105 protein-coding genes, 2 tRNA genes, 1 other RNA gene, 2 pseudogenes and 1 other annotated feature (1 of these 111 running past the window's edge) are annotated in these 115,343 nt (G+C 54.1%); of the genes and pseudogenes, 66 read left to right on the forward strand and 44 right to left on the reverse strand.

Annotation, left to right across the window (positions count from 1 at the left end):
• Positions 1-1,709: tail fiber/spike domain-containing protein (locus AAE045_RS04050; protein WP_455546590.1), on the forward strand; the 1,709-nt coding region annotated here is incomplete at its 5' end.
• Positions 1,710-1,815: 106 nt separating this feature from the next.
• Positions 1,816-2,901 carry an acyltransferase family protein gene (locus AAE045_RS04055; protein ID WP_455546591.1) on the forward strand — a complete coding sequence of 362 codons (1,086 nt, stop codon included), beginning with the start codon at positions 1,816-1,818 and terminating at the stop codon, positions 2,899-2,901.
• A 54-nt stretch (positions 2,902-2,955) separates the two neighbouring features.
• Here AAE045_RS04055 and AAE045_RS04060 read toward each other — a convergent pair whose 3' ends face one another.
• Complete coding sequence (locus AAE045_RS04060) at positions 2,956-3,411, reverse strand: Arc family DNA-binding protein (protein WP_455546592.1); 456 nt, start codon at positions 3,409-3,411, stop codon at positions 2,956-2,958.
• 125 nt (positions 3,412-3,536) lie between these two features.
• Between AAE045_RS04060 and AAE045_RS04065 the strand changes: the two genes are divergently transcribed.
• The 5 genes from AAE045_RS04065 to AAE045_RS04085 all read left to right on the forward strand — a co-directional run bounded on the left by AAE045_RS04065 (position 3,537) and on the right by AAE045_RS04085 (position 6,082).
• On the forward strand, positions 3,537-3,704 hold the full coding sequence (locus AAE045_RS04065; protein WP_455546593.1) for an Arc family DNA binding domain-containing protein: 168 nt from the start codon (positions 3,537-3,539) through the stop codon (positions 3,702-3,704).
• On the forward strand, positions 3,694-4,398 hold the full coding sequence (locus AAE045_RS04070; protein WP_455547156.1) for a P22AR C-terminal domain-containing protein: 705 nt from the start codon (positions 3,694-3,696) through the stop codon (positions 4,396-4,398). Before AAE045_RS04065 ends, AAE045_RS04070 begins: the two co-directional genes overlap by 11 nt.
• 64 nt (positions 4,399-4,462) lie before the next feature.
• Positions 4,463-5,209 (forward strand): hypothetical protein, encoded by a 747-nt coding sequence (locus AAE045_RS04075; RefSeq protein WP_455546594.1) that lies wholly within the window; start codon positions 4,463-4,465, stop codon positions 5,207-5,209.
• A 386-nt stretch (positions 5,210-5,595) separates the two neighbouring features.
• Positions 5,596-5,772 carry a cold shock small protein YmcF gene (gene ymcF / locus AAE045_RS04080; protein WP_455547157.1) on the forward strand — a complete coding sequence of 59 codons (177 nt, stop codon included), beginning with the start codon at positions 5,596-5,598 and terminating at the stop codon, positions 5,770-5,772.
• A gap of 73 nt (positions 5,773-5,845) precedes the next feature.
• Positions 5,846-6,082 carry a putative hemolysin gene (locus AAE045_RS04085; RefSeq protein WP_455546595.1) on the forward strand — a complete coding sequence of 79 codons (237 nt, stop codon included), beginning with the start codon at positions 5,846-5,848 and terminating at the stop codon, positions 6,080-6,082.
• A gap of 49 nt (positions 6,083-6,131) precedes the next feature.
• Here AAE045_RS04085 and dsbB read toward each other — a convergent pair whose 3' ends face one another.
• Positions 6,132-6,662 (reverse strand): disulfide bond formation protein DsbB, encoded by a 531-nt coding sequence (gene dsbB / locus AAE045_RS04090; RefSeq protein WP_455546596.1) that lies wholly within the window; start codon positions 6,660-6,662, stop codon positions 6,132-6,134.
• Positions 6,663-6,808: 146 nt separating this feature from the next.
• Positions 6,809-8,374: a Na(+)/H(+) antiporter NhaB gene (gene nhaB / locus AAE045_RS04095; protein WP_455546597.1), complete on the reverse strand. Its 1,566-nt coding sequence runs from the start codon at positions 8,372-8,374 to the stop codon at positions 6,809-6,811.
• 222 nt (positions 8,375-8,596) lie between these two features.
• On the opposite strand from nhaB, the gene fadR reads away from it, so the two are divergent.
• Positions 8,597-9,316, forward strand: a complete 720-nt coding sequence (fadR, locus tag AAE045_RS04100; RefSeq protein WP_455424708.1) for a fatty acid metabolism regulator — start codon at positions 8,597-8,599, stop codon at positions 9,314-9,316.
• A 124-nt stretch (positions 9,317-9,440) separates the two neighbouring features.
• Here fadR and AAE045_RS04105 read toward each other — a convergent pair whose 3' ends face one another.
• On the reverse strand, positions 9,441-10,976 hold the full coding sequence (locus AAE045_RS04105; protein ID WP_455546598.1) for a SpoVR family protein: 1,536 nt from the start codon (positions 10,974-10,976) through the stop codon (positions 9,441-9,443).
• 325 nt (positions 10,977-11,301) lie between these two features.
• Here AAE045_RS04105 and AAE045_RS04110 point away from each other — a divergent pair, with 325 nt between their 5' ends.
• Positions 11,302-12,600: a D-amino acid dehydrogenase gene (locus AAE045_RS04110; protein WP_455546599.1), complete on the forward strand. Its 1,299-nt coding sequence runs from the start codon at positions 11,302-11,304 to the stop codon at positions 12,598-12,600.
• A 29-nt stretch (positions 12,601-12,629) separates the two neighbouring features.
• On the forward strand, positions 12,630-13,700 hold the full coding sequence (dadX, locus tag AAE045_RS04115) for a catabolic alanine racemase DadX (protein WP_455546600.1): 1,071 nt from the start codon (positions 12,630-12,632) through the stop codon (positions 13,698-13,700).
• 78 nt (positions 13,701-13,778) lie between these two features.
• Here the strand turns inward: dadX and AAE045_RS04120 are convergent, their stop codons facing one another.
• Both AAE045_RS04120 and ldcA read right to left on the reverse strand, forming a co-directional pair.
• Positions 13,779-15,509: a potassium/proton antiporter gene (locus AAE045_RS04120; RefSeq protein WP_455428290.1), complete on the reverse strand. Its 1,731-nt coding sequence runs from the start codon at positions 15,507-15,509 to the stop codon at positions 13,779-13,781.
• A 91-nt stretch (positions 15,510-15,600) separates the two neighbouring features.
• Positions 15,601-16,512 carry a muramoyltetrapeptide carboxypeptidase gene (ldcA, locus tag AAE045_RS04125; protein WP_455546601.1) on the reverse strand — a complete coding sequence of 304 codons (912 nt, stop codon included), beginning with the start codon at positions 16,510-16,512 and terminating at the stop codon, positions 15,601-15,603.
• A gap of 117 nt (positions 16,513-16,629) precedes the next feature.
• Between ldcA and emtA the strand changes: the two genes are divergently transcribed.
• Complete coding sequence (gene emtA, locus AAE045_RS04130; RefSeq protein ID WP_455546602.1) at positions 16,630-17,238, forward strand: membrane-bound lytic murein transglycosylase EmtA; 609 nt, start codon at positions 16,630-16,632, stop codon at positions 17,236-17,238.
• On the opposite strand, the gene ycgR is transcribed toward emtA, so the two are convergent.
• On the reverse strand, positions 17,239-17,970 hold the full coding sequence (gene ycgR / locus AAE045_RS04135) for a flagellar brake protein YcgR (RefSeq protein WP_455546603.1): 732 nt from the start codon (positions 17,968-17,970) through the stop codon (positions 17,239-17,241).
• Positions 17,971-18,199: 229 nt separating this feature from the next.
• On the opposite strand from ycgR, the gene AAE045_RS04140 reads away from it, so the two are divergent.
• Entirely contained in the window at positions 18,200-18,451 is a 252-nt protein-coding gene (locus tag AAE045_RS04140; protein WP_455546604.1) for a GlsB/YeaQ/YmgE family stress response membrane protein, read from the forward strand.
• 112 nt (positions 18,452-18,563) lie between these two features.
• Here AAE045_RS04140 and ygjK read toward each other — a convergent pair whose 3' ends face one another.
• Positions 18,564-20,933, reverse strand: a complete 2,370-nt coding sequence (gene ygjK, locus AAE045_RS04145) for an alpha-glucosidase (RefSeq protein WP_455546605.1) — start codon at positions 20,931-20,933, stop codon at positions 18,564-18,566.
• Positions 20,934-20,942: 9 nt separating this feature from the next.
• The gene (gene ygjJ / locus AAE045_RS04150) at positions 20,943-21,983 is read right to left on the reverse strand and encodes a protein YgjJ (protein WP_455547158.1); all 1,041 of its coding nucleotides are present in this window, start codon (positions 21,981-21,983) and stop codon (positions 20,943-20,945) included.
• A 235-nt stretch (positions 21,984-22,218) separates the two neighbouring features.
• On the opposite strand from ygjJ, the gene ebgR reads away from it, so the two are divergent.
• From ebgR to AAE045_RS04170, 4 genes are all read left to right on the forward strand, one after another.
• The gene (gene ebgR, locus AAE045_RS04155; protein ID WP_455546606.1) at positions 22,219-23,193 is read left to right on the forward strand and encodes a transcriptional regulator EbgR; all 975 of its coding nucleotides are present in this window, start codon (positions 22,219-22,221) and stop codon (positions 23,191-23,193) included.
• A 174-nt stretch (positions 23,194-23,367) separates the two neighbouring features.
• Positions 23,368-26,418, forward strand: a complete 3,051-nt coding sequence (gene ebgA / locus AAE045_RS04160; RefSeq protein WP_455546607.1) for a beta-galactosidase subunit alpha — start codon at positions 23,368-23,370, stop codon at positions 26,416-26,418.
• Positions 26,415-26,867 (forward strand): beta-galactosidase subunit beta, encoded by a 453-nt coding sequence (locus tag AAE045_RS04165; RefSeq protein ID WP_455546608.1) that lies wholly within the window; start codon positions 26,415-26,417, stop codon positions 26,865-26,867. The genes ebgA and AAE045_RS04165 overlap by 4 nt, the downstream gene beginning before the upstream one ends.
• Before the next feature lie 71 nt (positions 26,868-26,938).
• Positions 26,939-28,438, forward strand: a complete 1,500-nt coding sequence (locus AAE045_RS04170; RefSeq protein ID WP_455546609.1) for an amino acid permease — start codon at positions 26,939-26,941, stop codon at positions 28,436-28,438.
• Between the two features lie 15 nt (positions 28,439-28,453).
• Here AAE045_RS04170 and AAE045_RS04175 read toward each other — a convergent pair whose 3' ends face one another.
• The 5 genes from AAE045_RS04175 to AAE045_RS04195 form a co-directional block, all read right to left on the reverse strand.
• Entirely contained in the window at positions 28,454-30,631 is a 2,178-nt protein-coding gene (locus AAE045_RS04175) for a TonB-dependent siderophore receptor (RefSeq protein WP_455546610.1), read from the reverse strand.
• 307 nt (positions 30,632-30,938) lie between these two features.
• Positions 30,939-31,023 (reverse strand) — tRNA-Tyr (locus tag AAE045_RS04180).
• 190 nt (positions 31,024-31,213) lie between these two features.
• Positions 31,214-31,298: transfer RNA gene (locus AAE045_RS04185), tRNA-Tyr, on the reverse strand.
• 155 nt (positions 31,299-31,453) lie between these two features.
• On the reverse strand, positions 31,454-32,296 hold the full coding sequence (gene purU, locus AAE045_RS04190) for a formyltetrahydrofolate deformylase (protein ID WP_455424696.1): 843 nt from the start codon (positions 32,294-32,296) through the stop codon (positions 31,454-31,456).
• A gap of 60 nt (positions 32,297-32,356) precedes the next feature.
• The gene (locus AAE045_RS04195) at positions 32,357-32,815 is read right to left on the reverse strand and encodes a YchJ family protein (protein WP_455546611.1); all 459 of its coding nucleotides are present in this window, start codon (positions 32,813-32,815) and stop codon (positions 32,357-32,359) included.
• A gap of 115 nt (positions 32,816-32,930) precedes the next feature.
• Here AAE045_RS04195 and rssA point away from each other — a divergent pair, with 115 nt between their 5' ends.
• The 5 genes from rssA (at position 32,931) to AAE045_RS04220 (ending at position 38,446) form a co-directional block, all read left to right on the forward strand.
• Positions 32,931-33,839, forward strand: coding sequence for a patatin-like phospholipase RssA (gene rssA, locus AAE045_RS04200; protein ID WP_455546612.1), 909 nt, complete (start codon positions 32,931-32,933; stop codon positions 33,837-33,839).
• Between the two features lie 93 nt (positions 33,840-33,932).
• Complete coding sequence (gene rssB, locus AAE045_RS04205) at positions 33,933-34,946, forward strand: two-component system response regulator RssB (protein ID WP_455424693.1); 1,014 nt, start codon at positions 33,933-33,935, stop codon at positions 34,944-34,946.
• Between the two features lie 201 nt (positions 34,947-35,147).
• The gene (gene galU / locus AAE045_RS04210; protein ID WP_455546613.1) at positions 35,148-36,056 is read left to right on the forward strand and encodes a UTP--glucose-1-phosphate uridylyltransferase GalU; all 909 of its coding nucleotides are present in this window, start codon (positions 35,148-35,150) and stop codon (positions 36,054-36,056) included.
• 24 nt (positions 36,057-36,080) lie between these two features.
• A complete protein-coding gene (locus AAE045_RS04215; protein WP_455546614.1) occupies positions 36,081-37,421 on the forward strand; it encodes a UDP-glucose dehydrogenase family protein in 1,341 nt (446 codons plus the stop codon).
• 14 nt (positions 37,422-37,435) lie between these two features.
• Positions 37,436-38,446 carry an NAD-dependent epimerase gene (locus AAE045_RS04220; protein WP_455546615.1) on the forward strand — a complete coding sequence of 337 codons (1,011 nt, stop codon included), beginning with the start codon at positions 37,436-37,438 and terminating at the stop codon, positions 38,444-38,446.
• A gap of 110 nt (positions 38,447-38,556) precedes the next feature.
• Here AAE045_RS04220 and hns read toward each other — a convergent pair whose 3' ends face one another.
• Positions 38,557-38,967: a histone-like nucleoid-structuring protein H-NS gene (hns, locus tag AAE045_RS04225; protein WP_455424689.1), complete on the reverse strand. Its 411-nt coding sequence runs from the start codon at positions 38,965-38,967 to the stop codon at positions 38,557-38,559.
• Positions 38,968-39,518: 551 nt separating this feature from the next.
• On the opposite strand from hns, the gene tdk reads away from it, so the two are divergent.
• Positions 39,519-40,124, forward strand: a complete 606-nt coding sequence (gene tdk / locus AAE045_RS04230) for a thymidine kinase (protein ID WP_455546616.1) — start codon at positions 39,519-39,521, stop codon at positions 40,122-40,124.
• A 121-nt stretch (positions 40,125-40,245) separates the two neighbouring features.
• Here the strand turns inward: tdk and adhE are convergent, their stop codons facing one another.
• Positions 40,246-42,918: a bifunctional acetaldehyde-CoA/alcohol dehydrogenase gene (gene adhE, locus AAE045_RS04235; protein ID WP_455546617.1), complete on the reverse strand. Its 2,673-nt coding sequence runs from the start codon at positions 42,916-42,918 to the stop codon at positions 40,246-40,248.
• 486 nt (positions 42,919-43,404) lie between these two features.
• On the opposite strand from adhE, the gene AAE045_RS04240 reads away from it, so the two are divergent.
• The 7 genes from AAE045_RS04240 (at position 43,405) to AAE045_RS04270 (ending at position 51,326) form a co-directional block, all read left to right on the forward strand.
• Positions 43,405-44,052 (forward strand): MarC family protein, encoded by a 648-nt coding sequence (locus tag AAE045_RS04240; RefSeq protein ID WP_455424686.1) that lies wholly within the window; start codon positions 43,405-43,407, stop codon positions 44,050-44,052.
• A 793-nt stretch (positions 44,053-44,845) separates the two neighbouring features.
• A complete protein-coding gene (gene oppA / locus AAE045_RS04245; RefSeq protein WP_455546618.1) occupies positions 44,846-46,480 on the forward strand; it encodes an oligopeptide ABC transporter substrate-binding protein OppA in 1,635 nt (544 codons plus the stop codon).
• Between the two features lie 88 nt (positions 46,481-46,568).
• The gene (gene oppB / locus AAE045_RS04250) at positions 46,569-47,489 is read left to right on the forward strand and encodes an oligopeptide ABC transporter permease OppB (RefSeq protein WP_455424684.1); all 921 of its coding nucleotides are present in this window, start codon (positions 46,569-46,571) and stop codon (positions 47,487-47,489) included.
• Between the two features lie 14 nt (positions 47,490-47,503).
• The gene (oppC, locus tag AAE045_RS04255; RefSeq protein WP_455424683.1) at positions 47,504-48,412 is read left to right on the forward strand and encodes an oligopeptide ABC transporter permease OppC; all 909 of its coding nucleotides are present in this window, start codon (positions 47,504-47,506) and stop codon (positions 48,410-48,412) included.
• Between the two features lie 11 nt (positions 48,413-48,423).
• Positions 48,424-49,437 (forward strand): oligopeptide ABC transporter ATP-binding protein OppD, encoded by a 1,014-nt coding sequence (gene oppD / locus AAE045_RS04260; protein WP_455546619.1) that lies wholly within the window; start codon positions 48,424-48,426, stop codon positions 49,435-49,437.
• The gene (gene oppF, locus AAE045_RS04265; RefSeq protein ID WP_455546620.1) at positions 49,434-50,438 is read left to right on the forward strand and encodes a murein tripeptide/oligopeptide ABC transporter ATP-binding protein OppF; all 1,005 of its coding nucleotides are present in this window, start codon (positions 49,434-49,436) and stop codon (positions 50,436-50,438) included. Before oppD ends, oppF begins: the two co-directional genes overlap by 4 nt.
• A 15-nt stretch (positions 50,439-50,453) precedes the next feature.
• A complete protein-coding gene (locus tag AAE045_RS04270; protein WP_455546621.1) occupies positions 50,454-51,326 on the forward strand; it encodes an ion transporter in 873 nt (290 codons plus the stop codon).
• 39 nt (positions 51,327-51,365) lie between these two features.
• Here the strand turns inward: AAE045_RS04270 and AAE045_RS04275 are convergent, their stop codons facing one another.
• On the reverse strand, positions 51,366-51,695 hold the full coding sequence (locus AAE045_RS04275) for an HI1450 family dsDNA-mimic protein (RefSeq protein ID WP_455546622.1): 330 nt from the start codon (positions 51,693-51,695) through the stop codon (positions 51,366-51,368).
• A gap of 37 nt (positions 51,696-51,732) precedes the next feature.
• Positions 51,733-53,193 (reverse strand): cardiolipin synthase, encoded by a 1,461-nt coding sequence (cls, locus tag AAE045_RS04280; protein ID WP_455546623.1) that lies wholly within the window; start codon positions 53,191-53,193, stop codon positions 51,733-51,735.
• A 144-nt stretch (positions 53,194-53,337) separates the two neighbouring features.
• On the opposite strand from cls, the gene AAE045_RS04285 reads away from it, so the two are divergent.
• On the forward strand, positions 53,338-53,517 hold the full coding sequence (locus tag AAE045_RS04285; RefSeq protein ID WP_455546624.1) for a YciY family protein: 180 nt from the start codon (positions 53,338-53,340) through the stop codon (positions 53,515-53,517).
• Positions 53,518-53,664: 147 nt separating this feature from the next.
• Positions 53,665-54,192, forward strand: a complete 528-nt coding sequence (locus tag AAE045_RS04290; protein ID WP_455547159.1) for a YagU family protein — start codon at positions 53,665-53,667, stop codon at positions 54,190-54,192.
• A gap of 88 nt (positions 54,193-54,280) precedes the next feature.
• Here the strand turns inward: AAE045_RS04290 and AAE045_RS04295 are convergent, their stop codons facing one another.
• A complete protein-coding gene (locus tag AAE045_RS04295) occupies positions 54,281-54,577 on the reverse strand; it encodes a YciI family protein (RefSeq protein WP_455546625.1) in 297 nt (98 codons plus the stop codon).
• 221 nt (positions 54,578-54,798) lie between these two features.
• On the opposite strand from AAE045_RS04295, the gene tonB reads away from it, so the two are divergent.
• Positions 54,799-55,521, forward strand: coding sequence for a TonB system transport protein TonB (tonB, locus tag AAE045_RS04300; RefSeq protein WP_455547160.1), 723 nt, complete (start codon positions 54,799-54,801; stop codon positions 55,519-55,521).
• 29 nt (positions 55,522-55,550) lie between these two features.
• Here tonB and yciA read toward each other — a convergent pair whose 3' ends face one another.
• Entirely contained in the window at positions 55,551-55,946 is a 396-nt protein-coding gene (gene yciA, locus AAE045_RS04305) for an acyl-CoA thioester hydrolase YciA (RefSeq protein WP_202308401.1), read from the reverse strand.
• A gap of 128 nt (positions 55,947-56,074) precedes the next feature.
• On the opposite strand from yciA, the pseudogene AAE045_RS04310 reads away from it, so the two are divergent.
• Positions 56,075-56,297: pseudogene (locus AAE045_RS04310) on the forward strand (Arm DNA-binding domain-containing protein); the annotation flags it as partial.
• A 236-nt stretch (positions 56,298-56,533) separates the two neighbouring features.
• Here AAE045_RS04310 and AAE045_RS04315 read toward each other — a convergent pair.
• On the reverse strand, positions 56,534-57,259 hold the full coding sequence (locus AAE045_RS04315; RefSeq protein WP_455546626.1) for an SDR family oxidoreductase: 726 nt from the start codon (positions 57,257-57,259) through the stop codon (positions 56,534-56,536).
• A 99-nt stretch (positions 57,260-57,358) separates the two neighbouring features.
• Here AAE045_RS04315 and AAE045_RS04320 point away from each other — a divergent pair, with 99 nt between their 5' ends.
• Positions 57,359-58,243 carry a LysR family transcriptional regulator gene (locus AAE045_RS04320; protein WP_455546627.1) on the forward strand — a complete coding sequence of 295 codons (885 nt, stop codon included), beginning with the start codon at positions 57,359-57,361 and terminating at the stop codon, positions 58,241-58,243.
• A gap of 117 nt (positions 58,244-58,360) precedes the next feature.
• Here the strand turns inward: AAE045_RS04320 and AAE045_RS04325 are convergent, their stop codons facing one another.
• The 3 genes from AAE045_RS04325 to AAE045_RS04335 form a co-directional block, all read right to left on the reverse strand.
• Positions 58,361-59,041: an SOS response-associated peptidase gene (locus tag AAE045_RS04325; protein ID WP_455546628.1), complete on the reverse strand. Its 681-nt coding sequence runs from the start codon at positions 59,039-59,041 to the stop codon at positions 58,361-58,363.
• Between the two features lie 164 nt (positions 59,042-59,205).
• Positions 59,206-59,742 (reverse strand): inner membrane-spanning protein YciB, encoded by a 537-nt coding sequence (locus tag AAE045_RS04330; protein ID WP_455424671.1) that lies wholly within the window; start codon positions 59,740-59,742, stop codon positions 59,206-59,208.
• A 60-nt stretch (positions 59,743-59,802) separates the two neighbouring features.
• On the reverse strand, positions 59,803-60,546 hold the full coding sequence (locus AAE045_RS04335) for a YciC family protein (RefSeq protein ID WP_455546629.1): 744 nt from the start codon (positions 60,544-60,546) through the stop codon (positions 59,803-59,805).
• A gap of 296 nt (positions 60,547-60,842) precedes the next feature.
• On the opposite strand from AAE045_RS04335, the gene ompW reads away from it, so the two are divergent.
• On the forward strand, positions 60,843-61,475 hold the full coding sequence (gene ompW, locus AAE045_RS04340) for an outer membrane protein OmpW (protein ID WP_455546630.1): 633 nt from the start codon (positions 60,843-60,845) through the stop codon (positions 61,473-61,475).
• Between the two features lie 49 nt (positions 61,476-61,524).
• On the opposite strand, the gene trpA is transcribed toward ompW, so the two are convergent.
• The 5 genes from trpA to AAE045_RS04365 are packed head-to-tail and all read right to left on the reverse strand — an operon-like array spanning position 61,525 to position 68,058.
• On the reverse strand, positions 61,525-62,334 hold the full coding sequence (trpA, locus tag AAE045_RS04345; protein ID WP_455546631.1) for a tryptophan synthase subunit alpha: 810 nt from the start codon (positions 62,332-62,334) through the stop codon (positions 61,525-61,527).
• The gene (trpB, locus tag AAE045_RS04350; protein WP_455547161.1) at positions 62,334-63,527 is read right to left on the reverse strand and encodes a tryptophan synthase subunit beta; all 1,194 of its coding nucleotides are present in this window, start codon (positions 63,525-63,527) and stop codon (positions 62,334-62,336) included. Before trpB ends, trpA begins: the two co-directional genes overlap by 1 nt.
• 8 nt (positions 63,528-63,535) lie before the next feature.
• Positions 63,536-64,897 carry a bifunctional indole-3-glycerol-phosphate synthase TrpC/phosphoribosylanthranilate isomerase TrpF gene (gene trpCF / locus AAE045_RS04355; protein WP_455546632.1) on the reverse strand — a complete coding sequence of 454 codons (1,362 nt, stop codon included), beginning with the start codon at positions 64,895-64,897 and terminating at the stop codon, positions 63,536-63,538.
• Between the two features lie 3 nt (positions 64,898-64,900).
• Positions 64,901-66,496, reverse strand: coding sequence for a bifunctional anthranilate synthase glutamate amidotransferase component TrpG/anthranilate phosphoribosyltransferase TrpD (gene trpD, locus AAE045_RS04360; protein WP_455546633.1), 1,596 nt, complete (start codon positions 66,494-66,496; stop codon positions 64,901-64,903).
• Entirely contained in the window at positions 66,496-68,058 is a 1,563-nt protein-coding gene (locus AAE045_RS04365) for an anthranilate synthase component 1 (protein WP_455546634.1), read from the reverse strand. Before AAE045_RS04365 ends, trpD begins: the two co-directional genes overlap by 1 nt.
• A 23-nt stretch (positions 68,059-68,081) precedes the next feature.
• Positions 68,082-68,179, reverse strand: a sequence feature (Trp leader region).
• A gap of 121 nt (positions 68,180-68,300) precedes the next feature.
• On the opposite strand from AAE045_RS04365, the gene rnm reads away from it, so the two are divergent.
• The 5 genes from rnm to AAE045_RS04390 all read left to right on the forward strand — a co-directional run bounded on the left by rnm (position 68,301) and on the right by AAE045_RS04390 (position 72,900).
• Complete coding sequence (gene rnm, locus AAE045_RS04370) at positions 68,301-69,224, forward strand: RNase RNM (protein ID WP_455546635.1); 924 nt, start codon at positions 68,301-68,303, stop codon at positions 69,222-69,224.
• Positions 69,221-69,841, forward strand: coding sequence for a Sua5/YciO/YrdC/YwlC family protein (locus tag AAE045_RS04375; RefSeq protein ID WP_455424663.1), 621 nt, complete (start codon positions 69,221-69,223; stop codon positions 69,839-69,841). Before rnm ends, AAE045_RS04375 begins: the two co-directional genes overlap by 4 nt.
• Before the next feature lie 93 nt (positions 69,842-69,934).
• Positions 69,935-70,816, forward strand: a complete 882-nt coding sequence (rluB, locus tag AAE045_RS04380) for a 23S rRNA pseudouridine(2605) synthase RluB (RefSeq protein WP_202308376.1) — start codon at positions 69,935-69,937, stop codon at positions 70,814-70,816.
• Positions 70,817-71,001: 185 nt separating this feature from the next.
• On the forward strand, positions 71,002-72,252 hold the full coding sequence (locus AAE045_RS04385; RefSeq protein WP_455546636.1) for a tyrosine-type recombinase/integrase: 1,251 nt from the start codon (positions 71,002-71,004) through the stop codon (positions 72,250-72,252).
• Positions 72,253-72,465: 213 nt separating this feature from the next.
• Positions 72,466-72,900: a hypothetical protein gene (locus AAE045_RS04390; RefSeq protein ID WP_455546637.1), complete on the forward strand. Its 435-nt coding sequence runs from the start codon at positions 72,466-72,468 to the stop codon at positions 72,898-72,900.
• Positions 72,901-73,233: 333 nt separating this feature from the next.
• On the opposite strand, the gene AAE045_RS04395 is transcribed toward AAE045_RS04390, so the two are convergent.
• Positions 73,234-73,620, reverse strand: a complete 387-nt coding sequence (locus tag AAE045_RS04395) for a hypothetical protein (protein WP_455546638.1) — start codon at positions 73,618-73,620, stop codon at positions 73,234-73,236.
• A 388-nt stretch (positions 73,621-74,008) separates the two neighbouring features.
• On the opposite strand from AAE045_RS04395, the gene AAE045_RS04400 reads away from it, so the two are divergent.
• The 3 genes from AAE045_RS04400 (at position 74,009) to AAE045_RS04410 (ending at position 76,821) form a co-directional block, all read left to right on the forward strand.
• Entirely contained in the window at positions 74,009-74,584 is a 576-nt protein-coding gene (locus AAE045_RS04400) for a recombinase family protein (protein WP_455547162.1), read from the forward strand.
• 204 nt (positions 74,585-74,788) lie between these two features.
• Positions 74,789-74,986 (forward strand): sigma factor-like helix-turn-helix DNA-binding protein, encoded by a 198-nt coding sequence (locus tag AAE045_RS04405; RefSeq protein WP_455546639.1) that lies wholly within the window; start codon positions 74,789-74,791, stop codon positions 74,984-74,986.
• Positions 74,986-76,821, forward strand: a complete 1,836-nt coding sequence (locus AAE045_RS04410; RefSeq protein ID WP_455546640.1) for a hypothetical protein — start codon at positions 74,986-74,988, stop codon at positions 76,819-76,821. The genes AAE045_RS04405 and AAE045_RS04410 overlap by 1 nt, the downstream gene beginning before the upstream one ends.
• 236 nt (positions 76,822-77,057) lie before the next feature.
• Here AAE045_RS04410 and rprA read toward each other — a convergent pair.
• Both rprA and ydiK read right to left on the reverse strand, forming a co-directional pair.
• Positions 77,058-77,165: antisense sRNA RprA (rprA, locus tag AAE045_RS04415), an RNA gene on the reverse strand.
• Positions 77,166-77,362: 197 nt separating this feature from the next.
• Positions 77,363-78,481, reverse strand: coding sequence for an AI-2E family transporter YdiK (ydiK, locus tag AAE045_RS04420; RefSeq protein WP_455546641.1), 1,119 nt, complete (start codon positions 78,479-78,481; stop codon positions 77,363-77,365).
• Positions 78,482-78,686: 205 nt separating this feature from the next.
• Here ydiK and ydiJ point away from each other — a divergent pair, with 205 nt between their 5' ends.
• On the forward strand, positions 78,687-81,743 hold the full coding sequence (ydiJ, locus tag AAE045_RS04425; RefSeq protein ID WP_455546642.1) for a D-2-hydroxyglutarate dehydrogenase YdiJ: 3,057 nt from the start codon (positions 78,687-78,689) through the stop codon (positions 81,741-81,743).
• Positions 81,740-82,150 carry a 1,4-dihydroxy-2-naphthoyl-CoA hydrolase gene (gene menI / locus AAE045_RS04430; RefSeq protein WP_455546643.1) on the forward strand — a complete coding sequence of 137 codons (411 nt, stop codon included), beginning with the start codon at positions 81,740-81,742 and terminating at the stop codon, positions 82,148-82,150. Before ydiJ ends, menI begins: the two co-directional genes overlap by 4 nt.
• A gap of 124 nt (positions 82,151-82,274) precedes the next feature.
• Here menI and AAE045_RS04435 read toward each other — a convergent pair whose 3' ends face one another.
• The 3 genes and pseudogenes from AAE045_RS04435 to AAE045_RS04445 form a co-directional block, all read right to left on the reverse strand.
• Positions 82,275-82,712 (reverse strand): hypothetical protein, encoded by a 438-nt coding sequence (locus AAE045_RS04435; RefSeq protein ID WP_455546644.1) that lies wholly within the window; start codon positions 82,710-82,712, stop codon positions 82,275-82,277.
• Positions 82,713-83,125: 413 nt separating this feature from the next.
• Entirely contained in the window at positions 83,126-83,416 is a 291-nt protein-coding gene (nadS, locus tag AAE045_RS04440) for a NadS family protein (RefSeq protein WP_455546645.1), read from the reverse strand.
• A 47-nt stretch (positions 83,417-83,463) separates the two neighbouring features.
• Positions 83,464-83,781, reverse strand: a pseudogene (locus tag AAE045_RS04445) (type II toxin-antitoxin system RelE/ParE family toxin); the annotation flags it as partial.
• A gap of 266 nt (positions 83,782-84,047) precedes the next feature.
• Here AAE045_RS04445 and nudI point away from each other — a divergent pair.
• The 4 genes from nudI to AAE045_RS04465 all read left to right on the forward strand — a co-directional run bounded on the left by nudI (position 84,048) and on the right by AAE045_RS04465 (position 87,020).
• Complete coding sequence (nudI, locus tag AAE045_RS04450) at positions 84,048-84,473, forward strand: nucleoside triphosphatase NudI (protein WP_455546646.1); 426 nt, start codon at positions 84,048-84,050, stop codon at positions 84,471-84,473.
• Between the two features lie 4 nt (positions 84,474-84,477).
• Positions 84,478-85,800 (forward strand): sensor histidine kinase, encoded by a 1,323-nt coding sequence (locus AAE045_RS04455; RefSeq protein WP_455546647.1) that lies wholly within the window; start codon positions 84,478-84,480, stop codon positions 85,798-85,800.
• Positions 85,797-86,420 (forward strand): response regulator transcription factor, encoded by a 624-nt coding sequence (locus AAE045_RS04460; RefSeq protein WP_455546648.1) that lies wholly within the window; start codon positions 85,797-85,799, stop codon positions 86,418-86,420. The genes AAE045_RS04455 and AAE045_RS04460 overlap by 4 nt, the downstream gene beginning before the upstream one ends.
• Positions 86,421-86,519: 99 nt before the next feature.
• Positions 86,520-87,020, forward strand: coding sequence for a GlcG/HbpS family heme-binding protein (locus AAE045_RS04465; protein WP_455546649.1), 501 nt, complete (start codon positions 86,520-86,522; stop codon positions 87,018-87,020).
• On the opposite strand, the gene AAE045_RS04470 is transcribed toward AAE045_RS04465, so the two are convergent.
• Positions 86,963-88,114, reverse strand: a complete 1,152-nt coding sequence (locus tag AAE045_RS04470; RefSeq protein ID WP_455546650.1) for a glycosyltransferase family 9 protein — start codon at positions 88,112-88,114, stop codon at positions 86,963-86,965. The genes AAE045_RS04465 and AAE045_RS04470 overlap by 58 nt on opposite strands.
• Before the next feature lie 134 nt (positions 88,115-88,248).
• Positions 88,249-88,746, reverse strand: a complete 498-nt coding sequence (locus AAE045_RS04475; protein ID WP_455546651.1) for a hypothetical protein — start codon at positions 88,744-88,746, stop codon at positions 88,249-88,251.
• 476 nt (positions 88,747-89,222) lie between these two features.
• Here AAE045_RS04475 and sufA point away from each other — a divergent pair, with 476 nt between their 5' ends.
• From sufA to ldtE, 7 genes are all read left to right on the forward strand, one after another.
• The gene (sufA, locus tag AAE045_RS04480) at positions 89,223-89,591 is read left to right on the forward strand and encodes a Fe-S cluster assembly scaffold SufA (protein WP_202304436.1); all 369 of its coding nucleotides are present in this window, start codon (positions 89,223-89,225) and stop codon (positions 89,589-89,591) included.
• An 8-nt stretch (positions 89,592-89,599) separates the two neighbouring features.
• The gene (gene sufB, locus AAE045_RS04485) at positions 89,600-91,084 is read left to right on the forward strand and encodes a Fe-S cluster assembly protein SufB (protein ID WP_202304424.1); all 1,485 of its coding nucleotides are present in this window, start codon (positions 89,600-89,602) and stop codon (positions 91,082-91,084) included.
• A 16-nt stretch (positions 91,085-91,100) separates the two neighbouring features.
• Complete coding sequence (sufC, locus tag AAE045_RS04490) at positions 91,101-91,847, forward strand: Fe-S cluster assembly ATPase SufC (RefSeq protein ID WP_455546652.1); 747 nt, start codon at positions 91,101-91,103, stop codon at positions 91,845-91,847.
• A complete protein-coding gene (gene sufD, locus AAE045_RS04495) occupies positions 91,822-93,102 on the forward strand; it encodes a Fe-S cluster assembly protein SufD (protein ID WP_455546653.1) in 1,281 nt (426 codons plus the stop codon). Before sufC ends, sufD begins: the two co-directional genes overlap by 26 nt.
• The gene (sufS, locus tag AAE045_RS04500; RefSeq protein WP_455546654.1) at positions 93,099-94,319 is read left to right on the forward strand and encodes a cysteine desulfurase SufS; all 1,221 of its coding nucleotides are present in this window, start codon (positions 93,099-93,101) and stop codon (positions 94,317-94,319) included. Before sufD ends, sufS begins: the two co-directional genes overlap by 4 nt.
• Before the next feature lie 13 nt (positions 94,320-94,332).
• Positions 94,333-94,749, forward strand: a complete 417-nt coding sequence (sufE, locus tag AAE045_RS04505; RefSeq protein ID WP_455546655.1) for a cysteine desulfuration protein SufE — start codon at positions 94,333-94,335, stop codon at positions 94,747-94,749.
• A gap of 97 nt (positions 94,750-94,846) precedes the next feature.
• Positions 94,847-95,896: a L,D-transpeptidase LdtE gene (ldtE, locus tag AAE045_RS04510; RefSeq protein WP_455546656.1), complete on the forward strand. Its 1,050-nt coding sequence runs from the start codon at positions 94,847-94,849 to the stop codon at positions 95,894-95,896.
• Positions 95,897-95,972: 76 nt separating this feature from the next.
• Here ldtE and AAE045_RS04515 read toward each other — a convergent pair whose 3' ends face one another.
• The 3 genes from AAE045_RS04515 to ynhH all read right to left on the reverse strand — a co-directional run bounded on the left by AAE045_RS04515 (position 95,973) and on the right by ynhH (position 98,152).
• Positions 95,973-96,209, reverse strand: a complete 237-nt coding sequence (locus AAE045_RS04515; protein ID WP_034455915.1) for a major outer membrane lipoprotein — start codon at positions 96,207-96,209, stop codon at positions 95,973-95,975.
• 309 nt (positions 96,210-96,518) lie between these two features.
• Positions 96,519-97,931, reverse strand: coding sequence for a pyruvate kinase PykF (pykF, locus tag AAE045_RS04520; protein ID WP_455546657.1), 1,413 nt, complete (start codon positions 97,929-97,931; stop codon positions 96,519-96,521).
• Positions 97,928-98,152 carry a protein YnhH gene (ynhH, locus tag AAE045_RS04525; RefSeq protein ID WP_455546658.1) on the reverse strand — a complete coding sequence of 75 codons (225 nt, stop codon included), beginning with the start codon at positions 98,150-98,152 and terminating at the stop codon, positions 97,928-97,930. Before ynhH ends, pykF begins: the two co-directional genes overlap by 4 nt.
• A gap of 564 nt (positions 98,153-98,716) precedes the next feature.
• Between ynhH and AAE045_RS04530 the strand changes: the two genes are divergently transcribed.
• Both AAE045_RS04530 and AAE045_RS04535 read left to right on the forward strand, forming a co-directional pair.
• A complete protein-coding gene (locus AAE045_RS04530; protein WP_455546659.1) occupies positions 98,717-99,193 on the forward strand; it encodes a YciE/YciF ferroxidase family protein in 477 nt (158 codons plus the stop codon).
• A gap of 102 nt (positions 99,194-99,295) precedes the next feature.
• Positions 99,296-100,213, forward strand: a complete 918-nt coding sequence (locus AAE045_RS04535; RefSeq protein WP_455546660.1) for a manganese catalase family protein — start codon at positions 99,296-99,298, stop codon at positions 100,211-100,213.
• Between the two features lie 26 nt (positions 100,214-100,239).
• Here the strand turns inward: AAE045_RS04535 and AAE045_RS04540 are convergent, their stop codons facing one another.
• A complete protein-coding gene (locus AAE045_RS04540; protein WP_455546661.1) occupies positions 100,240-101,739 on the reverse strand; it encodes an MFS transporter in 1,500 nt (499 codons plus the stop codon).
• A 227-nt stretch (positions 101,740-101,966) separates the two neighbouring features.
• Here AAE045_RS04540 and AAE045_RS04545 point away from each other — a divergent pair, with 227 nt between their 5' ends.
• Positions 101,967-102,950 carry a fatty acid desaturase gene (locus AAE045_RS04545; RefSeq protein ID WP_455546662.1) on the forward strand — a complete coding sequence of 328 codons (984 nt, stop codon included), beginning with the start codon at positions 101,967-101,969 and terminating at the stop codon, positions 102,948-102,950.
• The gene (locus AAE045_RS04550) at positions 102,943-103,719 is read left to right on the forward strand and encodes a phosphate/phosphite/phosphonate ABC transporter substrate-binding protein (RefSeq protein ID WP_455546663.1); all 777 of its coding nucleotides are present in this window, start codon (positions 102,943-102,945) and stop codon (positions 103,717-103,719) included. The genes AAE045_RS04545 and AAE045_RS04550 overlap by 8 nt, the downstream gene beginning before the upstream one ends.
• 17 nt (positions 103,720-103,736) lie before the next feature.
• On the opposite strand, the gene AAE045_RS04555 is transcribed toward AAE045_RS04550, so the two are convergent.
• A complete protein-coding gene (locus AAE045_RS04555; protein ID WP_455546664.1) occupies positions 103,737-104,618 on the reverse strand; it encodes a LysR family transcriptional regulator in 882 nt (293 codons plus the stop codon).
• A gap of 112 nt (positions 104,619-104,730) precedes the next feature.
• Between AAE045_RS04555 and AAE045_RS04560 the strand changes: the two genes are divergently transcribed.
• Entirely contained in the window at positions 104,731-105,972 is a 1,242-nt protein-coding gene (locus AAE045_RS04560) for an MFS transporter (RefSeq protein ID WP_455546665.1), read from the forward strand.
• A gap of 147 nt (positions 105,973-106,119) precedes the next feature.
• Here the strand turns inward: AAE045_RS04560 and melR are convergent, their stop codons facing one another.
• On the reverse strand, positions 106,120-107,049 hold the full coding sequence (gene melR / locus AAE045_RS04565; RefSeq protein ID WP_455546666.1) for a transcriptional regulator MelR: 930 nt from the start codon (positions 107,047-107,049) through the stop codon (positions 106,120-106,122).
• A gap of 271 nt (positions 107,050-107,320) precedes the next feature.
• Here melR and melA point away from each other — a divergent pair, with 271 nt between their 5' ends.
• Together melA and melB are read left to right on the forward strand one after the other, a co-directional pair.
• Positions 107,321-108,676: an alpha-galactosidase gene (melA, locus tag AAE045_RS04570; RefSeq protein ID WP_455546667.1), complete on the forward strand. Its 1,356-nt coding sequence runs from the start codon at positions 107,321-107,323 to the stop codon at positions 108,674-108,676.
• An 84-nt stretch (positions 108,677-108,760) separates the two neighbouring features.
• On the forward strand, positions 108,761-110,188 hold the full coding sequence (gene melB / locus AAE045_RS04575) for a melibiose:sodium transporter MelB (protein WP_202304386.1): 1,428 nt from the start codon (positions 108,761-108,763) through the stop codon (positions 110,186-110,188).
• Between the two features lie 38 nt (positions 110,189-110,226).
• On the opposite strand, the gene AAE045_RS04580 is transcribed toward melB, so the two are convergent.
• Complete coding sequence (locus AAE045_RS04580; RefSeq protein WP_455546668.1) at positions 110,227-111,222, reverse strand: LacI family DNA-binding transcriptional regulator; 996 nt, start codon at positions 111,220-111,222, stop codon at positions 110,227-110,229.
• A gap of 261 nt (positions 111,223-111,483) precedes the next feature.
• On the opposite strand from AAE045_RS04580, the gene AAE045_RS04585 reads away from it, so the two are divergent.
• The 3 genes from AAE045_RS04585 to AAE045_RS04595 all read left to right on the forward strand — a co-directional run.
• Positions 111,484-112,725, forward strand: coding sequence for an oligosaccharide MFS transporter (locus AAE045_RS04585; RefSeq protein WP_455546669.1), 1,242 nt, complete (start codon positions 111,484-111,486; stop codon positions 112,723-112,725).
• An 18-nt stretch (positions 112,726-112,743) separates the two neighbouring features.
• Positions 112,744-114,171 (forward strand): glycoside hydrolase family 32 protein, encoded by a 1,428-nt coding sequence (locus tag AAE045_RS04590; RefSeq protein ID WP_455546670.1) that lies wholly within the window; start codon positions 112,744-112,746, stop codon positions 114,169-114,171.
• A gap of 76 nt (positions 114,172-114,247) precedes the next feature.
• Positions 114,248-115,343 carry the 5' portion of a carbohydrate porin gene (locus tag AAE045_RS04595; RefSeq protein WP_455546671.1) on the forward strand. Its footprint extends 263 nt past the window's final position, so only the first 1,096 of its 1,359 coding nucleotides appear in the window; the start codon lies at positions 114,248-114,250; its stop codon lies off the right edge, out of view.

Consider the following 115,343-nt stretch of genomic DNA (forward strand, 5'->3'; position numbering starts at 1 on the left):
ATACAGACCGATTTGGGAATAAGCATTATACGATAGAAGGTATTAACTATCTTGCTCAGCAGGTAATGAACTCATTCAGTTATATCACTTTAAACGACGTTGACTTCGACACAGGAGCGACCATTTCCAAGCCAAATGAAGTGTTGTTTAACCCTGGTGATAACTCATATTACAAATGGACAGGATCATTTGCTGCCGGTCCAAAAGTTGTGCCTGCGAATTCTACGCCTGAAACAAGCGGGGGAGTTGGCCCTGGTAAGTGGCTTAATGTTGGGGATGCAGCACTTCGGAGCGACCTGGCCAATGGCGGTAAAGCTAGTCTCGTTGGGTATGAAGACGAAACGGTCGAGTCAGCACTGGATGATTTATATACCGGCAGAGATAAAGATGGCTTCAATAAAGTAGGTCGCTTCCTGAACCTGGCAGAGCTTCGAGCTTTCCCACCAAAAGCTATTGGTGATGTTGTTTATGCTGTGTCAGCTGCAAGTACCAGCTATTCAGACATTCACTATGGAGGAGGTAACTTTCAGGCTGTAGACAAAGGGGCTCTGGTTGATGATGGTGGGGTGACGATTGTCCCAACAACTGGGGCGCTGGCATGGAAGAGAATGTTTGATGGCATGGTTAGTGCACTTTACTTTGGATTAAAGCCAGATGGTATAAGTGATAACAACGAAGCACTAAACATCGCAGCTAATTATGGTAGGGATAAAAAATGTACTATTCAGTTGCCTCCTGGAAATATTTTGTCCGCAGGGGCATTGCCTGTTTACAAAGCTTCGGGTTTTATAGGCTCTGGTCGAAAGCAAACCGTTTTCATTAAAACTACTCACGATGGATTCCCTGTGGCTTCAGGGGTAAGCCCAGATGCTTTATGTGTTGTACTTGGAGATTCGTATGATCCAAACGATGATACTGGCGCTTCTGATTGCTCTTGGGCGAAATTACAAGGGCTTACATTAACTAAGTCCGGGGTCACAGCCAGGTCTGACTGCCCCATGTATGGCATTTGGGCACCAAGAGTAAATACATCTAGGTTTATCGATATATCTGTTGAATATGGATATTATGGTTATTGGAGCGTAAGCAGTTGGTCCAATACCTTTGAAAATATGCAAATACTTGGTATGTCTGAAATTCAGTTTGCCGGCTTCCATGTAAGTCGAGAGGCATCAGGGACGTTTATTTTATCAGGCACGAGCAATATCTTGAATAATGTTGGGATAGCAAACTATCAGATTGGTTTTAAGATTGACGCAATGCAATATACAACAATGAATAGCTGCTCAGCAGATAGTATAAAACCAATGATTGGGACAAGCGAGACAAACGCATCGGCTTATAGTTTTATAAATCCACATGGAATAACCATGAATAGTTGTGGGTCAGAAGACGTATCAGGTGAGCGGTTATCAATCGTTATGAAAAATATTGCCGCATTTGATGCAACTATGGTTGTTAATGCTTACCAAGGTCAAATCATACCAAGCAATCCAAAAGCATCTGGGACTCCAATATATAGAATCCAAAGTGAAAATACAGCAATGAATCTTTCAGTAAGTTTTCTAAATTGCAATCTTAAGAAAGATGTTTCATTGGCAAATCAGGTTGCAGGGTTTGTGTCGGGGGCTAATACTTACCTTTTCGATATAGGGTCGGTTATTGACGTGCCGACAACTGGTGGTGGGGCCAAATACACGAAAATGTAATCATGGTCGATCAAAGTCAATGTGTTGTCATTACATTGACTTTGATTATATATGAATTTATAATAAGGTTATTTTATAAATCAGAGTATTGAAAATGAAAAGGAAGTTGGCTTTAATAGACAGCCTGACATCACTTAGGTTTTTTGCAGCACTTGGCGTTTTTTTACACCATCTTGGAGTGTTGAATAATTCGAGCGTGCCAGTGGTAAAAACTCTTGGCGGATACTTTTTCAATGGATACACGGGTGTTACTTTTTTTTATATCCTCTCTGGGTTTATAATAAATTACAGTTTCTGCAAACATAAATTGTCAGGGAAGTTTGATTATAAAGACTTTCTTGCATTCAGGATATCCAGGCTTTTCCCTGTTCATGTTCTTTCGTTGGTTATTTTTATTTTTGCATTTACATCTACTAGTGATCTTGTCTGGGGAAAGATTCCAGCTTTAATCTCTAACGTTTTACTGATTCAGTCGTTCATTCCATTTCAAGATTACTATTTTGCATATAATCCAGTAAGTTGGAGCATATCGTGTGAGCTGTTTTTCTATTTTGCATTTTGTCTGCTGGTTAGACTGAGAACGTCAAAACTTTTAATTATTCTTTTGATGGCAATTGGTTTGAACTTTTACACGCTAGTTATTCCTCCAGCATCAATTTCATCACATTGGCTTTTTTATATAAATCCATTTTTCCGAGTATCTGACTTTATCATTGGGATTGTGTTTTGCAGGATGTATTTATCAACTGAATACACACCAGGCAAGAGGGCGTCCAGCATACTGGAAGTGATGGCGATAATGTCATTCTTTATCACTGCATTTGTTGCTACAAATTATATACAGAACATGAATTTAAAGTATGATATTGTATTTATACCTTGCATGTTGATGTTGGTAGTGGCTTTTTCATTTAATAATGGAATTGTATCAAAGTGGTTATCAAACAAATACTTAATACTATTAGGTGAATCGTCTTTTTCTTTTTACATGATTCATTTTATTATAGTGAATAAATTTTATGAAATCATGCTCCCTTCACCAAATGACTTTTCAGAACTAGCTTTATATATATCACTGGCTTTATTATGCTCTCTGGTATCATCTATTATAATATTTAAATATTTTGAATTGCCAGTCAATAAAATAATAAGGAATAAATGGGTGTCCATGAGATATAAGGTTAATAAATAAAACAAAGAAATCCTTTCCGGATGGGTTGCGTGCCTCCGCAGTTTATGAAGCCCACTAGGTGGGCTTTTTGTTGGCTGTCGGTTCGGGTATATCTACCAAAAATCCAGTATTATCCAAAGATTTTTCCGGGACCACATATCCAAGCTCCTTGAGGCGTGAGAATGTGCTGTCGAGAACGGCGTAAAAATCATCTTCACTGAGGGCCTCAAGCTCCAGTTCGCTTAGGTCAATGCAAAAGCTCTTGTGACCCATCCTTGCCTTTTTGTTAATTTCGGAAAATGTTTTTTTGAAAATAACGTTTGATATTTCAACCTTAGCGTTACTTGCAATTTGAAGAACGGTTTCAGCCGAAAGAACCTCATCCTCAGCTATCTCGCCTAAAAAACTCGCCTCAAGTCTTTGGACGATCTCAGCATTCATCGACCGGGCATTAGACTTAGAAACTTCCTCTATTTTCTCTTTTAATTCAATTGGAAGCCTGATTCTTAACTGTGGGTCTTCTCTGCTCATTTTGATTTCTAAATCTGCGAAAATTCACAATATGTAAAGTATGCCCCACGGTGGGGTTGACATCAATGACGCACGGTGTGACACTTTGAGTGTGCCTCACGGTGGGGCAACAAGTGGAGAGTGAAGTGGAAAAAGCTAAAGACATGTATCAGCGAAAGGTTCGATTCCCGGACGACATTCGCATCGCCATAGAAAGTAACGGAGAGAAGCAGTGCCGCGCTTTTAATACAGAGTTGATTTACCAGCTGAGAAAGGCGTACGGCCTGACGGAGAAGAGAAGTGCTGAAGCTTAAAAACGACGAAGCCCAGAAGTGCGCTAACACTCTGGGCCCCTTATCGAACAAATCCCGCTTAGGAAATATCGACATGAAAAGTATAGCGAATAACAAACTTCAGTTCCAGAAGACTAGTTTCTCTCACATGGAAATGGCAGGACAAACATGGTTGCTCGCAGCAGACGTCGGCAGGGCGCTAGGTTATGCTGACGACAAGGCAATACACCGTATTTACAATCGTCGTTCTGATGAGTTTACCCAACAGATGACAGGGGTGGTCAAAGTGACCACCCCTGGCGGGATACAAGAGGCACGAGTTTTTTCTCTTAGAGGCTCCCACCTGATTGGGATGTTCGCGCGGACTGACGTAGCCAAAGAGTTCCGTCGCTGGGTGCTGGACATTCTAGATCGCGAAGTTGCTCATTCGCCGATAGCCAAGCAGTTTACGGATGATGAGCTTTGCGAACTTGCATGGTTGTGGAGAGCGGGAGCGGTAATGATTACAGCCTGCCGGGAGGTTTACCCTCTACTTAGAGTGGCAGAGCATAGATTGGCTGGTCAGTATTATTCAATAGGTCACGAATACGCCAGGGTTCTAAATAAAGGGAGGGAGATTCTGAAGAGGGAAACATCCCACATTGAACATCAACCATGGAGAGATGATAACTGGAGCAGAGTGTTGCCACATCTAAGAAAAGAAATGCTTCAATGATTTTCAAAGAAAAACCGCCAGTGTGGAGCTGGCGGCTTACGTCAATATTGAAATAGGAAATCAAATGACTTTACTGAATGTAGCAAATCAGGCCGGATCTGTCACTGAGAAAACCATCGACTCCCAATACCTTCTGGAGATGGTAAATGCTGCGCGTAAGCAGTGTGGCGAGCCAGCGGTGAGAAACAATAAGTTCGTTGAAAAGATAGTCGATGAACTTGAGGGGGAGTTTTACACTAAAAGTGTAAAACCATCTGGCACTAACGGCGGCCGTCCTATTGAAGTCATTAATATGACAATCAAACAGGCTCTTCGTGTAGCCGCTCGTGAGTCTAAAGCCGTTCGCCGCTCTTTGGTCGATAAGCTGGAAGATATGCAGGTTATCCAACAGCCAACCCAAAGCAACTCCGGCCTCCCTGAGTATCGCCGTGCGAAAGCAGCACAGCTTAACGCTCAGGCGTTGGAAAAGAATATCGCCTCCGCTCGCGAGCTCATGTCGATGTTTCCACGACTTGGTGATGCCGCTAACCAGGTGATTGTAGCCACGCTGGTTAACCCATTGCTCGGTCAGGAAGTTGTCCCGCTGCCGCAGATTGAAGAGCATTACTATCAGGCAGGGGAGGTTGCAGAAAAGCTTAACAGCACGGCTAACATGATTGGCCGCCTTGCAAATAAGCACAATCTCAAGACTGAACAGTACGGTAAGTTCTTCCTGGATAAGTCGAAACACTCTGATAAGCAGGTTGAGGCGTTCCGCTACAATGCCAACGGTATAGAGGCTCTTCGCCATCTTGTCCAGGCGCGAAAGTAGCCTGAAACTAAATTAACCCCACCCACGACTACACAGCCTTCTTCGGAGGGCTTTATCATATCTGGATACTGAATGATGCCCGGAGTGGTGAGTTCGACGATGTGCCGGTGATGTGAGTGGGGCAATGGGGCATATAAGGGGCAAAAAATTAGCGCAAAACAACTCAAAACCACTTAAGGCGTCGATTCGTCTTGCGCTAATGCATTGCTATATGACTACTTCCATATCACTTCATCGCAAAGCCACTTTTAACGGGACCCTATCCTGAACAAACCCGAGTGGGCAGACTAAGCCGTCAGGGTCAGAAAAGAACACCAAAATAAATAGTACAAAACGATTTATTTGTGATACGGTGTTCTTTCAATAACAAATAAAAGTAGGTTTATATCCAGTATTTAACATTCAAGTGTCCGTCATGTGGCGGTTCACAGTATCGCACCTCCCCTTACGATGTCCGAGAAACAAATCCCCATGGCGCTGTTTGTATCTTCTGTAAAGCAGGGATGCATCTTCTTCATCGTCCGATGAGTGCGATTCATCAACATAACGTAGCTGCTCGCTAAGCCCCCGACATCCCGCTGGTTTTGCTTTTTCCCTGCCTGCACTGTTAACATCGGCCTCCTTAACGGAGGGATGATGAAAAAATTAACATTACTGCTCGGAGCGCTGATTCTCAGCGGCTGCTCGTCGCCTGAACCCTACGCACCAAACCCGCCAAAGGCTATCGGTACGCCGAACCCGGCTGCGGTTTACTGCAACGACCAGGGCGGCAAGCTGATGCGAGTGAAAACAGATTTGGGCGACCGGGCGGATTGTTTACTGCCGAGTGGTGAACGAATCGACGAATGGACGCTTTACCGCCGCGACCATTGATAATAAAAAACCCGCCGAAGCGGGTTTTTTTATGCCTGTCATTTAGCTTTTAACGGCCAAACAGATCGCGACGCTTTGGTTTTAAAGGCTGAGCAATCAGCACCAGCACGGCGATAATCAGGAAGACGGAGAAGATCCCCAGCAGCCACTGCACCATATCCAGGGAGAGAAACTCCCACTGGCGGACCGAGCAGTCACCGGTGGCAACGAACACCTGCGGCAGCCATTTATCCAGCGGCAGCCACGACGGGAAGCGGGCAGCAAAATCACAGGTGACGAAAGGGGAAGGATGCAGCTGGAGCATCGTATGTTCCCAGGTCAGCTGAACGCCTTTACCTGCGCTGTACAGCCAGATAGCAAGTGCGCCATAGCGTAAAGGCGACTTCGGCGCAATGGCGCCCACAATTCCCGCGCCCATAATCCCAAACAGGGCACAGCGTTCATAAATACACATTACACACGGCTTCAGCATCATCACGTGCTGGAACCACAACGCCACCATTTCCAGAGCAAAAGCGGTAAAGGCCAGCAACAGCCAGGCGCCGCGCCCACGGGAGCATTGGTTTAAATATCGCAACATAATCTGTTTCCCTGCAACTTGCGGTGAATCGGCAGTGTAAACCAATTCGATTTTTGCGCCAGTAGAAGCGACAAAAATAACTGCCAATTCGGATATTAATCAGCCAGATGAGCAGAACCGGGCAGCGAACTGCCCGTTATCTGCATTCAGTGAGCCAGCTCGCCAGGCGTGGAAGGGGTGATCCAGCCGGCATGCAGCATCCACTCGGTGGCCGGCTGCAAAGTAAATTCAACGCACAGCAGGCCCACCAGCGTCAGCACGATGGTGTACGGCAGCGCCATCAGCACCATACGGCCATACGAAAGTCTGATTAACGGTGCCAGCGCGGAGGTCAGAAGGAACAGGAACGCGGCCTGGCCGTTCGGTGTTGCAACGGAGGGCAGGTTAGTCCCGGTATTGATCGCCACCGCCAGCAGCTCAAACTGCTTAAGGTCGATGATGCCGCTCTGCAGGGCGCTTCTCGTTTCGTTGATGTACACCGTGCCCACGAAGACGTTATCGGAAATGGACGACAGCACGCCGTTGAACAGGTAGAACAGCGACAGCTGAGCGTGAGGTTCGGCCTGCAGCACGAAGTGAATCACGGGGGCGAAGAGATGCTGATCGATAATCACCGCCACCACCGCGAAGAAGACGGTCAGCAGCGCGGTAAAGGGCAGGGCTTCGGTAAACGCTTTGCCGATGGCATGTTCATCCGTTACGCCGCACAGCGCCGTGGCGAAAATAATTACCGACAGGCCAATCAGGCCGACCTCTGCCAGATGCATTGCCAGCGCAATCACCAGCCATACGCCAATCAGCGCCTGGACAACCAGCTTTACCGTGTCCTGCTTGCTGCGCTTCTGGGCGCTTTTTGTGTCGTAATCCTTCAGGATGGTGCGCACTTTTTCCGGCAGCGGTGCGCCATAGCCCAGAATTTTAGTGTATTCGAGCAGCAGGCAGGTTAGCAGACCACAAATCAGCACCGGAACGCTGACCGGTGCCATGCGCAGCAGGAATTCGCCAAAATGCCAGCCTGCATTTTTCGCGATGATCAGGTTTTGCGGCTCGCCCACCATGGTCATCACGCCGCCTAACGCGGTGCCGACGCCCGCATGCATCATCAGGCTGCGCAGAAAGGCACGGAACTGTTCGAGGATGGAACGACTATCGTTTTCCATCTGGCTGTCGTCGAGAATATCGCCGTCGTCGCCGCCTTCAGAGGCCACCCTGTGGTAAATCCCGTAAAAACCTACCGCCACGCTAATGACCACGGCGACGACCGTCAGCGCGTCCAGGAAGGCGGACAGAAACGCCGCAGCGACGCAAAATGCCAGCGACAGCAGCATTTTCGAGCGGATACCCAGCAGCAGCTTGGTGAAGACCAGCAGCAGGAGCTGCTTCATAAAGTAGATGCCCGCGACCATGAACATCAGCAGCAGCAGGACTTCAAGATTGTTTGCCAGCTCGTGGCGAACGTTCTCCGCGCTGGTCATCCCAATCAGCACGGCCTCGATGGCCAGCAGGCCGCCGGGCAGCAGCGGATAGCATTTCAGCGCCATGGCCAGAGTAAAAATAAATTCGGCAACCAGCAGCCAGCCCGCGACAAAGGGGCTGACAAACAGAAAAACCAGCGGGTTAACGATCAGAAACCCAATAATAGCCAGTTTGTACCAGTCAGGTGACTGGCCCAGAAAATTACGATATAGCGCGCGACCTGTGGACATTTCCATTGTGATAAAATCTTTCTCCTGTGATTATTCTGTCGGTTATTAACCTTCTGAGGGTACTCGTGCCTGGCCTGGCTGGCAAGACGGGGGAAGATTTGCTGCTTAACTCTTCTGTAAGAAATTAAACCTTGATCCCGTAAATGGCGCCGCGCAAATCTATCTGGCGCCCGCCGCATCTGGTATGATGAGTCCAATTTGCCAAACCTGTGTAATGGAAATCGTACTATGGTCATTAAGGCGCAGAGCCCTGCGGGTTTCGCGGAAGAATACATTATAGAAAGTATCTGGAATAACCGTTTCGCTCCGGGCTCCATTTTACCCGCTGAACGTGAACTTTCTGAGCTTATTGGCGTTACCCGTACCACGCTGCGAGAAGTGCTGCAGCGTCTCGCGCGGGACGGCTGGTTAACCATTCAGCATGGTAAGCCGACCAAAGTGAACAACTTCTGGGAAACATCCGGCCTGAACATCCTGGAAACCCTGGCGCGCCTGGATCACGATAGCGTGCCGCAGCTGATTGATAATCTGCTTTCCGTCCGCACCAACATTGCGACAATCTTTATCCGTACCGCAATGCGTCAGCATCCGGAAAAAGCGCAGGAGGTGCTGGCCACGGCTGACCGCGTTGAAGACCACGCGGATGCCTTCGCCGATCTGGACTACAGCATTTTCCGTGGCCTGGCGTTTGCCTCCGGCAACCCAATCTACGGGCTGATCCTCAACGGCATGAAAGGGCTGTACACCCGCATCGGGCGCCACTACTTCTCCAATCCTGAAGCGCGTAGCCTGGCGTTAGGCTTCTACCATCGCCTGGCGAAAATCTGCGACGAAGGGCTGCACGATCAGGTATTTGATACCGTTCGTACCTACGGCCGCGAAAGTGGGGAAATCTGGCACCGCATGCAGAAGAACCTGCCGGGCGATCTGGCGATGCACAGCCGCTGATAGCGCCGCTGTAAAAACAAAGGCTTCCATCCGGAAGCCTTTTTTGATCGGTGCATAATGTTAACGCTTTTGCATCACATAACAGACCTGCACAGGTTGGATAAGCGCAAGTTCGGCCAGCGCTTTATAAGCTGTTTATCCTCGGCGGACACCGATCCAGCAGCTCAACGCTGCCGTCCTCGTTCTGCTGCTCCAGCGTCACGTCAAAGCCCCACAGGCGGTGCACATGCTTGAGCACCTCACGACGACCTTTGTCCAGCGGCGCGCGGTTCTGCGGGATATAGCGTAGCGTCAGCGAACGGTCGCCGCGTAAATCCACGTTCCATACCTGTATGTTCGGCTCCAGGTTGCTCAGGTTGTACTGGGCGGAAAGCTGGGCGCGAATTTCACGGTAGCCTTCCTCGTTATGAATAGCCGAAATTTCCAGGTAATTATTGTGGTCGTCATCGAGCACGGTAAACAGACGGAAGTCACGCATCAGCTTCGGCGACAGGAACTGACTGATAAAGCTCTCGTCCTTGAAGTCGCGCATCGCGAAGTGCAGCGTATCCAGCCAGTCTTTCCCGGCGATATCCGGGAACCAGTACTTGTCTTCCTCGGTTGGATTCTGACAAATACGCTTGATGTCCTGGAACATCGCAAAGCCTAATGCGTAAGGGTTGATGCCGTTGTACCACGGGCTGTTATAAGGCGGCTGGAACACCACGTTGGTGTGACTGTGCAAGAACTCCAGCATGAAACGCTCCGTCACTTTTCCTTCATCGTACAGATGGTTAAGGATGGTGTAGTGCCAGAAGGTCGCCCAGCCTTCGTTCATCACCTGGGTCTGCTTCTGCGGATAAAAATACTGGCTCACCTTACGCACGATGCGCAGGATTTCACGCTGCCACGGCTCCAGCAGCGGCGCGTTCTTCTCCATGAAATAGAGCAGGTTTTCCTGCGGCTCCGAAGGGTAACGACGCGCTTCGGCTACCGTTTTCTCTTCTTCGCGGCGAGGCAGGGTACGCCAGAGGGTATTTACCTGGCTTTGCAGATACTCTTCGCGGCTTTTCTGCCGCGCTTTCTCTTCCTGCAGCGAAATCTTCTGCGGGCGTTTATAGCGGTCAACGCCGTAGTTCATCAGCGCATGGCACGAGTCAAGCAGTCGCTCCACTTCGTCCACGCCATAACGCTCCTCGCACTCGCTGATGTATTTGCGGGCGAAGATCAGGTAATCGATGATTGAGCTGGCGTCCGTCCAGCTGCGGAACAGATAGTTATTTTTAAAGAAGGAGTTATGGCCGTAGCAGGCATGAGCGATAACCAGCGCCTGCATGGTGATGGTGTTTTCCTCCATCAGATAGGCGATGCAGGGATTGGAGTTAATCACAATCTCGTAGGCCAGCCCCTGCTGTCCGTGCTTGTACAGCCGCTCGGTTTCGATGAATTTTTTGCCGAACGACCAGTGCGGATAGTTTATCGGCATCCCGACGCTCGAGTAGGCGTCCATCATCTGTTCGGAGGTGATGACCTCAATCTGATGCGGATAAGTGTCTAAGCGGTATAGCTTTGCGACACGATCGATCTCGGCGAGGTAAACATCCAGCAGCTCGAACGTCCAGTCGGGTCCATCACTCAGTCGTTTGGAATCCTTTGTGGCGGAAAGGTCAACAGTAGCCATCAGCGCGCCCTCATTGTTGTCGGCCCTCTCTGATTGGAAAGCCTCACCTCAAAGGATAGAACACTCCGCAAACTTAGCGCCCGCCGGCAAACTTTTTTCTGCGCGATTTACGGATTTCAATGACCCGGATTTTGCGTGCTGACTAGAGTTTTATTCTGTCGATAATATTTTATGTCGCAGGAGATCCTAATTGCGTCACCCCAGCGGATATAGGCCAGGATGTGAGAGGCTTCACCATAATAAAGCCGTATGTTGAATAATATTTTCATCTGGGTTATCAATTTGTAATCAGAAGATTATTCTTTTAACGGAGCGAGGAAGCGTTATGCGTGTTGTCGTGCTGGGAAGTGGCGTGGTCGGTGTCGCGAGCGCCTGGTATTTGCGCCAGGCGGGTCACGAGGTGACGGTGATTGACCGGGAAGCCGGGCCTGCGCTTGAAACCAGCGCCGCCAACGCCGGGCAAATCTCGCCGGGCTACGCGGCCCCGTGGGCTGCACCGGGCGTGCCGCTGAAGGCGATTAAGTGGATGTTCCAGCGCCATGCGCCGCTGGCAATAAGCCTCGACGGCACGCAGTTCCAGCTCAAATGGATGATGCAGATGCTGCGCAACTGCGACATGCGGCACTATCAGGAGAACAAAGGGCGCATGGTGCGCCTGGCGGAATATAGCCGCGACTGCCTGAAAGAACTGCGCCATAGCACGGGTATCCAGTATGAGGGACGGCAGGGCGGCACGCTTCAGCTCTTCCGTACCGCCCAGCAATATGAAAATGCGGCTAAAGACATTGCCGTCCTGCAGGACGCGGGCGTGCCCTATGAGCTTCTGGAGGCGAGCCAGCTAAACCGCGTTGAGCCTGCGCTGGCGGACGTCGCGCATAAGCTGACCGGCGGCCTGCGTCTGCCGAATGATGAAACCGGCGACTGCCAGCTTTTCACCCAGAATCTGGCCCGCATGGCGGCGGAGGCTGGCGTAGAATTTCGCTTCAACACGTCCGTCGATCGGCTGCTTTATGAAGGCCACAGCATATATGGCGTGCAGTGCGGCAAAGAGGTGATTAAAGCCGACACCTACGTGGTCGCCTTTGGTTCTTACTCGACTGGTTTACTGAAAAATATCGTCGATATTCCGGTCTATCCGCTCAAAGGCTACTCGCTGACAATTCCGATCGCCGACGAGCAGGGCGCGCCGGTTTCTACCATCCTCGATGAAACCTACAAAATCGCCATCACCCGCTTTGACAACCGTATCCGTGTCGGCGGCATGGCGGAAATCGTTGGTTACAATACCGATCTGCTTCAGCCGCGCCGCGAAACGCTGGAGATGGTGGTGCGCGATCTCTATCCGCGCGGCGGTCACGTCGACCAGGCCACCTTCTGGACGGGTCTGCGCCCAATGACGCCGGACGGCACGCCAATCGTCGGCAGGACGCCGTTTAAAAACCTCTGGCTGAACACCGGCCACGGCACGCTTGGCTGGACGATGGCCTGCGGGTCCGGGCAGATGCTCAGCGATTTAATTTCCGGCAGAACCCCGGCGATCCCGTTCGACGACCTGGCGGTGGCCCGCTATTTACCGGGATTTACACCTTCAGGCTCTCAGCGGCTGCACAGCGCCCATAATTGACAGACCAATAACGAAAACAAGGAGCGGTCATGTCCCGTCCTGTTACGGCGACGCTCGACCTGAGCGCGCTGCGCAATAATCTACAGATAGCCCGTCAGGCGGCCCCGAATTCCCGGGTGTGGTCAGTCGTGAAAGCAAATGCGTACGGCCACGGTATCGATCGCGTCTGGTCGGCGCTGGGCGGCACCGACGGTTTCGCCCTGCTCAATGTTGAAGAGGCCATTCTGCTGCGTGAGCGCGGCTGGAAAGGGCCGATTCTGATGCTGGAAGGCTTCTTCCACGCCGGGGATCTTGAGCTATTTGATAAGTATCGCCTCACCACGAGCCTGCACAGCAACTGGCAGGTCAAGGCGCTGGCGAACGCCCGTCTTAACGCGCCGCTGGATATTTATCTTAAGGTTAACAGCGGCATGAACCGCCTCGGTTTTACCCCGGAGCGGGTGCATTCCATCTGGCAGCAGCTGCGCGCCATTCCCAACGTCGGGCAACTGACGCTGATGGCGCATTTCGCCGATGCCGAACAGCCGGAGGGTATCGTTGAGCCGCTGGCGCGCATTGAGCAGGCGGCGGAGGGGCTGGACTGCGCCCGCTCCCTGTCAAACTCGGCGGCCACGATGTGGCACCCGGAGGCCCATTTCGACTGGGTTCGTCCCGGCATTATTCTTTACGGCGCTTCGCCGAGCGGCCAGTGGTGCGATATCGCCAACAGCGGCCTGCGTCCGGTCATGACCTTGCGCAGCGAAATTATAGGCATCCAGAATCTGAAAGCAGGAGACGCTGTGGGCTACGGCAGCCGCTATCGTGCCGCCGGTGAACAGCGTATCGGAATAGTGGCCTGTGGCTATGCGGATGGCTATCCTCGCCACGCGCCAACCGGTACGCCGGTTCACGTCGATGGCGTGATGACTTCCACCGTCGGGGCTATTTCGATGGATATGATTGCGGTGGATCTTACGCCGTGTCCGCATGCGGGGATTGGCAGTCCGGTCGAGCTGTGGGGTAACGAAGTGAAGATTGATGATGTTGCCTCGGCGGCGGGAACGGTAGGCTATGAGCTGATGTGCGCGCTGGCACCGCGCGTGCCGGTAGTGACGGTTTAACGCGAAAGGTTAAGTTACGTAGGGTGGATAAGCGACAGCGTCATCCACCTGTCGTCATCCACCCAATCCGCTCAATAATTATTCTGCCTCTTCCTCGGCGACGCGAACGCCAATCTTGCGCACCTGATTATTCTCTTTCTCTGCCACCGTCCAGATCATCCCGGCGTACTCCACCTGGTCACCTACCACCGGCGCGCCGCCCAGCATGCCGAGCACGAACTCACCCAGCGTCTGCTGCTTATTGACCTCATCATCCAGATCCAGGCCATAGATGGTCGCCACGTCTGAGAACTGCGCGCTGGCTTCCAGAATAAAGTCGCCGAAGAAACGCTGATCGAGGGCAACGGGGGGTGACTGGCTGAACAGTTTACCGAGTGCGGGTAAATCCCGCTCGCGACCGATGACACAGAGCACGTCGCCCTCACGCAGGCGGGTACTGCCCGTCGGGTGCAGCAGCGCGTTATCGCGGAACAGGGCGGCAATGCGGGTTTCCGTCGGCATATGCAGATCGCGAAGCGCTGCGCCCACGCACCATTTATCTTCACTTAGCTGATAGACAAACTGCTCCCACGGGTTTTCGGGATGGATATCCAGCCCGACGCGGGAGACCGGCCAGCCCACCGGCGGCACCACGACTTTCGCTTTTTTAGCCGCCCAGCTCAGCGATGAGCCCTGCAGCAGCAGCGAAACCAGCACCACAAAGAAGGCGACGTTAAAGAACAGCCGCGCGTTGTCCAGCCCGGCCATCATCGGGAAGACCGCAAGAATAATCGGCACCGCGCCGCGCAGGCCAACCCAGCTGATGAAAATGCGCTCGCGTCCGTTAAAGCCCCGGAAAGGGATCAGGCCAATCAGCACCGACAGCGGGCGGGCAAAGAAGATCATCCACGCCGACAGCGCCAGCGCCGGAATGGCTATCGCCAGTAAATCCTTCGGATTCACCAGCAGGCCGAGCACCAGGAACATGCCGATTTGCGCCAGCCACGCCAGGCCATCAAAGGTTTGCAGAATGCCGAAGCGGCTGCGGATAGGCTTGTTGCCCAGTAAAAAACCGCACAGATAGACGGCAAGAATACCGCTGCCCTCCATTGCGGTAGTGATAGCAAAGACCATAATGCCGCCGCTCAGCGCCAGCAGCGGATACAGCCCCTGCGGCAGCGTGATGCGGTTAATCATCTGCAGCAGCAGGTAGCCGCCGCCGAGGCCGAACAGGATGCCCAGGCCGAACTGCTGAATGATATGCACGAGGAACATCCAGCTCAGGCCGGTTTGCCCCTGCTGGATCATCTCAATCAGCGTGATGGTCAGGAACACCGCCATCGGGTCGTTGCTGCCGGACTCAATCTCAAGCGTTGCGCCCACGCGTTCGTTCAGGCCCTTGCCGCCGAGCAGTGAGAACACCGCTGCGGCATCCGTGGAGCCAACGATAGCGCCAATCAGCAGGCCCTGAATTAAATCCAGATTAAACAGCCACGCTGCGGCCAGCCCCGTTAATCCCGAGGTGACAAGTACGCCAACGGTGGCCAGTGAAAGGGCGGGGCCCAGCGCAACCCGGAACGAGCTGGCCTGGGTGCGCATGCCGCCATCGAGCAGGATCACGGCCAGCGCAAGGTTACTGATTAAATAAGCAAAAGGATAATTATCGAACGGAATTCCCCCGATGCCATCTACCCCGGCCAGCATGCCGATAGCGAGGAAGATAACCAGAATGGGGATACCAAGACGGGAAGAAAATGAACTTAATAAGATGCTACAAGTTACCAGTACGGAACCTAAAATAAACAGACTAATTATCGCACCCGCGTCCAAAATTATCATTCTCCTTATATAAGAGCCGCTGTGGTTATGTCTAAATGTTATCACGGATTGGGCCTGCTAACGGCCCGAAATACCGTCTTTTTTACGCGATAACCTGATGACCGCTGATTGTCAGCACGCTTTGCTGGCCGTCGTGCTGCAGTTCGCCAAAAGCACCCAGCGGCAGCGTCACGGTCTGCGGTTCGTGGCCGAAGGGTAAACCTGGCAGAATTGGGATCTCAAGACGCGATGAGAGCAGCCTGCACATCTCGTTAAAATCATAGCCCGCATCGTAGTCGCTCACCGTGGCGCCATTAAAACTCCCCAGCACCAGCGCCTTTTGTCGTTTCAGAATGCCCGCGTGATGAAGCTGCAGCAGCATACGTTCGACGCGGAACGGATGTTCATTGATGTCCTCGACCACCAGAATGCCGCCGTCAATATTGGGTAGCCAAGGCGAGCCAACCAGCGACGCCAGCATGGCAAGATTCCCCCCCCAGATTGTGCCGCTGGCAGCACAGGCAGCGGCGTTATTTTCCCAGCTCACGTTATATTCTGGCTGGGTAATGGCCTTCCAGAAGTGCTGCCACGTATAGTCATCCAGCTCCTCTGCGCCAAAATTGCCCGCCAGCATTGGCCCGCTAAAGGTGATTGTTCCGCACTGGGCCAGCAGGGCGAGCTGGAAAGCGGTGAAATCGCTGTGACCGCAGATGACCGGGGTGCGCTCGCGAAAAGCACGGCCGAGGCGAGGGAAATCAATACTCTCAAGCAGGCGTGTTGCGCCGTAGCCGCCCCGTACCGCCAGCACGATATCGCATTCAGGCGACAGGGCTGCGAGCTGGTTAATCTCTGCCGCCCGCTGCTGGTCCGTGCCGGCAAAACGCTGAAAACGCCGGGTGACTGCCTGCTGGTTGGCTACCTGGTGTCCGGCCTGCTGCAGACGCTCAATTCCGCGCGCCGCCGCTGCCTGGTTTACACAGTAGCCCGAGGGGGCAATCAAACTTATCAGAGACATGGCATTTCCTTGCGTAAAGTGAATTGGTTATGATGCCGCTATCGCGGGCGGTTGTCACTCGTCCGGCGGCGCTGACGCGCCGTAATAAAGAGCAAAGTATCTATAAGGATAGAACGCGTGAATATGAGATGGCTGATTGTTTTGGTCCTGTTCCTTGCTGGCTGTTCCAGCCACACCACCAAACAAGCTGAGTGGGACCCGGCTAAACCTGTTCAGGGCGCTCTGACCTGGATGCCCATCACCGAGCAGGCCGCGCAGGAGTGGGGAGTTAGCCCGCGCGTCATCACGGCTATCATTGCGGTGGAAACCGGCGGTAACCCGACGCTGGTCAGCAAATCTAATGCGGTGGGGCTGATGCAGATTAAAGCCTCAACGGCGGGTGCGGAAGTGTATCGCCATATGGGCTGGAGCGGGCAGCCGTCAACCAGCGAGCTGAAGGATCCGGCCCGCAATATCAATATCGGCACGGCCTATCTCAACATTCTGGAACACGGCCCGCTTGCGGGCATTGAAGATCCGCAGACCATGCAGTACGCGCTGCTGGTTTCCTACGCGAACGGGGCGGGGGCGCTGCTCAGGACGTTTTCCTCCAGCCGCAGCAAGGCCATCGATGAGATCAATGATTTAAGCCCGCAGGAGTTCTGGGAGTACGTGGGGAAACATCATCCGTCACCTCAGGCACCGCGCTACCTGTATAAAGTCTCGCGGGCGCTGGACGAGATGTAATTATCTGACGCGGTCGGCCTTCGCTCTGGCTGACCGCTCCAGTGAAAAGATAATCCGCTGAAGTTCACGCTCAACCGCCGGGTTGACGTTCAGAAAGCGGAAGCTCATGCGCGGAGTGCTGATAGTCTGATTTTTACTGTCCACCACCGTGCGCTCAGAGAGCGTCACCAGCTGCATATCAAAGTAAAATTTTCCCCACTCGACCAGATCGATTTCCACCTTTGAGAAACGCATCCCCGCCTCCAGCCCTTCTGGCAAAGGTCCCTCGACCAGCGCGCCCATACCGCCAAGAGACAGGTCGCACAGCCTGAAGTCGAACAGGGTACCGTCCGGGAGCTTTGTATGGCAGAAGTAGAAGGGATGCATTGGGGCTGTAATACGGAAGTATTCACGGCGCTGCACAAACCACAGCGTCGGCGGCAGCGGTGAGCTAAATGCTGGCAGATTAAGATACTGCATGGGCTGTAGGTTTGGCAGCGTAAACTCGACCTTCGCCCCCTGGGTTTCCGCGGTGAAAAGTATGTTTTCCGCTTTCTGTACCGCCAGGTTGTCCTGCGCCTGACTGCCAAAATCCATGACCAGCTGCCCCTGCGAGACATCCAGAATCTTAGTGATAAATTGCCCTGCGCTCCAGGAGAGACGAATCGGAACCTGATTGCCGTGCAGATCGCGTAATACGCCTAATACCGCGAGAGGAGTCTGTTTCAGAAACTGCTCGTTATAATTACTCAAGGCCCGGGTCCCTGTTGCGTTTGCTGATTATCGTAATGCTCAATATCGGCAGATACGCGTGAAACTTAAGATAAATCTCAAGTAGTTAAGAAAAATTTCACGTAAGCTAGTGATGTCGGTCACGTTTTTCAAATGGTTGATTATACTTAGCGTACCGAGAGTATGAGTTATGCGTTAAGCAGCGCTCTGGGACTGCGTTACTACACAACAAAGAAGAGGATTTTCGAAAATGGGTATTATTGCCTGGATTATATTCGGTCTGATCGCGGGTATCATCGCGAAACTTATCATGCCTGGTAAAGACGGCGGCGGCTTCATCCTGACCTGTATTTTAGGGATCATAGGTGCCGTGGTAGGCGGATGGTTAGCGACTTTCTTCCACATCGGTGGCAACGTAACGGGCTTTAACCTGCCAAGCTTCCTGGTCGCCGTAGTCGGTGCGATTGTCGTGCTGGCCATCTACCGGATGGTTCGTCGCTAAGCAGCGTCGCTCTGAATCTAAACGGCCCCTTCTGGGGCCGTTTGTCGTTCGGCGAAGATTGCTGTGTCGGATGACGCTTACGCTTATCCGATCTACAAATATGGTCTGTCGTTTAAGGGCGGGTAAAGAAATCGTTGTACAACATGTACAGATGGGCCGCGCTCCACGAGAAGTTCGGCGCGCCCTGCTGATCGCCATTTAGCGGGTTGTAGTTTTCGCGGATTGGCCCGTCACCTGTCAGACCGTTCGCATGGGCCAGGAAGCGGTTGGCCATTTCAACGGCGTCGTCCCGGTAGCCGTAGCGCTCCATGCCCTTCAGGCCAAACCAGAACTGATCTACCCAGACGCGGCCTCGCCAGTAAATATCTGCCCCGAAGGCCGGGTTGGTGAGGGATGCCGTACCCAGCGGCACCCAGGTATTAAACTCCTTCGGGTCTTTCATTACCTTCACGACGGCATCGGCGTGCTGCTGGGTTGCCGCGCCGTTAAACAGCGGTGACCAGCCCTCCGGCCCTCTGCCTCTTTCTACTATAGGTTTCCCGGCGCAGCCGTTGGCCAGCGGCTTGTCTGCAATGCGGATGTCGTAGAAGAAACCTGTTTTATCGTCGAACATACAGGCGTTGATGTAGTCAGCCAGATGCTTCGCATGGTCGCGAAATTTCTTCGCATCTTCTTGTTTGCCAAGAAGGTCCGCCATGCGGGCCAGATAGCTGCTGTCGCTGTACATATAGCTCGCCTGATCTACTGATTCCTGCAGCAGCGAGTACCCCAGCAGCGTACCATCGGCGGCCCGGTTTTCGGCGAACAGCACCTGCCAGTCTTCCCGCTTGCCGCCCTTGTCGATATAGCGCTGGAGCTGATCCGGGTCGATAAAACCAAATACCGACGCGTCGTCACGCCCGGACTCCCAGGACGCAGCGACCTGAGCAGGAATATCAATGCTGTCATAGCGTCCGCTGCGCAGAACCCGGCTGTAGTTTTCCAGACCCATCATTTTCTGCTCTTTGTCACCACGCCTGACGGTGAAGATCATTTTGCCATCTGGCGTGTTGTGGGCCTTATCCCGCGTTGCGCCATACTCCGGCACGCCGTTGTGGTTATGGTCGCGGTTGCGCAGCCACCAGTCGTGATAGGCCACCAGATGCGGATACATCTCTTCAAGCCAGGCCTTGTCGCCCGTCGTTTTGTAGATTTCCATCACCGACCAGGCCGCGAGGCTTGGCTTGGTGTTACGTTCGTTCCAGTTGCTGCCGTCGCCGCCGCGTTCCGGGCTGGTGTTGTACGCGAGCAGGTCCGGAACGAAACCTGCGTCCCACGGGCGAACCGGGTCGTCTGGTGGAATTTGCCAGGCAAATACCGCGCGAATGTTATCTTTCGCCACGTTCGGATTGAAGTGCGCCATCGCGTAGGCCTGTTTCCATGTATCCCACGGCCAGGTCTGGTTGCCGGAGAACCAGCGTCCGGTCACCGAAGGAGTTACCGAATCAAACTTCATGGCGCCCGCCGCGCTGCGCCAGTTGCCGTTCAGCGTTTCTATGGCCTTTACGGCCACGCGGGTCTGCACCGGAGTTGCCTGCGGGTTGTTCAGCCCTTTCTTCAGGTAGCCTTCCCAGCGCTGCTCCGAGGCCGTCAGGTACGGCTGCGGATGACGCAGAATATCGGCGATTTTACCCTGCTCATTTTGCGCTTCCCGGGAGGTCAGCAGATGAGAATAAGTTGTGTAGATTGTCGTTGAGCCTTGTATATCGGCCTTCGCTACGAAGCGATGACCGTCGATCCGGGTGCTCATCGGCAGCGTTTTATGGATCTGGTACTGAGATTCGCCCGAGGTCATAAGCTCTGAGTCAGTGCGGACTTTGCCGAAGGCTACCGTCAGGCCATCGGGCGTGGCGTGAAGCGTACGGTGATAATCCGGGAAAGCCTGATCGATGGTTTTATCGGATACGGGCTTTTTCTCCTGCGCGTGATATTTCTCCAGCAGCTCACCGTCCCAGACCAGCTCCAGCGGCGAATCAGTGGTGATTTCTGTTTCCAGCAGCGAGGTGCGGGAGCTGACAAATCGCAGCGTCATCTTCACCGTAATACCCGGCGCTGTCAGCGTCTGGTTCAGCGCACCGGGTATGCTCCAGGCTTTCATGGTAAACGCGACTTTCTGTCCATTTTTATAGACGCTCAGGCGGTCAAAATTGTTCGCCATAAAGTTGATGTACTCTTCGGTGAGCAGCGCCGGGCCGGGAAAGCCGCCCATGCCGTCGCTGTTGCCGGGCAGCAGATGTCCGTGCCAGGCACCGTCGTCAAATAACGGGTTAAACCGCTGGTGCTCGTCAAAATCGAAATCCTGCATCGCCTGCGGGGCGCCGGTTCTGTCGATGACGTTCTGGAATTCAGCCGCTTTTAACGGCGCGGCGTCGTGATGGCTGGTCTTACAGCCCGCCAGCAGGATGAGGGCTGCGAGCGGGGCAAGACGGAAGAGAGGTTTCATAGTGTGTCCTTACCAGTAGAAATATTGCATCAGGAAGACCGAGTTGCTGGCATCGGTGGTGTCGTTATGCAGATAAAAGCGGCTGTCCAGCGCGGTGGCGAATTTGCCGCCGAAGTATTCATACCAGATGCCGAACTGCGCGTAGGAGGTGGTCTGGTCTTCAGCTTCGTCGAGCAGGTGCCGGGCGTAGCTCCAGGCGGTGGATAAATAAAGCCCCTTAGCAGGTTCGACCATGCCGCTGACCATCATCCCGCTTTCGCTCCCGGGACTGGCTCCGTCGCCTTTCCCCGTGTGGTGCCACACTCGCCCCGCAAGATGCTCCCCTTTCAGGCCAAGCAGATAGAGCTGCCCCGTGCCGTCGGTGATTTCCAGTCCGTTAAGCAGCGTCAGCCCCTGCTGGATATCGTACTGCAGATAGCCGTTAATCATCGCCCGGTAGGTATATTTGTCGGAGTAGCGGTCGTACTTTCCAAAATGCAGCCAGGCTTTGCTTTCGTCGACGCGGCTTTCTGGTGCCGCCGTGACACTGTAACGCAGGTCGCCGGTCAGGTTCTGGGCTTTGGCCGCGTACGTCAGGTCGCGGGTGTTGGGGATAACGTAGCCGTACTCCGGGGTGAAGTCGCCCCACCACTGCAGGTCATCGAGGGAGGAGTCGTTGCGGGCGCTGAGGATCCACTCGGTCCCCTTGTCCGTGCGGTAGCCACCGTAAAAACGGTTAATGCCGCCTTCGAAGCCGCCCCAGCTATGGTCCGGCACCCAGGCATTCCCCTGATGGTCCGCCTGTACCGTCCAGCCTTCGCCGTACAGCAGCCCGAACCAGCTGCCGTGTTTGATCTCCAGGCCGCCCTCGATATAGGTGCCGTCGCTGTACTTGTGTTTGTCATCACCGTTCAGGTAAACGCTGCCGCCAAGCCCCAGCTCACCGTAAAAGCGGAAGGCGGTTGCGGAGCTGCTGGCGTTAAGCGGCGGGGGAGCGGGGGTCTGTCGTTCTGCCGGTACAACGGCTTCGGCCGCCAGCAGCGACGCCGCTGGCGCGAGCAGTAAAGCCAGAGGTGCCATAGTTATAATGTGTTTCATCGAGTCCCATCCTTGTCGTTTTAAATTTATACAGTCAGCGGAACGGGGCCTATATTAGTTAAAGTTTTACTAAAAAATACACCTTATATGGTAAAGCGATAAGCGGATCACAACTTTGCATCGTCCAGGAGGGGGTTAAACGCCGGGGTATACATACACCTGAGATGCCATTAAGCTACTGTTTTCTTCAGATGATTATTAGGATGTTATGGCTACTTTGAAGGAGATCGCCCAGGCGGCTCAGGTATCCGTGGCGACGGTTTCGCGGGTGCTGAATGACGATCCCACGCTCAGCGTGAAGAGCCAGACGCGGCAGAAAATCCTCGAAGCCGCGGAGCGCCTGGAATACAAAGTTCACAGCGCCAGACGGCAGGCCAGCCAGCGTCTTACCTTTGCCGCGCTTTACACCTATGGCCAGGATCTTGAGATTAACGATCCCTATTATCTGGCGATGCGCTACGGCATTGAAACGCAATGCGAAAAGCTCGGCATTACGCTGATGTCCTGCTATGACTTCAAAGATGAAAGGCCCGTCGCCGCAGACGGTTTACTGGTTATCGGCAAGCCGCAGCCGCTTGCCCAGGCGTGGCTTGAGCAGCAGGAGCTGCCGCTGGTCTATCTGGACGGCGTTACCGACGACCCGCGCTTCGACTGCGTCAATGTCGACCTGTACAAAATAAGCCAGAAGGTTATCGACTACTTCATTTCGCGCGGCTATCTGCGCATCGGCTTTATTGGTGGCCGTGATGACCCGGCATGGCCGGACCAGCGGGAGCTGGCGTTTGTGGAATATGGCCGGGGTAAAAAGGTCGTAAAAACGCAGGATATTTTTTACGGCGATTTCACCAGCCAGTCCGGCTACCAGTGCGCAATGAAAATGCTCGCCTCTTCTGAGGATTATCCTCCTGCTTTATTTGTCGCCACGGACTCCATCGCCATTGGCGTGCTGCGCGCTCTGCACGAGCACGGGATAAAAGTGCCCGAGCAAATGGCGCTGATCAGCGTCAACGATATCCCAACCGCGCGCTTTGTTTTCCCCGCGCTCTCTACCGTACGCATTCACTCAGAGACGATGGGCGCGCAGGCGGTCAACCTGCTGAGCGATCGTCTGCGTGACGAGCGAACAATCCCGCTCTCCGTCTACGTTCCCAGCTCTATGCAGCTGCGCGACTCTACAAAGTAACCCCCGCTCCAGCCCTGATTTTTCCCGCCGGACAACGTTTCCGGTGGGCCATCCTCTGCTTTTCCCTCCGGCAGGATTTATGTGATCCCTGCGTCATTTAGTAAAATATAAACTATAAGTTTACTAAATATTTACTTATGGTTGCCCCAGAACACACGTAATGAGGAAGTCGACGTGAAAAACTGGGAAAACATAGACAAGCTGTCAGAGAACCGATTACCGCCGCGCGCGTGGTTCCACGGCTACGACAGCGAAGCGCAGGCGCGCACGCTGGACCGCGCCCAAAGCCAGGGCTTTAAACTGCTGAGCGGTAAGTGGACATTTAGCTTTTTCGACCATCCGGACAAAGTGCCCGCCGAGTTTTATCGGCAGCCGATGGCGGAGTGGGGCGAGATAACGGTTCCCGGCATGTGGCAGATGGAAGGGCACGGCAGCCTGCAGTACACCGATGAAGGGTTTCCATTCCCCATCGACGTGCCTTTTGTGCCGACGAATAACCCAACGGGGGCCTACCAGCGCCAGTTCTCGCTGTCCGCGGAGTGGCTGCAGCGCCGGGTCATCATCAGGTTCGACGGCGTCGAGACCTACTTCGAGATCTACGTCAACGGCCGGTACGTTGGTTTCAGCAAGGGCAGCCGCCTTAGCGCCGAATTTGATATCAGCCCCTACGTGCGGGCGGGAGACAACCTGCTTTCCGTTCGCGTCATGCAGTGGGCAGATTCTACCTACATCGAAGATCAGGATATGTGGTGGATGGCAGGAATCTTCCGCGACGTTTACCTTCTGGGCCAGCCGCAGGTCCACGTGCAGGATTTTACCGTCGTCACCGAGTTTGATGAAAATTACCGTGACGCTGAGCTGGCCGTTCGCTGCAGTATTTCCGGCGAAAACCAGGATGGCTATCAGCTTCAGGCGCAGCTTTTTGACGGCAGCGAGTGCGTAGCGGAGCAGCTGCAGGACGTCCAAAACTGCCATTTTGCAATGCCGATAACACAGCCTAAGCAGTGGAGCGCGGAGCATCCGCACCTGTATCTGCTCCTGCTGACGCTGCGCGACGGCGGCGGAAACACTATTTCCGTCGTACCGCAGCAGGTTGGCTTCCGCGATATTAAAGTTCGCGACGGGTTGTTCTACGTGAACGGCAAGTACCTGAAGCTGCACGGCGTGAACCGTCACGATCACGATCATCGCAAAGGCCGCGCTATCGATATGGCCCGCGCCGAGCGCGACATCGTCCTGATGAAGCAGCACAACATCAACTCTGTACGCACGGCGCACTATCCAAACGACCCGCGCTTCTACGCGCTTTGCGACCGGTACGGCCTGTTTGTGATGGCCGAAACGGACCTCGAAAGCCATGGTTTTGCCAACGTGGGCGATCTCAGCCGCATTACGGACGACCCCGCGTGGGAGAAGGCCTACGTAGAACGTATTGAGCGCCACGTTGCGGCGCAGAAAAACCATCCCTCCATTATCATCTGGTCTCTGGGCAACGAGTCCGGCTACGGCTGCAACATCCGCGCGATGGCCGCGCGCTGTAGGGCGATGGACCCGACCCGGCTCATCCACTATGAGGAAGACCGGGATGCGGAAGTGGTGGACGTTATCAGCACTATGTACTCCCGCGTGTCGATGATGAACGCCTTCGGGGAATATCCTCATCCGAAACCCCGCATTATCTGCGAATACGCCCATGCGATGGGGAACGGGCCGGGCGGGCTGAGTGAGTATCAGAACGTCTTCAACCAGCATAAAAGCCTGCAGGGCCATTACGTCTGGGAATGGTGCGACCACGGGCTGCTGGTGCAGGACGAGCAGGGCCGCGACCGCTATCAGTACGGCGGCGACTACGGCGACTATCCGAACAACTACAACTTCTGCATGGACGGGTTGATTTATCCGGACCAGCGCCCGGGGCCGGGGCTGCGCGAATATAAGCAGGTGCTGTGCCCGGTAGCCGTGCGCACAACCGCCCGGGACGATGTGCTGCTGGTGGAAAACCGCTACTGGTTCAGCACGCTGGACGACATTGAGCTGCTGGTTAGCTATCAGCTGGACGGCGAAACGCTGGCCCGGCAAACCCTTGCGCTGCCGGAGATTGAGCCGGGGGAAACGGGTGAACTGCATCTTTGCGCGCCTGAGCTACCGGCGGGTGAAGTCTTTATCAACGTTGAAATCTTCAGGCGCAGCGCCACGGCGTACAGCGATGCCATGCATCCGCTTGGGCACTATCAGTTCCTGCGCCAGGCGGCCTGCGTGCGTGAGCCTTTGCCACAGGCCGCCCGGGCTGCACTGCGCGGGGAAATCAAATCGCATCAGCTGGTTATCAGCGGCGACGGTTTCGCTTTGACTTTCTGCCAGCTCAGCGGCGAACTGCTCTCCTGGCTGGCCGACGGCGAGGAAATTGTCGGGCGAGCGCCGCGTCTCACCTTCTTTAAGCCGGTTATCGACAACCACAAGCAGGAGTTTGAAGGGCTTTGGGAGCCCTTCCATCTGCACCTGATGCAGCATCATTTCCGCGAGCTGCGCCAGCAGCGGCAGGGGGAGGACTGGGTTGTTGAGGTGGATACGGTAATCGCGCCGCCGGTCTTCGATTTCGGTATGCGCTGTACCTACCGCTGGCGAATCACCCCGGCGGGCCTCGTGACGCTGGATTTAAGCGGTGCGCCGTATGGTAACTATCAGGCCATCATCCCGAAAATTGGCCTCGATTTCGGGCTTAGCCAGCGCTTCAGCAAGGTTGAATACTACGGACGGGGGCCGGGGGAAAACTATCCGGACAGCGCTCAAAGCAACCTTATCGGCCATTACGCGCAGCCTGCTGACAGCCTCTTTGAAAATTATCCCTTCCCGCAGGACAACGGTAACCGCCAGCAGGTGCGCTGGCTGGCGCTGACGGACGAGTCGGGCAGGGGAATGTTCATCCAGCCGCGCAGGCCAGTCAACTTTAGCCTCTGGCCCTACGACGCCGACATGATCCAGCAGGCGCAGCACATTAACGAACTCGAGCGCAGCGGCTGCCTGACGCTGAACCTGGACGACCAGATCCTCGGCCTCGGCTCGAACTCATGGGGTTCCGAAGTGCTGGATTCCTGGCGGGTCTATCTCCAGCCGTTCAGCTACGGTTTTGCCATGCTGCCGTTCCGCGAACAGCATATTAAGGCCGTCACGCTTGCGAAATATGACATCCAGCCGCGCGAGTTTGTTAAGGAGGAAGCGCAATGATCGTTCTGCAAACTCTGGAAGAATTCCAGCGTATTTATCACGCCGGAAAAAAATGGCTGCGCTGCATGGAGGCAATTAATAACGTCGGCAATATTCAGCCAGCCGTTTTTTATTCCGTCGGCGATTCGCTGGTTTATCGCCTGAGCGAGGGGGACTCCCCTGGCAACGGGCTATTTGAAGGGAACCGCCGCTATTTCGACGTCCATTATTACCTGGCCGGTGAAGAAACCGTGGAGTACGCCGACAAATCCCGGCTGCTGGCCGAGGTGCCCTACAAAGACGAAAGCGATCGCGAGCTCTTAAGCGGCGCGGGTGAAACCCTGCGGCTCAGGGCGGGCAACGTCATCATCTGTGAAAACCATGAGGCTTACCGCTTCCAGGAAGGCGCTGGCGTCAGAAAGGTGATCCTGAAGGTCACCGTCGAAGAAACCTATTTTCTGAATAAATAACTACCGAAGCCGGGGGATGCCTCCCGGCTTATTAAAACTATAAAAAACCCTACAAAACGTGGAGTGTGTCCATGGCTTCAGTTAGCAGAAATACAATTGGCAAGTTCGGGTTATTATCCATGACCTTTGCGGCGGTATTCAGCTTCAATAACGTCATCAATAATAATATTCAGCTGGGAATTGCCTCGGCGCCGGTCTTCCTGGTGGCGACGCTGATTTACTTTATCCCGTTCTGCCTGATTATCGCGGAGTTCGTCTCCCTCAACCGTAACTCGGAGGCGGGGGTTTATGCCTGGGTGAAAAGCGCGCTGGGCGGGCGCTGGGCGTTTATCACGGCCTACACCTACTGGTTCGTGAATCTGTTTTTCTTTACCGCGCTCCTGCCCAGGGTCATCGCCTACGCGTCCTATGCGTTTCTTGGCTATGACTACATCTTCACGCCGCTTACCACGTCGCTAATCAGCATTTGTTTATTCGCCTTTTCTACGTGGATTTCCAACCACGGGGCAAAGCTGTTAGGGCCGATGACGTCGGTGACCTCAACGCTGATGCTGCTGTTGACCTTCTCCTACATTATTCTGGCGGGCGCTGCGGTGGTGGGTGGGGTTGAACCCGCCGATCCGATTAACGTGCAGGCTATTACGCCGCAGTTCAGCTGGGCCTTCCTCGGGATTATTGCGTGGATCTTCCAGGCCGCGGGCGGCGCGGAGTCCGTGGCGGTTTACGTTAACGATGTGAAGGGCGGCAGCAAGGCGTTCGTGAAGGTTATTATCCTGTCCGGCCTGTTTATCGGCGGCCTGTACACCGTGTCGTCGCTGCTGATTAACGTCTTCGTGCATAAAGCCGATTTGCACTTCACCGGTGGGACGGTGCAGGTGTTTGAAGGCTTAGCCCGCCACTTCGGCCTGCCCACGATTGTCATGAATCGTTTTGTCGGCATCGTGTCGTTTACCGCGATGTTTGGCTCGCTGCTGATGTGGACGGCAGCCCCGGTAAAAATCTTCTTTACCGAAATTCCAAAGGGGATTTTTGGCGAGAAAACCGTGCGTCTGAACCAGCACGGCGTACCGACCCGGGCTGCATGGATCCAGTTCCTGATTGTTATTCCGCTGATGCTCATCCCAACGATTGGTTCCGGCAGCGTGCAGGAGCTGATGAATACCCTGATTAATATGACCGCCGCCGCCTCGATGCTGCCGCCGCTGTTTATCATGCTGGCCTACCTGAATCTGCGCCTGAAGTATGACCGGGTCGACCGCGATTTCCGCATGGGGACAAGGATGCAGGGCATTACCATCGTCAGCGTGCTGATAGTGATTTTCACCGTTGGGTTTATCGCCTCTACCTTCCCGACGGGGGCAAGCATTATGACGATTGTGTTCTATAACGTCGGCGGGCTGGTGATTTTCCTTGGCTACGCGTGGTGGAAATACAATAAGTATGAGAAAACGCTGGATGCAGGGGCGCGCTACGAGGCGGATACGCCGCTCGCGCAGATAGCGCTGGAGCGGCAGGATGGGGTGGTTGATGCTGACGCTACTGCACCCTTAAAAAACCCTATGGTGCAGTAGCGCCGTCCGGCAGATTTAGAAATCGTACCCCACGGTGGCAATGACGGAGCGCTCGGCACCCCAGTAGCAGTAGCCGGTGCCGTAGCAGCCCGCAACGTAATCGCGGCCCGTCAGGTTGGTGGCGTTAACCTGCACGAAAGCGCCTTTCAACGCTGGCGTCCACGCGCCCATATCGGCACGTACCATTGCGTCAAACAGCGTGACGGACGGCACGCGCAGGGTGTTTTCGTTATCCGCCCACTGCTTGCCGATGTAGCGCACGCCCGCGCCCATGCTGATGCCCAGGTCTGCTTTGAACAGGCCCCACAGGCTCGCCATCTGGTCAGGCGTGACGTACGGCGTATTGCCGTCGTTGCCGTCGATGGAATCCTTGAAGCGCACCTTGTTATAGGTATAACCCGCGATGGTAGAGAAACGCTCGGTCCAGTTCGAGCGGGCTTCCAGCTCGATACCCTGCGAGTGAACCTTACCGGCTGGCTCATAATAGCTGCCCTGAACCACGCGGTTGCCGACATCTTTTTGCGTCAGGTCATACAGCGCGACGGTGTACATGTCGGCCGTGCCAACAGGCTGATATTTCACGCCCGCTTCGTACTGCTCGGCGGTAGTTGGCTTAAGAAGCTTACCCTGAGCATCCGGCAGCACCTGCGGGGTAATGGCCTGGCTGTAGCTGACGTACGGGGAGATCCCGTTCTCAAAGGCGTACAGCAGGGAGGCGCGGCCGCTGAAATGATCGTCCGTGCGGTTGTCGGTGACGTCGCTCTCAATGGCCGGTGCGACGATATGGCTTTTCGTCACTATATGGTCATAGCGGCCGGACAGGGTCATGTGCCACCTGTTCCAGGCCATATCGTCCTGCAGATAGACGCCGCTTTGTTCGTACTGGCGCCTGCCGGACTTGGTCAACAAACCCTGGTTGATGGTGGCGTAGGTCGGGTCGCGCGGATCGTAATAGTAGAAGCCGCCGGGACCGCCGGATTCGCCCGTCCACGGGTTGAGGTTAGTGGTGTAGGCCGAGTCATCGGTCAGATCGTTGGTGAATTTATGGTATTCAGCGCCCAGTACGACCTTATGATCCAGCTCGCCGGTAGCAAAATCTGCCTTAAGCTGGTTATCTATCGCCCACGCGTCGAGCGAAGATGACTCGCCGCTGTAGTAGCGGGTCAGCTCGTTGTGCGCCGCATCCGCCCAGCCAATCTGGTAGGCCTGTTTCAGACCAACGTTGGAGTGCGTATAGCTGGCGTTGGAGCGGAAAGCCCAGACGTCGTTGAAGCTGTGGGCAAATTCGTAGCTGTAAATCTGCTCGTGGCGCTTGAACTCGTCGTTGCCGGGCTCGACGTCAGAGAAGCCGGTGCTGATTTTACGGCCCGTAGTGGAGTAAATGCTGCCGTCCGCAGGAACCGAACCGTGGAAGCCGCCGGAGGGATCTTTCTGCAGATAGGCGCGCAGCAGCAGCGAGGTATTCTCATCGGGCTGCCAAAGCACGGAAGGGGAGATGGCATAGCTCTCTTCCCGGGTATTTTCATACTGGGTGTCGGAATTCTTCGTCATCCCGGTAATGCGGTATGCCCACTCGTTGTTAATGGCGTTGGTGTAATCGAACCCCGTACCGGTGGTAGCGTTGTTGCCGTACATGGCTCGCACGTGGCCCTCTTCACTGAACTGCGGGCGTTTGGAGGTTTCCATCACCAGACCGCCCGGGATGGTTTGCCCGTAAAGCGCCGAGGAGGGGCCCTTAATCACGTCAATACGCTCCAGGAACCACGGATCCACCTGAATCACGTTATAGCTGCCGCCGTCGCTCATCAGGCGCAGGCCGTCGAGGAAGGTATTGTTGACATCGCCGCCGTGGAAGCCGCGCAGGGCGACGGTGTCGTAACGGGTTGCGCCACCCGCAAAACCTGTGAAAGCACCCGGGGTGTAGTTCAGCGCGCTGTTCACGGAAAGTGCGCCCTGGTCGTCCATCTGCTGGCGCGTGACGACGGAAACGGATTGCCCGGTGGTGATCAGCGGCTCATCGGTTTTGGTTGCGCCACGGCTAACGGTCGCGGTGTAACCCTCCGTCGGGCTGGTGGATGTTTCCGCCGGTTTTGCGGTAACGACGATGGTTTCCTCTGCCATAACGTATGCCGGAGCGGCAAGGGCAAGCGCGCAAAGTAAAGCGGAGCGCTTTACGGTGAATCCCAGTTTCATTGTTTTCGTAATTCCGAGAAGGTATTGAATTTAAGGAATGCGAATTATTATCGTTATTGTTACGCGAAACAAGTGCAGATTTTGGCGGGGGAAGGGATAAAGACCATGTTTAAGAGAAGGTTAGTTAGGGAGGAGCTGGAATCCAGGTCTAAAAGTTTGAGGTATTTTTAGATGGTGGCGGGGGAAGGATGATCGCGCATCGCGCGTTCTCACTGGCGTGAGTCGAACCTTAGTCGAAGCTTCTCGTCCTTCCCAACGGGAATATGGAAGAGTAATGAAAACTGGAATAGAGGGGGATACTAAAAGATGGTGGCGGGGGAAGGATTCGAACCTTCGAAGTCGATGACGGCAGATTTACAGTCTGCTCCCTTTGGCCGCTCGGGAACCCCGCCAGGGGTATGGTGCTTATCGGCTGAAAACCAAACTGGAGTTGGCTTCAAGAACGGAGTGGGAAGGATGACCGTTGCTGATGCAACGTTGTCTCACTACGTTCGACTCGAACCTTAATCGAAGCTTCTCATCCTTCCCCGTGAGGAGTCTGGAAGAAATGTGCTCGTTTGATGAAGAGAGCGAGTTAGTTAATGGTGGTGGGGGAAGGATTCGAACCTTCGAAGTCGATGACGGCAGATTTACAGTCTGCTCCCTTTGGCCGCTCGGGAACCCCACCACGGGGTACTACTTTTACTGGCCTGCTTCCTTGTCTGGAAGCGGGGCGCATCATATCAAATGAAGCGCCCCTGTAAAGCATTCGCGGTAAGAAAATGAATCGTTTGCCGTTTTTTTATGCGTAACGCCCTAAAGCTAAACGATTCACCTCGCTTGTCACAAAATAATCGTGCGGTTGCCGTAGACGAAGACGCGCTGTGCCAGCACCTGATACAGGGCGCGGCTTAGCACGTTTTTCTCTACGTCACGGCCTGCGCGCATCATATCTTCCGCCGTGTAGGTGTGATCCACGTGGATTACGTCCTGCATGATGATTGGACCTTCGTCCAGATTGTCATTCACGTAGTGCGCGGTAGCACCGATGATCTTCACGCCTCGCTCGTAGGCCTGATGGTAAGGGCGTGCGCCGATAAACGCGGGCAGGAAGGAGTGGTGGATATTGATAATCTGATTCGGGAAGCGGGAGACGAACAGCGGCGTCAGCACGCGCATGTACTTCGCCAGCACGACATAGTCTGGCTCGTAGGCGGCGATAGCGTCCGCCATCTGGGTATCATGCTCTTCGCGGGTCATCCCTTCATGGCTGACGAGCTGGAATGGAATATCAAAGCGTTCCACCAGCGTGCGCAGCGTATCGTGGTTGCCTATCACGGCGGCGATATCGACATCCAGGCCGCCGTAGGTCGCTTTCATCAGCAGGTCACCCAGGCAATGGGCTTCTTTGGTCACCAGAATCACCACGCGACGACGCCCTGCTGGGGTCAGTTCGCGCACCGAACCTTCAGGTAACGCGCCGTCGAGATCTGCCAGCAGCGTCGTGTCGTTGAAAATGCCCTCAAGCTCGGTACGCATGAAGAAGCGGCCGGTGCGGTGATCGACAAACTCGTTGTTCTGCACGATATTCAGCTCGTGCTTGTAGCAGATGTTGGTGATCTTGGCGATAAGCCCTTTTGCGTCAGGGCAGATGGTGCGAAGTACTTTTCGTTGTAATGCTGGCATCGCTTGGTAAATCCTGTTGATCGGTGTTTGCTAAACAATAGTGTGGTACGGCTGGAAAGCTTACCGTCCACAACACTTTTTGTATTTTTTGCCGGAGCCGCAGGGGCAGGGGTCATTACGGCCCAGGGTGGGACGTGTGCCGTCGACATAGTACCATCGACCCGTTTCTTTTAAGAATCGGGAACGTTCGATAATGGCACTTTCATGTTCTTTGTCCTTAAAGCGGGCAATAAAGCTGACATATCCTTCGTGAGGATCCTTGCCGGCGGCCTCTTCAAACACCGTCAGGCCAAGCCACTGCGTGTTGGCGAAACTCGCTGAAATATCCGTTGTCAGAGAGTCATAGCGGGCGGCCGGGTGCCAGGTTGCAACGAGGTATTCCGCCTCTTGCATCACATAGGCACTGTATCGCGAGCGCATAAGTTGTGATGGTGTTAATGGCAGGTTCACACCGCGTACGTAAGGCTGACAACATAGGCTATACTCGAGACCGCTGCCGCAGGGACAAAGTTGCGCCACAGTAACTCCTTGGTAAAAGAATAAACGGCGTTAAACGCCCGTGCAGCGCTATGTTAACCGAGCAGTGGCGAAGGCGCCACGGGATGTCAATCCCGAAAAGAGTGACCGAGGCGGAATGAGACAGGTAAAAATCGGCCTGGCGTTAGGGTCGGGAGCAGCAAAAGGTTGGGCGCATATTGGCGTCATCAATGCGCTAAAAAGGGCGGGCATTGAGGTAGACATCGTGGCGGGCTGTTCTGTCGGCGCGCTGGTGGGTGCCGCCTACGCCTGCCACCGCCTTCCGATGATGGAGCGCTGGGTCCGTTCGTTCGGTTACTGGGACGTGCTGCGCCTGATGGATCTTTCCTGGCGTCGCGGCGGTCTGCTGCGGGGCGAACGGGTATTTAACAATATCCGAAAAATCATTCCCGATGAGACCATTGAAGGTTGCGCCCTGAAGTTTGGCTCGGTTGCAACTAACCTCAGTACCGGGCGTGAGCTATGGTTCACCGAAGGCGACCTGCACCAGGCCGTGCGGGCGTCATGCAGTATGCCCGGGCTGTTATCCCCCGTCGGATTCAACGGCTACTGGCTGGTTGATGGTGCCGTGGTCAATCCAGTGCCCATTTCGCTGACTCGTGCGCTAGGCGCTGATATTGTCATCGCCGTGGACCTTCAGCATGACGCGCATTTGATGCAGCAGGATCTGTTATCGGTCAATATGGCCGGTCCCGCTGGTGATGAGTCCATTCAGACGGACACCTGGCGCGGTCGCCTGCGCGAACAGTTGGGTAAGATTAAAACGCGTCGGGCAAATACCACGCCGACCGCGATGGAAATCATGACCACATCGATACAGGTGCTGGAGAACCGGCTAAAGCGTAACCGCATGGCAGGCGATCCACCTGATATTCTTTTGCAGCCTTTTTGCCCGCAAATCTCGACGCTGGACTTTCATCGCGCCGGTGAAGCTATTCATGCGGGGGCTCAAGCCGTTGAGAAAAAGATGGATGAGCTGCTGCCCCTGGTTCGTACTCATGAGTGAGTATTGGTTTTTTTCATTTCTTCAGGCAATTCTGACAGGCGTGCAGGGCGTAAGCATGCCACTATTTACTCATTGCCGGTCAGAGGAGAGAGCATGACACAGCCACTATTGGGAAAACAGATCCTCATCGTTGAGGATGAGCCTGTTTTCCGCTCCCTGCTGGAAAGCTATCTCTCATCCCTTGGAGCAGAGACTTCTGTTGCAAGGGATGGGATTGATGCGCTGGAAAAAATGACATCCGCCACCCCGGATTTGCTGATTTGCGATCTCGCGATGCCGAGAATGAACGGGCTAAAGCTTGTTGAGCACATTCGCAATGAGGGTGACCAGACGCCGATTCTGGTCATTTCCGCGACGGAAAATATGGCCGATATCGCCAAAGCTTTGCGTCTGGGCGTGCAGGACGTCCTCTTAAAGCCCTTAAAAGATCTAAATCGCCTGCGCGAAACGGTTTATGCCTGTCTTTACCCGGCGATGTTTAATTCACGTGTGGAAGAAGAAGAGCGCCTGTTCCAGGACTGGGATGCGCTGGTTAGCGACCCGCAGGCCGCGTCTAATCTTTTGCAGGAGCTACAGCCACCCGTTCAGCAGGTGATATCCCACTGTCGTGTTAACTACCGTCAGCTGATTGCTGCGGATCAGCCTGGGCTGGTGCTGGACATTGCCCCGCTGTCGGACAACGATCTGGCTTTTTATTGCCTGGACGTGACCCGGGCCGGCGACAACGGCGTTCTTGCGGCGCTGCTGCTGCGCGCTCTTTTTAACGGCTTATTACAGGAACAGCTGTCCCATCAGCGACAGCGGCTGCCGGAATTAGGCAACCTGCTGAAGCAGGTTAATCAGTTATTACGACAGGCAAATCTTACGGGTCAATTTCCGCTCATCGTTGGTTATTATCACAGCGTATTAAAAAACCTCATTTTAGTCTCCGCCGGACTTAATGCGACGTTAAATACCGGCGAGCATCAAATTCAGGTGAGCAACGGGGTGCCCCTGGGGACTTTAGGCAATACTTACCTGAATCAAATTAGCCAGCGCTGTGAAGCATGGCAGTGCCAGGTATGGGGTGCGGGCGGGCGTTTGCGGCTGATGTTGTCTGCGGAATGAGCGCCTGATTGACTGATTACATTTAACTTTTCTCCCTTGTCCGGGCTGGTGGTAATATCGCGTCATAGCGATGCGTATTAGTCTTAAATTACCCGGCCCACGGCTATTCAGCGGCAGATTACGATTTTAAGCTGATATACTCGAACGCGTTTTTAAATTGACGAGCAAGTTTGAAACTTGAACAGTCCAGGAGGTTTTTCAATGGCTGCCCTTAATTCTAAAGTTACTAAAGCAGTAATCCCCGTTGCGGGATTAGGAACGCGTATGTTGCCAGCGACTAAGGCAATTCCTAAAGAAATGTTGCCGCTGGTGGATAAACCACTCATTCAGTACGTGGTGAATGAATGTATCGCCGCGGGCATCACTGAGATTGTGCTGGTTACCCACTCATCGAAAAACTCCATCGAAAACCACTTTGACACCAGCTTCGAACTTGAAGCCATGCTGGAAAAGCGCGTTAAGCGCCAGCTGCTCGAAGAGGTTCAGGCTATCTGCCCTCCACACGTCACCATCATGCAGGTTCGCCAGGGTCTGGCGAAAGGCCTGGGTCACGCGGTGCTATGTGCTCATCCGGTGGTGGGTGATGAACCAGTTGCGGTCATCCTGCCGGACGTGATCCTCGACGAATTCGAATCCGATCTTTCTCAGGACAACCTGGCCGAAATGATCAAACGTTTTGATGCGACGGGCCACAGCCAGATTATGGTTGAGCCAGTTGAGGACGTGACCGCCTACGGCGTCGTTGACTGTAAAGGCGTTGAATTAAAAGAAGGCGACAGCGTGCCAATGGTTGGCATCGTCGAGAAGCCAAAAGCGAACGTGGCGCCGTCCAACCTCGCGGTTGTAGGTCGTTACGTGCTGAATGCTGATATCTGGCCGCTGCTGGCGAAAACGCCTCCGGGTGCGGGTGACGAAATCCAGCTGACTGACTCCATCGCCATGCTGATGGAAAAGCAGACCGTTGAAGCCTACCACATGAAGGGCGTGAGCCATGACTGCGGCAACAAACTCGGCTATATGCAGGCGTTCGTTGAGTACGGCATTCGCCATAAAACGCTTGGCGAAGATTTTACCGCCTGGCTGGAAGAGATCGTTGGCGCGAAGAAGTAATTCAATTCAACGCAGGATAGAAAGATGAAAGTTACCGTATTTGGTATCGGCTACGTTGGGCTTGTGCAGGCAGCAGTGCTTGCGGAAGTTGGCCACGAAGTCATGTGCATCGACGTTGATGCGCAAAAAGTTGAAAACCTGAAGAACGGCATCATTCCCATTTTCGAGCCGGGCCTGACGCCGCTGGTCAAGAAAAACTACGATGAAGGCCGCCTGCAGTTCAGTACGGATGCCGAGCAGGGCGTTCACCACGGTGAAATGCAGTTTATCGCCGTCGGGACTCCGCCAGACGAAGACGGCTCTGCCGATCTGAAATATGTGACCGCAGTGGCTCGCACCATCGCGCAGCACATGGACTCGCATAAAGTCGTGCTGGATAAATCCACAGTGCCAGTCGGTACGGCAGATAAAGTGCGCAGCGTGATGGCTCAGACGCTGAAAGAGCGCGGCGTAGATATCGCCTTTGACGTGGTGTCGAACCCGGAGTTTCTGAAAGAAGGGGCGGCAGTCTCTGACTGTATGCGCCCTGAGCGTATCGTTATCGGTACCGATAACGAAGATGTGGTCGATCTGCTGCGTGAGCTCTACGAGCCGTTTAACCGTAACCACGACCGCATGATCCTGATGGACATCCGCAGCGCTGAGCTGACCAAGTACGCAGCGAACTGCATGCTGGCGACCAAAATCAGCTTCATGAACGAAATCTCTAACCTGGCCGAGCGCCTGGGTGCTGATATCGAGAAAGTGCGTATGGGGATTGGCTCTGACTCCCGCATCGGCTACAGCTTTATCTACCCTGGCTGCGGCTACGGTGGCTCCTGCTTCCCGAAAGACGTGCAGGCGCTGATCAAAACCGCGCAGCAGATTGGCTATACGCCGCGTATTCTGCAGGCGGTAGAGGAAGTCAACCACGACCAGAAGCTAAAGCTCCCTGAGTTCATCACTCGCCACTTCGGCGAAGATTTACAAGGTAAGACTTTTGCGCTCTGGGGGCTCTCTTTCAAACCTAACACCGACGACATGCGTGAAGCCTCCAGCCGTGTGCTGATGGAAGCGCTGTGGGAGCGCGGCGCAAAAATTCAGGCATTCGATCCGGAAGCGATGGATGAAACCCAGCGTATTTACGGGCACCGTGAAGATCTGAAACTGATGGGCACCAAAGAAGCCGCGCTGCAGGGCGCTGATGCTCTGGTCATCTGTACGGAATGGCAAAGTTTCCGCGCGCCGGATTTCGAAACAATCAAGAAATCCCTTAAGCAAGCAGTTATCTTTGACGGCCGTAACCTGTATGATCCTGAGAGACTCAGCAAACGCGGCTTTGTTTATTATGCAATTGGCCGCGGAGCGTCCATCAATATTGCGTAATAAACGAGGTTAGTATGAAATTTCTGGTTACCGGCGCAGCAGGCTTCATTGGTTTTCATGTAAGCGAGCGTCTGCTTGCTGCCGGTTACCAGGTTATCGGTATCGATAACCTGAATGACTATTATGACGTCAACCTCAAGCTCGCCCGCCTCGATTTACTTAAACCTCATGCACTCTTCCAGTTTGAAAAAATTGAGCTCGCCGATCGTGCCGCGATGGAAAAGTTATTCGCCACGCAAAAATTTGATCGCGTGATTCACCTTGCCGCGCAGGCCGGTGTACGTTATTCCATCGATAATCCTCACGCCTATGCTGATGCAAACCTTATTGGTCATTTGAACGTGCTGGAAGGCTGTCGCCATAATAAAGTGGGCCATCTGCTTTATGCTTCTTCAAGCTCGGTATACGGTCTGAACCGCAAGCTGCCTTTTTCCACCGATGATTCCGTGGATCACCCGGTTTCTTTATATGCGGCGACCAAAAAAGCCAACGAGCTGATGTCGCACACCTACTCGCATTTATATGGCCTGCCGACCACCGGTCTGCGCTTTTTCACGGTTTACGGGCCGTGGGGTCGTCCAGATATGGCGCTGTTTAAATTCACCCGCGCAATTGTCGAGGGTAATAGCATTGATGTTTACAACCACGGGCAAATGCGCCGCGATTTCACTTATATCGATGATATTGCCGAAGCAATTTTTCGCCTGCAGGATGTGATCCCGCAGCCTGATCCCGACTGGACGGTAGAGCAGGGGACGCCTGCCACAAGCTCAGCGCCTTATCGTGTCTACAATATAGGGAACAGCAGTCCGGTCACGCTGATGGATTATATTACGGCGCTTGAGACGGCGCTGGGCAAAGTGGCGCAGAAGAATATGATGCCAATGCAGCCAGGAGACGTGCTGGAGACCAGCGCCGATACCAGCGCATTATATGACGTCATCGGCTTTAAGCCGCAAACTAGCGTAGCGCAGGGTGTGGCTAACTTTGTAGAATGGTATAAAACCTTCTATAAAGTGGGCTGACAGACGTTACGTAGTGTTACAGAGGGAAGCCTGGCTTCCCTTTTTTATTGCTGACATAAAAAAATCCCGCCGGAGCGGGATTTAATAAGCAGCACACTTAAAGTGTAAAATTAGGCAATCAGGAAATCTTCCAGTTTTTTACCCTGGTCTTCCATTGCTTTTTTAATTACTGCTGGAGTACGGCCCTGGCCAGTCCAGGTGCGGGATTCGCCGTTCTCGTCAATGTACTGATATTTAGCCGGGCGTGCAGCACGCTTAGCTTTGCCTGCAGACTTAACCGCAGCCATGCTGTTCAGCAATTCGTTAGGATCGATACCGTCTGCAATCAGCATTTCACGGTATTGCTGCAGTTTACGAGTGCGCTCTTCAATTTCAGCGGCCTGTGCATTTTCTTCTTCACGGCGCTCGTTAACAACAACTTCTAATTTTTCCAGCATTTCTTCCAGGGTTTCGAGAGTACATTCTCTTGCCTGTGCACGAAGAGTACGGATGTTGTTCAGAATTTTAAGTGCTTCGCTCATTTTAGTAATCTCAAACTTATATTGGGTTGGCTTGTTGAGGTAATAATAGAGCCTTAAATTAAGATCTGCAATAGGGATGAATGTAAGGAATTCAAAATTTCGTGTTATTTATCCCATTTATTAAACGACGCTAACTTAAATTGGTTACGGGTAGTCGTACAAAAAAAGCAGTGATAACTCACTTTTTCAACAACAACCCTGGGAGTTGCAGGGGTTGTTGAGCATGACAAACCCTGTGGTTTGGCGGGGTAATTTCGGAATATCCACCTTTGGTATTATTGTGTGAATAGAAGCATGGTCTTAACAAGTTTATATTAAATGCCGTAATGGTTAATTTCATGAAATCTTTAAAATCACAGAAAACTCTGAGTCTTAGCGCCACTTTTCAGATGACGGTTATCGTTTATACGGTGAGGTAACTATTAGAAATTGCTTATATATCCCCTGGCAAGCACCTCACGGAAGGGGTGATTGCGCAGAAGAAGTTGGCCCAAAGCTTATGGTATAATGCCCGTCAACAATATTTACACTTTGACGCAGGTTAACAGCGAATGGCGCAACTCTATTTCTACTACTCGGCGATGAATGCCGGAAAATCCACGGCTCTGCTGCAGTCTTCCTACAATTATCAGGAGAGGGGAATGCGGGCGCTGGTGTATACAGCAGAAATTGATAATCGATTTGGTACAGGGAAGGTCAGTTCGCGGATTGGATTATCCTCCCCCGCTAAGCTTTTTAATCCCGCGACGTCTTTGTATAACGATATCCGTGATGAGCACCTGCGCGCACCGGTACATTGTGTATTAGTTGATGAAAGCCAGTTCCTGACGCGTGAGCAGGTCCGCGCCTTATCCGATGTGGTAGACGACCTGGATATACCCGTACTGTGCTACGGCCTGCGTACGGACTTCCGGGGGGAGTTATTTACCGGTAGCCAGTACCTGCTGGCCTGGTCGGATAAGCTGGTTGAGCTGAAAACGATTTGCTTCTGTGGCCGTAAGGCCAGCATGGTTTTACGCCTGGACAGCGAAGGGCGTCCGTTCAATCAGGGCGAGCAGGTGGTTATTGGCGGTAATGAACGTTATGTCTCCGTTTGCCGTAAACATTACAAAGAGGCGCTGGATAAAGGCTCTCTGAAAGGCATTCAGGGCGCATAACTTTCCTGGGAGGAGGTTACACCTTGCCTGCCTCCCGAACTCCTCAGAATGCGTTACAGCCACGATTTCATAGAGACATAAAAAAACCCGCCGAAGCGGGTTTTTATTTAGCTGTTAACAATTAAGCGGTTTTCTTGGCTTTCTTGTCAGCTTTCGCAGCCGGAGCAGCTTCGTTGGTTACTACGCCTTCTACGTATTCACGACCGTAGTAGGTATCCATCAGAATCTGCTTCAGTTCAGCGATCAGAGGGTAACGTGGGTTAGCACCGGTACACTGGTCATCGAACGCATCTTCAGACAGCTTATCAACGTGTGCCAGGAAGTCAGCTTCCTGAACGCCCGCTTCACGGATGGACTTAGGAATACCCAGTTCAGCCTTGATGCTGTCCAGCCATGCCAGCAGCTTCTCGATCTTAGCAGCGGTACGGTCGCCCGGCGCGCTCAGACCCAGGTGGTCTGCGATTTCAGCGTAACGACGACGTGCCTGTGGGCGGTCGTACTGGCTGAATGCAGTCTGCTTGGTTGGGTTGTCATTCGCGTTATAGCGGATAACGTTGGAGATCAGCAGGGCGTTCGCCAGACCGTGAGGAATGTGGAACTGAGAACCCAGCTTGTGCGCCATCGAGTGACACACGCCCAGGAAGGCGTTCGCAAACGCGATACCCGCGATGGTCGCAGCGTTGTGTACACGCTCACGAGCAACTGGGTTTTTAGAGCCTTCGTTATAGGACGCTGGCAGGTTGTCTTTCAGCAGCTTAAGCGCCTGCAGAGCCTGACCGTCAGAGAATTCGCTCGCCAGTACGGAAACGTAAGCTTCCAGCGCGTGGGTCACGGCATCCAGACCACCGAATGCACACAGGGACTTAGGCATATCCATCACCAGGTTGGCATCAACGATAGCCATATCCGGAGTCAGAGCGTAGTCAGCCAGCGGGTATTTCTGACCGGTAGCATCGTCAGTAACAACCGCAAACGGAGTTACTTCTGAACCGGTACCGGAAGTGGTGGTGACGGCGATCATTTTCGCTTTCACGCCCATTTTCGGGAACTTGTAGATACGCTTACGGATGTCCATGAAGCGCAGCGCCAGCTCTTCGAAGTGGGTTTCCGGATGTTCGTACATGACCCACATGATTTTGGCCGCATCCATTGGGGAGCCGCCGCCCAGCGCGATAATCACGTCTGGTTTGAAGGAGTTAGCCAGCTCTGCACCTTTGCGAACAACGGTCAGAGTAGGGTCAGCTTCTACTTCGAAGAAGACTTCAGTCTCAACGCCAGCCGCTTTCAATACGGAAGTGATCTGGTCAGCATAGCCGTTGTTGAACAGGAAACGGTCGGTAACGATCATCGCACGTTTGTGACCATCAGTAATCACTTCGTCCAGCGCGATTGGCAGGGAGCCACGGCGGAAGTAGATAGATTTCGGAAGTTTATGCCACAACATGTTCTCAGCTCGCTTAGCAACGGTTTTCTTGTTGATCAGGTGCTTAGGACCAACGTTCTCAGAGATGGAGTTACCACCCCATGAACCACAACCCAGAGTCAGGGAAGGTGCGAGTTTGAAGTTGTAGAGGTCACCGATACCACCCTGTGAAGCAGGGGTGTTAATCAGGATACGCGCAGTCTTCATCTTGTCGCCGAAGTGCTTAACGCGTTCTGGCTGGTTATCCTGGTCGGTGTACAGGCAAGAGGTATGACCGATACCGCCCATTTCAACCAGTTTTTCAGCTTTAACAACAGCATCTTCGAAGCTCTTAGCGCGGTACATTGCCAGAGTTGGAGACAGTTTTTCGTGTGCAAACGGCTCGGATTCGTCAACAACGCTGACTTCGCCGATCAGAATTTTGGTGTTTGCCGGTACGGTGAAGCCTGCCAGTTCAGCAATTTTGGTTGCCGGCTGACCGACGATTGCCGCGTTCAGGGCACCATTTTTCAGGATGATATCCTGAACGGCCTTCAATTCTTTACCCTGCAGCATGTAGCCGCCGTGGCTTGCGAAACGCTCGCGCACTGCGTCATAGGCAGAATCAACAACGATGACGGACTGTTCAGACGCACAGATTACGCCGTTATCGAAGGTTTTAGACATCAGGATAGAAGCAACAACACGCTTGATGTCAGCGGTTTCATCAACCACGACAGGGGTGTTACCAGCGCCTACGCCGATTGCTGGTTTACCGGAGCTGTACGCTGCTTTAACCATGCCTGGACCACCGGTTGCCAGAATCATGTTGATATCCGGGTGGTGCATCAGGGCGTTGGACAGCTCAACGGAAGGCTGGTCAATCCAACCGATCAGATCTTTTGGCGCACCGGCAGCGATGGCTGCCTGCAGCACGATATCTGCCGCTTTGTTGGTCGCGTCTTTCGCACGTGGGTGCGGAGAGAAGATGATTGCGTTACGGGTCTTCAGGCTGATCAGCGACTTAAAGATCGCCGTAGACGTCGGGTTAGTGGTTGGAACGATACCGCAGATGATGCCGATTGGCTCAGCGATAGTGATGGTCCCGAAGGTGTGGTCTTCGTCCAGCACACCACAGGTTTTCTCATCTTTATAGGCGTTATAAATGTATTCAGAAGCAAAGTGGTTTTTGATCACTTTATCTTCAACGATACCCATGCCAGATTCGGCAACGGCCAGTTTCGCGAGGGGGATTCGAGCATCAGCGGCGGCCAGAGCGGCAGCACGGAAGATTTTATCAACTTGCTCTTGAGTAAAGTTGGCATATTCACGCTGGGCTTTCTTGACGCGCTCTACAAGGGCGTTAAGTTCAGCGACATTAGTTACAGCCATAATGCTCTCCTGATAATGTTAAACTCTTTTAGTAAATCAGCTGCCCGATTCGACAGTATAGTCAGCGGGGTTCAGCTTGCGTAAAAGTCGGGACATGACTATGCAAATACTTCCAATAACGTCTCGCTGATTTACTAAAAGAGCCTTACCTGGCAAACCATTCGTGTGATGAATGTCTCGCTCTTCAGGTGTACCAAGAGTACTCACTTCTGAGTAGGTTTTTTGTGATCTGGATCACATTCCCTCAAGGCTGACTCCTTTCAGCACCCCATATTTATGTGCCTGAAAAGTCATTAAAACTTTAGTCACAGCGAGGACAAAACAAACTACCATATTTTCAACATGCGGGTAACATTATTGGTTAATGTCGCGATATCTGACATAACCAGCGATCTATGCTGTGAAAGAGCGTAGCGCCAGCAGTGCTTTTCCTTTACATTACGCGTGCGTCTGCCATCTTCATTTGCCTCACTTGCGGAGTTTCGCGTGGCTCAATCCCTGTTCGACCTTCCGACCTATTTCAAATTCTTTATTGGGCTGTTCGCGCTGGTTAACCCGGTAGGGATTATTCCGGTGTTCATCAGTATGACCAGCTATCAGACCGCGGTCGCCAGAAACAAAACTAACCTGACCGCCAACCTCTCCGTAGCCATTATTTTGTGGACGTCGCTGTTCCTTGGCGATGGCATTCTCCAGGCATTTGGCATCTCTATCGATTCATTCCGCATCGCCGGTGGCATTCTGGTGGTGACGATAGCTATGTCGATGATCAGCGGCAAGCTGGGGGAAGATAAGCAGAATAAGCAGGAAAAGTCAGAAAGCGCGATCCGCGAGAGCGTAGGGGTCGTCCCGCTTGCCCTGCCATTAATGGCGGGGCCGGGGGCAATCAGCTCAACGATTGTCTGGGGCACGAAATACCACAGCTGGGGGCATTTGATAGGTTTTTCTATCGCCATTGCGCTGTTTGCCCTGTGCTGCTGGATGGTGTTTCGCATTGCGCCGTGGCTGGTTCGCCTGCTCGGGCAAACCGGGATTAACGTCATCACGCGTATTATGGGCCTGTTGCTGATGGCGCTGGGCATCGAATTTATTGTCACCGGCCTTAAAGCGATTTTCCCGGGGCTGTTAACTTAGGCCGTCTGAAACTTTCATATGAAAAAGCAGAATTTCGATTCTGCTTTTTTTATGTCAAAAAAGTACCAAAAGAGGATTTTTAATAAGGGCCTAATGCAAAAATCAGCAATCTATCTATAAGAAAATGCTTTGGAAACCGGGGATTATCCATACGCATCGGATAAATCTGTACGGAAAAGCTGCAATCGCTTTGTTATTTAATTCACACCATACAATCGCACTTGATGCGCACTAATTGAGATGATATTAGTTAATCAAGCCTTCCCGTAGAGGAATGTGCTAAAAATAATCAATTGTTAAGTTTTTGTTGGTAGAAATGTGATAGCAGAATGTTTGAGACTTACCCTCACGCAAATCTCCAGTAGTTCATTGATTTTTAAACTGAAAATTCGATGATCTCTATCGCAGTATGCCCTTCAAAAATCCGCTCCGCAGTTGATAAAAGAGAAATGGTTAACAAATTTGCAAATTGTATTGGCGGGACCTGGGTGCTTTTGATACTTTCCGGGCAAAACAATTCGCTGAAAAACGTTTCATTTCCAGTTGAGTTTACATGACGAGTGGACACGTTTATTAACGGTGCCGCCTCAGAACCAGCCTCGGTACAGGGTAGGCTGGTAAGAATCGACGGATCAGGATGCCAACAAGAGCGTCTCAATAAAAAAGTCGGTGATAGCGAGCAGTAAACAGCAGTAATCCCTTACACACGCTTAACGCTCCGCGCGGTTGGGGACCCCAAGGGGAAGAGGCTGGCCTCAGGGCCGGTAATTATAATGAGTGGAGTAACAACACAATGTCCATCATCACAAAAAAAAGTCTGGTAGCAGCAAGCATTTTAACCGCACTGATCGCGGGCAACGCAGCCTGGGCGGCAGACGTCCCGGCAGGTGTACAACTGGCAGAAAAGCAGACTTTGATCCGTAATAACGGTGCAGAGCCACAGTCGCTTGACCCGCATAAAATTGAAGGCGTACCAGAGTCAAACGTCAGCCGCGACCTCTTCGAAGGCCTGTTGATCACCTCCCCGAAAGATGGTCACCCAATTGCGGGCGTGGCGGAATCCTGGGAGAACAAAGATTTTAAAGTCTGGACCTTCCATCTGCGTAAAGATGCAAAATGGTCCAACGGCGAGCCGGTTACCGCACAAGATTTCGTTTATAGCTGGCAGCGCCTGGTGGATCCAAACACCGCTTCGCCTTATGCGAGCTATCCGCAGTACGGCCATATCGTTAACGTTGATGAGATCATCGACGGTAAGAAAAAACCAGCTGAACTTGGCGTGAAGGCCATTGATGAGCACACGCTGGAAGTCACCCTGAGCGAGCCTGTTCCCTACTTCTATAAATTACTGGTTCACCCATCCCTTTCTCCTGTTAACAAAGCAGCGATTGATAAATTTGGCGAAAAGTGGACGCAGCCTGCGAATATTGTCAGCAACGGCGCATATAAACTTAAAGACTGGGTTGTTAACGAACGTATCGTTATGGAGCGTAACCCTGAGTACTGGGATAACAAAAAAACCGTTATCAACCAGGTTACCTATCTGCCAATTTCATCTGAAGTAACCGATGTGAACCGCTACCGCAGCGGTGAAATCGACATGACCTATAACAACCTGCCAATTGAGCTGTTCCAGAAGCTGAAAAAAGAGATCCCGGCAGAAGTCCGCGTCGATCCTTATCTGTGTACCTACTATTACGAAATTAACAACCAGAAAGCGCCGTTCACCGATGCACGCGTTCGTACCGCGCTGAAGCTGGGCCTGGATCGTGACATCATCGTTAATAAAGTGAAGGCGCAGGGCGACCTGCCAGCCTACGGCTACACGCCGCCTTACACCGATGGCGTTAAGCTGACCAAGCCTGAGTGGTTTACCTGGTCTCAGGAAAAACGTAACGAAGAAGCGAAAAAACTGCTGGCCGAAGCGGGCTACACCAAAGACAAGCCGCTGACCTTCAATCTGCTTTACAACACCTCAGACCTGCATAAGAAACTGGCGATTGCCGCGGCTTCCATCTGGAAGAAAAATCTGGGCGTGGACGTTAAGCTGGTAAACCAGGAGTGGAAAACCTTCCTGGATACCCGTCATCAGGGTAACTATGACGTAGCGCGTGCCGGCTGGTGTGCGGACTACAACGAACCAACCTCCTTCCTGAACACCATGCTGTCCGACAGCTCTATGAACACCGCGCACTATAAGAGCCCGGCGTTCGATGCGATCATGGCTGAATCTGTGAAAGCAACCAGCGATGCCGAGCGTGTTGCGGCTTACGAAAAAGCTGAGCAGCAGCTGGGTAAAGACTCCGCCATCGTTCCGGTTTATTACTACGTGAACGCCCGTCTGGTGAAGCCATGGGTTGGCGGTTATACCGGCAAAGACCCGCTGGATAATATCTACGTAAAAGATATGTATATCATCAAACATTAATGGCAAATTGTGGGGCAGGGCCTGAGGCCTTGTCCCACCGTGTCTTATTTCATCGCACTCTCAAGGCACAGGCCAGAAGGTACGGGCAATGTTGAAATTTATTCTGCGTCGCTGTCTGGAAGCAATTCCGACACTCTTTATTCTTATAACCATCTCCTTCTTCATGATGCGTCTTGCGCCGGGGAGCCCTTTTACCAGCGAGCGCGCGCTGCCGCCGGAAGTAATGGCGAACATTGAAGCCAAATATCATTTAAACGATCCGATCACCACCCAGTATTTCAGCTATCTCAAGCAGCTGGCCCACGGTGATTTTGGACCGTCATTCAAATATAAAGATTATTCGGTGAACGACCTGGTGGCAGCGAGCTTCCCGGTTTCCGCTAAATTAGGCGCGGCTGCATTTATCTTCGCCGTCGTTTTAGGCGTGCTCGCAGGCGTAATAGCCGCACTGAATCAAAATACCAAATGGGATTATGCCGTGATGGGCGTCGCCATGACGGGGGTGGTTATCCCCAGTTTCGTGGTGGCTCCGCTGCTGGTGCTGATATTCTCTATTACCCTCAGATGGCTACCGGGGGGCGGATGGAACGGCGGGGCGCTGCAATACATGATCCTGCCGATGGTTGCGCTCTCCCTGGCCTATATCGCCAGCATCGCGCGTATTACCCGTGGGTCAATGATTGAGGTGCTGCACTCAAACTTTATCCGCACCGCCCGCGCCAAGGGTTTACCGATGCGCCGCATTATCATTCGCCATGCGCTGAAGCCCGCGCTGCTTCCCGTCCTCTCTTATCTGGGCCCGGCATTTGTTGGCATCATCACCGGCTCGATGGTTATCGAAACCATCTATGGCCTGCCGGGCATCGGCCAGCTGTTCGTCAACGGAGCGCTGAACCGCGACTACTCGCTGGTTCTGAGCCTGACTATCCTGGTCGGCGCGCTGACTATTCTGTTCAATGCGATTGTTGACGTGCTGTACGCCGTTATCGATCCGAAAATCCGTTACTAGGGCTGGAGTTCGCTATGATGTTGAGTAAGAAAAACAGCGAAGTGCTGGAAAACTTTAGCGAAAAGCTGGAGGTTGAAGGCCGCAGCCTGTGGCAGGATGCACGCCGTCGCTTTATGCACAACCGCGCTGCGGTTGCCAGCCTGGTTGTGCTGGTGCTGATTGCGCTCTTCGTGACCTTTGCGCCGATGCTGTCGCAGTTCACCTATTTCGATACCGACTGGGGCATGATGTCTGCGGCCCCGGATATGGAGTCCGCGCACTACTTTGGCACGGATTCATCGGGCCGTGATCTGCTGGTTCGCGTGGCCATCGGCGGGCGTATCTCGCTGATGGTAGGTGTTGCCGCCGCGCTGGTTGCGGTAGTCGTCGGGACGTTATACGGCTCGCTGGCGGGCTATCTGGGCGGTAAAACCGACTCCGTAATGATGCGCCTGCTGGAAATCCTTAACTCCTTCCCGTTTATGTTCTTCGTGATCCTGCTGGTGACCTTCTTCGGACAAAACATCCTGCTGATCTTCGTGGCTATCGGCATGGTCTCCTGGCTGGACATGGCGCGTATCGTGCGCGGCCAGACGCTGAGCCTCAAGCGTAAAGAGTTCATCGAAGCAGCGCAGGTCGGTGGGGTTTCTACGGCGAATATCGTGGTGCGACATATCGTGCCAAACGTGCTGGGTGTCGTAGTGGTGTACGCCTCGCTGCTGGTGCCGAGCATGATCCTGTTCGAATCCTTCCTTAGCTTCCTCGGTCTGGGTACCCAGGAGCCGCTGAGCAGCTGGGGCGCATTGCTGAGCGACGGCGCAAACTCGATGGAAGTGTCGCCGTGGCTGCTGCTGTTCCCGGCGGGCTTCCTGGTCGTCACGCTGTTCTGTTTCAACTTTATCGGCGATGGCCTGCGTGATGCCCTCGACCCGAAAGATCGTTAAGGAGTGCCGCGATGAGCACAATTGAAAATCCAGCGGTGGTCACGCCGCTGAACCAGGCTTCTGCGTTACTCAACGTGAAAGATCTGCGCGTCACCTTCGGCACGCCGGACGGCGATGTTACCGCGGTAAACGATCTGAACTTCAGCCTGCGCGCCGGTGAAACCCTCGGCATCGTAGGCGAATCAGGGTCGGGAAAATCCCAGACCGCATTCGCCCTGATGGGCCTGCTGGCGGCAAACGGCCGCATTGGCGGCTCCGCAAAATTTAACGGCAAAGAGATCCTTAACCTGCCTGAAAATCAGCTCAACCGCCTGCGGGCAGAGCAGATCTCCATGATTTTCCAGGATCCGATGACCTCCCTGAACCCGTATATGCGCGTGGGCGAGCAGCTGATGGAAGTCCTGATGCTGCACAAAAATATGGGTAAGGCAGACGCCTTCGAAGAATCCGTCCGTATGCTGGATGCGGTGAAAATGCCTGAAGCGCGTAAGCGCATGCGCATGTTCCCGCATGAGTTCTCCGGCGGCATGCGCCAGCGCGTGATGATCGCCATGGCGCTGCTGTGCCGGCCAAAGCTGCTGATTGCCGATGAGCCAACCACGGCGCTGGACGTCACCGTTCAGGCGCAGATCATGACGCTGCTCAACGAGCTGAAACGCGAATTTAACACCGCGATTATCATGATCACCCACGACCTGGGCGTTGTGGCGGGCATCTGCGACAAGGTGCTGGTGATGTATGCCGGTCGCACCATGGAATACGGTAAGGCGCGCGATGTTTTCTACGAGCCGGTTCACCCGTACTCCATCGGCCTGCTGAATGCCGTACCGCGCCTTGATGCGGAAGGGGAGTCGCTGCTGACCATTCCGGGCAACCCGCCGAACCTGCTGCGCCTGCCAAAAGGCTGCCCGTTCCAGCCGCGCTGCCCGTACGCGATGGAAATCTGTAATACCGCTCCGCCGCTGGAGCACTTTGGTGAAGGCCGCCTGCGCGCCTGCTTTAAGCCGGTGGAGGAGCTGGTATGAACGCCGTAACAGAAGAAAGAAAAGTCCTGCTGGAGATTGCCGATCTTAAAGTCCATTTCGACATTAAAGACGGTAAACAGTGGTTCTGGCAGCCGTCGAAGACCCTGAAAGCCGTAGACGGCGTCACCCTGCGCCTGTACGAAGGGGAGACGCTGGGCGTGGTTGGCGAATCCGGCTGCGGCAAATCAACCTTCGCCCGCGCCATTATCGGCCTGGTGAAGGCTACCGATGGCCGCGTGGCCTGGCTGGGTAAAGATCTGCTGGGGATGAGCCAGGACGAGTGGCGCGACGTGCGCAGCGATATCCAGATGATTTTCCAGGATCCGCTGGCGTCGCTTAACCCGCGTATGAACATCGGGGATATTATTGCCGAGCCGCTTCGCACCTATCACCCGAAGATGCCGCGTCAGGAAGTGCGTGACCGCGTGAAGGCGATGATGATGAAAGTTGGCCTGCTGCCGAACCTCATCAACCGCTACCCGCACGAGTTCTCCGGTGGGCAGTGCCAGCGTATCGGTATTGCTCGTGCGCTGATACTCGAGCCAAAGCTGATCATCTGTGACGAGCCCGTATCGGCGCTGGATGTGTCAATTCAGGCCCAGGTGGTGAACCTGCTGCAAAAACTTCAGCGCGAGATGGGGCTGTCGCTGATCTTTATCGCTCACGATCTGGCGGTGGTAAAACACATCTCTGACCGCGTGCTGGTAATGTATCTTGGCCATGCGGTGGAGCTGGGCACCTACGATGAGGTCTACCACAACCCGCTGCATCCTTACACTAAAGCGCTGATGTCGGCGGTGCCGATCCCGGACCCGGATCTGGAGAAGAATAAGGTTATCCAGCTGCTGGAAGGGGAGTTACCGTCGCCTATCAATCCCCCGTCAGGCTGCGTCTTCCGTACCCGCTGCCCAATAGCCGGGCCGGAGTGTGCGAAAACGCGCCCGGTGCTGGAGGGCAGTTTTAAACATGCCGTTTCCTGTCTGAAGGTTGACCCGCTATAATCGCGCAGGGCTGGCATGATGCCAGCCCTCTTCATTTGTGAGGTCACTAAAACCGTGTTAATCCAGACCGTGCGTCAGCGGCTTTACCGTCTGCTTTTCGATCAAAGAACCCGTTCTGGACGCCGTTTTGAAGCCCTGTGCGGGGCGCTGGCCTTGCTCAGCGTCATCGCGGTGTTTATCGAATCCGCTCTGGGGACGCAGTACCATCCCACGTATCAGCAATGGCAGCTATTTGTCTTTCTCGAGCTGGGCTTCACGCTGATTTTCACCCTCGAATATCTGCTGCGGGTATTCTGCTGGCCCAACCCCGCGAAATATGTTTTCAGCTTCTGGGGCTTTATCGACCTGGCGACAATTCTGCCGCTCTACGTTTTATGGCTGTGGCCCGAAATCGGCGTGAATTACGTCTTTGCCTGGCGCGCAATGCGGGCGATTCGCGTACTACGTATTTTAAAGCTCCTGCGCTACATGCCTTCTCTAAACTCACTCTGGCTGTCGATAATCAAGGCGCGGCATCAGCTGATCCTCTTTTACGCCTTCATTTTGATTGTCATGGTCGTGGCCGGGGGCCTGATGTACGGCATTGAAGGGCCGCCGAATGGGTTTACCACGCTGGGAACGTCAGTTTACTGGGCCGTGGTGACGGTGACGACGGTAGGCTACGGCGATATTACGCCGCATACCGGCGCAGGAAGAATGGTGGCGTCGATCCTGATCCTGATTGGCTACTCGGTAATTGCGATCCCGACAGGGATTATTACGGCACACATGACGACGGAATTTCAAAAGCAGCGTAGTGCCCGTGAATGCCCGAAATGCCGCCGGGGTAATCACGACGCTGAGGCACATTATTGCAAGGTTTGCGGCTGCGAACTGCCGAAGCTGTAGGGAGAAGGGTGGATTGGCGTCGTCCACCCTAAAAGCTGATTATTCGCGCCAGAGGATATGGCAGAGCTTGTGGTCTTTTTCACGGCACAGCAGCACACGCGCGAAGATATCGTTCAGTTCGCCGCCGTCGGTATCGGCCAGGCCAATCACGACTTCCGCAAAGAAGTCCGGGTTGAGGTCGAAATCGACGTGCTCCTGCCAGTCTTCCGCCGGGTCGAACAGTTCTGCGCCGCCGCGCTCTTCAAACTGTAAGTTGAAGAGAATGACGTCGGCGGGATCGAGGTTATCCATCGCCAGTTCAAGAAATATGTCGTAGGCCTGCTCCAGCGTTTCGTCTTCTGTCAGGCGGTTATTCAGATCCATTTCCATTTTTACATCCACTTATCGAGAGCTGATGCGCCACGTTTTACAGCAACGGGCTAAAGAAGTAAAACAGTCGCTCAACCACGCGCTGCCACAGCGGACGCTTCAGCCACAGGCGGGCATCCACGAGCCGTGAACGGGAAATATAGTCGTCCTGCACGGACGCCAGATCGCTGGCAAAACCGGCGTCGTCGATAACCATAGTTATTTCAAAATTGAGCCACAGGCTGCGCATGTCCAGGTTCACCGTCCCCACAAGGCTAAGCTGCCCGTCAACCAGCACGCTCTTCGTATGCAGCAGGCCGCCTTCAAACTGATAGATTTTCACGCCAGCGGCAAGCAGCTCGGTGAAGAACGCGCGGCTTGCCCAGCCGACCAGCAGTGAGTCATTTTTACGCGGCACGATAATGCTGACATCAACGCCACGCTGGGCGGCGGTGCAGATAGCGTGTAGCAGGTCGTCGCTGGGCACAAAGTAGGGCGTGGTCATAATGAGGTTTTCGCGCGCCGCATACACCGAAGTCAGCAAAGCCTGATGGATCAGATCTTCCGGGAAGCCGGGGCCCGAGGCAATCGTATGGATGGTATGGCCGCTTGCTTCCTCAAAAGGCATGATATTGACGTCCGGCGGCGGGGGAAGGATGCGTTTGCCGGTTTCGATTTCCCAGTCGCAGGAATAGACAATCCCCATGGCCGTCGCCACCGGGCCTTCCATGCGGGCCATAAGATCGACCCACTGGCCCACGCCAGCCTCCTGTTTAAAGAAGCGGGGGTCTACCAGGTTCATGCTGCCGGTATAGGCGATGTAGTTGTCGATCATCACCATTTTGCGATGCTGGCGTAAATCCATGCGCCGGAGGAAGACACGCATCAGGTTAACTTTTAGCGCCTCGACTACCTCGACGCCCGCATTGCGCATCATGTTCGCCCACGGGCTGCGGAAAAAGGTCACGCTGCCTGCCGAATCCAGCATTAGCCGACAGTGAATGCCCCGGCGTGCCGCGGCCATCAGCGATTCAGCCACCTGGTCCGCCATCCCGCCCGGATGCCAGATATAAAACACCATCTCGATGTTGTGGCGGGCGAGCTGAATATCGCGAATAAGCGCCTGCATGGTTTCGTCGGAGCTCGTCAGCAGCTGCAGCTGGTTGCCCTTGACGCCAGCGATGCCCTGACGGCGTTCGCACAGCTGAAAGAGCGAAGTGGCGACCTCGCTGTTTTCTTCGGCAAAGATATGTTTGTAGCTTTTAAGATCGCTCATCCATTTGGCCGTAGACGGCCACATTGCGCGGGCGCGCTCGGCGCGACGCTTGCCGAGGTGCAGTTCACCAAACGACAGATAAGCGATAATCCCCACCAGCGGCAGGATATAGATGATCAGCAGCCACGCCATCGCGGATGGCACGGCGCGACGCTTCATTAAAATTCGTAACGTAACCCCGGCAATTAATAGCCAGTAGCCTAAAATGACCAGCCAACTAACCACCGTATAGAAGGTTGTCATACCCTAAAAATCCTTTTGAATTCGTATGTTTTCGAGTTTACGCACAACCGCTGTCTGTTAACACTAAAAGTACACGCAAAACGGCTGGTTTGCCGGGAAGAAGGATCTATAATGGCGTGTCTAAATGAAAGAAGAGTCGTAAAAATGAGGCGTAGCAGAACGGAGGTCGGGCGCTGGCGAATGCAGCGTCAGGCACAGCGGCGCAAGGCGCGCTGGCTGGAAGGTCAGTCACGCCGCAACATGCGCATCCACGCCATCAGAAAGTGCCATGTCAATAGACAGCGCAACTCGCTGCTGTTTGCCATTCACGATCGCTGGGCGTAAAGAAAAGGGCACCGCCAGCGGTGCCCTGAATATTTCCGAAGCCTGTCAGTCCGTTAATGGAATTGGAAGAATGTGTACCAACTGCTAATTTAAAGGCATGGGCAATTAACATCCCGCCCTCAAATTTGCAGCAAGGGATACACAATGATGACATCGCTATTCAGAACGACAAGCCAGGCCAGCAGAAACTACGGCGCTGCGCTGTGGGCCGGATTTCTCGGCGGTAACCTGTCCAGCTTCGTTAAGTGGGGGACAGAAAACCCCATGCCGCCACGCACGCCCGATCGCGCCATTCCACCGGCTGAAATGCTTCAGGATCTGGGATTCAAAGTTAACGAAATGGTCTATCACTACTCCGGGCATATCGTTAACTGGGGTGTGGCAGGCGTGCACCACATGTTCTCGATTTTATTCGCAATGTTTTACTGCCTTGTCGCAGAAGTCTTTCCCGCCATTAAGCTCTGGCAGGGCGCAGCCTTTGCCATTCTGGTTACCATAGGCTTCCACGGCATTTTCCTGCCGGTATTTCACTGGGCACCCCCTATCTGGCAGCTTCCCTTTGACGAGCTGTTATCAGAAACGGTAGGGCACATTCTCTGGATGTGGGCCATCGAGGTGGTTCGCCGGGACGTTCGTAATCGCATCACGAAAAAGCCCGATCCCGAGTTTCAGTAGGCCGCAACCCGAAAAGATATAAAAAAAGGGCGCTTCAGCATATGAAGCGCCCTTTTCGATGGTGCTATTCCTACAGGTATTTCGTTGCTCAGAACACCTGTTTATAGGGCTTGACCGCAACCTGTTTGTACACGCCAGCAGCGATATACGGGTCCGCTTCCGCCCAGGCCAGGGCTTCTTCCAGCGAATGAAATTCTGCAATGACCGTGGAGCCCGTAAAACCGGCAGCCCCCGGATCGTTGCTGTCTACGGCGGGCATCGGCCCGGCAGTCAGCAGACGGCCTTCATCACGTAATAGTTGTAAACGCGCCAGATGAGCGGGGCGTACGGCCTGGCGCTTTTCCAGTGAGTCGGCGTTATCTTCTGCATAGATGACATACAGCACGGGCAGAACTCCTTTTGAAATGGGTTGTAAAATACCGTAAGTGATTGGCGGCAGGACTGCAATTGAAACATAAACAGGATGTTAAATCTCTGACGCAGATGCGCGAATTTGCGGCATTCAGGGAGAAAAAGTCGCCCTCAGGGTAATGCGTTATTGAATATGATTGCTATTTGCATTTAAAATTACCGCCTGTTTAAGACATCGAAGATATTATGACGTCAATGACCCTTGATTTACCTCGCCGCTTCCCGTGGCCGACCGTGCTCTCCGTCGTGCTGCACGGTGCTGTAGTTGCGGGGTTACTTTATACCTCGGTACATCAGGTTATTGAGATGCCTGCCCCCGCTCAGCCCATCAGCGTTACCATGGTTGCGCCCGTCGATCTTGAACCGCCGCAGCCGGAAGTCGTTCAGCCGCCGCCGGAGCCGGTTGTTGAACCGGAGCCCGAGCCTGAACCGATCCCTGATCCGCCGAAAGAAGCGCCGGTGGTGATTCATAAGCCTGAGCCAAAGCCGAAACCTAAGCCGAAGCCAAAACCGGTGCATAAAGTCGAGAAGCCGAAGCGCGAGGTCAAGCCCGTTGAGCCTCGTACCGCGCCAGTGCAAAGCACTGCGCCTGTTCGACCGACGCCTGCGGCGAAGCCTTCTCCAGCGACGAATTCTGCTCCCGTAGCTACCGGGCCGCGTCTGCTCAGCCGTAATCAGCCAGCTTATCCCCAGCGCGCGCTTGCGCTGCGAATTGAAGGCAACGTGCGCGTGAAGTTCGACGTCGACGCTAACGGCAGCATCAGCAACGTCTCTATTCTCTCAGCTAAGCCATCAAACATGTTTGAGCGGGAAGTGAAGCAGGCGATGAAGAAGTGGCGCTACGAAAGCGGCAAGCCGGGGCAGGGGCTGACGGTGAACATCGTCTTCCGCATCAACGGCGGCGCGACAGTCGAATAACAAAAAACCTCCCGATGGGAGGTTTTTTTTCAGGCCTGCTGCGGCAGCTGACGGGGCTTACCGTCATTGTCGACGGCAACGTAGATGAAAATAGCCTCCGTCGCCTTATAGCGCTGGCCGATAGGCTCAGAGGAAACCTTTTTTACCCATACTTCCACATTAATAGTGATCGACGTGTTGCCGCGCTTAATACAGTTTGCGTAGCAGCACACCACGTCGCCTACCGCGACGGGCTTCAGAAACGTCATACCGTCAACGCGCACGGTGACCACGCGGCCTTTGGCAATTTCTTTTGCCTGGATCGCGCCGCCCATATCCATCTGCGACATTAACCAGCCGCCAAAAATATCGCCGTTGGCGTTGGTGTCTGCTGGCATCGCCAGCGTGCGCAGGACCAGTTCGCCCGCCGGGGCCGTATGGCTCATTTCTCTTCCTTAAGAATATTGATGAATTTCATCGTGTTTAAACTCATTTAATTTTCATTTGGCAAATTCGCCGCAAAGCTGCTCTGTGCTTAGTCTTGGCATTCACGGTCGACACAGGAGTGTACGCGGTGCTAACTGATACAAAGCTAAGAAAATCCCCTGGTAAGCGTCGAGAGAAGGTTGAAGTTCTGTCAAACGCGCATGGGCTTAATGCCCGTCTTTCTATTACTGATGGAGTAGCGTTCTTCTACAGGACCGATGGCAAGGCAAGGCGTGAAGCTGTCCGTCGGGGATTATCCGACCGTAACTTTATCTCAGGCCAGAGAAAGAAGGCAACAATTTAGAGCCTGGTCTGACCGTCTTGTTTGTGCCAGAAGCGGAATGTGTTTACATCACGCTGCATTTACTTATAGGTGCAGGGCAACTGGATAATCACGGCCCGGCAGAGGGTTTCTTTTGTAATGAAGAGAGTAACAGCCGATCTCCAGGGCATGCCTGATAAATAGAGCGGTTTCCTTTGTTAGTTGAACTCACTGCATGCGTAACGGCTGATCCTTATCTGCAACAGGGATCAGCCTTTTTAAAGATTAATGAGAGGTCTGCGTTGGCCTGACTACTATTTCATTTACGTCTACATTATCTGGCTGCTCGATAACGTATCGTACTGCCCGACCTATCGCATCGGGCTGCAAAGCAATGGAACGATAGCTTTTCATCGCTTCAGCTGCTGTTGGATCGGTGATGCTGTTGGCAAGCTCGCTTTCGACTACACCTGGATGTACACACGTCACCCTTAGCTGACTATTCTCCTGACGTAATCCATCAGAAATAGCCCTCACTGCAAACTTTGTCGCACAGTAAACAGCAGCGGTTGGAGACACGGTCAACGCACCGACTGAAGCTATATTAATGATATGCCCGGATGCACGCTCCAGCATCGATGGTAATACTGATGCGATACCATAAAGCACACCTTTGATATTAACATCAACCATTTGCTCCCATTCATCTACTTTAAGCGAGGCCATAAGTGACAGCGGCATAATACCGGCGTTATTGATGATTACATCAACTCGTCCCCATTTCGCCAGGGCATAGTCAGTAAACTGCTGTACTGATTTCCGGCAAGTAACGTCGAGCATATGGCTGTCAACTTCTGCACCGTAAAAACGTAACTCCTCCGCTAGCTGAGCTAAACGCTCTTCGCGACGAGCTCCCAATAACAGAATTGCATCAGTTTTCGCCAGTTCCAGCGCAATTCCTGCACCAATACCACTGGATGCGCCGGTAATTAAGATCACTTTCTTAGTCATAATTCATCTCCTGATGTTGTCGTGCTGGTGATCTTACGCTGGGCAGACTATAAACATAATCCGCCTATTACTTAACAGACTCGTAACGATGGCTAACCAATGACAGTTGATAAAAACGCACTTGAGGTATTTGTACTGGTTGCTCAAACTCGCAATTTTCGTATAGCCGCAGAGCGGTTGGGCGTGACGCGTTCGGCTATTAGTCAGACATTGCGTCGGCTGGAAGAACAACTGACTATTTCACTGATGCAACGGACAACACGGAGTATTAACCTGACTGAAGCAGGACAGCAGCTTTATGACGAGGTCGCTCCCGCTATTGAACAACTTAATTGCGCAGTGACAGACATCGCTGAGCAGAATGCGGAACCGCGTGGTCAGCTTCGGCTGGCTGTATCATCAATTGCTGAACGGATAATTGGTGGAAAATTGCTGGCAGATTTTATTTCCGCGTACCCAAAGATCGAACTGGAAATTACTATCACCGATGATGAGTTCGATATTGTGGAGCAGGGCTACGATGCTGGCGTGCGACTCGGAGAGGTTATCGCACAAGATATGATTGCGATCCCGGTTTCAACCATGCAACGGCAAGTCGTAGTAGCCTCCCCGGGCTATATTAAGCAATATGGCGTTCCGCAACATCCCAATGAGTTGATCAATCATCGCTGTATTGGCTGGCGAAAATCCCCAGGTATTGCACCTTATCGTTGGGAGTTTGCCGAACAAGGACGTGATTTTGACGTGAATGTAAGCCCTCAACTCACTACCAATGATATGGGGGTGATGATTCGTACGGTTTGCGCAGGTGGCGGAATAAGCTTTGGCATGGCAGAAACTTTTCAGCCATTTATCGACCGTGGAGAACTGGTATCGCTTTTAGATCGCTGGCTACCTACTTTTCCGGGCTTTTATCTCTATTTCTCTGGCAGGAAACATCTGGCACCAAAGGTCAGAGCATTTATCGATCATGTCAGGATGTGAAAGGTTTTAAGTTTGAATAGGCGAATTGTAGAAGATATTCCATCGCCATTTACTATGGGGGAAGTGAAAGCGCTAATGCCTGTTTGCACTCAAATCAGACGAGATCAATTTCTGATTTTAATTTGGATGAATAATTGGCTCAATGAGTTCTGGCCCCTGATTTTTAACGTTGCCCACAGCGCGTGTTACGGGGTGCCAGATAAATTTGTCTGCCGCTACCGCACCCTCCTCAATAACTTCCTCCGCCGCTCTACCGCCAATATCCTGCCTTATCCATTCCCGAGCCGCTTCTGGTGACAGCACCAGCGGACGCCGATCGTGAATATCAACCAGGCCTTCGTCGGCTGCCGCAGTGACAATCAGGAAGCCTTCCGACTCGTCTCCTCGTTCGAACGGGATGCTGCCAATCGCTGCCATGAATATTGGTTGCCCGTCGGCACGGTGAATGAACCAGGGCTGTTTCTTATCGCCTTCTTTCTTCCATTCAAACCAGCCGTCAGCGAAAACGATAGCCCGGCCATGCTGCCAGAGAGGTTTAAACATCCTGCTGGTGGCCGCAGTTTCCACGCGCGCATTAATCAGCGGCGGCTTATTCCACCAACCCGGTGCGTACGACCAGATAACCGGATCGAGGTGTAAAGATTCATCTCGTTCGGAGAGTAGTAAGACGCGGGTGCCTGGAGCCACGTTATAACGGCCAATCGGCTCGGGATCGTAAGGTATGTCGCGTTCGGCTTCCTCTGCGAGATAAGCAAGGTATTCCTCACGCGTCTGGGCCTGAGCAAAACGTCCGCACATAGTTACCCCCTAATATCAAAATGAAAGTATAGAAGGTACGCGGGGAAGTAACTGGAGAGAGACACACAATGAAAAAAGTGTACATCATTGTGTGTCTGTTAGAGGTTTTTTGCTGAAAATAACGATGTAATCCAGTGAATTATATTGTTATTAGGTGTTGATTGTTATTTCTCTTCCTGCGGCATATGGCGGTAGATATAAACGCCGCTCAACAGCGTAAACACCAGCGTCGCGGCGGTCAGTCCGAACACCTTAAAGTTTACCCAGACGCTCTGCGGCATCCAGAAGGCAATGTAGATATTCAGCAGGCCGCAGACGATAAAGAACAGCGCCCAGGCGACGTTCAGCCTTGACCAGACGTGCTCAGGCAGGGTCAGCTCTTTGCCCAGCATGCGCTGGATAAGCGGCTTTTTCATTACCAGCTGGCTAATCAGCAGCGCGGCGGCGAACAGCATATAGATGACCGTCACCTTCCATTTGATAAATTCATCGTTGTGGAAGAAGAGGGTCAGGCCGCCAAACACCGCCACCATCAGGAAAGTGATAAGGGTCATTTTTTCCAGCTTGCGGTATTTGTACCAGCTGTAGACCAGCGCCAGGCCGGTAGCGACAATCAGCGCGCCGCTGGCGGCATAAATGTCGTACATCTTATAAAAAGCAAAAAAGACGATCAGGGGCAGGAAGTCGAGAAACTGCTTCATAAACTGTTCCGTAATAAGAGATTGCTCCTGACTGACTATAGCAGCCAGGAGGCCCGAAGGTTATTGGCGAATAAGCATATACAGGCGGAATAAATAGATGAGCAACACGGCTGAAATCAGGTTGCTTAGCGTATTGGCAATCACCGCACCCACTTCCGGGGACAGCGCCGCAAGGGACGAGGCCAGCAGCAGCAGGGCAGTTTTGGCAATCAGCCAGCCGATGACCGCAGGCGCCACAAGACGCATGTTGCCCCATACCAGACGGATACTGTTACGCATCGCCTGAAAAATGCCTGCCTTATCCTGCACGACCATTACCGGTGCCATGGCCAGAACGATGGCTAACAGCACGCCCGGCAGCACGATCAGCATGATGCCAATCTGCACCACAAAGGTGGTAATGAGCATCAGAATAAGCATTTTTGGCAGCACGGGAGCCGCGGTGCCGATGGCGCGCAGCGCGCTAACCCGGTGGCCCGCAGAGACCATCTGCATCAGAACCAGCATGCTGCCGGCCAGAATCGCATTGCCAATAAGCCCGGAGAAAGTCGATACCGCAGAGGCTTTCAGCAGCACCTGCTGCTGCTCCGGCGTCATATTCTGTACAAGGTCAAATAAACCGTTGCTGTCGGACAGGTTATCTCCCTGGCTCAGAATCGCCATCTGCGCGTCGCTCGGTGAGAACGCATGGCTGATGATCACCGAAATAAAGGCGCAAAGTAAGGCAATCAGCAGGATAGTAACAAACTGATTGCGTAGAAAATTCCCCGTGTCACGGTACACAGAACCCGCCGTGATAGACATGCACTCTCCTTTGAAATTGCCAGGTTTTGGCTCAACGCGCAATTGTACCCTGGAAGGGACAGTTCTGGCACCTCCACGGCCCCGAGTAAGCTGGCGTTAAGCGTAAAGATTTTTAAATACCGGGAATCTGGGAAACTGAATACAGATCAATTATTCCCGCGCGGCGTATTCGACAAAAATTAATCCAGATCATTGAATGTTAAATTAGCTAACAAAGTGTGATCGACGTTAGATCACTTTGTACCCAGAAGTGAGTATATTCAGCCCGCTAATAAAACCATAACAAGGAAAGGGCTATGAAGAAGTTATCTGTGGCAGTACTCGCTTTATGCTGTTTATCTGGTGAAGCGCTGGCGCATGAAGCAGGCGAATTCTTTATGCGTACCGGTACGGCAACCGTTCGTCCAACCGAGGGCTCGGACAACGTGCTCGGCATGGGCGGCTTCAGCGTCAGCAACAATACCCAGCTGGGATTGACGTTCGACTATATGGTGACTGATAACATCGGCATCGAACTGCTGGCCGCGACGCCGTTCCGCCATAAGGTTGGCCTCGGCCCAACCGGCGACCTGGCAACGGTCAGGCAGCTTCCGCCTACGCTGATGGCGCAGTGGTATTTTGGTGATGCGAAAAGCAAGGTTCGTCCGTATATCGGGGCGGGTATTAACTACACCACCTTCTTTGACACCGATTTCAACGACAACGGTAAAGATAAGGGCCTGACTGATTTAAGCGTCAAGGATTCATGGGGCGCGGCGGGGCAGGTTGGTCTGGACTATATGGTCAACGACGACTGGCTGCTGAACATGTCCGTCTGGTATATGGATATCGACACCGAAGTGAAGTTTAAAGCGGGCGGCGAGCAGCAAAACATCAATACGCGTATCGATCCGTGGGTGTTTATGTTCTCAGCGGGCTACCGCTTCTGATAACAAATTAATAGTAAAAAGGCCGGAGATTCTCCGGCCTTTCGCTTTATTATGCTGCCCGCGTGGCGGCCTTCATTGCCCGCACGAAGGTTTTAAGCTCGCTTAGCATCACGTCCGGCTGGTCCACGTTCTTCTCAATGATTTTCACAATTGCCGAACCTGAAATCGCACCGGCGGCCCCTGCGGCAATGGCATCGCGCACCTGGGAGGGTTCAGAGATACCGAAGCCCTGCAAAGAAGGTGCGGCGTGGAATTCCGTCAGCTTCTCTACGAGATGGTGCAGCGGCAGCTGAGCACGCGTTTCCGCGCCGGTTACGCCCGCACGAGAAAGCAGATAGGTATAGCCGCGACCGTGCGAGGCAATCTCACGCAGCAATGCGTCATCCGCGTTTGGCGGGCAGATGAAGATAGGCGCAACGTTATGGCGCATTGCGGCCTGGCGGAACGGGGCGGACTCTTCAATCGGCACATCGGCAATCAGCACCGAGTCCACGCCCACTTTGGCGCACAGCGCATAGAACTCATCAATCCCGCGGCTGTACACCAGGTTGGCATACATCAGCAGGCCAATGGGAATGGTCGGGTGCTTCTGACGAATAACGGCCAGCATCTCGAAACACTGCGTTGGCGTGACACCGGCTGCAAAAGCACGAAGCGCGGCGTTCTGAATCGTCGGGCCGTCCGCCAGCGGATCGGAGAACGGGATACCCAGCTCAAGGGCATCCGCACCCGCTTCAATCAGCGTATCGATGATTTTCAGGGAGTGTTCAGGCGACGGGTCGCCAAGGGTCACGAAGGGGACAAAAGCGCCTTCCCTGCGAGCCTGCAGCTGCTCAAATGCGTGCTGATAACGTTCCATTACATTTCCCCTCGCGCTTTTAAAATATCGTGAACGGTGAAGATATCTTTGTCGCCGCGGCCAGAAAGATTCACCACCAGCAGCTGTTCCTTGTCAGGATTTTCACGCATCATCTTAACGGCGTGGGCCAGCGCGTGGGAGGATTCCAGCGCCGGAATAATCCCTTCTTTGCGGCACAGCAACTTGAAAGCATCCAGCGCTTCGTCATCAGTAATCGACACGTATTCCGCGCGGCCGATGCTGTTTAAGTAGGCGTGCTGCGGCCCGACGGACGGGAAGTCCAGACCGGCGGAGATAGAGTAAGATTCTTCAATCTGGCCTTCGTCCGTTTGCATCATCGGGGATTTCATCCCGAAGTAGATGCCGACTCGGCCATGCTTCAGCGGCGCGCCGTGCTCGCCGGTTTCGATGCCGTGACCGGCAGGCTCAACGCCAATCAGCCCGACTTTAGTTTCGTTAATGAAGTCAGCAAACATACCGATGGCGTTCGAGCCGCCGCCTACGCAGGCAATCACCGCGTCCGGCAGACGACCTTCTTTCTCAAGGATTTGCGCTTTCGTCTCTTCGCCAATCATGCGCTGGAATTCACGCACGATGGTCGGGAACGGGTGCGGGCCTGCCGCCGTACCGAGCATATAGTGCGCGGTGTCATAGCTGCCGGACCAGTCGCGCAGCGCTTCGTTGCAGGCATCTTTCAGCGTGGCGGAGCCGCTGTGCACCGGGATCACTTCCGCGCCCATCAGACGCATGCGGAACACGTTTGGTGACTGGCGCTCAACGTCTTTGGCACCCATATAAATGCGGCATTTCAGGCCGAGCAGCGCGCTTGCCAGTGCAGAAGCAACGCCGTGCTGGCCAGCACCGGTTTCGGCGATGATTTCAGTCTTGCCCATTTTCTTAGCAAGAAGAGCCTGGCCGAGCACCTGGTTTGTTTTATGCGCGCCGCCGTGCAGCAGGTCTTCACGCTTCAGGTACAGCGTGGTCCTGGTACCTTCGGTAATGTTTTTACATTTAGTCAGCGCGGTAGGGCGCCCGGCGTAGTTTTTCAGCAGATCGTTAAACTCTGCCTGGAACTCCGCGTCGCTTTGCGCCGCCACAAACGCCTCTTCCAGCTGGCGCAGGGCAGGCATCAGGATCTGCGGCACGTACATGCCACCAAACTCACCAAAATAGGGATTAAGTAACGTCATGATATTTTTCCTTAGTAAGCCCGCAGCGTCTGGAAGACGGCTGCCAGCTTGTTAGCATCTTTAATGCCCGGCGCGCTTTCAACGCCAGAATTGAAATCCAGTCCCGCGCACCCGGCTTTTGCCGCTTCTACGCAGTTGTCCGCCCCGAGGCCACCGGCCAGCATGACGTTATCCAGCTTCTGTCCCGCCAGCAGCGACCAGTCAAAGCTCTGGCCCGTGCCGCCCTGGCCGTTGTCGAAAACGTATTTATCAACGTGGTTCAGGTTGCGGGCAGGCAGCGTGTCGGCAACGCTCAGCGCCTTCCAGATCTGTACGTCGTCCGGCAGCTCGTCACGCAGGGTGTCGATATAGGCCTGGTCTTCGTCGCCGTGTAGCTGAACGGCAACGAGGCTGAGTTTAGTCACTTTGCTGACCACCTCGCTGATCGGGGTATTGCGGAACACGCCGACAAAACGGAGATCGGCGGCGGAGATGACTGAAAGCGCCTGCTCATCGGTGACAAAACGAGGAGAAGAAGGCACGAAAATAAGCCCGCCAAAAATGGCCCCGGCTTCACGGGCGGCGCGGGCATCCTCCGGGCGGGTCAGGCCGCAGACCTTATTCTCACCCAGCGTCACGCGGCGAACGGCGGCGTTCAGGTCGTCCTCTTCCATCAGCGCGGAGCCGATCAGGAAGCCGTTAGCAAAGTGGCAGAGTTCGCGGATCTGGCCGTAGGTGCTGATGCCCGATTCGCTGATAACGGTTACGCCATGCGTCAGGCGCGGGGCCAGCTTCCTGGTGCGATCCAGGTCGATGGACAGATCGCGCAGGTCGCGGTTGTTGATGCCAACGACCTTCGCTTTCAGCTCGATGGCGCGCTCGAGCTCCTCTTCATTACTGACTTCCGTCAGAACGCCCATGCTCAGGCTGTGCGCCACGGCGGCGAGCTGACGATACTGGTCATCATCCAGCACGGACAGCATCAGCAGGCAGGCATCGGCCTGGTAAAAGCGTGCCAGATAAATCTGGTAGGCATCGATAATAAAATCTTTGCACAGCACCGGCTGGGTGACGATGCCGCTGACGATGGGCAGGAAATCGAAGCTGCCCTGGAAATATTTTTCATCTGTCAGAACGGAAATCGCGGAAGCGTAATGCTTATAAACACCGGCAATGCGTGCCGGGTCAAAATCATCGCGAATAACACCTTTGGACGGAGAAGCTTTTTTGCATTCCAGGATAAAGGCAGTCCGCGCTCCCCGTAAGGCATCGTAAAAATTGCGTGTAGCGGGTGTTACGTCGTTCTGGAAGCTTGCCAGGGGCTGCTGCTTTTTACGCGCTTCAACCCAAATCGCCTTATCCGCGACGATTTTCGTTAATACGGTGTCCTGCATTTCTTATCCTCTTGCTGCCAGTTGCGTGACGCGGTCGTAGGCTGCGCCGCTGCGCAGTACGTCCAGCACCTGTTGTGCGTTTGCTTTGAGATCTTCGTGGCCGTGCAGGCGCATCAGCATCGCGACGTTCGCGGCGACGGCCGACTCGTGGGCGATCTCTCCTTTACCTTGTAGCAGGCGGGTCAGAATGTCACGGTTTTCTTCCGGCGTGCCGCCCGCCAGCGCCTCCTGATGATAAGGAGGAAGATTAAAGTCAGCTGCGGTCAGCTGGTAGCTGGTGATATCACCGTTGTTAAGCTCGGCGACCTGCGTCGGAGCATGGAGTGAAACCTCATCCATTCCGCCGCTGTGCACCACGGCGGCACGCTTATAGCCCAGCACGCGCAGCGTTTCGGCAATCGGCAGCACCAGCTCCGCGCTGTATACGCCAATCAGCGCCAGCGGCGGGTGGGCCGGGTTAATCAATGGCCCCAGCACGTTAAACAGCGTGCGGGTTTTCAGCTGCTGGCGTACCGGCATGGCATGGCGGAAACCAGTGTGATACTTCGGAGCAAACAGGAAACAAACGCCTAAATCATCCAGCGCCTGGCGTGAGCTCTCCGCGCTCATATCCAGATTGATGCCGAAAGCGGCAAGCAAATCTGACGAGCCGGAACGGCTGGAGACGCTGCGGTTGCCGTGTTTTGCCACTTTCATACCAACGGCGGCTGCTACAAAGGCGCTGGCGGTGGAGATATTAATGCTGTTGCTGCCGTCGCCCCCGGTGCCGACGATATCGGCAAATTCGTAGTCCGGGCTTGGGAATGGCGCTGCGGCCTCAAGCATAGCGGACGCCGCCCCGGCGATTTCGTTCGGGTGCTCGCCGCGCACTTTCATACTGACCAGCGCTGCCGCCAGCTGTTCTGGCTTAAGCTCGCCGCGTACGATGGCAGAGAAAAGCTGGTGGCTCTCTTCGCGGCTCAGTGTCTGGGCCTGGTAAAGCTTGTCCAGAATCGGCTGCAGGGTATTGGTCTGCTTTAACTTCAGCAGCGCCCAGTCGAGCGTTTGTTCCAGCAGGCGCGCGCCCTGGGTCGTCAGGATAGATTCCGGATGGAACTGGAAGCCGCACACGCGGTCCGCGTCGTGGCGTACTGCCATCACCATGCCGTCAAAATGGGCGTTGATGGTCAGGCCCGCCGGAATGTTGCTGCCGACCAGCGAGTGATAGCGGGCTACCGGCAGCGGGTTAGACAGGCCTGCGAACATCGCCTCACCGTCGTGAGAAATGTTCGAAGCTTTACCGTGCAGGATTTCACCCGCCTGGCCGACGTAGCCGCCGTAGGCCTCAACAATCGCCTGGTGCCCCAGGCAGATGCCGATAATCGGCAGCTTGCCGCGCATGCGGGTCAGCAGCTCCGGCATACAGCCAGCTTCGCTTGGCGCGCCCGGGCCCGGGGAGAGCATCAGCACCGGGTTATCCATGGTGGCCAGGCGTTCAATCAACGTCTGGGCTGGAACGTGGTTGCGGTAGATAACAACATTGTGGCCGTTCGCGCGCAGCTGGTCTGCCAGGTTATAGGTGAATGAGTCGATGTTATCGAGCAGCAGAATATCAGCCATCAGAAAATCTCCTTCGCATGGTGCGCGGTGGCAATGGCGCGCAGAACGGCGCGGGCTTTACTTCGAGTTTCGTCGGCTTCGGACTGCGGTACGGAATCCAGCACCACGCCTGCACCAGCCTGAACGGTGGCGATGCCATCCTCCACATAGGCGGAGCGAATAACGATGCAGGTATCCAGATCGCCATGGGCGGTGAAGTAGCCGACGGCACCCCCGTAGCTGCCGCGACGAACGCCCTCGGCTTTGGCAATCAGCTGCATGGCGCGAACTTTTGGCGCGCCGCTGAGCGTGCCCATGTTCATACAGGCGCGGTAAGCGTGAAGCACGTCGAGGTCATTGCGCAGTTCGCCAACAACGCGGGAAACCAGATGCATCACGAAAGAGTAACGGTCGACTTTGGTCAGGTCAGCCACATAGCGGCTGCCCGGCGTACAGATTCGAGCAAGGTCGTTACGTGCCAGATCCACGAGCATCAGATGTTCGGACATCTCTTTGTGGTCGGTGCGCATATCCAGCTCAAAGCGGCTGTCCAGATCGCGGTCAAGCGAACCGTCGGCTCGGCGGCCACGCGGGCGGGTACCGGCAATCGGGTAGATTTCAATCTGGCGCGAAGTGGCGTCATATTTCAGCGAGCTTTCCGGGGAAGCGCCGAACAGCGTGAAATCGTTATCCTGCATAAAGAACATGTACGGGCTTGGGTTGCTCTTTTTCAGCGTCTCATAGGCGGCCAGCGGGGAAGGGCACGGCAGGGAGAAACGACGTGACGGAACAACCTGGAAGATTTCGCCAGCACGAATTGCCTTCTGCATGTGGCGAACCACCGCGCCGTACTCTTCGTCGCTCTGATTAACGTCGCAGCTCATATGCTCGACCTTCTGCACGGGCAGCGCGGAAGGTGCTTCCTGTAACTGACGTGACAGCTGCTCAGCTCGCTGCTCCAGCCGCGTTTTTTCAGCGTGTGACGGGGTGAAGAGGCTGGCCTGAATGCGAGTCTGCTTTTTCTGATGATCGATAACCAGCAGCGTTTCTGCCAGGTAGAAACAGTAGTCCGGGCAGCGGTTATCCTGCTTCAGGGCCGGTAAATCCTCGAACCCGGCGACCAGGTCATAGGCGAACAGGCCGCCGAAGAACATCGCTTCGCGCTCGTCCTCCGGAACGGTGACCAGCTCCTGCATCAGGCGGAAGGCATCGAAAACGGAAAGCGAGCACAGGCGGGCGTCTTCATCCAGCAGCTGGCTGACCGCCGGAAAGCGCAGCACGCGGCCCTGCGGCAGATGGTCGTTTTCTACGCCAGCCGGGAGCGCGGCGTCCAGCAGGGGCAGCAGGGAAGCGCCGTTGTCAGAAAGCGCCTGAATAGTGACGGTGTCACCGAGGGCGGTGATGCGCAGCGCGCTGTCAACGAGCAGCAGGCTTTTTAAATCATTTTTGCTGTCGATATCCGCAGACTCAAGCAGCAGGGTGGCCGGGCGCGCGCCGCACAGCTGGTGAAACACGGCGGTCGGGTTATCCCGGTAGGGTGCATCTTTGGTCAGTAATTCGAGCGCTGGTTTTTGTGTTTGCATTTTTTGCTCTTCATATTTTGTTCAAAAAAAAGCCCGCTTCTTATGGCGGGCCTGGTATCCGGGCTGCTTAACAGCCGTAGCGATGACACTGCCCGTTTCAGGAAGTGCGCCACCAGCTGTTGTGCAGGTTAAGAATCGCTTTCATTTTCAGATACCTTTCTCGTGTGAACTTGCGTACTAGTAAACTAGTTCGATGATGTAAAGTCAATAGCGATTTTTAGTTAGCCCTGATTCTCGCTATCATGGGCGGTCATTTTCATTTTGTTAACAGTTGCGGAGCCATTTTGAGCGAGCCTACCCTAGCGGTGATTTACGACTTACACAGCCATACCACCGCCTCAGATGGCCTATTAACTCCCCAGGCGCTGGTACAGCGCGCGGTGGATAATCGCGTGGGCATCCTTGCGATCACCGACCATGACACCGTAGCGGGGCTTGCTGCCGCCCGCGCAGAGATCGCCGATAAACAACTCCCTCTACAGTTGATCAGCGGCGTGGAAATATCAACAGTCTGGGAAAATCACGAGATCCACATTGTGGGCCTCGGCATCGACGAACATCATCCTGAGATGGTGGCGTTTCTGGCTGAGCAGACGGAACGCCGTCGTCAACGCGCCGAACTGATTGCCGAAAGGCTCGATAAGGCCCAGATCCCAGGCGCGCTTGAGGGCGCGATGCGTCTTGCTGACGGCGGGGCGGTGACACGCGGCCATTTCGCCCGCTACCTGGTGGAATGCGGTAAAGCCAGCAATATGGCGGGCGTTTTCAAGAAGTACCTTGCAAAGGGGAAAACCGGATACGTTCCGCCACAGTGGTGTACAATAGAACAAGCTATTGATGTGATTCATCATTCTGGCGGGCAGGCGGTACTGGCGCATCCGGGCCGCTATGACCTGACCACCAAGTGGCTAAAGAGATTGCTGGCGCATTTTGCCGAAAGTGGTGGCGATGCTATGGAAGTCGCGCAGTGCCAGCAGGCTCCCAATGAAAGAACCGTACTTGCTGGTCTCGCCATGCAGTTTAATCTGCTGGCCTCGCAGGGCTCCGATTTTCATCAGCCCTGTTCGTGGATAGAGCTGGGCCGCAAGCTATGGCTGCCGGCGGGCGTTGAGCCGGTGTGGCAAAACTGGGAGCAGGGCCTCATCGCAAAAGAGAGGACAGTATGAGTCAATTTTTCTATATTCATCCGGACAACCCGCAGCAGCGCCTGATTAACCAGGCGGTGGAGATTGTGCGTAAAGGCGGCGTGATCGTCTATCCAACGGATTCCGGCTATGCGCTGGGCTGCAAGCTGGAAGACAAATCGGCCATGGAGCGCATCTGCCGCATCCGTAATCTGCCGGACGGCCACAACTTCACGCTGATGTGCCGTGATTTGTCCGAGCTTTCAACCTACGCATTCGTTGATAACGTGGCGTTCCGCCTAATTAAGAACAACACGCCGGGGAACTACACCTTTATTCTGAAGGGGACAAAAGATGTCCCGCGCCGCCTGCTGCAGGAGAAGCGTAAAACCATCGGGCTGCGCGTGCCTTCTAACCCAATCGCACAAGCGCTGCTTGAAGTGCTCGACCAGCCCATGCTCTCCACGTCATTAATGATGCCGGGCAGCGACTTTACCGAATCAGACCCGGAAGAGATCAAAGACCGCCTGGAGAAAGTTGTCGATCTGGTGATCCACGGTGGTTACCTCGGGCAGCAGCCAACCACGGTAATTGATTTAACCGATGATTCACCGGTCGTACTGCGTGAAGGCGTCGGTGACGTTAAGCCTTTCTTATAATAGTGTCTGCGGCTATACTGTGCGGCCTAAAATGGGGTGTAAACCCCATTACCCCATTTCGACGCCTGTGAAGGCGACACCCGAGGAAGCTCAATGAGCGATAAGAGCGAAAAGTTACAAAAAGTCCTGGCTCGCGCCGGCCACGGTTCACGCCGTGAAATCGAAACCATTATCTCCGCAGGCCGCGTCAGCGTGGATGGCAAAATTGCCACCCTGGGCGACCGTGTGGAAGTGACTCAGGCCCTGAAGATCCGTATCGATGGCCACCTGATCTCTATTAAAGAGTCCGCGGATCAGATTTGCCGCGTGCTGGCTTACTACAAGCCGGAAGGCGAACTGTGTACCCGCAACGACCCGGAAGGCCGTCCTACCGTGTTTGACCGTCTGCCTAAGCTGCGCGGCGCGCGCTGGATTGCCGTAGGTCGTCTGGACGTGAATACCTGCGGCCTGCTGCTGTTCACCACCGACGGTGAGCTGGCGAACCGCCTGATGCACCCAAGCCGTGAAGTTGAGCGCGAATACGCCGTGCGCGTGTTTGGCCAGATTGATGACGATAAAGTGAAGCAGCTGGGCCTTGGCGTTCAGCTGGAAGACGGTCCGGCAGCATTCAAAACCATCAAATTCACCGGCGGTGAAGGCATCAACCAGTGGTACAACGTGACCCTGACCGAAGGCCGTAACCGTGAGGTTCGTCGCCTGTGGGAAGCGGTTGGCGTGCAGGTTAGCCGCCTGATCCGCGTTCGCTACGGTGACATTCAGCTGCCGAAAGGCTTACCACGCGGTGGTTACACCGAGCTGGATCTGGCACAGACTAACTATCTGCGTACGCTGGTGGAGCTGCCTGCTGAAACGGCAAGCAAAGTAGCGGTCGAAAAAGACCGTCGCCGTATGAAGGCAAATCAGATCCGCCGTGCTGTTAAACGCCATACGCAGGTTACGACCGGCGGACGTCGCTCCGGTGGCCGCAACGGTTAACGCGGTGCAAAAACAACAAAACCCCTCGCTGAGGGGTTTTTTTTGGCCTGAATTCAGACGAAAAAAAAGCCCATCGTTGAGATGGGCAAAATTTCTGGTGATACATTTTTAAGAGTAAGCACTATCGCCTAAAGCCAGATTCCATGCGGGTTCTACAATAATCCTAGAAATCACGAGGCTTGGCGATGAATACACTAGTAGAACACACGTCGTACACAGCGAAGGCTGGCTACATTTGGCGTAAGCGTTATGACAAAAATACACTCTCAATAGCTCTTCAGACCAAAGATGTGGTTGAAGCTTCTCGTCGTAGTGCATCCATGACCATGAGATTCATGCAATTGGAATTGCTGAAAATTGAGTTTGGAGCAGTTCGTGAAGCACTGAAATCATACCGTGATGAAATAATTCGGAATGAAAAGCTTAAAATTTTACAGGCACTCGTTGCTGGAACTGGTTCACAGGAAGCCCCACAAGGCACTATCTCACCTCAAGCTACGCAATCATCCAACGTGAATGACAGAATCGCTCAAATCGTCTTACAAGGTGAACTGGAGCAAGCCGATGTTCATTCTCTGGAAGAGGCTAAATCCACCTACTTTGATGCGCATACGGGTGACTTTATCGGGGCGTGGACGGTTAAAACCATCAAAGACTATAGCTCGTGCATTGACAGATTTATTGTCTGGTGTGCGGCATGTTCAATAGTATCAGTGGAAAGCGTGACCAAAGAGAACCTCGTTTCATTCAAACAATACATGGATGAACAAGGACTTGCCCCGAACACTAAACAGAAAATACTGACTCGTTTGGGGAGCATGTTTAAGTTTATTGTTGAGGTGAAGGAGTGGCGGGATAAAAATCCAATCACCGGCCTGATGTACAAAAAAGTGAGCGTTGTCCACAAGAAGGAAGAGGTTACTCCAGCCCAGTTCAATGCAGCTATGGAACAGAGCGCTACACGAAACGACCTGCAAACATCATGGGCTATGCATTTGTTCTACCACTGTGGCCTACGTGTGTCTGAGCTTTCCCAGCTTACTAAAGCTGACTATCGTGAAATTGAGGGTATTAAGTGCATCAGTATTAACAATGACAATGGCAAAACCGTTAAGAATGAAAGCTCAATCAGAAATATTCCGCTGAACGAAGCTTTACTGGCTCTTGGGGCTTGGGAAGATAAGCCTGTTATGAAATATGGTGATAACAGGACTATGGACAGGGTGAGCAGGGCGTTTAAGCTGATTGGTCTAAAGCGTTCTACACACTGCTTCCGTCACAGCCTGTCTAACCGTCTGCGTGATACCAATGCTACTGACTCCATTAGGGCTTACATTTTAGGCCACACGCAAGCAAACATGACAGACCGAGTTTATGTTACTCGTGACCCATTGATACAGATGAAAGTCGCTCTTGATATGACGGGAATTGTTTAATTATGGGCAGCAATATTTCGAAAGTCATATTGAAGTGAATAAATACAATTGCTTATGAGGTTTTTTTGGGGCGTCAATGTTTTTGGCGTCCAATAATAAATAAATGAAAGCAGTATTCATCAAGCAATCTTTGCCGATGCTTTTTACTATGCAGGGTCAAAATCTTAAGCGCGTATTGTTTTTCCTACTATTAATCTAACGTTAGGGCATGTTATGGATACCTTCTTACTCCTGCTCGGTTTTTTCTGGGTATTGTCACTGGTTGCATCTTATAAACTAGGTTCACGCAACGCTGATAAAAAGCTAATCGACTATCAGAGAGAAGCGTTTAACTCGCATGCAGCGAATCTCAACAAAGCCATGTCACTTTCGCGGGAGGTGATATCGTCCTGCGAAGCGATGGAGCAAACTGTCAAGGATTTTGACCTATGGGAGATTAATCAATCACTTGAAGGGTTAAGGAGGGATTTGAAAAACATTGATGTCATTATCAGCAATCAACAGGCGATTTACGAAAAAGTTGAACGTATTCCATGGATAAAAGACGACATTGACGAAGCAAAAGACGAAATTTTATCAGGCATTTCAGCATCTAAACACAGGACTATGATGGCACGTCTGAAAAGCCGTAATATCGATGCAGAGTAAAATTGTGGATGATACGGTGCTACTGATAACCGTTAACCACCCGTTGAAACGATGCGTCGTTTCCGTTGACATGGAAAGCCACCAGCATTTATGTCACTTTTTTTCATTTCAGAAATTACCGTGTCCACCTCCCGCCAGAAATCAATTTTCCCCAAAAAGGGGAAGCGGGAGGCGGGCAGTTAATGCAGTTTCCTTACTGAGTTTTTGTCGGAAATCTTGTTTTTTTGCGTCTGGTTGATGTCTGTTAAGTTGTTGAAAGGTTAACGATGCGCTGCGGTCAGGGCTGTATCTATTGCTGGAGCACAGTAGATAGATTTGACGATAATTTTCGCATCATTCAATTCGATATATCAGGTTCGGGTAGCCGTTATCTTTCTTGTTAACATCAAGAGAACAATGCCAATCCTTTTCAGTATCAAATCCAAAGTCAACATACTCGCGAATAACATCTGGATTGCTAACATCAATTAGTGAACACTCTTTATTCAAGATTGATGCGGGGCTTAAGTAGACATTCGGGTTGCTTGTTGGGATGTAAACTAAAGTTTCTTCACGACCATTAGTCTCAACGTTGTGTTCAACGAGATTGTGGCCTGCATACTTGAAGGTTGTAAGACCATTTGCACTGGTTTGATATTTTGCTCCATCCGCTATGTGATTTGAATCATCACAACCGTTAATGGCAACGCAGGCAATAATCACTATTATTAATCGGTTCATTATGTATCATTATTCTGATTGAAATGTGAAATAGTTTACATCTTAAATCATGGAGCTGTATCAGTATTAAGCAATTGCTGCTAAACACACTCGAGATATTATGTTGTTTTTTGAAATTGATTCTTTAACTGCTTCTCTTTCTGTTAGCACGTAAAGGGTATACACAACCCCCGGTAATTCAAACTAAAGCCCTCATGGATTGCCTCCCCCTTTGAGCTAGTATCAACAAACGCTCGTTTTATGATGCCAGTTGTAACCCCTTCATGTTGGTATCATCTATTGTAAGTTCAAAGTTATTGATACCCTTCATTGTTGATGATACATTAAGTGATGCCAATTGCTGTGTCTAACAAGTTAGTGCAGTTTCCTTACCTCCGAATGAGAAATGATGATGCGTACCTTTGCCTATTGCCGTGTATCCACCTCTGAGCAAACAACAGAAAACCAAATACATGCAATCCGTCAGGCTGGCTATGACATTCAGCAACATCGAGTGGTGAGTGAGACTATCAGTGGCAAGGTGAAAGCGTCTGACCGTCCTGACTGGGGAAGGTTGATTGACCGTCTGGAATCTGGTGATGAATTGGTTGTTCTGAAACTTGACCGTCTGGGTCGTGACAACATTGACGTACAGCAAACTATATCAATGCTGGTGGAGCGTGGCATACATATCCGTTGTCTCGATTTACCCGTTCAGGATTTAAGTAGCAGTGAGGGAAGACTGATGTTGCAAATGTTCTCTGCTTTCGCTGAGTTTGAACGTAACCGGATTGCAGAGCGTACCCGTGAAGGGATTGAGCGGGCCAAAGCTGAGGGCAAAAAACTCGGTAGGCCTATTGCGACCGATACCACCAGCAAAGTGCAGCAATGCAAGTCTGACGGCATGAGCCAGAGTCAGGCTGCAAAACAGTTAAGTATTGGTATAGCTACAGTTAAGCGTCATTGGAATAAAAACAGTTTGTAAAAGGCATTGCGTTTCGGAAATTGGCGAGTATAGTCTGCCACCCTAAATTGAATTGAAAGCAAAAAGTCAGCTACCAGCATGAGAAATTTACTCGTGCAGGGCTGGCTTTTTTTTGTTCTTTAACAATGTGGAATCGTACCTGAAGGTGACATCAATTAGTACCTACAGGGTGACATTAATTAACCATAACAAGGAGATATGATTATGGAAAACAAGACAAAACAGGTGGGTCGTCCCTTCGCCATCGAGACAACTGACCGAGTGCTGGAACTGAAAGGCAAGGGCTGGAACCAACGGCAGATTGCCGAAATGATGGCAGTCAGCGTTCGAACAGTGAAACGTCATTGGCATCGAGGCTGCGACGTAGTTAATGCAGTTTCCTTACCTCTGGAGGTGGTGTAATGACGATGACGGTGAAGCAATTAATCGCTGAGATTAAGGGGAGGGGTACGACTCTGCTGGAGCGTGACGCTTGTCCGAAATGTGGCGAATGTAATCACTACTATGCGAAGCAGTCCGGGGTTAAAAATGGCTGTGTCTGGTGCATGTATAAGGCTGGTCGGACACCGAAATCTATTATTGAAACATTGGAGGTTAAAGCTGATGGAACATCTATTTATCATGGTAAGCGATGCCGTAACTGTGGTTCTACCGAGCGTCTATCTGATGCTGTTTTTGGGGCTAAAGTGGGGGCTTGTTACGCCTGTTCGCTCGCAAAAGCATCTGAAAAAATCGCCACCACTCAAGTAAACCGCTTGCACCAGAAGCTGAAAACGCAAGCCAATAAATTCATCATTAATTCCATCGACAGGTCTGGTGCTATTGATGTTGCCCCAACTTCCATTGGTGAGTATTACGAGGTCAGGGCGCTGGTGGCGAAGATTGACCGGTTCAATAAAATCGAGGCCGATAATGGGTCTGGCGTTGTATGGGAGTTAGGCCATAAATTTCCTGCTTCTGGTGGTGAAAGTGAATGGCGAGGCAAGGCCATTGCATCCAATCTCTATCTCGTTCGTCGTGATGAAAATCGACAGCAAGGGGACGAGTTGCCCGATAACTGGTCAAGTGAACAGGTGATTTGGGTTGGCGATATTGTAAGCAGTGTTGACAGCTACAATGCTGGGAAATTGTGGCAAGAACGAATGGGCTGGTCTGCTATGAGTAAGGCCCAGAAATCGAACCAGAAGCAGCGAGAAAGCGATAATAACGAACAACATTATGTTGCTATGTCTCCGTTGCTTGCGTCGATTGTGGATGAACTGGCGAATGCTGATGAGGCCGATTGGCAATCTTTATATGACGATATGTCGTTGCGTCTGGAGAAGCTGCAAAATCGAATGAGCAACATTGCTTTGAAAAATGGCAAGGCTGGCGTTGATATGTGGCAATCCGAAGGAGGGTTGATTGAGGAGGCCTTGCACGGTGTGAATGCTCGTGTCCGGGTGGTGCATAACACGATGAGTCAGTTGATGGACTGTGTTGATAGTACCGTGTCGAAATCCTCAATGGATGATGATAGTTATTGCAGTTTCCTTACCTCCGTTGCTCTGGTTAAGCAGGCCGTGTTGATGTGGGCAAGGGATGTTCTGGCAAATCCGAAGCGAGATATTCAGGGCTTTACTCATCCACTGTTAAGCGAGATTGCAGCGAACGAAAGTTGGGGCTGTGAGGTTGGGGTTGATGGTCGTCACTGGTTATGTGGATGGAAAGCCAGACCAACTTATGACGAGCAATATTCTCCTCTGGATTTAAACAGGCCTGCTGAGGTGGTTGATGTTCGTGAAGGGCGTAACGCTGAATATGTCCGTCGTTCATACCGTGAATGGCAAGAAGACCAGCAGCGTAGAATTGGCAACATCACCGAGCAGATGCTGGAGTTGATGGACGGTGTACGTGCATATCGTGAAAATCTGCCATCAAATACCGAGATTGAAGGCCACCAGCAAGGGGAATCATCATTCAACTATCAATGTCGGTTGTGCGTCAACTGGCTGAAAGAAAAAGACATTCACAATCGGTTGATGAACGTAAACAATGCCCTGTCGAATGCATCCGGTTGGCTTGATGGAATGTTGAAAGGTAAATGTAGTGCGTCTGATATTGAACGTGCTTCGGGCGAATACATTGCCAGGTTGAACCAGTATCAGGGCGACCCAGTGATTGAGGAGCCGTCCGAGCTGATGGTATTGACTAGCCTGAAAAGTCGAGAGTTCCAGAGTTGGATAAGCCCGTTTTAATCTAATCAGTTACTGCTGTTTCCTTACCGTTTAAGCCCGTGCTAACGGGCTATTCTCTGCTTGAACATTTGATTGGGATGGGGTCAAGATAGACACACATTCAGGCAGGTAATACACACTTCATCTCTTTGATTTTGAAGGTGGAGAAGGTATTATTGATGGCTCTGAAATACACAGGTTGTACACAAGTAGTGCAATGTGCATTTTGGGATAATACCTAAGTGACTGGTTTTAAGCGAAAAAAAAGCCCACCGTAAGAGATGGGCAAAGACTACACACAGCAATTCGTTGTTTCACTCAGGGGATTTCCATGCTTATAAATCAATGCGTTGATTCATAACCGTGTGATAATAGTAGGCATCCTCGTTTACCGAGTCTCTCGGATTCGTCTCAATAGTTAATAACAGGTTATCGATTAGCGTCACAGAACGAAGGATTTGCAAACTCAAGGGGCAAGAAAGCCGGGAAAAGCGGGGGTATTGATTAGCATTGTTAATCATTAAGAAGATGGCTCCCCCACGGGCGTGGAGGAGCAGAGGTTTTACTTCGCCAGCGTTTCGCCTTCGTGCTCTTCCAGCAGTTCGACTACCTCGTTCGGGTCGTCCAGCGGCTGCGGCGCTTCGTGCATCCACACTGAAATCAGGCGGTAGGAGACGGCCAGCAGCACCGGGCCGATAAACAGGCCGATCATGCCAAAGGCAATCAGCCCGCCGATAACCCCGGAGAGGATAAGAATCATCGGCAAATCGGCACCCATGCGGATAAGCACCGGGCGGATAAAGTTATCCATGGTGCCCACCACGCAGCTCCACACCAGCAGTACGGTGCCCCAGGTGGTATCACCGGTCCAGTAAAGCCAGGCAATAGACGGCACCAGCACCAGCAGCGGCCCGATCTGCACCAGGCAGCACAGCAGCATCACCACGGTGAGCAGCGTGGCGTTAGGAATACCCGCAATCGCCAGGCCAAACCCTCCCAGCACCGACTGAACCAGCGCGGTTACCACTACGCCCAGCGCAACGGCGCGGATAGCCTGCCCAGCCAGCAGAACAGCGGCGTCCCCGCGCTGCCCGGCCAGACGAAACGCAAAGTGGCGGATGCCGTTACCCAGCGTTTCACCCTTCGCATACAGCACAACGCTGAACAGCAGCATCAGGCCGCAGTGCATCACGAAGCTGCCAAAATGTACCGCCTGGCCAAGGAACCAGGTGGTCGTTGCGCCGATGTACGGACGAACCTTCGCCATAATCGCGCTGCCGCCGCTGTCGACCAGCGCGTTCCAGCCAGCGTAAAGTTTGTCGCCAACCATAGGGATCGAGTGCAGCCACTCAAATTTAGGCAGGGCCATATTGCCTTTGGATACCCAGTCAATAACCACGCCGCTGTTATCCACCAGGCTATTCACCAGCAGGGCAACGGGGATAATGAACAGCATCAGCAGCAGCAGGGTCATGACCAGAACGGCAAGAGAGCGCTTGCCCCACATCAGACGCTGGATTTTAAGCATCAGCGGCCAGGTCGCCATTACAACGGTGCCAGCCCACGCAAACCCAAGCACAAAGGGACGAACAATCCACAAACAGGCGATTATCATCACCGAAATAAACAGCACCGACAGGAGGATCTGTAGCAGATCCTTCGGTTGACTGACTTTGACCATAGAAAGAATCACCTTAAAAAAAGACGATGGGCACGGTGCCTGCGTCAAAACCGCAAAGCGGATGCCTTAATGATGATGTATTTCCTTGATTTTTGACAGGAGCAAAACAGGCAGGCGTGTCCGAAAAAAATGTGTTAAAAACGAGAGGAAGTACACGCAAACGATAACTCACAACTTACATAACGTCAGGAAGGGTCGACAGTCAATGATCCCACAAATTTCTCAGGCACCGGGTCTCGTTCAGCTGGTGCTCAATTTTTTGCAGGCGCTGGAGCAGCAGGGCTTTACCGGCGACACCGCCACCAACTACGCCGACCGGCTCACGATGGCAACGGATAACAGCATTTATCAGCTGCTGCCGGATGCGGTGTTATTCCCTCGTTCAACGGCGGACGTGGCGCTTCTGGCCCGTCTGGCCTCTGAAGAACGCTTCAAGTCGCTGATTTTTACCCCGCGCGGCGGCGGCACCGGTACCAACGGGCAGGCCCTGAATAAAGGCATCGTCGTTGATATGTCCCGCTATATGAATCGCATTATTGAAATCAACCCGGAACAGGGGTGGGTGCGTGTGGAAGCGGGGGTAATCAAAGATCAGCTCAATCAATATCTGAAACCATTCGGTTACTTCTTCGCCCCCGAACTTTCAACCAGCAACCGCGCAACGCTTGGCGGGATGATTAACACGGATGCCTCCGGGCAGGGCTCGCTGGTTTACGGCAAAACTTCCGATCATGTTATGGGCGTGCGGGCCGTGCTGCTGGGCGGAGATATTCTGGACACGCATCAGATGTCCAGCGCGCTGGCGGAAGATTTGGGACGTGATGATACGTCGATTGGCCGAATCTACAGCACGGTCTACGAGCGCTGCCGCGAGCAGCGCCAGTTAATCCTCGATAAGTTTCCGAAGCTCAATCGATTCCTCACCGGCTACGACCTGCGCCACGTCTTTAACGACGATCTCTCCCGGTTCGACCTTACGCGCATTCTTACCGGCTCCGAAGGCACGCTGGCGTTTATCACCGAAGCGAAGCTGGATATCACCCGTATTCCAAAAGTCCGCCGCCTGGTGAACATAAAATACGACTCTTTCGATTCTGCGCTGCGTAACGCTCCCTTTATGGTCGAAGCCCGCGCGCTTTCCGTCGAAACGGTAGATTCAAAGGTGCTGAACCTGGCGCGGGAAGATATCGTCTGGCACTCCGTCAGCGAACTGATTACCGACGTGCCGGACAAAGAGATGCTCGGCCTGAATATCGTCGAATTTGCCGGTGACGATCTCGAACTGATTGAAGGGCAGGTTGCCTCGCTGTGCGAACGGCTTGATTCACTGATAGCTGCGGGCGAGGGTGGGGTCATTGGCTGGCAGATTTGCAGCGAACTGGCCGGCATTGAGCGCATCTACGGCATGCGTAAGAAAGCCGTCGGCCTTTTGGGTAACGCTAAGGGGCAGGCGAAGCCGATTCCTTTCGCGGAAGACACCTGCGTGCCGCCGCAACACCTGGCAGATTACATCGCTGAATTTCGCGCGCTGCTTGACGGCCATAATCTTAGCTACGGCATGTTCGGCCACGTTGACGCAGGCGTGCTGCACGTGCGCCCGGCGCTGGATATGTGCGACCCGCATCAGGAAGTGCTGATGAAGCGCATCTCAGACGACGTGGTGGCATTAACCGCAAAATACGGCGGCCTGCTGTGGGGCGAGCACGGGAAAGGCTTCCGTGCAGAGTACAGCCCGGCGTTCTTCGGTGAAACGCTCTACGAAGAATTAAGGCGTATCAAAGCTGCCTTTGATCCGGACAACCGTCTGAACCCCGGTAAAATCTGCCCGCCTCTCGGCGTGGACGACCCGATGATGCAGGTAGATGCGGTTAAGCGCGGCACCTTCGACAGGCAAATCCCGATTGCGGTACGCACCTCCTGGCGCGGCGCGATGGAGTGTAACGGCAACGGGCTGTGCTTTAACTTCGACGTAAACAGCCCGATGTGCCCGTCGATGAAGATCACCAGCAACCGCATTCACTCCCCGAAAGGGCGTGCCACGCTGACGCGTGAGTGGCTGCGCCTGCTTGCCGATCGTGGCGTTGACCCGGAGGCGCTGGAAAAACAGCTGCCGCAGCACCGGGCCAGCCTGCGCGGACTGATCGAGCGCTCCCGCAACACCTGGCATGCCCGTAAAGGCGAATATGATTTCTCGCACGAAGTAAAAGAGGCGATGTCCGGCTGCCTGGCGTGCAAAGCCTGCTCCACGCAGTGCCCGATTAAAATCGACGTGCCGGAATTTCGTTCGCGGTTCCTGCAGCTTTATCACACCCGCTATCTGCGCCCGATGCGTGACCACCTTGTCGCAACGGTAGAGAGCTACGCACCGCTGATGGCCCGCGCGCCGAAAACCTTCAACTTCTTTATGAGCCAGCCCTGGGTGCGCAACCTGTCGCAGAAGCATATCGGCATGGTGGATTTACCGCTGCTGTCGACGCCGTCGCTGCAGCACCGGCTGGTTGGGCATCGTTCAGCGAATACCACGCTTGAGCAGCTCGAGAAATTCACTCCCGAGCAGCGTGCTAAAACCGTGCTGGTGGTGCAGGATCCGTTTACCAGCTATTACGATGCGCAGGTAGTCGCAGATTTCGTCCGCCTGGTTGAAAAACTTGGCCTGGATCCTGTTGTGCTGCCGTTCTCGCCGAACGGGAAAGCGCAGCATATTAAAGGCTTCCTGCAAAAATTTGCCCGCACGGCGCGTAAAACTTCGGACTTCCTGAACCGCATCGCGAAGCTGGGAATGCCGATGGTCGGCGTCGATCCGGCGCTGGTGCTCTGCTATCGCGATGAGTACAAACAAACTCTGGGCGAAGAGCGCGGGGATTTCCACGTGCAGCTGGTGCATGAGTGGCTGCCGGGCGTGCTTGCAGAGCGCGAAGCGGCTGCCGTTGGTGGAGAGTCCTGGTATCTGTTTGGCCACTGTACGGAAGTGACGGCGCTGCCAGCCGCACCGAACCAGTGGGCGGCAATCTTCGCCCGCTTTGGCGCGAAGCTGGAAAATGTCAGCGTGGGCTGCTGCGGCATGGCGGGGACATATGGTCATGAGGTGAAAAATCACGCTAACTCACTGGGCATTTACGAGCTGTCCTGGCATCAGGCGATACAGCGCCTGCCGCGAAGCCGCTGCCTGGCGACCGGCTATTCCTGCCGCAGCCAGGTTAAGCGCATTGAAGGCAATGGCGTGCGCCATCCGCTACAGGCACTACTGGAGATAATGGGATGATGTGGCGACGTGAAGTCACACTTGAAGCGCTCAACGCCATGAGCGCCGCTAATATGGTCGAGCACGTCGGCATTCAGTTCACGCGCATCGGCGATGACGAACTGGAAGCAACCATGCCGGTTGATAACCGTACCCGGCAGCCGTTCGGCCTGCTGCACGGCGGCGCCTCCGTAGTACTGGCGGAAACGCTCGGCTCCGTGGCGGGCTACCTGTGCTGCGAAGGTGAACAGCACATCGTCGGGCTGGAAGTTAACGCCAACCATCTGCGCCCGGCGCGTGAAGGCATAGTGCGCGGAGTTTGCAGGGCGGTGCACGTTGGCCGCAGGCACCAGGTCTGGCAGATAGAAATCCGCGACGAGGAAGGGCGGCTTTGCTGTACTTCCCGGCTCACAACGGCGGTGGTTTAGGCTGCTTTTATTAAGGTGGATAACTGGTTATCCACCTTAAGCGAAGACTCGGCGGATGGCGCTTGCGCTTATCCGCCCTACAAAGTCCTCAAACCCTTTGTCGCTTATCAGCCCTACAAAACCCTCAAACCACCTGTGCTTTGGCGCGTAAGAAACGCGGCGTTTTTAAATCATCCACCAGCGTATTTACCAGCCGCATTAACAGCCCGCTTAGCTGCTGCGCCGTCTGGCGCGGTAATGCATGGCAACTTAATACGCGTGCCAGCGCCTGGCTGTAATCACATAAATCATCGGAATCCGCAAACTCCCGGGAAGGCGGGAATTCAGAGGGATGATCGACTGATAGTTGCTCAATACGCGAAGCGGGCAGCGGCCTGTCCAGATTTTCTTTTAATGCTTCCAGATGCGCGTGCAGGTGATTACAGAGGACGACGCATTCCGTTGGGCTTTCGCTGTCGATTAATATATCGGCTAATAATTCACAGCGTTCGGCCAGATCGATTACGTCCAGGTTATGGGTATTTATAACTACCGGGATGGGGAAAAGAGTATTCACATTCATTGTGTCGGTTTCCATTAGTGTTTTGCAAAACCGCCACAGGAAACGCCAGGTTCGCTGGTGGCGGACTGAACAGGGTTGGCGTACCGACACTAATGAAACGGCGCATCTGCAGATGCCCCTATCCAGCCCACCATAAATCAGCGAACTGCGAGTATAACTTCATTAATGTTCAGGACGCCAATCCTGGCACCTGATTTTGCAGGTGCGGATAAACTGTATCTATATCCAGAGGGGAAGAAAACCGGCGGTTTGGGAGTCTGGAAAGTGCCTCGCAAACTATTTTGCGAATTTGCAAAGAATGAAAAAACGACTGTTCAGATTTATATATGGCTGGGGAAATATAACTACAATGAATTAGCTTTGTTCGCCCGTGGGCTATAAGGGAGAACAAAGCAGAGTGGCTGGCGTTGCCATTATATTGCGAGCAGATCGTTAATAATGGCCGGGTTATGGTCCAGCAACAGCAGTATTTTTAGCGCGGAGCCTGATGGAAAGCGGCGTTTTTGCTCCCAGCTCTGCACCAGAGAGGGGCTGACGCCAACGGCGCGGGCAAATTCATCCTGCTTCAGTCCAGTGGCCTCACGCAGGGCTTTAACGTCCGGTAGCGGGTGTCGATGGACACGGGCGGGCTGCATTTCCCCTTTCTCAATTGCCACCATTTCTTCCATGCTTTGTACAAGCTCGTTGAAAAGTTGTTTATCCATATCATGCACCTCATATTGGCTGGCTGTATTCTTAACTGAAGCTCATCCATCTGCTGGGTCAGCCGTTTGAGCTGAGCCTTTTCCGCTTCGCTTAGATTTTCTTTATCGTTTTTTGCATAGAGCGTAAGCAGATACAATCTGCCTCTGCGCGTGAGAGAGTAATAAATTACCCGCACACCGCCCCGTTTGCCTGTTCCGGGTCGGCACCAGCGTAACTTCTGACAGCCCCCGTTGTTCCTGATGATGTCGCCGTCCAGGTGCCGCTTCATCAGCCAGGTCTGCAATTCCTGAAAGGTATCGTCGTCCAGTAAATCTTCACGTTGTCTGATGAACGTTGGCGTCTCTATAAATTCGAAACATTCCATTGGTTAGTCTTCCCCTGGTCAATTTGTAATCGTACCCCGTGCGATCGTCAAGCTGTTTATTCGTACACGGTACGGATTAGTAGTGCTTTGCGTTACGGTCAGATTTTGCAGAGGGTGGGACTCTATTTTCATTTCAGATGAAAAAACAACCGCATGAATAAACTCTGGAAAATGCCTCGCAAATATTCGTTTCACTCTGTGCTCACCCACGACGCCCGCCACCAAATCTGCTAATGTCACACCATCAAAAAGACACGGGAGGTCACATGCGTCAGCGGGTTATTGTTTGTCCTGTTATTGAAAATAACGGTGAGATTCTGCTTTGTAAGATGGCTGGCGACCGGGGCGTATTCCCCGGCCAGTGGGCTCTGTCGGGCGGCGGGATGGAGCCTGGGGAAAACGTTGAGCAGGCGCTGCGGCGTGAGATAGCCGAAGAGCTTGGGGAAGCGCTGCATATCACCCATGTTCAGCCCTGGACCTTCCGGGATGACGTGCGCATCAAAACTTACGCCGATGGCAGTAAAGAAGAGATCTACATGATTTACCTGATTTTTGACTGCGTCAGCGCTAATCGTCAGGTGACGTTTAATGAAGAGTTTCAGGACACTGCCTGGGTGAAGCCCGCCGACCTGCATCGTTATGATTTGAATGAGGCGACCCGGGAAACCTTTATCCAGAAAGGCTGGCTGTAAAAGGATGGTCAAGGGGCTTATCTGGCTATTGCTGACCCTGCTTTCAGGGGGCGGCATCGTCGTCTATTCCCTGCATCAGCAGTACGAAGACCAGAGCGCGGAGTTCCGTATCCTGTACCGCGATATCACCGTGAAGCTCTCTCAAAACGACGTTATTCTTTCGCTGCTCTCCAACAGCAGCGATCCGGCTGAGGTTCAGCAAAAATTTCCCTATATTTTACGCTGGCAAACGCAGCCGCATCAGCCGCCAAAGCCTGACCTGAACCCCGACCGGCCGGGAACCTACTGGCTGAACTCCCCGCAGGGTTCGCTGCTTATCGATTTGCCGACTTTGCTGGCAGACGTCATCCGTAATCAGCCTTTTCACCACTTAAGCCTGCGCTGGCAGGACAAGCATCTCATCACGAGAGGGGAAAAAGGCACGGGTGACTGGTGGCGCTGGGATAAGCTCATTCACAGCCCGTCGCAGCCGCTTCATTTAGCGGTTACCAATAACCCGGACTGGCGGCACATGCCCTGGCTGCTGATGATCCTGCTCGGCTTTACCTGGGCTGCGGTTATCTACTTTTATACCCAGTATCAGGCCACTAAACGGCAGCGCAATATCGCAGACCTGCGCGCGCACTTCTCTGAAATATCCCGTCTGAACGCGATGGGAGAAATTGCCGCCGGGATGGTCCACGAGCTGAATCAGCCGCTGACCGCCATCCTCAGCTATTCGCAAACTGCGCAGCGGCTCATTGGCCAGGATAAGGCTGATAAAGCGCTGCCGCTGCTGGACGCTTCGGTGGTGCAGACAAAACGCATCAGCGCGTTGTTAACGTCGCTGAAGGAAAAAATTAACAGCGATGAGCAGGCTCTGCAGCCGGTAGACCTGAATGAGATCTGGGCGAGGGTGGTGACGCTGCTGGAATATGAACTGGCGAAAGGGCGGGTAACCATTATTAACAGGCTGCCGGAAAAATTGCCGAAGCTGCGCGCCTCGCCGCTGGCCGTTGAACAAATCCTTCACAATCTGCTCAGCAACGCCATTTATGCGCAGCAGGGGACGCCCGACGGTAAAGCGTGGGTGGCTATCGACGCCGGGCAGCACAATGAAAATCTGGTTGTCAGCATCACTGACGGCGGGCCAGGGCTGTCCGAACAGGGCCTGCTGCAGGTGTTTATGCCGTTCTTCACCACCAGGGCAGAAGGCCTGGGCCTGGGGATGGCGCTGACGGAGACGCTGGTGCAAAGGTATGGCGGCAGTATCGCGGCTGCAAACAGCGCGACCGGGGGAGCCTGTTTTACCCTGACATTCCCCCTTCTCGGGCAGGAGACAGCATGACGCAGTACATTTACCTTATTGATGACGACGAAGCTATTCGCCTTTCGCTGAGCGCCCTGCTGGCAACCATGGGCTGGGAAACGAAAGCCTATGACAGCGTGCAGAGTTTTCAGCAGGGCGAAGGGGATTTGCCTTCCCTTAGCGGCTGTCTGCTGCTGGATATCCGCATGCCGGGCAAATCGGGGCTGGCGCTGCTGGAGAGCGGCCTGCCGGAAGGCTTTTCCCTTCCCGTTATCATGATGACCGGGCATGGCAATATCGATCTCTGCCGCCGGGCGTTCAAAAACGGCGCGTTTGAATTTCTGACCAAGCCCGTAGACGCCGACCTGCTGATAGAAACCGTGAGCGCAGCGCTTGAGCAGCAGCGTCAGCAAGAACAGGAACGGGAGAAGTTTGCTGATTTGCAGGCTAAGCTCGCCACGCTCTCGGCCCGTGAGCAGGAAGTCATGGCGCTAATCATGCAGGGGAAATCCAACAAAGAGATGGCAAAAGATCTCAACCTCTCGCCGCGAACGGTTGAAGCCCATCGCGCCAGCCTTTTTGCCCGCCTGGAAATTAACTCGCTGGCGAAGCTCATTAATATTTATGGCGGATTACAGGGGCCGGACGGTACTACGTAAAATTACCTGGTCCGCCTGGTATTCGTCCGAATAGTGCCGCTCCCGGCGTTTCGGTACCTTAACTCACGTAAACCATCTTCCGAGTTAAGGGAAAAAACCATGAAAAAATCACTTCTGTTAGCCGCTGCCCTGTTTGGCAGTACAGCTTTTGTTCCCGCGTTCGCCGCAGGCGTGTTGACCGAAAAGAATATCTCACTTGCATACGCCGAGCAGCTTGCGCAGAAGGCGGTTGAGGCCTGTAGCGCGAAAAACTATAACGTAGCGGTTACCGTGGTGGATCGCGGTGGGGTGGTGAAAGTGGTTAAGCGCATGGACAATGCAGGCCCACACACCCTGGAAGCGAGCCGCATGAAAGCCTTTACCGCGCTCAGCACTAAATCCGTAACGGGTGACGTCATGAAGAATTCGCAGGAAAATGCGGGCGCACAAAACCTGCGTGACATTCCGGGCTTCCTGCTGCTTGGCGGCGGCGTGCCGGTGAAGGTCGATAGCCAGACCATCGGTGCCATTGGTATTGGCGGAGCGCCAGGCGGTAACCTCGATCAGCAGTGCGCGGTTGATGCGCTGGAAGCGACCAAATCGCTGCTGAATGCTTCCTGATTTTCTGGCAGCTCGCCCTTTAGCCCGGCTAAAGCGTGTCTGAATATGAGCTCAGGTTTAATTTGATCGACCCTCCTGCCCGGGGAGGTGATTTGTGTTGCTTTAGGGTAATTCGGCCCCCACAGCACGTTATTATTATCCCCGGTGGGAAGGATTTTATTGTTGTATAAGCAGACCAGCTTTTTATCCAGGGCACGGGATAAATGCACAACGGAGGTGTCGGTTGAGACAACGATATCGGACAGCTTTATTGCTGCTGCTACATGCTGGAAGGTTGCAAGGCTAAATTTAATATGATTACCCCAGTCTGGTATATGGTAAAGACGGTCCGCGACTGCGGTAATGAAGGGTTTTGTGCCAAAGTGCTCCATGCATAAAGTACAAAACTGATTAATTTGTTCGAGGCTCATTCCTCTTATTTCTTCCGTGCCGTAAGGGTTGAGAATAATAACAGGTACTCCTTTATGCCTATCGATGAATCCTTTTGTCTCTGACATGACCGCTTCTGGGATATTTATCAGGTATTCATAAGCAGGAAGGTTGACATTTAATTGCGCGGCAACGGCGGTGTGACGAGCGGTGATATGCTTGTCTGTACAGCGGTAGCTGATTGAGGTGTCGTACAACCTGGAAAACTGGTTTATACCGAGGGTATGCGCTGGCCTGCATTTTTTAATCATGTTTAAGCGCAGTGGGCTAAGCCCGTCAATTTCATCGATATCGATTAACAAATCGTACTTTTCCTGCGCTATTTTCCTGAAGGTATAACTATCCTGATTAGAGCGCTGTAAGGTATGAATATGATTTACACATTCCAGTCCCTCGAAAATATGCGTTATCCTGCTCTCAGCGAGGACCGAAACTTTGAAGCCATTTTCAGCCAGCGCGTTGACTAACCCAGTCATGACCAGCGCGTCCCCAATACCTTTTCCCGGCATGATGATAAGAATTTTTTTAATGCTTGCTTTGTCTAATACGGTTCTTTTTCTCAAATAGCAGTCTTTCGCTATCATTCTTAACCATAATTTTACTTTCTTTGTTTTAAAATTTCTCGCTCTGTTGATTTTTCTTAATTTCAGAAGAAGGCTATTCATAGGGACATTCCTCATTCTCATGGCTGTCCTCCTTGTGCTGCCTGCAAACACGCAGTTTGATGAAGCCGGCCAGCAGCCAGATAAGAATGAAACCTGCTATATATTGAAAATGCATACTCACAATTTCCATTATTTCAGTGTGTCGGTGAGGCATTCAGGCTGATAAGTGCGACAGTCGGTTTATCACCTTTACGGTATTTTTCAGTATTGGTGAATGAAAAAATATGCCCCTTGAGAGAAACATCAAAGGCGTTTCCGCTGCCGGTTATTTGTGCGTTATCAACATCGGCAACAAGAAACGGTTTCATCTCGCTTAGCTGGGTGATGAAATCTCCGTTAAGCTGTCCTGCCAGATAGTAGCGGTACATGAGAGGAACCTTATGCCCATAGTCATAATATTTTGTGACATAGAGCCAGGTGTTATCAGTAAGTTGCTTGTTTTGAGTGAGTATGTCATCAGGAGGCTGATGAGCAAGCACGCTGTAAATACAATCGGCTAATAAAATGATGAGTAAAAGTGCCGTCAGTATTCCATGCGCAAGCCTGAATGACTTTTTATCAGTAATGCTTTCTTTATTATGCCCGTGCGCACAGTCGGGCTCTTCTGTGATGTTAATTTGCGAATTGTTCATTTGATAGTGACAAGCTCGTTAATATGGGATCAATCCTATTCGTAAAGTATAAAGAAGGATGAGACAAAAAGAGGTTATATAAATAGAGCAAACCCAGATGAAGTGTAAATATCTATGAAAATATAAATACATCCTTGTATGCAGGATTAAAAGAACATAATTTAAAAGACTCTTCCCTGCCGGATGCGTGCGCATCGCCAGTATCGGCAGCTGCTATTGCTTAAATAGATATTCTCTATACATCTTTTGCTTTCTACCGCTCAGGCCGCGTACTGCCGGCCAAAACCCCATTCTTTCAGCGGCTTAAACAGCTCTTTTCGCCATCTGCAAGAGTTTGCACAGGGTCTATCCTTAGTAAAGGCGTCCAAAAAAGCAGCATTTCGTGAATACCCCTGTTATCAGGATGTTGTATTGATAATAGTTATCATTAACATAGGGGCATCGGCCTTTGGGCGCTTTTAACAGTGAGGTGAACTATGGATGTGCAAACCGGTAGCTTCGATCCCAATGAATTCGCCTGGCAGGGGCTGACGCTGACGCCCGAGGCGGGCGCGCATATTCGTAAGCTGGCAGGCCAGCAGCCGGACCTGCTCGGCGTGCGGCTGAGCATTAAACAGACCGGCTGCGCCGGATTCGGCTACGTGCTGGATACCGTTACAGAACCCCACAAGGACGACCTCCTCTTTGAAATGGAGGGGGCAAAGCTGTGGGTTCCGCTGTCGGCCATGCCGTTTATCGACGGCACCGAGGTTGACTACGTGCGCGAAGGATTAAACGAGATTTTCAAATTCAACAACCCTAAAGCGCAGCACGAATGTGGCTGCGGCGAAAGCTTTGGGGTGTAGGCGGGATTATGTCACGTAATACTGAAACGTCTGACGAAGTACAAACCTGGGCGGGTAGCCATCATTATAAAGAGGGCTTTTTCACCCAGCTGAAGACCGACGAAATGGCGCACGGCATCAATGAGGAGGTGGTGCGGGCCATCTCTGCCCGACGCAACGAGCCGGAGTGGATGCTGGAATTTCGCCTGAATGCCTACCGTGCCTGGGTGCAGATGGAAGAGCCGCACTGGCTGAAAGCGAACTACGAAAAGCTTAACTATCAGGATTACAGCTATTACTCGGCTCCCTCCTGCGGCAGCTGCGATGATAACTGTGAATCCCAGCCTGGCGCCGTTCAGCAGCCGGGCAGCAATGCTTACCTGACAGGGGAAGTGGAAGACGCCTTTAAGCAGCTGGGCGTGCCGGTGCGCGAAGGTTCAGAGGTCGCGGTGGATGCTATTTTCGACTCCGTCTCCGTAGCAACGACCTATCGTGAAAAACTGTCCGAGCAGGGGATCATCTTCTGCTCCTTTGGCGAGGCCATTCACGAGTTCCCGGACCTGGTGAAGAAATATCTGGGCACGGTCGTGCCGAGCAACGATAACTTCTTCGCCGCGCTCAACGCAGCGGTTGCTTCCGACGGCACCTTTATCTATGTGCCGAAGGGCGTGCGCTGTCCGATGGAGCTGTCTACCTACTTCCGCATCAACGCGGAAAAAACCGGCCAGTTCGAACGCACCATTCTGATTGCCGACGAAGGCAGCTACGTCAGCTATATCGAAGGTTGTTCAGCGCCGGTTCGCGACAGCTACCAGCTTCACGCGGCGGTGGTGGAAGTCATCATTCATCGCGATGCGGAGGTAAAATACTCCACGGTGCAGAACTGGTTCCCCGGTGACGGCAATACCGGCGGCATTCTGAACTTCGTGACCAAGCGCGCGCTGTGCGAGGGCGAGAACAGCAAAATGTCCTGGACGCAGTCGGAAACCGGCTCGGCCATTACCTGGAAGTACCCGAGCGTGATCCTGCGCGGCGATAACTCCATCGGCGAGTTCTTCTCCGTAGCCCTGACCGCCGGGCATCAGCAGGCGGACACCGGCACCAAGATGATCCACATCGGCAAAAATACCAAATCGACGATTATCTCGAAGGGGATCTCCGCAGGCCACAGCCAGAACAGCTACCGCGGGCTGGTGAAAATCATGCCGACGGCGACCAACGCCCGCAACTTCACCCAGTGCGACTCAATGCTTATCGGCCCGGACAGCGGGGCGCATACCTTCCCGTACGTGGAGTGCCGCAACAACACGGCGCAGCTGGAGCACGAGGCCACTACGTCGCGTATCGGTGAAGATCAGCTGTTCTACTGTTTACAGCGCGGTATCGCCCAGGACGATGCGATTTCGATGATCGTCAACGGCTTCTGTAAGGACGTCTTCTCTGAGCTGCCGCTCGAATTCGCGGTGGAAGCACAAAAACTATTAGCGATTAGCCTCGAACACAGCGTCGGTTAAAGATTAAGGGAACATTATGTTGAGCATTAAAGATTTACAGGTAAGCGTTGAGGACAAAGAGATCCTGCGTGGCCTGAGCCTTGAGATTAAACCGGGCGAAGTGCACGCCATTATGGGGCCGAACGGCTCCGGGAAGAGTACGCTTTCCGCGACCCTCGCCGGGCGTGACGACTATGAGGTCACCGGTGGCGAGGTGCAGTTTAAAGGAAAAGATTTGCTGGAGCTTTCGCCGGAAGAGCGCGCTGGCGAAGGCATCTTCATGGCCTTCCAGTATCCGGTGGAAATTCCCGGCGTCAGCAACCAGTTCTTCCTGCAAACCGCGCTGAACGCGGTGCGTGAGTACCGTGGGAAGGAGCAGCTCGACCGTTTTGACTTCCAGGACCTGATGGAAGAAAAAATCAAACTGCTGAAAATGCCGGAAGATTTACTGACCCGCTCGGTTAACGTCGGCTTCTCCGGCGGTGAGAAGAAGCGGAACGATATCCTGCAGATGGCGGTGCTTGAGCCTGAGCTGTGCATTCTGGATGAGTCGGATTCCGGTCTGGACATCGACGCCCTGAAAATCGTGGCGGAAGGGGTGAACTCCCTGCGCGACGGTAACCGTGCCTTCGTCATCGTCACCCACTACCAGCGCATCCTGGACTACATCAAGCCTGACTTTGTCCACGTGCTTTATCAGGGGCGCATTGTGAAATCGGGTGATTTCAGTCTGGTGAAACAACTTGAGGAGCAGGGTTATGGCTGGCTTACCGAACAGCAGTAGCGGCAACGCTCTTCAGCAGTGGCACCATCTGTTCGAGGCTGGCGGCGACGGGCGCAGCAAAGAGGCCCAGGAACACATGCAGCAGATGCTGCGTCTGGGCCTGCCAACCCGCAAGCACGAGAACTGGAAATATACGCCGCTGGAAGGCCTGCTGAATAATCAGTTTGTTCTGCCAGCCCCGCAGCCGGTAACGGAGCCGGAGCGCGATGCGCTCGCTTTGCCGGGAGATGCGTGGCGGCTGGTCTTTGTTGACGGGCGCTACAGCGCAGAGCTTAGCGACGATCTGACCAATAGCGGTTACGAGGTTAATTTCGATGCCCCACGTCAGTCATTGCCTGCGGCGGTACAGGGAGAAGTTTTCCTGCATCTGACGGAAAGCCTGGCCGAAAAGGTCACTCACATTCAGGTGGCGCGCAATCACAATCCTGCCAAAGCATTGCTGCTGATGCATATCAGCCGGGGCAGCGGGCAGGGTGAGATGAACACCGCGCATTACCGGCATCATCTGACGCTGGGGGAAGGCGCGCGTGCGACCGTCATCGAACATTACGTCAGCTTTGATGAACAGCCGCATTTTACCGGCTCGCGCCTGACTGCCGATGTAGCGGCCAACGCCCAGCTCCGGCATTACAAGCTGGCGTTTGAAAATGCGCGGGGCTACCACTTTGCCCACAACGACCTGGTTGTTGCGCAGGACGCGACGGTGGAAAGCAACAGCTTCCTGCTAGGGGCCGCAGTATTGCGTCACAACACCAGCACCCAGCTCAACGGCGAAAATACCACGCTGCGCATGAACAGCCTGGCGCTGCCGGTGAACAACGAAGTGTGCGATACGCGCACCTGGCTTGAGCACAACAAAGGCTACTGCAACAGCCGCCAGCTGCATAAAACCATCGTGCGTGACAAAGGGCGCGCGGTGTTTAACGGCATGATTAAAGTGGCGCAGCATGCGATCAAAACCGACGGGCAGATGACCAACAACAACCTGCTGTTAGGGCGTCTGGCAGAGGTTGATACCAAGCCGCAGCTTGAAATTTATGCCGATGACGTTAAGTGCAGCCACGGCGCAACCATTGGCCGCATCGACGATGAACAGATGTTCTACCTGCGCTCGCGCGGCATCAATGAGCGGGCCGCACAGCAGATGATTATCTACGCCTTTGCCGCTGAGCTGACGGAAAGCATCCACGACGAGGCGTTAAAACAGCAGGTGCTGGCGAGGATCGGCCAGCGCTTTGCAGGGGGCGAAGCATGAGTTTTTCAATCGACCAGGTGTGTGCCGATTTCCCGATTTTAAGCCGGGAGGTCAACGGCCAGCCGCTGGTCTATCTCGACAGCGCCGCCAGCGCCCAGAAGCCGCAGGTGGTAATTGACGCCGAGCTGGATTTCTACAGCCACGGCTATGCTGCGGTGCACCGCGGTATACACACGCTGAGCGCGGAAGCTACGCAGCTGATGGAAAGCGTCCGCAATCAGGTTGCCAGCTTCGTTAATGCAAAAGTGCCGGAGGAGATCGTCTTCGTGCGCGGCACCACCGAGGGCATTAACCTGGTGGCGAACAGCTGGGGGCGGGCGAACGTCCGGGCCGGGGATAACATTATTATCTCCGCCATGGAGCACCACGCGAATATCGTGCCGTGGCAGATGCTTTGTGAACAGGCGGGGGCCACGCTGCGGGTGATCCCGCTGAATGCTGACGGCACCCTGGCGCTGGAAGTATTCCCGACGCTGATTGACGAGCGGACCAGGCTGCTGGCGATAACCCACGTTTCGAACGTGTTGGGTACTGAAAACCCGGTACGTGAGATGATCGCCACTGCCCATCAGGCGGGCGTTAAGGTGCTGGTGGACGGCGCGCAGGCCATCATGCACCACGCGGTGGACGTACAGGCTTTAGGCTGCGATTTCTATCTCTTCTCGGGCCATAAAATTTACGGGCCAACCGGTATCGGTATCCTCTATGCCCGCGAAGAAATTTTGCAGGACATGCAGCCGTGGGAAGGAGGCGGCTCGATGATCGCCACAGTCAGCCTCACCGAAGGCACTACCTATGCCGCCGCGCCCTGGCGTTTTGAGGCCGGTACGCCAAATACCGCAGGGATTATCGGGCTGGGCGCCGCGCTGCGTTACGTAGAGAGCCTGGGGCTGCAGGAGATTGGCGAGTACGAGCAAACGCTGATGCGCTATGCTCAGCAGGCGTTAAAAACCGTGCCGGACCTGACAGTATACGGGCCGGACAGTCGGCTTGGCGTCATCGCCTTTAACCTTGGCAAACATCATGCGTACGACGTGGGCAGCTTCCTGGATAACTACGGCATCGCCGTAAGAACCGGGCACCACTGCGCAATGCCGCTGATGGCGTATTATCAGGTACCGGCGATGTGCCGCGCATCCTTTGCGATGTATAACACCGAAGAAGAAGTGGACAGGCTGGTGGCCGGGCTGCAACGCATCCACCGTCTGCTGGGCTGAAAGGGAGAACGCTATGGCCACGCTGCCAGACAAAGAGAAACTGCTGAAGAACTTCAGCCGCTGTGCGAACTGGGAAGAGAAGTACCTGTATATCATCGAGCTGGGCGGGCGCCTGCCGGAGCTTGCGCCGGAACAGCATACGCCTGCCAATATCATCCAGGGCTGCCAGAGCCAGGTGTGGATTGTGATGGAGCAGCAGCCGGACGGCGTGATAACGCTTGCGGGGGACAGCGATGCGGCGATCGTCAAAGGGCTGATAGCCGTCGTCTTTATTCTTTATCACCAGATGACGGCGCAGGATATTGTCGCTTTTGACGTGCGCCCCTGGTTTGAGAAACTCGCGCTTGCCCAGCATCTTACGCCGTCCCGCTCCCAGGGGCTTGAGGCGATGATCCGCTCTATCCGCACCAAAGCCGCCAATCTTAGCTAAACTAACAGAACAGCTTTCATCCTGTTAACGCGAGGTAATTTATTGCCTCGCAGGTCTTCAGCATTCCGGCGCTCGCCGGTGAATACAGGAATACAATATGAAATGCGCGTTCTCTAAAATAACTCTCGTTTTTCTTAGCGCTCTGGCCGCAGGCCAGTCGGCGTGGGCCGTTGATTATTTATTACCGCCTCCGGGCAGCCGGATAATTGGCGAAAATCAGACATATCTTGTCCCCGGCGACGGAAAAAATCTGGAAGCCGTAGCGGCAAAATACAACACCGGCGTGCTGTTATTACTTGAGGCCAACAACACGGTCGATCCTTTTTTGCCGAAGGCGGGCAGCGAATTAGTTATTCCATCGCAAATGATTCTGCCGGATACCCCGCGCGAGGGCATCGTCATTAATCTTGCCGAGCTGCGACTCTATTATTATCCGCCGGGGCAAAACCGCGTTGAGGTTTATCCACTGGGTATCGGGCAGCTTGGGCGCGAGACGCCGGTGATGGTGACACGAATCAGCCAGAAAATCCCTAACCCGACCTGGACCCCAACGGCGAACATTCGGGCGCGCTCGAAGGCGCAGGGAATTACGCTGCCTGCGGTCGTTCCGGCCGGTCCGAACAATCCGCTGGGCCGTTATGCCCTGCGGCTGGAGAAAGGCGGCGGCGAATATCTCATTCATGGCACCAATGCCCGCAACAGTATCGGACTGCGCGTCAGCTCAGGCTGCATGCGCATGAGGGCGCCGGATATTAAGGCGCTGTTCAACCAGGTGGCGTGGGGAACGCGGGTGGAGATCGTTAATGAACCGGTGAAATATACTACCGAGCCGGACGGCAGGCGTTACGTGGAGGTCCATCAGCCGCTGTCACGCAACGACTGGGAGAATCCGCAGACCGTTCCCATCGCGATATCCGCGTCTTTCGGGACGTTTATCGACAGCCCACTGAGCGACAGAGCGCAGGTGGACAGCGCGATGGCAAGAAGGGCTGGCTATCCGGTGCTGGTTAACGCGCAGCAGGGTGTTCCGTCACAGCCGGTGAACATTACCCCTATACAGAGCGTCAGAGCGGCCCCTGGTGCTGCGCCAACGACACAGGCGACAAACACCCTTGTCAGCGGTCAAAGCAGCGTGGTGATGCGTTAGGGGAGGTATTCAGGAGAGATATGATTGAGGCAAAAAAAATGGCGCACAATGTGCGCCATTTTCATTACAGGAACTCTTACTTACGGTAAGAGTGAGCCTGGTTGTCCAGACGCTGGTTAGCGCGAGCTGCGTCGTCTTTAGCAGCCTGAACGTCAGAACGCATTGCGTTCACGTCGTTGCTCAGCTGATCAACTTTAGCGTTCAGAGTCTGAACGTCAGAAGACAGTTGATCGATTTTAGCGTTAGAAGAACAACCTGCCAGCATAGTAGAAGCCAGGATTACCGCGCCCAGTACCAGTTTAGTACGATTCATTATTAATACCCTCTAGATTGAGTTAATCTCCATGTAGCGCTACAAGTATTACACAAACTTTTTTGAGTTGAGAATAAATTTTTGATGAGAAAGCACTTAAATTTGATCGTTCGCTCAAAGAAGCATCGAACCGGGAAGAAAAATTAAAAAAAACAGCGAAAACAGGGGACTTTCATCGGATTCGTCTTAATAAAATCGCGCTTAAATAGCTCAGGCCGATTTGCTTTTTTATTATTTTTAGCTAAAGCCGCAATAAAAAAAGCGCCCGCAGGCGCTTTTTAACAAAATATTCGTTCGCAACGTTGTTAATTACAGAACGTGAACGGATGCCGTGTTGGTGGTGCCGCTCGGAACCAGCGCGCCGGAAACCATCACTACGATGTCGCCTTTACGAGCCAGACCGCTTTCCAGCGCCACTTCTTTGCCCAGACGATAGAAATCATCGGTAGAGGCGATCTCTTTCACCAACTGAGGCACCACGCCTTTGCTCAGTACGAGCTGACGAGCGGTAACTTCGTTGGTGGTCAGGGCAAGGATAGTTGCGTTCGGGAAGTATTTACGCACGGCCTTAGCAGATTTACCGCCCTGGGTAGCCACAACAATCAGAGGCGCTTCCAGTTTCTCAGCGGTTTCTACCGCACCGCGGCATACGGCTTCGGTGATGCGCAGTTTACGGCTGTCCTGGTTGTTATCCAGACGGCTGGTCATCACGCGGTCGGTACGCTCGCAGATGGTTGCCATGATGGTCACAGCTTCCAGCGGGTATTTACCTTTTGCGGATTCGCCGGACAGCATAACCGCATCGGTGCCGTCGATGATGGCGTTAGCAACGTCACCAGCTTCCGCACGGGTAGGGCGTGGGTTTTTGATCATGGAGTCCAGCATCTGCGTCGCGGTGATAACCACTTTGCGAGCGCGTACGCATTTCTCGATCATCATCTTCTGCGCGAAGATAACTTCTTCAACCGGGATTTCAACGCCCAGGTCGCCACGAGCAACCATGATGCCGTCAGAAGCTTCGAGGATTTCGTCGAAGTTGTTCAGGCCTTCCTGGTTTTCAATTTTGGAGATGATCTGGATCTTCTCGCCGCCGTGGGCTTTTAAATGCTCACGGATTTCAACCACGTCAGAACGCTTACGGATAAAGGATGCCGCAACGAAGTCGACGCCCTGCTCGCAGCCGAAGATCAGGTCCTGCTTGTCTTTCTCAGCCAGCGCAGGCAGCGCGATGGAAACGCCCGGCAGGTTAACGCCTTTGTTTTCGCCCAAATCGCCGTTGTTCAGCACTTTACAAACAACGTTTTTGCCTTCGATAGCGGTAACTTCCATCCCGATCAGGCCATCGTCAACCAGCACGGTATTACCCACGCTCAGGTCGTTGGTGAAGCCTTCATAGGTAACAGCAACGATATCGCTGTTGCCGACAACGGTTTTGTCGGTGGTGAAGGTGAAGGTCTGGCCCGCTTTCAGGGAGACGTCATTACCGCCTTCCAGCTTAATGGTGCGGATTTCAGGACCTTTGGTGTCCAGCAGGATAGCTGCTTTCTTACCGGTTTTAGCAACCACGTTGCGCAGGTTTTTGATGCGCTGGCCGTGCTCTTCATAGTCACCGTGAGAGAAGTTAAGACGCATAACGTTCATGCCCGCGTCGAGCATTTTGGTCAGCATCTCTTCGGATTCGGTTTTTGGACCGATGGTGCATACAATTTTAGTCTTTTTCATGACAGTCTTATCTGTAAGTTGAGAAGGATTGTTAAAACCTGGTTCCGGTGGACGCTGCCGCCGGAGCGGAAATTGAAGCTGATAAAGTTGTAGCGACACCTGGTAAGGATAGGTGACAGAAATAAAGCGTGCAGAGGAAAGTGTGCTTGCGGTTCAGCCTGCCGGGGAAAAGTGCAATTTTGTTTATTATAAAGGCAGTCCAATGCGCTGAAACCATTCAAGTTAGGAACGCGCGTATTATAGGGGTAAGCGGGCAGGAAAGGAATTAAAAACGCTGTTTCAGGAGGCGGCTTGTACGATCTTTCGCCGACTGTTACTGGCGCGTTATGGGAGTATTAAGAGGTTAGACGCGAACGACGCATACCAGCCTGGCTTGAGGAAGGGTGTCACCCAAAACACCTATTAACGCCCGCCAGGGTGATTTTTAACTCTTTCAAAACTTTTCAATAATATAGACGCTGCAATTTTGATTTTTATATTCCCGCATGCGCGAATTTTTATTTCCTACTGACCAGGCGCGTAGCGTATCTATTTTAAAATTGCAAAGTACTGGTTTTCCAGCTGCATGTTCTCTTTAAGAGTTATCCCAATGCGCACTTGGTAAAAGGTAGTAATTACAGGTGGTTGCTACCTTTTGATTGCGGTGGTTGTTATACGCTATGGATATTATTTAGGGTTTTTGGTATGGCCGGAAATACACTTTCAAAAAAATGTGCCAGGATTTATATCGCTATAAGCGAGACGAGTGTTGTGTATTAACGTGTGCCAGAACAGGAGAATGTCGTATGACCATTAAAACCCTTGAGGACCTCTTCATTCACGATCTTTCAGACGTTTACAGTGCCGAAAAACAAATTACCCGCGCCCTGCCGAAGATGGCCCGTGCCGCGACGGATGAGAAACTCGTTGCCGCCTTTAATCAGCATCTGGAAGAGACGCGTGGGCAGATTGAACGTCTGGATGAACTTGTTGAAAGTACCGAAGGAGTGCGTATTAAGCGCATGAAATGCCATGCTCTGGAAGGCCTCGTCGAAGAAGCACAGGAAATTATTGATTCTGTGGAGGCCGGGCCGGTTCGCGATGCGGGCCTCATCGGTGCGGCCCAGAAGGTCGAGCATTATGAAATTGCGACCTACGGTACGCTGCATGCGCTGGCGGTGAAATTAGGCTACAAAACGGCCGCTAAACTGCTGGCTGAAACGCTGAAAGAAGAAAAGGCCACGGACGAAAAATTGACTGTGATTGCCGAAAAATCATCCTGAGAATTTTAGTAATCAGCTAAGAGAGTGAGTGATTCACCTTTTGTGGCGGGTGACCAGCCTGAGAGCAGGCACCCGGTTCTTCATTCTTAACCGGAGTGAGCAATGTTCAGACATGTAAAACAGTTGCAGTATACCGTCCGCGTGGCGGGCCCCAATCCCGGCCTTGCCAATCTCCTGCTCGAACAGTTTGGTGGCCCGCAGGGGGAACTTGCCGCGGCGTGCCGTTACTTCACCCAGGGCCTCGGCGATGAGGATCCGGGGCGCAAGGATATGCTGATGGATATCGCTACGGAAGAGCTGAGCCATCTTGAGATCATCGGCTCTCTGGTCGGCATGCTCAATAAAGGCGCCAAAGGCGATCTTGCAGAAGGCACCGAAAAAGAAGGGGAGCTGTACCGCACCATCACCGGAAACGGAAATGACAGCCATCTTACCTCGCTGCTGTACGGTGGCGGGCCAGCGCTGACCAACTCCGCAGGCGTCCCCTGGACCGCAGCTTACGTGGATACCATCGGTGAAGTTACGGCGGATTTAAGATCGAATATCGCGGCGGAAGCCAGGGCAAAAATACTTTACGAGCGTTTGATCAACCTGACTGACGACGTGGGCGTAAAAGATGCGCTGGGCTTTTTAATGACCAGGGAAGTGGCGCACCAGATCTCCTTTGAAAAAGCGCTTTACGCTATCAGCAATAATTTCCCACCGGGCAAGCTGCCGCCGATTGAGAAGTATTCGACTGTTTATTACAACATGTCGGAAGGCAACGATGTGCGCGGAAGCTGGAACTCTGACGATAACTTTACCTACGTCGCTCAGCCCGCGCCCGCCGTTGACGGCGGCGACGGGACGGCCAGCGTGAAGCTGCCTGCCGCACAAAAAGTGAATCTTGCCAACCTCGCCAGCCGCACGGCTTCAGATCCGGCCGTGAACCCGGTAACAGGTACCGATCTCGGTAAAGTGCCGCCAATAGAGAATGAGGCCGCGACGAAAAAAACGGCCAAAGGTAAATCCGCGAAGTAATCCTTACAGGCGACCGTTGGGTCGCCTTACTGCTGCCTGAGCATCCCCCGCGAACGCCTGCCGGACAACAGCTTTACCAGCACAAACCCCGCTGCCATGAATGCCGCTGCGCAAACCATCACTACGAAATACGCATGTTCAAACGCCCCGCGTGCAAGTTCAGCCAGCTGCGCTGCGTTCGGCTGGCTAAGATTTGCGGCAATGCGCAACGCTTCATCAAGGCTGTCGTAGGCTGCACTGCCGCTGACCAGCCCGGCGGGCAGGGCCAGCGACGCGCTGTAGACCGCGGTCATGATGCCACCGAGCAGCGTTACGCCCAGCACGCCGCCCATCTCCCAGGCGACATCCTCAATGGCGGCAACCATGCCTGCCTTTCCTTCGGGCGCATTGAGCATAATGGAGGTAGAGGCCGCGGTGACGGTCGCGCCCAGGCCAAAGCCAATAACAAACAGTGCGATAAGCTGCGCGGCAAACCCGCTGTCAGTGAGCAGGATCAGACTCAGCATGCCTGCCGCCGTGAGCAGTAATCCGCCCCGCATCAGGGCCGGGCCGCCGGTTCGGGGCAGCAGCAGACCGGCCAGCGGAGAGGCCAGGGCGCTGGCAATAGGGATTGGCAAAATCGTCAGGCCCGCCATCAGCGGCGTCAGGCCCAGCACCAGCTGCAGCCGCTGGGTCAGCACCAGCTCAACGCCGGTCAGGGCGATCATCGAGACGACGGCCACGCACACGCCGCTGGTAAACTGACGATTGCGGAACAGCGAAAAATCTATCATCGGCTGGGCCGACCGCTGCTGTCGCCGGACAAACAGCCCGAGGAAGATCGCGCCCGCGGTGGCGGAGCCTGCCATGGTCAGCAGGGAAGCATCGAGCTTGCTCAGCTCTTTCAGCGCGTAAATTACGCCAACCAGCCCGGCCATGATGAGTAGCGAGCCCGCAACGTCCAGCGGGCGTTCTGCGTTCCCCCTGCTGCGGGGAATGAGTAGCCAGGCGAAAGGCATGACCGTCAGGACGATGGGAACGTTGATCAGAAATACAGATCCCCACCAGAAATACTCGAGCAAAACGCCGCCAACCACGGGACCAAGCGCCGCGGCTGCGGAGGCAACCGCCGCCCAGATACCGATCGCCAGCGCTCTCTCGCGCTCATCGGTAAAGACCTGGCGCACAATCGCCAGCGTGGCGGGCATCATCATGGTTGCGCCAAGGGCCAGAAAGACCCGCGAGGCGATCAGCTGCTCAGCCGTCGGGGACCAGGCGGCGCAAAGCGATGCCAGCGCGAACACGGGCAGGCCGGACATAAACATCAGCTTATGGCCGAAGCGGTCGCTCAGCATACCCGCTCCCGGCAGCAGCCCGGCAACGACCAGCGGATAGGCATTCACGATCCACAGTTTTTCAGACGCGGTGGCGTCCAGCGCCTGGGTGAGGCGCGGCAGGGCCGTATACAGGACGGTCATGTCGATGATGATCAAAAAAAGCGTGCTGGTAACGATCGCCAGGATTAGCCAGCGATTTTGGACGAACATAAAAAAGCCTCGGTAAGCGAAAGGGGATATTACTGTTTGAGCAACCGCTCAAGTCTGGCAGAGTACTTGAGCGGCTGCTCAAAATCAAGATCGGCAGGGGCGGTCTTTTACGCCGCGCATAGCTAATTTTCGGCAATGGTTAGCCGATCTTATTCGTTGTCTCAGCCACATTTATCCCACATCTTCAATAACATAAATCATAAGGAAGGGCTGTGGGGAACAGGACTATGGGTGGGAGCAATGCAGCATATCTGGACGCGAAGCAGCGCGAGGTTGTCCGTCAGTTAAACCGCAGCTGGCTGTGGCGCAGCGAACTGCCGACCTGGCTGCTGATCGCCACGGTTTACGGCGGCTGGTTCCTGACGCTGGCGAACTGGCAGGCGCTGGGGCTTTTCCCTGCAACGCTGCTGTTGATCTGGTTTACGACCTGGTACCTGTCCGTGCAGCATGAGCTCATCCACGGGCACCCGACGCGCTGGCCTGCGGTTAACCATCTGCTGGGGATAGCGCCGCTGGCGGTGTGGTACCCCTTCGCCCTGTACCGGGATTTGCACCTCGTTCACCATCAGAATGACGCCCTGACGATGCCGGATGAAGATCCTGAAACGTACTATTTTTCCGTCCGGAAATGGCAGGGCTTCAGCGGCTGGCAGCGACGGTTGGTGCGTCTGCGCAATACTTTTGCCGGGCGGCTGCTGCTGGCACCCGCTATGGATATCCTGCAAACCCTGGCGACAATGATTAGCGCATTTCGCGAGAAAAAAGGGGCGGCCATGGTGATGTGGATCGTCCACGGCGTGCTGCTGGCCGGGGTCTTTGCCCTGATGGCACATTATGATTTCCCGATCTGGTACTACCTGCTGGCGGTCAGCTATCCCGCGCTGGCCCTGACTAAAATCCGCTCCTTCTTTGAGCACCGGGCGGCAGACGATCCGCTGGCGCGCTCCGTTATTAACGAAGCTTCGCTGCCCTGGCGCCTGCTTTTCCTGAATCTTAACTATCATTCAGTGCACCACGATCTCCCTGGGGTGCCGTGGTACGGGCTGCGCAAAATCTATCTTCTTTATAAAGAGGACTACCGGCAGCGTAACCAGGGGTTTGTGGTTAAGGGCTACGGGCAGTGGCTGCGGCAGTTTTTTGTCAGGCCGCTGGACGTTGAGCAGCATCCCTCGGCAGCGATCGAAAACAGGGTAATCACGCAGCATGAATAAAATGGTTTCACTTCCGATGTACGACGTTCGCCGTGCAGACACCCAGGCGCTCTGGTCCGCGCTTATCCCCCTGCTGGTGGAGGAGGGGCTGGATGCGGACGGGCTGGATATCGCCTGGCCAGAAGCGGATTTGCTGTCGCACTGGCGGGAAGAAAATTTGCTGCTAAGCCAGACCTGCGGCTACCCGCTGGCGACGCAGCTGCCGGACGTGCAGCTGGTGGGGGCTTTTCATTATGACGTACCGGGGTGCGATGAATACCGCTACAGCAGTTTCCTGGTGGCCCGGCTTGAAGATGCGCAAAGCACGCCCGAAGATTTTTTTGGCCGCCGGGCCGTCTGCAACTCTGCCGACTCCCAGTCCGGATTCAACGCCCTGCGAAACACGGTTGCGCCGCTTGCACGCCGGGGCCGTTTCTTTTCAGACGTTACCTTCAGCGGCAGCCACCGGCAGTCTTTGGCGGCGCTGCAGCAGGATTCAGCGGATCTGGCCGCTATCGACTGCGTCAGCTGGGCGCTGTTCATGCGCCATGAGCCGGATGCGCTGCAAAATCTTATCGTCATTGGGCAAACGCCGCTGACGCCGGGACTGCCGTTAATCACATCATCACGAACGACGCCAGAAGATCTGGCTGCCCTGAGAAGGGCGCTGCACAGGCTGGTTGCGGACCCGGCCTGTCAGGCGGTGCGCGAGGCGTTATTTATCGCAGGCTTCAGCCAGCCCGATCGCAGGGAGTATGCGGGGATTGTGGCGCGACGGCCTGCGTCCTGAGCGGCCGTTTTCCCGGCTTATTTACCTTTATATCTGACCGCCTCAACAAACGCCGCAAAGGCCGGGGTGGTATTACGCCTGTTGGGGTAATAAAGATGAAATCCATCAAAGTAGGGGCTCCAGTCGGCCAGCACCTCTACCAGCCTTCCGTCTTCGATATACGGCTGCGCCATAAAGTCCGGGATATAAGCCAGCCCGATCCCGTCCAGCGCGCCGTTGAGGATAGGGATATTGCTGTTGGCGGTTAGCTGCCCGCTGACCCGCACGTTGACCTTGCGTCCCTTATTCTCAAACTCCCAGACGTAAACGCCGCCGTTGATTGAGTGGCGGATATTGATGCAGTTATGGTCCGTTAATTCTCGTGGATCCACGGGTATCGGGCGGCTCGCAAAATAAGCGGGAGAACCGACTACGCAAAGGCGCCAGTCTGGCCCCAGCCGCACGGCAATCATATCCTGGCTGACCGATTCCCCCAGCCGGATCCCCGCGTCAAAACGTTCCTGCACGATATTGGTGAAGCCGTAGTCGATACAGATCTCAACGTTGATGTCGGGATAGGTTTTAAAGAAATCCGCAAGGACGGGGCGCAGGTGCTGCTCTGCCGCGTCGTCGGAACAGGTGATCCTGATGGTGCCCGCCGGCTTATCCCGCAGCTCGCCAATCTTCTCTATTTCGCTGGCAATCTGCTCGAAAAGAGGGCCAACCGAGCGCATCAGCTGCTCGCCCGCTTCGGTCGGCGCAACGTTCCTGGTCGTGCGTGTCAGCAAACGTATCCCCAGGCGTGCCTCCAGGTTGCGAAGCGTATGGCTAAGCGCCGAAGGGCTGACGCCCAGCTGGGCCGCGGCTTTGGTAAAGCTCTGGACCCGGGCCACGGCCAGAAAGGCCAGGATATCGTTCATAGCGCCTCCGTATTGCTGAAATAAATTCACAAGTACATCCAAATTACCTCGGCTAATCAAAATACTCCAGCTGCTTTAGGATACTTCCCTCGTTTCAGCAGAGGATAAAACAATGAATGCAGTGAAAACGTCAGCCCCGAAAGTTCGTAACGGACGGCCGATGTGGGGGGCCGTTTTCTCCATGGCGCTGGGCGTGGTGGTGCTGATTGCCTCTGAATTTATGCCCGTCAGCCTGCTTACCCCCGTCGCGCTGGATCTTGGCATCAGCCAGGGCCATGCCGGGCAGGCGATCTCCGTTTCCGGGCTGTTTGCCGTGATCGCCAGCCTGCTCAACGCGCCCCTGACGGGCCGGCTGGACCGCAAGAAAGTGCTGCTGGGGTTTACGCTGCTGCTCACCTTTTCAGGGCTGATGGTCACCTTTGCCGCAAACGGAACGATGTTCATGGCCGGGCGCGCGCTGCTGGGCGTGGCTATCGGGGGATTCTGGTCGATGTCTACCGCCACGGTGATGCGGCTGGTGCCGCCGGGGACGGTGGCGAAAGGGCTGGCACTGATTAACGGCGGCAACGCGCTCGCGGCGACGGTGGCAGCGCCGCTCGGCAGCTACCTCGGGCAGTATATCGGCTGGCGCGGCGCGTTTTTCGTGGTCGTGCCGCTGGCGGTCATCGCCTTTATCTGGCAGTGGCGCAGCATTCCCTCTATGCCTTCTGAAGGAGTCAGGCGCGCTGCCGCCAATCCTTTTGGCCTGCTGCGCATTCCCCAGGTTGCGCTGGGCATGACGGGGATTCTGTTTTTGTTTATGGGGCAGTTTGCGGTTTTCACCTACCTGCGCCCGTTTCTGGAGGAGATGACCCGTCTTAGCGTCACGCAGCTGTCAGTGGTTTTGCTGCTGCTGGGTGCAGCCGGGCTGGTGGGAACCTGGCTTATCGGCCATTTATTACAGCGCAGGCTCTATGCTTATCTGATTGCCATTCCGCTGCTGATGGCCGCCATCGCCGGGCTGCTGATCGAGTGGGGGACCGCACCCCTGGCCGCGGGCGCGCTGCTGGCGGTCTGGGGGCTGGTTGCTACTCCGGCCCCGGTGGCGTGGGGGCTGTGGCTCAGCAAAGCGCTGCCCGACGACGCGGAGGCGGGCGGCGGCCTGATGGTGGCAACAATCCAGCTGGCCATTACGCTTGGCGCGGGCCTCGGCGGTTTGCTGTTCGACGCCGTTGGCTGGTGGAGCCCCTTTGCCCTCGGGCTGGGGCTGCTTGTCTGCTCGGCGTTTGCCGCCTGGGCCGCTATGCGCAAAAGCGAAGATCTTTTTTTATCGCCGCTGCGACCAGGCCATCAAGCCACTCCTGATGGCCGTTGAGCATTGGGTCAGGGCGCGTCGCCGCTCAGGCAGGAAATAATGATTTAGTGCGAGACAAAGCTATCGGTAAATCCCGGAACAAAACCCTCAGGCCAGCTAATAGCCTTCATTATTTTCTCCCGTTTTTAAAATGCGCTGCGGGCAAGTCTACTCTGCCGCCCCTCTCAGCTGCCTGAGCCTGCGATAGCTGTGCGGCGACATGCCAACATACTTATTGAACGTGCTGTAGAAGCTGCTGCTGGAGTGGAAGCCCGCCGTGAGGGCGATGTCGAGAATGGACTTGTCGGTGTCGCTCAGCAGCGCCCGCACGTGGTTAATCCGCATCGCGGTTATGTATTGCTTCATGGTCAGCTGCATGACGCGCTGAAAGATCCCCATCGCGTAGTTGGGGTTGAGCGAGACGTGCTCCGCCACGTTTTCAATGGTCAGCGCCCGGTCGTGATTCGCCCCGATAAACTCCAGCATCTGGCTGACGTAAAACTGAGCGTGGCGCGAAACGTTATTGCCGCTGCTGCGCGCGCGTGCCGTTTTGTTTACCAGGATGGGCTGCCAGCCCGACAGGCTAAAGCGCTTGAGCATCAGGCCTATTTCGTCGATGGCCAGCTGGCGGACCTGCTCGTTGGGGCTGCCGATCTCCTGCTGCCAGCGGCGCACTTCAAAGGGGCTGAGCTGCTGGGCGGCCAGCGACTTAATCACCATGCCGTGGGTGACGTGGTTGATAAGCTGCCTGTCCAGCGGCCAGGAGAGAAACAGGTGCATGGGCAGATTGAATATCGCCATGTTTTTACACTCCCCCGGACGGGTGAGCTGATGGGGCGTACAGGCCCAGAACAGGGTGATATGCCCCTGTTTAATCTGCACGACCTCGTTGTTAATCAGATACTCCACGTCGCCGTCGAACGGCACGTTCACCTCTACCTGGCCGTGCCAGTGGCAGGACTCCATGTAATGCGGGACGCGCAGCTCGATGTCCATGCGCTGGTATTCCGAATAGAGCGATAAGGGGCTGCGCGTCTCGCTATCCGTACTGCTGCACATATGCGGGTCGGGGGGCAGAGGGGCGGCAATAGTGTCCATGGTTCTCTCCGGTTCCTGAATTATCAGAATTGTGGCGCAGAAGGGCAGAATTTACCGTGAGGAAGGTGAGATTTTGCGCGCGCGGAGCGGGTGAAATTAACCCCTTTCCCTGAATTCTCTTCTTTCCTGGCGAAAAACTCCTGAAAGCTAAGATCGAAATCCGTCGTCAAAAAAATCTGAGTTTTCAGGAATGCTAAGCGGGGAAGGGGGAAGAGAAACGGCGGCCCGCGTGCCACGCTGACAGTGTTCAATTACGCCACGGAGAAAGAACATGTCAGCACCTAAAATTACGTTTATCGGCGCGGGCTCCACTATTTTTGTTAAAAATATCCTCGGCGATGTGTTTCATCGTCCGGCGCTCAAATCCGCCCACATTGCCCTGATGGACATCGATGAAACCCGTCTGGAAGAGTCGCACATCGTTGTGCGCAAGCTGATGGATTCAGCCGGGGCATGCGGCAAAATCACCTGCCATACCGACCAGAAAAGCGCCCTCCGGGACGCTGATTTCGTGGTGGTGGCGTTCCAGATCGGCGGCTACCAGCCCTGTACCGTCACCGATTTTGAAGTGTGTAAACGACACGGCCTGGAGCAGACGATTGCCGACACGCTCGGCCCGGGCGGCATCATGCGCGCCCTGCGTACCATCCCGCATTTATGGCAGATTTGTGAAGACATGACCGACGTCTGCCCGGACGCCACCATGCTTAACTACGTGAACCCGATGGCGATGAATACCTGGGCGATGTACGCGCGCTATCCGCACATTAAACAGGTGGGGCTGTGCCATTCCGTGCAGGGTACGGCGGAAGAGCTTGCCCGCGACCTGGACATTGATCCCGCCTCGCTGCGCTACCGCAGCGTCGGTATTAACCATATGGCGTTTTACCTGTCGCTGGAGAAAAAAACGGCGCAGGGCGACTATGTCAACATCTATCCCGACCTGCTGAAAGCCTATGAGGCCGGAACGGCGCCGAAGCCCAACCTTCACGGTAATCCACGCTGCGAAAACATCGTGCGCTATGAAATGTTCAAAAAGCTGGGCTACTTCGTGACCGAGTCTTCCGAGCACTTCGCGGAATACACGCCGTGGTTTATCAAGCCTGGCCGTGAAGACCTCATCGAACGCTATAAGGTGCCGCTGGACGAGTACCCGAAACGCTGCGTCGAGCAGCTCGCCACCTGGCGCAAAGAGCTGGAGGAGTACAAAACCGCCGAACGTATCGATATTAAGCCCTCGCGAGAGTACGCCAGCACCATCATGAATGCGCTGTGGACGGGGGAGCCGAGCGTGATTTATGGCAACGTGCGCAACGACAGCCTGATTGAAAACCTGCCGCAGGGCTGCTGCGTGGAGGTGCCTTGCCTGGTGGATGCCAACGGCATCCAGCCTACGCGCATCGGCTCGCTGCCGTCGCACCTGGCGGCGCTGATGCAGACTAATATCAACGTCCAGACCCTGCTGACCGAGGCCATTCTGAACGAAAATCGCGACCGGGTTTATCATGCCGCGATGCTCGACCCGCACACCGCGGCGGTGCTGGGCATTGAAGAGATTTATGCTTTGGTTGACGACCTGATTGCCGCGCACGGCAGCTGGTTACCGGCGTGGCTGCACCGCGCCTGACCGCGAACGCCGGGCGCGCTGCCCGGCACCTGACGTATCTGATTACAGAAGGAGGGCGCTGGCAACAGCGACCCTGTACCCTATATGAGCATATCGATTACAACAAAACTCAGCTATGGATTTGGGGCGTTTGGTAAAGATTTCGCTATCGGTATCGTCTACATGTACCTGATGTATTACTACACCGACGTCGTTGGGCTGTCGGTGGGCGTGGTGGGCACGCTGTTTTTAGTGGCCAGGATCTGGGACGCCATCAACGATCCGATAATGGGCTGGATTGTTAACAGCACGCGGTCGCGCTGGGGCAAATTCAAGCCGTGGATCCTGGTGGGCACCATTGCTAACTCAGTCGTGCTGTTTTTACTGTTCAGCGCCCACCTGTTTGAAGGGACGACCCAGGTGGTGTTTGTCTGCGTGACCTACATTTTATGGGGCATGACCTACACCATTATGGATATCCCGTTCTGGTCGATGGTGCCGACGATCACCCTGGATAAGCGCGAACGAGAGCAGCTGGTGCCGTTCCCGCGCTTCTTCGCCAGCCTGTCGGGGTTTATCACCGCCGGGGTGACGTTACCCTTTGTGAACTACGTCGGCGGGGGCGATCGTGGCTTCGGCTTCCAGATGTTCACCCTGATCCTGATCGCCTTTTTCATCGCCTCGACGATTATCACCCTGCGCAACGTAAAGGAGGTCTACTCCTCGGGGAATGAGGCTACCGCAGACAGCAGCCGCCTGTCCCTGAAAGCCATCGTCGCCCTTATCTATAAAAACGACCAGCTCTCCTGCCTGCTTGGCATGGCGCTGGCCTATAACATCGCCTCGAATATTATCTCCGGCTTCGCGATCTATTATTTCACCTACGTGATTGGCGATGCCGATCTCTTCCCGTATTACATGTCCTACGCCGGGGCGGCAAACCTGTTAACGCTGATTCTTTTTCCTCGCCTGGTCAAAACGTTTTCGCGCCGCATGCTGTGGGCGGGGGCGTCAGTGCTGCCGATTCTGGGAGGCGGGGTGCTGCTTGGGATAGCGCTGGCGGGGTATCACAACGTGTGGCTGATTTCCCTTGCCGGGGTGCTGCTGAACGTGGGCACCGCGCTGTTCTGGGTTTTGCAGGTGATTATGGTGGCCGACACCGTGGATTACGGCGAGTACAAGCTCAGCGTGCGCTGCGAAAGCATTGCCTATTCGGTGCAGACGCTGGTGGTGAAGGGCGGCTCGGCGTTTGCGGCGTTCTTTATGGCGCTGGTGCTCGGCATCATCGGCTACGTGCCGAACGTTACTCAGGCAGCCGGGACGATAGTGGGGATGCAGTTCATCATGATTGCGCTGCCAGCCCTGTTCTTCCTGATAACCCTGCTGCTCTACTTCAGGCTCTACAAGCTGAACGGCGATATGCTGCGCAGGGTGCAAATTCACCTGCTGGATAAATACCGTAAGCCGCAGGTGCCGGTGGCCCGGACGCCGGTGGCGGTCAGCATGACGGAGGCTTCAGAGGCCAAAGCCTGACGCTGGCCCGCAGGGGCGAGCAGGGATGCCCGCTTTGCTTACATTGAGTCCCGCTGCAAAAAGGGGCTGTTGACGCGGACGGTATCGCGGTGGCTGTCGCCGTTAATAATATGCAGCGCGCTCAGGCGGCCAATGTCGTAATGGGGCAGCTGCACCGTGGATAAAGGCGGTAAAAACAGATCGCCAATGCCCACCATATTGTCATAGCCCAGCACCGCGACGTCCTGGGGGATCCTCACGCCCCGGGAGAGCAGCACCTGATAGACCAGAAACGCAATGCGGTCGTTGCCGCAGACCACGGAGTCGAACTGCGGCTTGCCGCCGCGCATGTGGGCTTCGACCATGCCGGGGATGTCACGGTAGTGTTCGTCGCCGAACTCCATATAGTGGTGTTGCAGGGTATCAGGATCGACGCCCGCTTCCCGGCAGGCGCGCTCCAGGCCCCGGCGGCGGCGAACGGCTGCCAGATGCCTGGCCGGGAGGTGCAGGCACAGCGGATGCCGGAAACCGGCCCCCAGCAGCGCTTTAACTCCTTCATACTGCCCCTGCTCGTCGTCGGGAATGTAGCTGGCGACCGGGTCGTGCAGGCTTTCGCAGTTCGCCAGCACGCAGGGGAGCGTTAATAATTTCGCCGGTACGGGCACCTGCCGCAGCCCCATGGTCGTATAAATTATGCCGCCGGGGCGGTGGGAAAGCAGCAAATCCACCGTGGTTTCCGGGCTGTCGTCCGAAAACATATTGACCACGAAGCTGTTCCAGCCGTGGGCGCGCGCCGTCTCTTCAATGGATAAGGTGATTTCCACCGAGAAGGGCGTGGTGACGGTATCAAGAGCCAGCACGCCGAGGGTGTTCGGCGTGGCGCGCGCGCCACGGATCCTTTTCGCGGACAGGTCGGGGACATAATTCAGCTGGCTGATTGCCGCCTGCACGCGGCTTAGCGTGTCGGGCCTGAGCCGTTCCGGATTGTTTAACGCCCGGGAGACCGTCATCAACGACACGTTTGCCAGCTTTGCCACATCTTTTAACGACGCCATAAGTTCCTGTCTTAATAAGGGAAAAAACACGCTTTGAGCCGTATGCGTCAGGCTATACAACTCGGGCGGGGAAGTAAAAGATCGCGCGCGATTTTGTGGGTCGCGGTCGCCCAACAGCGGCAGGAAAAGTTGATCCCGATCTCACACCCGTTATGTTAACGTTAACTTTTGTGATTAACATCATGTCTCGTCACAAAAGCGCGGGAAGAATCGATAATGTTAACGTTATCATTTTTGCCACTGTCCCTCCATGAGATCGTATTGATGAAAAGACATCACTCCCGCAGCTACCCCTTACTGAGCGCGCTGCTGTTCTTCTTTTTCGTCAGCTGGTCCTCGTCCAGCTCGCTGCTTTCTATCTGGCTTCATCAGGAAGTGGGGCTAAAGGCCGCGGATACCGGCATCATTTTCTCCGTGCTTTCGGTTTCAGCGCTCTGCGCCCAGGTCTGCTACGGCTTTATTCAGGACCGGCTGGGGCTGAAAAAAAACCTGCTGTGGTATATGACCGCGCTGCTTATTTTGTCAGGCCCGGCCTATCTGCTGTTTGGCTATCTGCTGCAAATTAATATCCTGCTGGGCAGCGTATTTGGCGGCCTGTTCGTGGGGCTGACCTTTAACGGCGGCATCGGCGTGCTGGAGTCCTACACCGAGCGGGTGGCGCGCCAGAGCACCTTTGAATTTGGCCGGGCACGCATGTGGGGGTCGCTGGGCTGGGCCGTCGCCACTTTCTTTGCCGGACTGCTATTTAATATCAACCCGAAGCTTAACTTTCTCGTCGCGTCGTGCTCGGGCCTGGTGTTCTTCTTCCTGCTGATGCAGCTGAAAGTGAATACCGCCGCAAGCCTTGAAAAGGTGGAGGTAGGGGCCGGGAAGGTGACGCTCGCGGACGCGCTGCGGCTGGTGACGCTGCCGCGCTTCCGGGCGCTGGTCTTCTTTGTCATCGGCACCTGTATCTACGGCGTCTACGACCAGCAGTTCCCGGTTTATTTCGCCTCGCAGTTTGCCACCCTGCACGAAGGCAACGCGATGTACGGCTATCTCAATTCGTTCCAGGTGTTTCTTGAAGCGGCGGGGATGTTCTGCGCGCCCTGGCTGGTCAACCGCATCGGGGCAAAAAACGGGCTTATCTTCGCCGGGATGGTGATGGCCCTGCGCATGATCGCCTCGGGCCTGGTGGAAGGGCCGGTGCTCATCTCCATTACCAAGCTGCTGCACGCCGTGGAGCTGCCGATTCTGCTGGTCGCCATCTTTAAGTACAACAGCCTTAATTTCGATAAGCGCCTCTCCTCCACGCTCTACCTGGTGGGATTTGCCTGCACCAGCTCCGTCATCGCCGCCGTGCTGTCGCCGCTGGCCGGGTACAGCTACGAAAAATATGGCTTCGCCGAGTCCTACTTAATCATGGGGCTGATGGTGTTCTGCACCACTTTTATTTCGATCTTCCTTTTACGCGGCAATAAGTCTTCATCGGAAGGATTGCTGTCTCAACCCTCCGCCCTTTGAATCAAAGAGTGAATTTTTATGACGTCATTAATTGAGAAAGCCGAACTGGCCCTTAGCCAGAAGCGTGACCAGCTCAACCTGCGCTGGTACCCCCATTATCATCTGTCGCCGCGCGCGGGCTGGATGAACGATCCGAACGGCCTGGTATGGTTCGACGGCTGGTATCACGCGTTTTACCAGCACCACCCCTGGTCCACAAAATGGGGGCCAATGCACTGGGGCCACGCCCGCAGCCGGGATCTGCTCCACTGGGAACATCTGCCCATCGCGCTGGCGCCTGAAGGGCCGGAAGATAAGGACGGCTGCTTCTCCGGCTCCGCCGTGGTGAAGGACGGTGAGCTGGCGCTGATTTATACCGGGCACAAGTTTCACGGCGACCCGTCCAGCGACGACAACCTGTACCAGGTGCAGTGCCTGGCAACCAGCCGCGACGGCAGGGAGTTCCAGCGTCAGGGGCAGGTCATTGATACCCCGGCGGGGATGCACCATTTCCGCGATCCGAAAGTCTGGCGGGAAGGGGACGCCTGGTACATGGTGGTCGGTGCGCGGGACGAAGAGACGGGCCAGGTGCGCCTCTATCGTTCAGAGGATCTGCGTGAATGGCAGGATTGCGGGGTGCTGGCCGAGGCGCAGGCAGGCCAGGGCTTTATGTGGGAATGCCCGGATTTCTTTACGCTGAACGGCAAGCAAATCCTGATGTTCTCGCCTCAGGGCATGGCCGCCAGCGGCTACGACAGGCGCAATCTGTTCCAGAGCGGCTACATTGTCGGCGGCTGGCAGCCGGGAGAGCCTTTCCGGCAGGAAAGCGCGTTCCAGGAAATGGATCGCGGCCATGACTTCTACGCGCCGCAGAGCTTCCTTACCCCGGACGGCCGCCGCATCGTGATGGGCTGGATGGCGATGTGGGAGTCGCCGATGCCGGAGCAGGAGGACGGCTGGGCGGGCATGCTGACGCTGCCGAGGGAGCTGACCCTCACCGACGATAATCGCCTGCAGATGAGGCCGGTGAAAGAGCTGGAAAGCCTCCGGCAGAACAGAACCGACTGGCGCGTCGGCGAGCTTCGCAACGAGGCGAAAAGGGTGATGGAAGAGTGCATCACCGGGGAAGTGATCCTGAAGTGGGATCTTGCCGCCAGCGACGCGGAGCAGTTTGGCCTCGCGCTGGAGGACGGCATGCGGCTGTACGTGGACGGCCAGGCGCAGCGCCTGGTGCTGGAGCGGCACTATCCGCAGTACGGACTTTGCGGCCAGCGCAGCATTCCGCTGCCGCAAAGCGCCACGCTTGAGCTGCGGATCTTCTTCGACAGCTCGTCGGTGGAGGTTTTCGTTAACGACGGCGAAGCCTGCCTCAGCAGCCGGATCTATCCGCAGTCGCGCCAGCTGAGCCTGTTTGCCTGGTCAGGGAGTGCGGTCCTGCTGGAAGCCGGAGCCTGGCATTTAGAATAATTATAAAAGACGCCCGGGGAATTATCCCCGGCGTCACATCCTTATTATTTAAATAAGATTCGCAAGGATTCATTCGATGAAAATAATAATCGGACTGGCGACCTGCGCCGGTTTATTCTCTGCCTCTGTTTTTGCACAATCTTCTTTAACTACCGAACAACGTTTTGCCCTGCTTGAACAGCGTTTGCAGGAGGCTGAAAAGCGGGCCGACAGGGCCGAGGCGGAAATCGCCCAATTAAAAGATGCCCCCGACGCCGCCCACGAAAATAAAATTGAGGCCAGCAGCCAGAATAGTCCTCCGCAGCTGGCATTAAAAAATAACGACGCGGAGCTGAAATTCTACGGCGACGTGGAGTTTAACCTCGATGCGGCCAGCCGCACGGGAAGCCTGACGTCGCTAAAAACCAGCAGCGATAAAAACTGGGCGCCCGGCAGCGGCGAGCGCTGGGATATCAACGGCCGGATCCTGCTGGGCTTCGACGGCATCCAGCATGCGGATAACGGTAAGTATGCCGGGTTCAGCGTCCAGCCGCTGGCGGATATGAAAGGCAAGATGAACCTCGACGACGCCGCCTTCTTCTTCGGCCAGCAGGAAAGCTGGCTGGTGAAGGTCGGGCGCTTTGAGGCCTACGACATGTTCCCGCTGAATCAGGATACCTTTATTGAGTACTCCGGCAATACCGCCAACGACCTCTACAGCGACGGCTATGGCTACATCTACATGATGAAAGAGGCGCGCGGGCGCAGCAACAGCGGCGGCAACCTGCTGTTCAGCCAGACGCTGGATAACTGGTACTTCGAGCTGAACACCCTGGTGGAGGACGGCAGCCAGCTGTACGTCGACCGACGCTATCACGGCAGCGAGCTGGATAATCAGAAGAACGTGGTTTACGTCCGCCCGGTTATTGCCTGGCGTCAGGGCAGCTATTCCGTGGCGGCGGCGATGGAAACGAACCTCGTCAATAACGCCTATGGCTACAACGATGCCGCGGGCAACTGGCACGATCAGTCCGGACGAACCGGCTACGGCCTGACGATGAGCTGGAACACGCTTAAAGACGATCCCCTTGACGGGGTGGTGGTTAATCTCAATACCGCCTACATGGACGCGGAAGAAGAGAAAGATTTCAGCGCCGGGATTAACGCGCTCTGGCACCGCGTCGAGCTGGGCT

This window comes from Dryocola clanedunensis, from assembly GCF_038405435.1.
Taxonomy (GTDB): domain Bacteria; phylum Pseudomonadota; class Gammaproteobacteria; order Enterobacterales; family Enterobacteriaceae; genus Dryocola; species Dryocola clanedunensis_A.

Bases quoted from the DNA above. Each gene is read 5' to 3' on its own strand.
- AAE045_RS04060 (WP_455546592.1), bottom strand. From the start codon at position 3,411: ATGAGCAGAGAAGACCCACAGTTAAGAATCAGGCTTCCAATTGAATTA.
- AAE045_RS04075 (WP_455546594.1), top strand. From the start codon at position 4,463: ATGACTTTACTGAATGTAGCAAATCAGGCCGGATCTGTCACTGAGAAA.
- AAE045_RS04085 (WP_455546595.1), top strand. From the start codon at position 5,846: ATGAAAAAATTAACATTACTGCTCGGAGCGCTGATTCTCAGCGGCTGC.
- dsbB (WP_455546596.1), bottom strand. From the start codon at position 6,662: ATGTTGCGATATTTAAACCAATGCTCCCGTGGGCGCGGCGCCTGGCTG.
- nhaB (WP_455546597.1), bottom strand. From the start codon at position 8,374: ATGGAAATGTCCACAGGTCGCGCGCTATATCGTAATTTTCTGGGCCAG.
- fadR (WP_455424708.1), top strand. From the start codon at position 8,597: ATGGTCATTAAGGCGCAGAGCCCTGCGGGTTTCGCGGAAGAATACATT.
- AAE045_RS04105 (WP_455546598.1), bottom strand. From the start codon at position 10,976: ATGGCTACTGTTGACCTTTCCGCCACAAAGGATTCCAAACGACTGAGT.
- AAE045_RS04110 (WP_455546599.1), top strand. From the start codon at position 11,302: ATGCGTGTTGTCGTGCTGGGAAGTGGCGTGGTCGGTGTCGCGAGCGCC.
- dadX (WP_455546600.1), top strand. From the start codon at position 12,630: ATGTCCCGTCCTGTTACGGCGACGCTCGACCTGAGCGCGCTGCGCAAT.
- ldcA (WP_455546601.1), bottom strand. From the start codon at position 16,512: ATGTCTCTGATAAGTTTGATTGCCCCCTCGGGCTACTGTGTAAACCAG.
- AAE045_RS04140 (WP_455546604.1), top strand. From the start codon at position 18,200: ATGGGTATTATTGCCTGGATTATATTCGGTCTGATCGCGGGTATCATC.
- ygjK (WP_455546605.1), bottom strand. From the start codon at position 20,933: ATGAAACCTCTCTTCCGTCTTGCCCCGCTCGCAGCCCTCATCCTGCTG.
- ebgR (WP_455546606.1), top strand. From the start codon at position 22,219: ATGGCTACTTTGAAGGAGATCGCCCAGGCGGCTCAGGTATCCGTGGCG.
- AAE045_RS04165 (WP_455546608.1), top strand. From the start codon at position 26,415: ATGATCGTTCTGCAAACTCTGGAAGAATTCCAGCGTATTTATCACGCC.
- AAE045_RS04170 (WP_455546609.1), top strand. From the start codon at position 26,939: ATGGCTTCAGTTAGCAGAAATACAATTGGCAAGTTCGGGTTATTATCC.
- AAE045_RS04175 (WP_455546610.1), bottom strand. From the start codon at position 30,631: ATGAAACTGGGATTCACCGTAAAGCGCTCCGCTTTACTTTGCGCGCTT.
- purU (WP_455424696.1), bottom strand. From the start codon at position 32,296: ATGCCAGCATTACAACGAAAAGTACTTCGCACCATCTGCCCTGACGCA.
- rssA (WP_455546612.1), top strand. From the start codon at position 32,931: ATGAGACAGGTAAAAATCGGCCTGGCGTTAGGGTCGGGAGCAGCAAAA.
- rssB (WP_455424693.1), top strand. From the start codon at position 33,933: ATGACACAGCCACTATTGGGAAAACAGATCCTCATCGTTGAGGATGAG.
- galU (WP_455546613.1), top strand. From the start codon at position 35,148: ATGGCTGCCCTTAATTCTAAAGTTACTAAAGCAGTAATCCCCGTTGCG.
- AAE045_RS04215 (WP_455546614.1), top strand. From the start codon at position 36,081: ATGAAAGTTACCGTATTTGGTATCGGCTACGTTGGGCTTGTGCAGGCA.
- AAE045_RS04220 (WP_455546615.1), top strand. From the start codon at position 37,436: ATGAAATTTCTGGTTACCGGCGCAGCAGGCTTCATTGGTTTTCATGTA.
- hns (WP_455424689.1), bottom strand. From the start codon at position 38,967: ATGAGCGAAGCACTTAAAATTCTGAACAACATCCGTACTCTTCGTGCA.
- tdk (WP_455546616.1), top strand. From the start codon at position 39,519: ATGGCGCAACTCTATTTCTACTACTCGGCGATGAATGCCGGAAAATCC.
- adhE (WP_455546617.1), bottom strand. From the start codon at position 42,918: ATGGCTGTAACTAATGTCGCTGAACTTAACGCCCTTGTAGAGCGCGTC.
- oppA (WP_455546618.1), top strand. From the start codon at position 44,846: ATGTCCATCATCACAAAAAAAAGTCTGGTAGCAGCAAGCATTTTAACC.
- oppB (WP_455424684.1), top strand. From the start codon at position 46,569: ATGTTGAAATTTATTCTGCGTCGCTGTCTGGAAGCAATTCCGACACTC.
- oppC (WP_455424683.1), top strand. From the start codon at position 47,504: ATGATGTTGAGTAAGAAAAACAGCGAAGTGCTGGAAAACTTTAGCGAA.
- oppD (WP_455546619.1), top strand. From the start codon at position 48,424: ATGAGCACAATTGAAAATCCAGCGGTGGTCACGCCGCTGAACCAGGCT.
- oppF (WP_455546620.1), top strand. From the start codon at position 49,434: ATGAACGCCGTAACAGAAGAAAGAAAAGTCCTGCTGGAGATTGCCGAT.
- AAE045_RS04270 (WP_455546621.1), top strand. From the start codon at position 50,454: ATGATGCCAGCCCTCTTCATTTGTGAGGTCACTAAAACCGTGTTAATC.
- AAE045_RS04275 (WP_455546622.1), bottom strand. From the start codon at position 51,695: ATGGAAATGGATCTGAATAACCGCCTGACAGAAGACGAAACGCTGGAG.
- cls (WP_455546623.1), bottom strand. From the start codon at position 53,193: ATGACAACCTTCTATACGGTGGTTAGTTGGCTGGTCATTTTAGGCTAC.
- AAE045_RS04285 (WP_455546624.1), top strand. From the start codon at position 53,338: ATGAGGCGTAGCAGAACGGAGGTCGGGCGCTGGCGAATGCAGCGTCAG.
- AAE045_RS04290 (WP_455547159.1), top strand. From the start codon at position 53,665: ATGACATCGCTATTCAGAACGACAAGCCAGGCCAGCAGAAACTACGGC.
- tonB (WP_455547160.1), top strand. From the start codon at position 54,799: ATGACCCTTGATTTACCTCGCCGCTTCCCGTGGCCGACCGTGCTCTCC.
- yciA (WP_202308401.1), bottom strand. From the start codon at position 55,946: ATGAGCCATACGGCCCCGGCGGGCGAACTGGTCCTGCGCACGCTGGCG.
- AAE045_RS04315 (WP_455546626.1), bottom strand. From the start codon at position 57,259: ATGACTAAGAAAGTGATCTTAATTACCGGCGCATCCAGTGGTATTGGT.
- AAE045_RS04320 (WP_455546627.1), top strand. From the start codon at position 57,359: ATGACAGTTGATAAAAACGCACTTGAGGTATTTGTACTGGTTGCTCAA.
- AAE045_RS04325 (WP_455546628.1), bottom strand. From the start codon at position 59,041: ATGTGCGGACGTTTTGCTCAGGCCCAGACGCGTGAGGAATACCTTGCT.
- AAE045_RS04330 (WP_455424671.1), bottom strand. From the start codon at position 59,742: ATGAAGCAGTTTCTCGACTTCCTGCCCCTGATCGTCTTTTTTGCTTTT.
- AAE045_RS04335 (WP_455546629.1), bottom strand. From the start codon at position 60,546: ATGTCTATCACGGCGGGTTCTGTGTACCGTGACACGGGGAATTTTCTA.
- ompW (WP_455546630.1), top strand. From the start codon at position 60,843: ATGAAGAAGTTATCTGTGGCAGTACTCGCTTTATGCTGTTTATCTGGT.
- trpA (WP_455546631.1), bottom strand. From the start codon at position 62,334: ATGGAACGTTATCAGCACGCATTTGAGCAGCTGCAGGCTCGCAGGGAA.
- trpCF (WP_455546632.1), bottom strand. From the start codon at position 64,897: ATGCAGGACACCGTATTAACGAAAATCGTCGCGGATAAGGCGATTTGG.
- trpD (WP_455546633.1), bottom strand. From the start codon at position 66,496: ATGGCTGATATTCTGCTGCTCGATAACATCGACTCATTCACCTATAAC.
- AAE045_RS04365 (WP_455546634.1), bottom strand. From the start codon at position 68,058: ATGCAAACACAAAAACCAGCGCTCGAATTACTGACCAAAGATGCACCC.
- rnm (WP_455546635.1), top strand. From the start codon at position 68,301: ATGGGCGGTCATTTTCATTTTGTTAACAGTTGCGGAGCCATTTTGAGC.
- AAE045_RS04375 (WP_455424663.1), top strand. From the start codon at position 69,221: ATGAGTCAATTTTTCTATATTCATCCGGACAACCCGCAGCAGCGCCTG.
- rluB (WP_202308376.1), top strand. From the start codon at position 69,935: ATGAGCGATAAGAGCGAAAAGTTACAAAAAGTCCTGGCTCGCGCCGGC.
- AAE045_RS04385 (WP_455546636.1), top strand. From the start codon at position 71,002: ATGAATACACTAGTAGAACACACGTCGTACACAGCGAAGGCTGGCTAC.
- AAE045_RS04390 (WP_455546637.1), top strand. From the start codon at position 72,466: ATGGATACCTTCTTACTCCTGCTCGGTTTTTTCTGGGTATTGTCACTG.
- AAE045_RS04395 (WP_455546638.1), bottom strand. From the start codon at position 73,620: ATGAACCGATTAATAATAGTGATTATTGCCTGCGTTGCCATTAACGGT.
- AAE045_RS04400 (WP_455547162.1), top strand. From the start codon at position 74,009: ATGATGCGTACCTTTGCCTATTGCCGTGTATCCACCTCTGAGCAAACA.
- AAE045_RS04405 (WP_455546639.1), top strand. From the start codon at position 74,789: ATGGAAAACAAGACAAAACAGGTGGGTCGTCCCTTCGCCATCGAGACA.
- AAE045_RS04410 (WP_455546640.1), top strand. From the start codon at position 74,986: ATGACGATGACGGTGAAGCAATTAATCGCTGAGATTAAGGGGAGGGGT.
- ydiK (WP_455546641.1), bottom strand. From the start codon at position 78,481: ATGGTCAAAGTCAGTCAACCGAAGGATCTGCTACAGATCCTCCTGTCG.
- ydiJ (WP_455546642.1), top strand. From the start codon at position 78,687: ATGATCCCACAAATTTCTCAGGCACCGGGTCTCGTTCAGCTGGTGCTC.
- menI (WP_455546643.1), top strand. From the start codon at position 81,740: ATGATGTGGCGACGTGAAGTCACACTTGAAGCGCTCAACGCCATGAGC.
- AAE045_RS04435 (WP_455546644.1), bottom strand. From the start codon at position 82,712: ATGAATGTGAATACTCTTTTCCCCATCCCGGTAGTTATAAATACCCAT.
- nadS (WP_455546645.1), bottom strand. From the start codon at position 83,416: ATGGATAAACAACTTTTCAACGAGCTTGTACAAAGCATGGAAGAAATG.
- nudI (WP_455546646.1), top strand. From the start codon at position 84,048: ATGCGTCAGCGGGTTATTGTTTGTCCTGTTATTGAAAATAACGGTGAG.
- AAE045_RS04455 (WP_455546647.1), top strand. From the start codon at position 84,478: ATGGTCAAGGGGCTTATCTGGCTATTGCTGACCCTGCTTTCAGGGGGC.
- AAE045_RS04460 (WP_455546648.1), top strand. From the start codon at position 85,797: ATGACGCAGTACATTTACCTTATTGATGACGACGAAGCTATTCGCCTT.
- AAE045_RS04465 (WP_455546649.1), top strand. From the start codon at position 86,520: ATGAAAAAATCACTTCTGTTAGCCGCTGCCCTGTTTGGCAGTACAGCT.
- AAE045_RS04470 (WP_455546650.1), bottom strand. From the start codon at position 88,114: ATGAATAGCCTTCTTCTGAAATTAAGAAAAATCAACAGAGCGAGAAAT.
- AAE045_RS04475 (WP_455546651.1), bottom strand. From the start codon at position 88,746: ATGAACAATTCGCAAATTAACATCACAGAAGAGCCCGACTGTGCGCAC.
- sufA (WP_202304436.1), top strand. From the start codon at position 89,223: ATGGATGTGCAAACCGGTAGCTTCGATCCCAATGAATTCGCCTGGCAG.
- sufB (WP_202304424.1), top strand. From the start codon at position 89,600: ATGTCACGTAATACTGAAACGTCTGACGAAGTACAAACCTGGGCGGGT.
- sufC (WP_455546652.1), top strand. From the start codon at position 91,101: ATGTTGAGCATTAAAGATTTACAGGTAAGCGTTGAGGACAAAGAGATC.
- sufD (WP_455546653.1), top strand. From the start codon at position 91,822: ATGGCTGGCTTACCGAACAGCAGTAGCGGCAACGCTCTTCAGCAGTGG.
- sufS (WP_455546654.1), top strand. From the start codon at position 93,099: ATGAGTTTTTCAATCGACCAGGTGTGTGCCGATTTCCCGATTTTAAGC.
- sufE (WP_455546655.1), top strand. From the start codon at position 94,333: ATGGCCACGCTGCCAGACAAAGAGAAACTGCTGAAGAACTTCAGCCGC.
- ldtE (WP_455546656.1), top strand. From the start codon at position 94,847: ATGAAATGCGCGTTCTCTAAAATAACTCTCGTTTTTCTTAGCGCTCTG.
- AAE045_RS04515 (WP_034455915.1), bottom strand. From the start codon at position 96,209: ATGAATCGTACTAAACTGGTACTGGGCGCGGTAATCCTGGCTTCTACT.
- pykF (WP_455546657.1), bottom strand. From the start codon at position 97,931: ATGAAAAAGACTAAAATTGTATGCACCATCGGTCCAAAAACCGAATCC.
- AAE045_RS04530 (WP_455546659.1), top strand. From the start codon at position 98,717: ATGACCATTAAAACCCTTGAGGACCTCTTCATTCACGATCTTTCAGAC.
- AAE045_RS04535 (WP_455546660.1), top strand. From the start codon at position 99,296: ATGTTCAGACATGTAAAACAGTTGCAGTATACCGTCCGCGTGGCGGGC.
- AAE045_RS04540 (WP_455546661.1), bottom strand. From the start codon at position 101,739: ATGTTCGTCCAAAATCGCTGGCTAATCCTGGCGATCGTTACCAGCACG.
- AAE045_RS04545 (WP_455546662.1), top strand. From the start codon at position 101,967: ATGGGTGGGAGCAATGCAGCATATCTGGACGCGAAGCAGCGCGAGGTT.
- AAE045_RS04550 (WP_455546663.1), top strand. From the start codon at position 102,943: ATGAATAAAATGGTTTCACTTCCGATGTACGACGTTCGCCGTGCAGAC.
- AAE045_RS04555 (WP_455546664.1), bottom strand. From the start codon at position 104,618: ATGAACGATATCCTGGCCTTTCTGGCCGTGGCCCGGGTCCAGAGCTTT.
- AAE045_RS04560 (WP_455546665.1), top strand. From the start codon at position 104,731: ATGAATGCAGTGAAAACGTCAGCCCCGAAAGTTCGTAACGGACGGCCG.
- melR (WP_455546666.1), bottom strand. From the start codon at position 107,049: ATGGACACTATTGCCGCCCCTCTGCCCCCCGACCCGCATATGTGCAGC.
- melA (WP_455546667.1), top strand. From the start codon at position 107,321: ATGTCAGCACCTAAAATTACGTTTATCGGCGCGGGCTCCACTATTTTT.
- melB (WP_202304386.1), top strand. From the start codon at position 108,761: ATGAGCATATCGATTACAACAAAACTCAGCTATGGATTTGGGGCGTTT.
- AAE045_RS04580 (WP_455546668.1), bottom strand. From the start codon at position 111,222: ATGGCGTCGTTAAAAGATGTGGCAAAGCTGGCAAACGTGTCGTTGATG.
- AAE045_RS04590 (WP_455546670.1), top strand. From the start codon at position 112,744: ATGACGTCATTAATTGAGAAAGCCGAACTGGCCCTTAGCCAGAAGCGT.